This window comes from Moraxella macacae 0408225 (assembly GCF_000320365.1).
Taxonomy (GTDB): Bacteria; Pseudomonadota; Gammaproteobacteria; order Pseudomonadales; family Moraxellaceae; genus Faucicola; species Faucicola macacae.
Map to the genome: position 1 here is coordinate 634,385 of NZ_ANIN01000002.1, position 115,343 is coordinate 749,727.

At 40.3% G+C, this 115,343-nt stretch carries 96 protein-coding genes, 2 tRNA genes, 2 other RNA genes and 2 pseudogenes (2 of these 102 running past the window's edge); 45 read left to right on the plus strand and 57 right to left on the minus strand.

All coding sequences use genetic code 11. The annotated features are described in order from the left end of the window. Together MOMA_RS08360 and rraA are read left to right on the plus strand one after the other, a co-directional pair. On the plus strand, positions 1-390 hold the 3' portion of the coding sequence (locus tag MOMA_RS08360; RefSeq protein ID WP_009502097.1) for an NAD-dependent epimerase/dehydratase family protein. 324 nt of this gene lie to the left of the window's left edge; 390 of the gene's 714 nt are visible here — the last part of the coding sequence; its start codon lies off the left edge, out of view; it ends in the stop codon at positions 388-390. 115 nt (positions 391-505) lie between these two features. Then, on the plus strand, positions 506-1,012 hold the full coding sequence (gene rraA, locus MOMA_RS08365) for a ribonuclease E activity regulator RraA (protein WP_009502098.1): 507 nt from the start codon (positions 506-508) through the stop codon (positions 1,010-1,012). Positions 1,013-1,022: 10 nt separating this feature from the next. Here rraA and MOMA_RS08370 read toward each other — a convergent pair whose 3' ends face one another. The 3 genes from MOMA_RS08370 to pepN form a co-directional block, all read right to left on the minus strand. Further along, positions 1,023-1,715 (minus strand): YdcF family protein, encoded by a 693-nt coding sequence (locus tag MOMA_RS08370; protein WP_009502099.1) that lies wholly within the window; start codon positions 1,713-1,715, stop codon positions 1,023-1,025. Beyond that, positions 1,690-2,790, minus strand: a complete 1,101-nt coding sequence (gene murB, locus MOMA_RS08375; protein WP_051012763.1) for a UDP-N-acetylmuramate dehydrogenase — start codon at positions 2,788-2,790, stop codon at positions 1,690-1,692. The genes MOMA_RS08370 and murB overlap by 26 nt, the downstream gene beginning before the upstream one ends. A 156-nt stretch (positions 2,791-2,946) precedes the next feature. Further along, a complete protein-coding gene (gene pepN / locus MOMA_RS08380; RefSeq protein ID WP_009502101.1) occupies positions 2,947-5,604 on the minus strand; it encodes an aminopeptidase N in 2,658 nt (885 codons plus the stop codon). A gap of 183 nt (positions 5,605-5,787) precedes the next feature. Between pepN and dcd the strand changes: the two genes are divergently transcribed. Together dcd and MOMA_RS08390 are read left to right on the plus strand one after the other, a co-directional pair. After that, a complete protein-coding gene (gene dcd, locus MOMA_RS08385; RefSeq protein WP_009502102.1) occupies positions 5,788-6,363 on the plus strand; it encodes a dCTP deaminase in 576 nt (191 codons plus the stop codon). Between the two features lie 202 nt (positions 6,364-6,565). Next, positions 6,566-7,120 (plus strand): carboxymuconolactone decarboxylase family protein, encoded by a 555-nt coding sequence (locus MOMA_RS08390; RefSeq protein ID WP_009502103.1) that lies wholly within the window; start codon positions 6,566-6,568, stop codon positions 7,118-7,120. A gap of 146 nt (positions 7,121-7,266) precedes the next feature. Here the strand turns inward: MOMA_RS08390 and MOMA_RS08395 are convergent, their stop codons facing one another. Together MOMA_RS08395 and MOMA_RS08400 are read right to left on the minus strand one after the other, a co-directional pair. Then, on the minus strand, positions 7,267-9,876 hold the full coding sequence (locus tag MOMA_RS08395) for a heavy metal translocating P-type ATPase (protein WP_009502104.1): 2,610 nt from the start codon (positions 9,874-9,876) through the stop codon (positions 7,267-7,269). A gap of 6 nt (positions 9,877-9,882) precedes the next feature. Further along, positions 9,883-11,619, minus strand: a complete 1,737-nt coding sequence (locus MOMA_RS08400) for a mechanosensitive ion channel family protein (protein ID WP_009502105.1) — start codon at positions 11,617-11,619, stop codon at positions 9,883-9,885. Between the two features lie 380 nt (positions 11,620-11,999). Here MOMA_RS08400 and MOMA_RS08405 point away from each other — a divergent pair, with 380 nt between their 5' ends. After that, positions 12,000-12,437 (plus strand): HIT domain-containing protein, encoded by a 438-nt coding sequence (locus MOMA_RS08405; protein ID WP_009502106.1) that lies wholly within the window; start codon positions 12,000-12,002, stop codon positions 12,435-12,437. Next, positions 12,438-13,835 (plus strand): adenylate/guanylate cyclase domain-containing protein, encoded by a 1,398-nt coding sequence (locus MOMA_RS08410; protein ID WP_009502107.1) that lies wholly within the window; start codon positions 12,438-12,440, stop codon positions 13,833-13,835. A 47-nt stretch (positions 13,836-13,882) separates the two neighbouring features. Here MOMA_RS08410 and fdx read toward each other — a convergent pair whose 3' ends face one another. From fdx to MOMA_RS09985, 7 genes and pseudogenes are all read right to left on the minus strand, one after another. Continuing rightward, positions 13,883-14,221 (minus strand): ISC system 2Fe-2S type ferredoxin, encoded by a 339-nt coding sequence (fdx, locus tag MOMA_RS08415; protein ID WP_009502108.1) that lies wholly within the window; start codon positions 14,219-14,221, stop codon positions 13,883-13,885. 79 nt (positions 14,222-14,300) lie between these two features. After that, on the minus strand, positions 14,301-16,217 hold the full coding sequence (gene hscA, locus MOMA_RS08420; protein ID WP_009502109.1) for a Fe-S protein assembly chaperone HscA: 1,917 nt from the start codon (positions 16,215-16,217) through the stop codon (positions 14,301-14,303). Between the two features lie 147 nt (positions 16,218-16,364). After that, complete coding sequence (gene hscB / locus MOMA_RS08425; protein ID WP_009502110.1) at positions 16,365-16,880, minus strand: Fe-S protein assembly co-chaperone HscB; 516 nt, start codon at positions 16,878-16,880, stop codon at positions 16,365-16,367. Positions 16,881-16,974: 94 nt separating this feature from the next. Then, on the minus strand, positions 16,975-17,295 hold the full coding sequence (gene iscA / locus MOMA_RS08430; RefSeq protein WP_009502111.1) for an iron-sulfur cluster assembly protein IscA: 321 nt from the start codon (positions 17,293-17,295) through the stop codon (positions 16,975-16,977). Between the two features lie 192 nt (positions 17,296-17,487). Next, complete coding sequence (gene iscU, locus MOMA_RS08435) at positions 17,488-17,871, minus strand: Fe-S cluster assembly scaffold IscU (RefSeq protein ID WP_009502112.1); 384 nt, start codon at positions 17,869-17,871, stop codon at positions 17,488-17,490. 112 nt (positions 17,872-17,983) lie between these two features. Further along, positions 17,984-19,201 (minus strand): IscS subfamily cysteine desulfurase, encoded by a 1,218-nt coding sequence (locus tag MOMA_RS08440; RefSeq protein ID WP_009502113.1) that lies wholly within the window; start codon positions 19,199-19,201, stop codon positions 17,984-17,986. A gap of 329 nt (positions 19,202-19,530) precedes the next feature. Continuing rightward, a pseudogene (locus tag MOMA_RS09985) lies at positions 19,531-19,962 on the minus strand (Rrf2 family transcriptional regulator); the annotation flags it as partial. 404 nt (positions 19,963-20,366) lie between these two features. On the opposite strand from MOMA_RS09985, the gene MOMA_RS08450 reads away from it, so the two are divergent. The 6 genes from MOMA_RS08450 (at position 20,367) to xseB (ending at position 26,553) form a co-directional block, all read left to right on the plus strand. Further along, positions 20,367-22,142, plus strand: coding sequence for an acyl-CoA dehydrogenase C-terminal domain-containing protein (locus MOMA_RS08450; RefSeq protein WP_009502115.1), 1,776 nt, complete (start codon positions 20,367-20,369; stop codon positions 22,140-22,142). A 199-nt stretch (positions 22,143-22,341) separates the two neighbouring features. Next, the gene (locus MOMA_RS08455; protein ID WP_009502116.1) at positions 22,342-22,803 is read left to right on the plus strand and encodes a DUF1775 domain-containing protein; all 462 of its coding nucleotides are present in this window, start codon (positions 22,342-22,344) and stop codon (positions 22,801-22,803) included. Positions 22,804-23,020: 217 nt separating this feature from the next. Continuing rightward, complete coding sequence (locus MOMA_RS08460) at positions 23,021-23,770, plus strand: electron transfer flavoprotein subunit beta/FixA family protein (RefSeq protein WP_009502117.1); 750 nt, start codon at positions 23,021-23,023, stop codon at positions 23,768-23,770. A 94-nt stretch (positions 23,771-23,864) separates the two neighbouring features. Then, positions 23,865-24,794: an electron transfer flavoprotein subunit alpha/FixB family protein gene (locus MOMA_RS08465; RefSeq protein WP_009502118.1), complete on the plus strand. Its 930-nt coding sequence runs from the start codon at positions 23,865-23,867 to the stop codon at positions 24,792-24,794. Positions 24,795-24,955: 161 nt separating this feature from the next. Then, positions 24,956-26,275 (plus strand): exodeoxyribonuclease VII large subunit, encoded by a 1,320-nt coding sequence (xseA, locus tag MOMA_RS08470; RefSeq protein ID WP_009502119.1) that lies wholly within the window; start codon positions 24,956-24,958, stop codon positions 26,273-26,275. A gap of 71 nt (positions 26,276-26,346) precedes the next feature. After that, positions 26,347-26,553 (plus strand): exodeoxyribonuclease VII small subunit, encoded by a 207-nt coding sequence (gene xseB / locus MOMA_RS08475; RefSeq protein WP_009502120.1) that lies wholly within the window; start codon positions 26,347-26,349, stop codon positions 26,551-26,553. A 6-nt stretch (positions 26,554-26,559) separates the two neighbouring features. Here the strand turns inward: xseB and rseP are convergent, their stop codons facing one another. The 5 genes from rseP to MOMA_RS08500 form a co-directional block, all read right to left on the minus strand. Then, positions 26,560-27,924, minus strand: a complete 1,365-nt coding sequence (gene rseP, locus MOMA_RS08480; protein WP_009502121.1) for an RIP metalloprotease RseP — start codon at positions 27,922-27,924, stop codon at positions 26,560-26,562. Positions 27,925-27,940: 16 nt separating this feature from the next. Next, on the minus strand, positions 27,941-29,143 hold the full coding sequence (ispC, locus tag MOMA_RS08485; RefSeq protein ID WP_009502122.1) for a 1-deoxy-D-xylulose-5-phosphate reductoisomerase: 1,203 nt from the start codon (positions 29,141-29,143) through the stop codon (positions 27,941-27,943). A 15-nt stretch (positions 29,144-29,158) separates the two neighbouring features. Next, the gene (gene clpA / locus MOMA_RS08490; protein WP_009502123.1) at positions 29,159-31,543 is read right to left on the minus strand and encodes an ATP-dependent Clp protease ATP-binding subunit ClpA; all 2,385 of its coding nucleotides are present in this window, start codon (positions 31,541-31,543) and stop codon (positions 29,159-29,161) included. A gap of 157 nt (positions 31,544-31,700) precedes the next feature. Continuing rightward, on the minus strand, positions 31,701-32,078 hold the full coding sequence (locus MOMA_RS08495; protein ID WP_009502124.1) for an ATP-dependent Clp protease adaptor ClpS: 378 nt from the start codon (positions 32,076-32,078) through the stop codon (positions 31,701-31,703). Positions 32,079-32,101: 23 nt separating this feature from the next. Then, positions 32,102-32,977: a hypothetical protein gene (locus tag MOMA_RS08500; RefSeq protein ID WP_009502125.1), complete on the minus strand. Its 876-nt coding sequence runs from the start codon at positions 32,975-32,977 to the stop codon at positions 32,102-32,104. 220 nt (positions 32,978-33,197) lie between these two features. On the opposite strand from MOMA_RS08500, the gene ttcA reads away from it, so the two are divergent. Then, a complete protein-coding gene (ttcA, locus tag MOMA_RS08505; protein WP_009502126.1) occupies positions 33,198-34,178 on the plus strand; it encodes a tRNA 2-thiocytidine(32) synthetase TtcA in 981 nt (326 codons plus the stop codon). A gap of 127 nt (positions 34,179-34,305) precedes the next feature. Here ttcA and MOMA_RS08510 read toward each other — a convergent pair whose 3' ends face one another. Next, complete coding sequence (locus MOMA_RS08510) at positions 34,306-35,349, minus strand: hypothetical protein (protein WP_009502127.1); 1,044 nt, start codon at positions 35,347-35,349, stop codon at positions 34,306-34,308. A gap of 213 nt (positions 35,350-35,562) precedes the next feature. On the opposite strand from MOMA_RS08510, the gene MOMA_RS08515 reads away from it, so the two are divergent. After that, positions 35,563-36,276 carry a ParA family protein gene (locus tag MOMA_RS08515; RefSeq protein ID WP_009502128.1) on the plus strand — a complete coding sequence of 238 codons (714 nt, stop codon included), beginning with the start codon at positions 35,563-35,565 and terminating at the stop codon, positions 36,274-36,276. 5 nt (positions 36,277-36,281) lie between these two features. Here the strand turns inward: MOMA_RS08515 and ccmI are convergent, their stop codons facing one another. The 5 genes from ccmI to MOMA_RS08540 form a co-directional block, all read right to left on the minus strand. Next, positions 36,282-37,583 (minus strand): c-type cytochrome biogenesis protein CcmI, encoded by a 1,302-nt coding sequence (gene ccmI, locus MOMA_RS08520; RefSeq protein WP_009502129.1) that lies wholly within the window; start codon positions 37,581-37,583, stop codon positions 36,282-36,284. A 1-nt stretch (position 37,584) separates the two neighbouring features. After that, complete coding sequence (locus tag MOMA_RS08525) at positions 37,585-38,196, minus strand: cytochrome c-type biogenesis protein (RefSeq protein ID WP_009502130.1); 612 nt, start codon at positions 38,194-38,196, stop codon at positions 37,585-37,587. Then, positions 38,193-38,765: a DsbE family thiol:disulfide interchange protein gene (locus MOMA_RS08530; protein ID WP_009502131.1), complete on the minus strand. Its 573-nt coding sequence runs from the start codon at positions 38,763-38,765 to the stop codon at positions 38,193-38,195. The genes MOMA_RS08525 and MOMA_RS08530 overlap by 4 nt, the downstream gene beginning before the upstream one ends. Positions 38,766-38,812: 47 nt before the next feature. After that, entirely contained in the window at positions 38,813-40,828 is a 2,016-nt protein-coding gene (locus MOMA_RS08535; RefSeq protein WP_009502132.1) for a heme lyase CcmF/NrfE family subunit, read from the minus strand. A gap of 204 nt (positions 40,829-41,032) precedes the next feature. Further along, positions 41,033-42,340 carry a hypothetical protein gene (locus MOMA_RS08540; protein WP_009502133.1) on the minus strand — a complete coding sequence of 436 codons (1,308 nt, stop codon included), beginning with the start codon at positions 42,338-42,340 and terminating at the stop codon, positions 41,033-41,035. A gap of 227 nt (positions 42,341-42,567) precedes the next feature. On the opposite strand from MOMA_RS08540, the gene mrdA reads away from it, so the two are divergent. Continuing rightward, positions 42,568-44,457, plus strand: a complete 1,890-nt coding sequence (gene mrdA, locus MOMA_RS08550; protein WP_009502134.1) for a penicillin-binding protein 2 — start codon at positions 42,568-42,570, stop codon at positions 44,455-44,457. Positions 44,458-44,464: 7 nt separating this feature from the next. Continuing rightward, positions 44,465-45,088, plus strand: coding sequence for a 16S rRNA (guanine(966)-N(2))-methyltransferase RsmD (gene rsmD, locus MOMA_RS08555; RefSeq protein WP_009502135.1), 624 nt, complete (start codon positions 44,465-44,467; stop codon positions 45,086-45,088). Positions 45,089-45,092: 4 nt separating this feature from the next. Here rsmD and MOMA_RS08560 read toward each other — a convergent pair whose 3' ends face one another. Continuing rightward, positions 45,093-45,275 carry a hypothetical protein gene (locus MOMA_RS08560; RefSeq protein ID WP_009502136.1) on the minus strand — a complete coding sequence of 61 codons (183 nt, stop codon included), beginning with the start codon at positions 45,273-45,275 and terminating at the stop codon, positions 45,093-45,095. A 299-nt stretch (positions 45,276-45,574) separates the two neighbouring features. On the opposite strand from MOMA_RS08560, the gene MOMA_RS08565 reads away from it, so the two are divergent. Next, positions 45,575-46,228 carry a TetR family transcriptional regulator gene (locus tag MOMA_RS08565; RefSeq protein ID WP_009502137.1) on the plus strand — a complete coding sequence of 218 codons (654 nt, stop codon included), beginning with the start codon at positions 45,575-45,577 and terminating at the stop codon, positions 46,226-46,228. A 123-nt stretch (positions 46,229-46,351) separates the two neighbouring features. Then, positions 46,352-46,709, plus strand: a transfer-messenger RNA (tmRNA) gene (gene ssrA / locus MOMA_RS09750). A gap of 277 nt (positions 46,710-46,986) precedes the next feature. On the opposite strand, the gene MOMA_RS08575 is transcribed toward ssrA, so the two are convergent. Next, positions 46,987-47,178 carry a Cro/CI family transcriptional regulator gene (locus tag MOMA_RS08575; RefSeq protein WP_009502138.1) on the minus strand — a complete coding sequence of 64 codons (192 nt, stop codon included), beginning with the start codon at positions 47,176-47,178 and terminating at the stop codon, positions 46,987-46,989. Between the two features lie 155 nt (positions 47,179-47,333). Here MOMA_RS08575 and MOMA_RS09615 point away from each other — a divergent pair, with 155 nt between their 5' ends. The 9 genes and pseudogenes from MOMA_RS09615 (at position 47,334) to MOMA_RS08620 (ending at position 51,432) form a co-directional block, all read left to right on the plus strand. Next, complete coding sequence (locus MOMA_RS09615; protein WP_009502139.1) at positions 47,334-48,002, plus strand: helix-turn-helix domain-containing protein; 669 nt, start codon at positions 47,334-47,336, stop codon at positions 48,000-48,002. A gap of 240 nt (positions 48,003-48,242) precedes the next feature. After that, positions 48,243-48,413 (plus strand): annotated as a pseudogene (locus MOMA_RS09990) (S24 family peptidase); the annotation flags it as partial. 184 nt (positions 48,414-48,597) lie between these two features. Next, positions 48,598-48,807: a hypothetical protein gene (locus MOMA_RS08590; protein ID WP_009502141.1), complete on the plus strand. Its 210-nt coding sequence runs from the start codon at positions 48,598-48,600 to the stop codon at positions 48,805-48,807. A 3-nt stretch (positions 48,808-48,810) separates the two neighbouring features. Next, positions 48,811-49,020 (plus strand): hypothetical protein, encoded by a 210-nt coding sequence (locus tag MOMA_RS08595; RefSeq protein ID WP_009502142.1) that lies wholly within the window; start codon positions 48,811-48,813, stop codon positions 49,018-49,020. Between the two features lie 85 nt (positions 49,021-49,105). Next, complete coding sequence (locus tag MOMA_RS08600; RefSeq protein ID WP_009502143.1) at positions 49,106-49,708, plus strand: lambda exonuclease family protein; 603 nt, start codon at positions 49,106-49,108, stop codon at positions 49,706-49,708. Positions 49,709-49,822: 114 nt separating this feature from the next. Next, positions 49,823-50,107, plus strand: a complete 285-nt coding sequence (locus MOMA_RS08605) for a hypothetical protein (RefSeq protein ID WP_009502144.1) — start codon at positions 49,823-49,825, stop codon at positions 50,105-50,107. A gap of 82 nt (positions 50,108-50,189) precedes the next feature. Continuing rightward, complete coding sequence (locus MOMA_RS08610; RefSeq protein WP_009502145.1) at positions 50,190-50,468, plus strand: hypothetical protein; 279 nt, start codon at positions 50,190-50,192, stop codon at positions 50,466-50,468. A gap of 285 nt (positions 50,469-50,753) precedes the next feature. Beyond that, entirely contained in the window at positions 50,754-51,023 is a 270-nt protein-coding gene (locus MOMA_RS08615; RefSeq protein WP_009502146.1) for a BRO-N domain-containing protein, read from the plus strand. A 166-nt stretch (positions 51,024-51,189) separates the two neighbouring features. Further along, positions 51,190-51,432, plus strand: coding sequence for a hypothetical protein (locus MOMA_RS08620; RefSeq protein WP_040625200.1), 243 nt, complete (start codon positions 51,190-51,192; stop codon positions 51,430-51,432). Positions 51,433-52,297: 865 nt separating this feature from the next. Here MOMA_RS08620 and MOMA_RS08630 read toward each other — a convergent pair. Further along, positions 52,298-54,010 carry a YhjD/YihY/BrkB family envelope integrity protein gene (locus tag MOMA_RS08630; protein WP_040625202.1) on the minus strand — a complete coding sequence of 571 codons (1,713 nt, stop codon included), beginning with the start codon at positions 54,008-54,010 and terminating at the stop codon, positions 52,298-52,300. Between the two features lie 183 nt (positions 54,011-54,193). Between MOMA_RS08630 and MOMA_RS08635 the strand changes: the two genes are divergently transcribed. Further along, positions 54,194-54,598, plus strand: coding sequence for a hypothetical protein (locus MOMA_RS08635; protein WP_009502150.1), 405 nt, complete (start codon positions 54,194-54,196; stop codon positions 54,596-54,598). Here the strand turns inward: MOMA_RS08635 and xthA are convergent. Beyond that, positions 54,595-55,407, minus strand: a complete 813-nt coding sequence (xthA, locus tag MOMA_RS08640) for an exodeoxyribonuclease III (RefSeq protein WP_009502151.1) — start codon at positions 55,405-55,407, stop codon at positions 54,595-54,597. The two genes, MOMA_RS08635 and xthA, sit on opposite strands and share 4 nt — an antisense overlap. A gap of 128 nt (positions 55,408-55,535) precedes the next feature. Here xthA and MOMA_RS08645 point away from each other — a divergent pair, with 128 nt between their 5' ends. Further along, positions 55,536-55,988: an HIT domain-containing protein gene (locus MOMA_RS08645; protein ID WP_009502152.1), complete on the plus strand. Its 453-nt coding sequence runs from the start codon at positions 55,536-55,538 to the stop codon at positions 55,986-55,988. Between the two features lie 52 nt (positions 55,989-56,040). Here MOMA_RS08645 and modA read toward each other — a convergent pair whose 3' ends face one another. Beyond that, positions 56,041-57,024 carry a molybdate ABC transporter substrate-binding protein gene (gene modA / locus MOMA_RS08650; RefSeq protein ID WP_009502153.1) on the minus strand — a complete coding sequence of 328 codons (984 nt, stop codon included), beginning with the start codon at positions 57,022-57,024 and terminating at the stop codon, positions 56,041-56,043. Between the two features lie 343 nt (positions 57,025-57,367). On the opposite strand from modA, the gene MOMA_RS08655 reads away from it, so the two are divergent. The 6 genes from MOMA_RS08655 (at position 57,368) to MOMA_RS08680 (ending at position 62,919) form a co-directional block, all read left to right on the plus strand. Beyond that, positions 57,368-57,895, plus strand: coding sequence for a hypothetical protein (locus MOMA_RS08655; protein WP_009502154.1), 528 nt, complete (start codon positions 57,368-57,370; stop codon positions 57,893-57,895). A 150-nt stretch (positions 57,896-58,045) separates the two neighbouring features. Further along, positions 58,046-58,714, plus strand: coding sequence for a ribosome biogenesis GTP-binding protein YihA/YsxC (yihA, locus tag MOMA_RS08660; RefSeq protein ID WP_009502155.1), 669 nt, complete (start codon positions 58,046-58,048; stop codon positions 58,712-58,714). 54 nt (positions 58,715-58,768) lie between these two features. Further along, a complete protein-coding gene (locus tag MOMA_RS08665) occupies positions 58,769-59,173 on the plus strand; it encodes a sulfurtransferase TusA family protein (protein ID WP_009502156.1) in 405 nt (134 codons plus the stop codon). 454 nt (positions 59,174-59,627) lie between these two features. Beyond that, a complete protein-coding gene (gene rpoH, locus MOMA_RS08670) occupies positions 59,628-60,482 on the plus strand; it encodes an RNA polymerase sigma factor RpoH (RefSeq protein ID WP_083874887.1) in 855 nt (284 codons plus the stop codon). 16 nt (positions 60,483-60,498) lie between these two features. Beyond that, on the plus strand, positions 60,499-62,481 hold the full coding sequence (locus MOMA_RS08675; RefSeq protein WP_009502158.1) for a site-specific DNA-methyltransferase: 1,983 nt from the start codon (positions 60,499-60,501) through the stop codon (positions 62,479-62,481). Between the two features lie 45 nt (positions 62,482-62,526). Continuing rightward, positions 62,527-62,919 carry a DUF423 domain-containing protein gene (locus MOMA_RS08680; protein WP_009502159.1) on the plus strand — a complete coding sequence of 131 codons (393 nt, stop codon included), beginning with the start codon at positions 62,527-62,529 and terminating at the stop codon, positions 62,917-62,919. A gap of 44 nt (positions 62,920-62,963) precedes the next feature. On the opposite strand, the gene MOMA_RS08685 is transcribed toward MOMA_RS08680, so the two are convergent. The 7 genes from MOMA_RS08685 to MOMA_RS08715 all read right to left on the minus strand — a co-directional run bounded on the left by MOMA_RS08685 (position 62,964) and on the right by MOMA_RS08715 (position 73,417). Further along, entirely contained in the window at positions 62,964-64,325 is a 1,362-nt protein-coding gene (locus tag MOMA_RS08685; RefSeq protein ID WP_009502160.1) for a solute carrier family 23 protein, read from the minus strand. A gap of 137 nt (positions 64,326-64,462) precedes the next feature. Further along, positions 64,463-66,409: an extracellular solute-binding protein gene (locus MOMA_RS08690; protein WP_083874889.1), complete on the minus strand. Its 1,947-nt coding sequence runs from the start codon at positions 66,407-66,409 to the stop codon at positions 64,463-64,465. A gap of 163 nt (positions 66,410-66,572) precedes the next feature. Further along, positions 66,573-67,445 carry a LysM peptidoglycan-binding domain-containing protein gene (locus MOMA_RS08695; RefSeq protein WP_009502162.1) on the minus strand — a complete coding sequence of 291 codons (873 nt, stop codon included), beginning with the start codon at positions 67,443-67,445 and terminating at the stop codon, positions 66,573-66,575. Between the two features lie 161 nt (positions 67,446-67,606). Beyond that, positions 67,607-68,713 carry a 3-phosphoserine/phosphohydroxythreonine transaminase gene (gene serC / locus MOMA_RS08700; protein ID WP_009502163.1) on the minus strand — a complete coding sequence of 369 codons (1,107 nt, stop codon included), beginning with the start codon at positions 68,711-68,713 and terminating at the stop codon, positions 67,607-67,609. Between the two features lie 43 nt (positions 68,714-68,756). Next, positions 68,757-69,542 carry a hypothetical protein gene (locus tag MOMA_RS08705; protein ID WP_009502164.1) on the minus strand — a complete coding sequence of 262 codons (786 nt, stop codon included), beginning with the start codon at positions 69,540-69,542 and terminating at the stop codon, positions 68,757-68,759. An 11-nt stretch (positions 69,543-69,553) separates the two neighbouring features. After that, entirely contained in the window at positions 69,554-70,642 is a 1,089-nt protein-coding gene (gene aroC, locus MOMA_RS08710) for a chorismate synthase (RefSeq protein WP_009502165.1), read from the minus strand. A gap of 9 nt (positions 70,643-70,651) precedes the next feature. After that, the gene (locus tag MOMA_RS08715; protein ID WP_009502166.1) at positions 70,652-73,417 is read right to left on the minus strand and encodes a lytic transglycosylase; all 2,766 of its coding nucleotides are present in this window, start codon (positions 73,415-73,417) and stop codon (positions 70,652-70,654) included. A 150-nt stretch (positions 73,418-73,567) separates the two neighbouring features. Here MOMA_RS08715 and MOMA_RS08720 point away from each other — a divergent pair, with 150 nt between their 5' ends. The 3 genes from MOMA_RS08720 (at position 73,568) to MOMA_RS08730 (ending at position 76,073) form a co-directional block, all read left to right on the plus strand. Further along, on the plus strand, positions 73,568-74,515 hold the full coding sequence (locus MOMA_RS08720; RefSeq protein ID WP_009502167.1) for a DUF3025 domain-containing protein: 948 nt from the start codon (positions 73,568-73,570) through the stop codon (positions 74,513-74,515). A 63-nt stretch (positions 74,516-74,578) separates the two neighbouring features. After that, positions 74,579-74,863: a hypothetical protein gene (locus tag MOMA_RS08725; protein WP_009502168.1), complete on the plus strand. Its 285-nt coding sequence runs from the start codon at positions 74,579-74,581 to the stop codon at positions 74,861-74,863. Positions 74,864-74,909: 46 nt separating this feature from the next. Further along, positions 74,910-76,073 (plus strand): cupin domain-containing protein, encoded by a 1,164-nt coding sequence (locus MOMA_RS08730; RefSeq protein ID WP_009502169.1) that lies wholly within the window; start codon positions 74,910-74,912, stop codon positions 76,071-76,073. Between the two features lie 1,218 nt (positions 76,074-77,291). Here the strand turns inward: MOMA_RS08730 and MOMA_RS08735 are convergent. From MOMA_RS08735 to MOMA_RS08780, 11 genes are all read right to left on the minus strand, one after another. Continuing rightward, positions 77,292-80,156, minus strand: coding sequence for a pilus assembly protein (locus MOMA_RS08735; RefSeq protein ID WP_051012748.1), 2,865 nt, complete (start codon positions 80,154-80,156; stop codon positions 77,292-77,294). 37 nt (positions 80,157-80,193) lie between these two features. Continuing rightward, a complete protein-coding gene (locus MOMA_RS08740; protein WP_009502170.1) occupies positions 80,194-80,997 on the minus strand; it encodes a hypothetical protein in 804 nt (267 codons plus the stop codon). Positions 80,998-81,007: 10 nt separating this feature from the next. After that, complete coding sequence (locus tag MOMA_RS08745; RefSeq protein ID WP_009502171.1) at positions 81,008-82,042, minus strand: PilW family protein; 1,035 nt, start codon at positions 82,040-82,042, stop codon at positions 81,008-81,010. Between the two features lies 1 nt (position 82,043). Further along, a complete protein-coding gene (gene pilV / locus MOMA_RS08750) occupies positions 82,044-82,622 on the minus strand; it encodes a type IV pilus modification protein PilV (protein ID WP_009502172.1) in 579 nt (192 codons plus the stop codon). A 226-nt stretch (positions 82,623-82,848) separates the two neighbouring features. Further along, a complete protein-coding gene (locus tag MOMA_RS08755) occupies positions 82,849-84,741 on the minus strand; it encodes a TonB-dependent receptor plug domain-containing protein (protein WP_009502173.1) in 1,893 nt (630 codons plus the stop codon). A 180-nt stretch (positions 84,742-84,921) separates the two neighbouring features. Continuing rightward, positions 84,922-85,112: non-coding RNA, 6S RNA (gene ssrS / locus MOMA_RS09755), on the minus strand. 116 nt (positions 85,113-85,228) lie between these two features. Further along, entirely contained in the window at positions 85,229-86,986 is a 1,758-nt protein-coding gene (locus MOMA_RS08760; protein WP_009502174.1) for a GspE/PulE family protein, read from the minus strand. Between the two features lie 22 nt (positions 86,987-87,008). After that, on the minus strand, positions 87,009-87,788 hold the full coding sequence (locus tag MOMA_RS08765; RefSeq protein ID WP_009502175.1) for an ABC transporter ATP-binding protein: 780 nt from the start codon (positions 87,786-87,788) through the stop codon (positions 87,009-87,011). A gap of 223 nt (positions 87,789-88,011) precedes the next feature. After that, complete coding sequence (locus MOMA_RS08770) at positions 88,012-90,228, minus strand: NADP-dependent isocitrate dehydrogenase (RefSeq protein WP_009502176.1); 2,217 nt, start codon at positions 90,226-90,228, stop codon at positions 88,012-88,014. A gap of 305 nt (positions 90,229-90,533) precedes the next feature. Beyond that, a tRNA-Leu gene (locus tag MOMA_RS08775) sits at positions 90,534-90,620 on the minus strand. A 210-nt stretch (positions 90,621-90,830) separates the two neighbouring features. Next, a tRNA-Cys gene (locus tag MOMA_RS08780) sits at positions 90,831-90,904 on the minus strand. Positions 90,905-91,078: 174 nt separating this feature from the next. Between MOMA_RS08780 and folD the strand changes: the two genes are divergently transcribed. Further along, on the plus strand, positions 91,079-91,933 hold the full coding sequence (gene folD, locus MOMA_RS08785; protein ID WP_009502177.1) for a bifunctional methylenetetrahydrofolate dehydrogenase/methenyltetrahydrofolate cyclohydrolase FolD: 855 nt from the start codon (positions 91,079-91,081) through the stop codon (positions 91,931-91,933). Between the two features lie 90 nt (positions 91,934-92,023). Here folD and MOMA_RS08790 read toward each other — a convergent pair whose 3' ends face one another. Continuing rightward, the gene (locus tag MOMA_RS08790; RefSeq protein WP_009502178.1) at positions 92,024-92,320 is read right to left on the minus strand and encodes a hypothetical protein; all 297 of its coding nucleotides are present in this window, start codon (positions 92,318-92,320) and stop codon (positions 92,024-92,026) included. Further along, entirely contained in the window at positions 92,320-93,516 is a 1,197-nt protein-coding gene (locus MOMA_RS08795) for a hypothetical protein (RefSeq protein ID WP_009502179.1), read from the minus strand. The genes MOMA_RS08790 and MOMA_RS08795 overlap by 1 nt, the downstream gene beginning before the upstream one ends. A 293-nt stretch (positions 93,517-93,809) precedes the next feature. Between MOMA_RS08795 and MOMA_RS08800 the strand changes: the two genes are divergently transcribed. Then, on the plus strand, positions 93,810-97,187 hold the full coding sequence (locus MOMA_RS08800) for an Ig-like domain-containing protein (protein ID WP_009502180.1): 3,378 nt from the start codon (positions 93,810-93,812) through the stop codon (positions 97,185-97,187). Positions 97,188-97,352: 165 nt separating this feature from the next. Here MOMA_RS08800 and MOMA_RS08805 read toward each other — a convergent pair whose 3' ends face one another. Both MOMA_RS08805 and lipB read right to left on the minus strand, forming a co-directional pair. Next, positions 97,353-98,072, minus strand: coding sequence for a hypothetical protein (locus tag MOMA_RS08805; RefSeq protein ID WP_009502181.1), 720 nt, complete (start codon positions 98,070-98,072; stop codon positions 97,353-97,355). A 114-nt stretch (positions 98,073-98,186) separates the two neighbouring features. Continuing rightward, a complete protein-coding gene (lipB, locus tag MOMA_RS08810; protein ID WP_009502182.1) occupies positions 98,187-98,873 on the minus strand; it encodes a lipoyl(octanoyl) transferase LipB in 687 nt (228 codons plus the stop codon). Between the two features lie 257 nt (positions 98,874-99,130). Between lipB and MOMA_RS08815 the strand changes: the two genes are divergently transcribed. The 3 genes from MOMA_RS08815 to MOMA_RS08825 are packed head-to-tail and all read left to right on the plus strand — an operon-like array spanning position 99,131 to position 101,521. Continuing rightward, a complete protein-coding gene (locus tag MOMA_RS08815) occupies positions 99,131-100,171 on the plus strand; it encodes a PhoH family protein (protein ID WP_009502183.1) in 1,041 nt (346 codons plus the stop codon). Beyond that, complete coding sequence (gene ybeY / locus MOMA_RS08820) at positions 100,168-100,746, plus strand: rRNA maturation RNase YbeY (protein WP_009502184.1); 579 nt, start codon at positions 100,168-100,170, stop codon at positions 100,744-100,746. The genes MOMA_RS08815 and ybeY overlap by 4 nt, the downstream gene beginning before the upstream one ends. Before the next feature lie 43 nt (positions 100,747-100,789). Beyond that, on the plus strand, positions 100,790-101,521 hold the full coding sequence (locus MOMA_RS08825) for an HAD family hydrolase (RefSeq protein WP_009502185.1): 732 nt from the start codon (positions 100,790-100,792) through the stop codon (positions 101,519-101,521). Positions 101,522-101,555: 34 nt separating this feature from the next. Here the strand turns inward: MOMA_RS08825 and MOMA_RS08830 are convergent, their stop codons facing one another. The 6 genes from MOMA_RS08830 to MOMA_RS08855 form a co-directional block, all read right to left on the minus strand. Next, on the minus strand, positions 101,556-102,404 hold the full coding sequence (locus tag MOMA_RS08830) for an ABC transporter ATP-binding protein (RefSeq protein ID WP_009502186.1): 849 nt from the start codon (positions 102,402-102,404) through the stop codon (positions 101,556-101,558). Beyond that, a complete protein-coding gene (gene ntrB / locus MOMA_RS08835) occupies positions 102,394-103,275 on the minus strand; it encodes a nitrate ABC transporter permease (RefSeq protein ID WP_009502187.1) in 882 nt (293 codons plus the stop codon). The genes MOMA_RS08830 and ntrB overlap by 11 nt, the downstream gene beginning before the upstream one ends. Next, complete coding sequence (locus tag MOMA_RS08840) at positions 103,272-104,693, minus strand: CmpA/NrtA family ABC transporter substrate-binding protein (protein ID WP_009502188.1); 1,422 nt, start codon at positions 104,691-104,693, stop codon at positions 103,272-103,274. Before MOMA_RS08840 ends, ntrB begins: the two co-directional genes overlap by 4 nt. Before the next feature lie 99 nt (positions 104,694-104,792). Continuing rightward, the gene (hrpA, locus tag MOMA_RS08845; RefSeq protein ID WP_009502189.1) at positions 104,793-108,971 is read right to left on the minus strand and encodes an ATP-dependent RNA helicase HrpA; all 4,179 of its coding nucleotides are present in this window, start codon (positions 108,969-108,971) and stop codon (positions 104,793-104,795) included. An 83-nt stretch (positions 108,972-109,054) separates the two neighbouring features. Beyond that, positions 109,055-111,214, minus strand: coding sequence for an excinuclease ABC subunit UvrB (uvrB, locus tag MOMA_RS08850; RefSeq protein ID WP_009502190.1), 2,160 nt, complete (start codon positions 111,212-111,214; stop codon positions 109,055-109,057). Between the two features lie 206 nt (positions 111,215-111,420). Then, the gene (locus tag MOMA_RS08855; protein WP_009502191.1) at positions 111,421-112,353 is read right to left on the minus strand and encodes an NAD(+) kinase; all 933 of its coding nucleotides are present in this window, start codon (positions 112,351-112,353) and stop codon (positions 111,421-111,423) included. Between the two features lie 420 nt (positions 112,354-112,773). Here MOMA_RS08855 and MOMA_RS08860 point away from each other — a divergent pair, with 420 nt between their 5' ends. After that, positions 112,774-113,622, plus strand: a complete 849-nt coding sequence (locus tag MOMA_RS08860; protein ID WP_009502192.1) for a peptidoglycan DD-metalloendopeptidase family protein — start codon at positions 112,774-112,776, stop codon at positions 113,620-113,622. A gap of 35 nt (positions 113,623-113,657) precedes the next feature. On the opposite strand, the gene MOMA_RS08865 is transcribed toward MOMA_RS08860, so the two are convergent. Next, positions 113,658-114,941: a lipid-A-disaccharide synthase gene (locus MOMA_RS08865; RefSeq protein ID WP_009502193.1), complete on the minus strand. Its 1,284-nt coding sequence runs from the start codon at positions 114,939-114,941 to the stop codon at positions 113,658-113,660. A 196-nt stretch (positions 114,942-115,137) separates the two neighbouring features. Here MOMA_RS08865 and MOMA_RS08870 point away from each other — a divergent pair, with 196 nt between their 5' ends. Continuing rightward, positions 115,138-115,343 carry the 5' portion of a 3-deoxy-7-phosphoheptulonate synthase gene (locus MOMA_RS08870; protein ID WP_009502194.1) on the plus strand. Its footprint extends 892 nt past the window's final position, so 206 of the gene's 1,098 nt are visible here — the first part of the coding sequence; its start codon is at positions 115,138-115,140; the stop codon falls past the right edge of the window.

The following is a 115,343-nucleotide window of genomic DNA, read 5'->3' on the forward strand; positions in this document are numbered from 1 at the left end:
CGGTTTTTTCTGCTTTCATCTATGGGTGCAAACAAAGACAGTCGGTTTTTTTATAGTCGTGTTAAAGGTGAGTTGGAACAGGCGGTGTTGGCACTTGATTTTGTGCAACTGGGGATTTTTCGCCCATCGTTGTTGCTTGGCAAGCACGATAACCGCCGTTTGGAAAACTTAGCCCAAAGTACTTTTGCTTGGTTAAAACCTGCCATTCCCAAAAAACTGCCCATTTATCCAATTGAGGCACAACGTGTGGCTATGGCAATGGCTTTAACCGCCAATAATTGGCATATTGCCAATGTGTATCGCAACAACAGCCAACAATCCTTGGCCAATCATCGACATCAGATTTTTAGCAATGCAGAAATGTTGGCAATGACGCGTTTTTCTGATTAGTTATCCGTTTTTAACCAACAGGATTTTTTAACCAACAGACTTTTTTGATTTACAGGATTTTTAACTGACAGGATTTTTTTAACTGACAGGATTTTTTAATTTACAGGAGTAAGCCATGAACCAAATCGTTAGTAATTTTGTTACTTGTGATTTATTAGATGACAATCCAAATTGTCAAGTATGCAGTCCAAATATGGAGGGCAAGCGTTTTTTTAGCTACGGTGGTTTAAGCAGTTTTGGCGGAGAAGTGGTAACGGTAAAATGCTTTGAGGATAACAGTCGCGTAAAAGAAATGCTTGCTTGCCAAGGTTGTGGCAAGGTATTGGTGGTAGACGGCGGCGCGTCAATGCGCTGTGCGTTATTGGGTGATATGATTGCCAAAAGTGCACTTAACAATGGTTGGGTGGGCGTAATTGTATACGGCTGTGTGCGTGATGTAGATGAACTGGCAAACATGACTCTCGGTGTGCAGGCACTTGGCAGCATACCAAGAAAATCCAACCGCCAAGGCGTAGGTGAAATAGGCGTAACTTTACAATTTGGTGGCATCACCATTGAACAAGGTCAGTTTATTTACGCAGATAACAATGGCATTATTGTTAGCAACAAGCCTTTGATTTAAAAAAATTGGCTTAAGATGAATGTTTGACAGGTTTACAATCCACTTGTGGATAAAACAAATCGCGGATAAATGCCAACAATTCATAACTGGCACGCCTTGAGTGCTTAAGATTTTGTCCAATCCTATGCCAATTGGCAGGCTCGCCCAATTCAGCAATATAGGGCGTGGTACTAATGCCATATAAAGCAAATTGGCGACGCGAACGGTTCATATGATACGCATCGGTTACCAAAATCACACTGTTGACATTGACGGTTTCGGCGGTGAATTTGGCATTTTCACAAGTATTAAAACTGTTTTTTTCAGGAATAACCCACCAAATATTTTGGGTTTGTAACCACGCCATCATCCACGGAGCTTCTTTACCACTCACCACGATGGGTAGCGGTTGTTGTTGATAAAGCTGTACCGCGGTTTTTAGGCGTTGTTCGGTATATTGGTTAATGATGTTGTTATTTTGATGATCATTGGTTAAACCGCCGCCCAGCACCACGATAGCAGTAGCAGGCTGTATTGGTTTTGCATTGGCAGGCAATGAAATTTGGTTTAGCAAATACAACACCGAACGAGAATATAAAGGCGTAAATAAACTTAACACAAGACTTACGCCAATCACAACCAAAACCGTAAATAACGCTCCCAAAGTTTCTACCAAGGCATTTAACACATGAATGACTTTAATGAGTTTGGCGGATTGTGCCATCGCTTTGGATCCAAACAGGTTCAGGCTCAAGCCAAATACCAAATTTTTGTGCAACCGCATCTTGAATAAACTGCATGGCTTTTGCAACATCAGCCTGTGTGGCATGATGTGGTGCATGATTGGTTAACACCAAGGCTTGATTGACATGCGTTAAAATCGGAAAAACCCCCTTGCCTTTTAACCCTGCGTTATCAATCAACCAACCTGATGCCAATTTTACCAAATTTGGATTTACACAATCGTCTATGGTTACAGGATATGCCACTAAGGCAGGGTAAGTTTTACGCAATTTGTCAACAATGGTTTTATCAACCATCGGATTTTTAAAAAAACTGCCACAATTTGGCAAAGTTTTGGTATCAGGAATTTTACTTGCACGGATTTGGATAATGGCGTTCATGACATCTTTTGGCGTTGGAATGGGATAACCTGCATTTTTGGCAAGGGCTTGTGCCACAACCGCGACATCACCATATTGAGTATTCACGCTTGGATCTTTTGACAGTTTAAAGGTTACACTGACAATCAACCAATCGCCCGCTTCGCGTTTAAAAATGCTATCACGGTAACCAAATTCACACGCAACTTTGCTTAAGGTTTTAAAACTTAACGTTGGAATATGAAACGCAGTTACCGAATGGATAACCTCGTCTATTTGCACCCCATACGCACCGATATTTTGCACAGGTGATGCCCCCACCCAACTGGGGATAAGTGCCAAATTTTGCAACCCATACCAGCCTTTTTCTACCGTATCAAGCACCAAATCATGCCAAATCTCACCTGCCATCACCTCCAAATGCACGCATTTTTCACATTCATGCACCACGGTTTTGCCTGTTAAAGTTGGTGATATCACAACCGCATCAAGGGTCTTTGGCAACACAATATTACTGCCATTAGAAATGATGACAAAACGCCGGTTTTGCTTGGTTAAACGTTGAAATAACGGTAAAATTTCATCTAAATTTTGTAAACAAACCAACTCATAAGCAAAACATGCCAATGCCATTGTGTTAAGATGACTGATATTGGCACAATGGGCGGTATTGATAGGCGTGTTTTGAGTTGACATGCTTTGGGTTGACATGCTTTGGGTTGACATAGAATACTCTTGTTGAGGCGTTTGTTAAGACGGTGATTTAATAAGATTGACAAAAAGAACAAAAAATTTTGGCAAAATAGTGTAACATTTTTTGCCAAAATTTACCACTGCTTGACAAAAATGAGTTTAATTCTCATTGAGCATATTTTGTAAAGTTTCAATCACGTTTTTGGATTGAACATCGTTTTGGTATTTGGTTAAAATCTGTTTTGCTTCAGATTTTAACGGTTCGATCAATGTATGATAATTGGATAAACCTTGCAATAAACGCGATGCCAATAATGGGTTGCGTTTGTCCAAAATCACGATTAAACCCATAAACCACTCAAGGCTTTGGGCTTGCCAAAGTTTGGTCGGTTGTGCCAATAAGCCACCAATAACCGCACGCACGCGGTTTGGCGTATTGATATCAAAATCAGTATGCTCAAGTAAGGCAAAAATCTGGGCAACACTGGTTTTGTCGCTGTTTGCCTGAACACTAAACCACAGATCCATTGCCAATTTATCCTTGCCAAAACGTTGATAAAAATCCGCAAGCAAGGCATCTTTTTTAGGCAAATCATGATTTAACGCAGCCACAAGCCCACCCAAACGCTCGCTCATACAATTGGCATGATGATATTGATCCACCGCCCATTGTTGTGCCTCCTTAAGGCCAGCATGTAATGCCATATCAAGCACGATATTGCGCCATGCACGTTTTCCCATCGCATAAGCTGTGTCTTGATACTCGGTGATTGGTAGGTTTTGATAAGCCTGTTGCCAAAAATCAGTCAAAATAACCGCAAGGGTTTGGATCAGTTTATCGCGACGCTGTTTTACCGCTGACGGATCATAAGCGTGGTTAATCACACTTGCCAATTCGCGCTCGGTAGGAATGTCTAGCAAGCGACTGGCAAGCATTAAGTCATTTTGGCCTAAATCAATGTTGTTTGTATCGATGTTGTTTGTATCGATGTTGTTTGTATCATTGGTAAGTTTTGCTAAACATTTTTGTAAGGCATCAAAATAAACCTCACTATCACCAATCCCAGTCAACACGCGATTAACCAAAGTTTGGGCTGCTTGCCAACGGTTAAAACCATTGGTTTCATATTGCATTAAAAAGGCTAAATCCGCATCACTTTGTTCAAAGTGTAAATCAACAGGGGCGGAAAAATCACGCAATAACGAAATTACTGGATCAAAATCAATCTTATCGAAACTAAAGGTTTGTTTGGCTGTATTTAACAATAACAAATCTTCAAGTACAAGCTCGCCTGTGCTTCGATTAAAAATTGCCATTTTAACAGGAATGGGCAAATTTTTTGGTGGCGGATAATCAGCAACCTTGCGTATGGTTTGGGCTAAAGTAATGTCAAGCATTTGTCCATTTTGGCTAAAACGACCTGACAACACAGGCGTTGCAGGCTGCGTATACCAATCAAGAAACGGCATAACATCTACCCCTGACACACTCAAGGCCGACAAAAGATCTTCTACTGTAACTGCTTGTCCATCATAACGGCGAAAATACTCATCTGTGCCTTGGCGGAATTTTTCTTTACCAAGGGTATTGGCAATCATACGCACAATTTCCGCCCCTTTTTCATACACAGTTGCGGTGTAAAAATTGTTAATCTCCACAAAATGATCCGGACGTGGCGGATGAGCAAGTGGCCCTAAATCCTCTGGAAATTGGTGAGCTTTTAATACAGCCACATCATCAATCCGTTGCACTGCAGGTGAGTGTAAGGTTGCTGAAAATGACTGATCGCGAAATACAGTAAACCCTTCTTTTAAGCACAATTGAAACCAATCACGACACGTAATGCGATTGCCCGTCCAATTGTGAAAATACTCATGGGCGATCACCGCTTTTACCGTAAAGTTGCGTCTATCGGTGGTGGTATCAGGGCTTGACAATACGCACGATGTGTTGAAAATATTCAAGCCCTTATTTTCCATAGCACCCATATTAAACTGACTGACTGCCACTATCATATAGCGATCAAGATCATAAGCACGCCCATATTCTGCCTCGTCCCAATGCATGGCATCTTTTAACGCTTGCATGGCAACGTGGCATTGATTGATATTTTGTGGTTTTGCATACACTTGTAGCAACACCTCTCGCCCTTCAATTGTGGTATAATGATCAGTCAACACCGCCAAATCTGCCACCACACAAGCAAATAAATAGCTCGGTTTTTTGGTAGGATCTTCCCAAACTGCATAATGACGATTATCCGCCAATTCACCTTGCTCTACCAAATTGCCATTTGCCAATAACGTTGGAAATTTTTTATCCGCTTCAAGGCGTGTGTGATAAGTAGCTAACACATCAGGCCGATCCAAAAAATAAGTGATTTTACGAAAACCCTCAGGCTCGCATTGAGTAACAAACATCATCTCATCACCTTCGCCTGCACCATACAACCCCTCTAAACTGGTGTTGTTTTCTGGGTGAATTTTAACCTGACTGCTTAAGGTAAATTTATCCCCAAATTGTGCGGTATTTTTAATCAACAATTGTTCATCATCAACCACATAATCAGAACAAGTCAAATTTTGTCCGTTAATCTGCAATGCCAATAAATCAAGCCCACGCCCAAACAATACCAAATCACCCACATCTTGACGACTAAGCGTTAACGTACTGATTACCAACGTTTTATCATCAAATACCTGAATGATTAAATCAACGTGATCAATCATAAAATTTGGACGTTTGTAATCTTTTAAATAAATTTTTTGTGGTTTTAACGTGTCTGGTTTTAACGTGTTTGATTGTAAAGCAGTCATTGTTTTTCCTATTGGTTTTGTTTGTTAAAATGAAGCGTGTTAAATAAAATGAAGCGTGTTAAAAATGAAACATAATTTATTGTAGCATGACTTATTGTAGCATAATTTTGTGCAGTTTTTACCAAAAACTGTGCTAAAATAGTCTATTTTATCAATCATTTTTGCAAAAATACGAGGAATATCATGTCCATCAAATCCGATCGCTGGATCCGCCAAACCGCAGAACAATACGGTATGATTGAACCCTTTGAACCCAATCAAGTGCGCCTTAGCCCACAAGGCGAAAAGTTAGTCAGTTACGGCACATCAAGTTACGGCTATGATGTTCGTTGTGCCAGAGAATTTAAAGTGTTTACCAATGTACACTCAGCGATTGTCGATCCAAAAAATTTTGATGAAAAAAGTTTTATTGATGTTATTGGTGATGAATGTATCATTCCGCCCAATTCATTTGCCCTTGCTCGCACAGTAGAATATTTTCGCATTCCAAGAGACGTATTGACGATTTGTTTAGGCAAGTCAACTTATGCACGCTGTGGCATTATTGTCAATGTTACGCCGTTAGAGCCAGAATGGGAAGGACATGTTACCCTCGAATTTAGCAACACCACCAACTTACCTGCACGTATCTATGCAGGCGAGGGTGTCGCCCAGATGTTATTTTTCCAAAGCGATGCCAACGATGTTTGTGAAATATCCTATAAAGACCGCGGAGGCAAATACCAAAAACAAACAGGGGTTACCTTACCAAAAGCCTAACAAACAACCCAAAAACCCAATTATCACAAAAATGACTTGTAAAAATCCCAAAAACCCTTATACTTAATATTCATTATTAATGTATTTTGTTAATATTTATTAAATTAATGTTTATTAAATTAATACATTAATATTGTATTTGGTTTTAATAAATTTAGTCTAAAGAAACAAAATTTAATTTTAATAAACAAAAGGAACAAGTATGGCACGCCTAACCGTTAACAGCGTTGAAACCGCCCCAGAAAAAGCCAAAGAACGCATAGAATCCGTCCAAAAAGCCAATGGTTTTATTCCAAACTTGATTGGTGTTTTGGCAAATTCACCACAAGCCCTTGAAATGTATCAAGAAGTTGGCAAAATGAACAGTCGCAACAGCTTAACCCCAGAGGAAGTTGAAATTGTGCAAATCACCGCAGCCGCTCACAATGGTTGTGATTTTTGCGTGGCAGGACACACAAAAGTTGCCACAAAATTAAACATGCCACAAAACGTGATAACGGCACTTTATCAGCGCACCAATATTGATGACAATGCCAAATATCAAGCACTAGCCCAATTTACCATGCAACTTATCGATAAACGCGGCCAAGTTAGCGATGACGAATTACAAGCAATAAAAGATGCAGGCTATAATGACCAAAATATCCTTGATGTGGTGATGGGTGTTGCCTTGGCAACCTTGTGCAACTATGCCAACAATGTGGCAAAAAATGACATTAACCCAGAATTACAGCCCTTTGCTCCAAACAAGGCTTAAGTTTTAATATTTATTATATTTATTATATTTATTATTTCTGTAATATTTACTTTATAAATACTTACTTTATAATTTAAAAAAACCGTCAAATATGGCGGTTTTTTAATTTATTTTATCGCACTATGTTACCACACGCCAAATTTCACTTACGCCCTTTTTAAACGCAGTGCATTTAACACCACAAACAAACTTGACAAACTCATGCCAATTGCAGCCGCCCAAGGTGGCACATAGCCAAATCCAGCAGGGATTAGCACAACCATATTATATCCCAATGCCCAACGAAAATTTTGGCTAATAATACGATCGGTTTTGCCTGCCACACGATAAGCATCGGCAATCGTCTGAATTTCACCATTGAGCACCAACGAATCGCCAGATACTTGTGCCAAATCCGCCACGCCCGCCATTGCAGTTGAAATGTTGGCTTTTGCCAATACTGGAGCGTCATTGATACCATCACCAACCATTTGCACAATGTGTCCAGCATTTTGCAAGGCTTGAATATGGGTGGCTTTTTCATCAGGGCTTAAGCCTTTATAAACCACATCAATACCAAGTTGTAAGGCAACCTTATCGGCTTGTTCGCTCGGATCGCCCGTTAACATTAACACCGAAATGCCCTGATTTTTTAAGGCTTGTATCGTATCAAAGGCTTGTTCGCGGATTTTATCGTGAAAATAAAAATGTGCCAAGGCTTGCCAATGATTATCCTGCCAACGGCTTAAAGTAACACTCATACTGGCTTGATACTCTGCTAAATTTGGTAAATTCAGGGCTTTGTCCGTAGCAAAAGCACAGTCTGTAGCAAAAGCAAAATGCCCCAAACGATAACGATGACCCTCAATGTTTGCCTGTACGCCACCGCCAACAATGTGCTGTAAATCTTGACTTGTCGGTAAATGCAGCTGACGTGCCGCCTCCAATAACGCATAAGCAATTGGATGCCGACTGCCTACCTCTAAACTGCCTGCAATTGCCAATAATTGATTTTTAACGTCGTCGCTGTTTTTTGGTTCGCTGTTTTGTGGCTTGTCGTTTTGTTGCGTGGCAATTATTTCTACTGCCAACAAATTTGGCTGTCCATACGTCAATGTGCCTGTTTTGTCAAACGCAACATGACTTATCCCAGCTAATGTGGTGATCGCATGTCCGCGGGTTGCCAAAAACCCCAAACTTGCCAAACGATTGGTTGCAACTGTTAGTGCAATCGGGGTTGCAAGTGATAACGCACACGGACAAGTTGCCACCAACACCGCCACAGTTACCCAAATTGCACGCCCAGGATCGATCACATACCATGCACAAAATACCACACTTGCGATCAATAAAACACGTGCCACAAACCATCTTGCCAACTTATCCGCTTTTAATGCCACTTGCGGTTTTTCGCTTAACGCACGATTAACAAGGCGGTCAATCACCCCCATCTGACTGTCTTTTGGCAATGTGGTTACTTGCATAATAAACGGTTGGCTGTCGTTTTGGCTGCCACCAATTACATCATCACCCAGCTTTTTAACAATTAAATCACTCTCCCCTGTTAACAAACTTTGCGAAACTGCAGCGGTCGTTGACAACAAAATCCCATCTGAAATCACACTTGCCCCTGCATCAATGCGTACAATATCACCAATTTGTAAATTTTGAGCAGAAACCAAATTTGGTTTGACCAAACTGTCATTTGGTATGTGTTGATATTGTTGGTTTAAGTTTTTTAAATTTGTTAAATAGTCTGTATCATTTTTATCAAAAATCTTGGCTTGTCCCAATTTTGCTACCAACAACGGTTCAACCACCACCAAATCATTGGCAAGCCCAGATGCTTTAACTCTGGCATTATGCTCTACATATTTTCCCGCCAATAAAAAGAAAATCAGCATACTCACCGAGTCATAATACGTTTCACCTGTATGTGTCAATGTGGCATACAAACTTGCACAAAATGTAATGACAATTGCCAAACTAATCGGTACGTCCATGTTAACTTGACGGACTTTTAAGGCGGAAAAAGCTGACTGAAAAAATGGCAAACCTGCAATAAAAAACACAGGAATACTGACAAATAACGACACCCAACGCAAAAACTCGCGATCATTATCCGCCATACCCGTGTATTCACCAAAATACAGCCCAACGGCAAACATCATAGCTTGCATCGCACCTAAAGCTGCAATACCCAATTGAAACAACATCTTACGGTTATCACGACGCAGCATGGCCTCGTGCGTGTCTTGACGATACGGCTTTGCATTGTAGCCAATTTGTTGAATGGTTGACAAAATTTGGCTAATTGGCAATTGTTCTTCATTCCACAATACGCGCATACGCTGATTGGTTAGATTTACTTGACACTGTTGTAAGCCATTTAAACGCGAAAGTTGGGTTTCGATAAGCCACGCACAAGCACTACAACGCAAATTGCTTACCGACAATTCAGCAACACTACTGCCTTGTTGCGTATAAACAAACTGGGCTTTTATATCCTCGTGGTCATAAGCCTTAAGCTCGTATAAACTGTCAGGCAACTTCGCGGTGCGGTTAATTTCACTGCGATCCAGATAATATTGTTCAAGCCCTGATTCTACAATGCTTTGACTGGCCAATTGACAACCCAAACAACACATTGGACGCTCCTTGCCTAAGATTGTGCTAAAAAACGGCTGCTTTGGCAAAGGATCGCCACAGTGAAAACAATGCCCATCAGGAGGTAAAATCAGTTCCGTGTGTTGATAAGTGGTGGTAAAATTAGACATAACAGATTAATCCGCAGGTTTTGCATGCTTGACAGGGTTTGGTTTGACGGTGTTTGATTTGTCAAGGTTGTGTTTGACAGGGTCTTTAATAAGATTTTGCTTAGCGTTTTCCATTTTAATATGACTGGTTGGTAGTGCGTTGGTTATGCCCATTTCTTGCATAATTTCAGCAATGCGCATAATGATAAGCGTTTGTTTGTCATAAAAATCCATCACCCCTTTGACATTCAAATAACAACGCACGTCTACAATATAAGCATCTTGTTGCGTGCCAGAAATCCAAACTTGATTCCATGTGCTGTTTGTCAATGGGTGATTGACAATATAAATTTGCACCTCTTCTATAAATTCACGCAATTTTTTGGTATCACTGTCGCGTGATACATAAAATTGTTGGTTAAAATGAAACATATCCCGCTTGGTATAATTTTCAATACTCATCGACGAAAAACTGCCGTTTGGAATAGTAACCAAGGTACGGTTTAAGGTGCGTAAACGCGTCGAACGAATGCCAATATCCTCAACCGTGCCCTCTTGATTGCCAAACACGCAATAATCACCAACATTGACCGGCTGATCTGCAACAAGCGACACACTCCCCACCAGGTTTTCAATGGTTTTTTGAGCACCCAATGCCAATGCCAAACCACCAATCCCCAAAGCTGCAATTCCTGTGGTTAAATCAAAACCCAAATTCCCCAAAATCACAATCGCCGCCACTATCAGTAGCAACGCTTTGATAACCTTACGCAATAAATTTAACACCGATAAACGTTCTGAATGGTTGCGTTCACTGGCATAACGCTCAAGCGGGGTAAAAATAATATCCAAAATCCGTAAAAACAGCCAAACCGATGCCACCCACGATAAAATCTCAGCCATACGCTCTACAATGTTACGCACAACCAAATTAATCCCTGCGATCAACATCAATTCTTGAATAAAAATCCCCGTCAAAATCATTGCCATTGGCACAATCACTCGTTTGTCAATTGGCACAGATACTTTTTTGTCGTCGGTTTGGTCGTTTCGATGCGTTGCCAAATAGACACCACGAAAAATTGCATACAAAATCCAACTTAACAACAATGACAATGCATAAGTTGCCACCAACACTGCAATGACCGCCAAAATATGCCCGATGCTATAACCTTTAATTTCTTTATTTAGCAAATCCCTTGGCATATATTTTTCTACAATCGTGGTTTTGCCAAAACTTTCTACCGCCTGTATCGCTTTTAACGTCTGCTCCGACATAAGCCAAACTTGCCTGCCGTCTTTTTGTTTGACGCGCTCAAATAAGATGTCTATCGTTTTGTCTTGATGATTGTTGCGTAAGGTTACACTACCCACTTTATCCAAATTTGGAGCAAGTTTATCGTCCAAATCACCTTGAACTTCATTGCTTATTTGCAATTCATTGGCAATGCGTCCACCTGTGTCTAAAGCGGTTTTGATATCGGCTATCAGTTCTTTGGTATCGCCGCGTTGATTGGTTGCCAAATAATGACCAGCAAGCTTTGTATCATCGCGCGCCAAGGCTTTTAATAAGCCTTGTATCGCACCTCTGGGTGTGTCTCGCCCAAAAGTGTCTTGCACAGCGGTTGGTGCAGGCGCACTGGCTGTGGCTGTCGGCGGTTTTACAACGGCCGCCAATACAGGGGTTGTAAGGCTTACGGTTAAACCTGCAGATAACAACAAATTTGCACCAACTTTTTTACATTGACCGAACATATAACCCATCACAGCATTCCCCAACCTGTTTTTACTTTAAAAATTTTTACTTTAAAAACTACTTTTAAAAAAATTACTTTAAAAATAAATGCGTTAAATCCACTATTTTACCCAACTGGCTTTTATCTGACAATGCTAAAATTGTGATAATTTTTGCCAAATGTTTGCCTACGCAATGATTTTTTATGTATTTTTCCTTGCTTTTAACTGTTAAATAACTGTATAAATTTGACAAATAATGCTAAAATAACGAAAATTTTTATCTGTGCGTTTTGATTGATTTACTCTGTTAATATTATTTACCCAGCAGTTATTACATTAGTTATTTACTCAACAATCATTGAAAAACATTATTCTAAACTGCATTGCTTTTAATGAGAACAAACCTTATGTTTAATTTACACCCACAGCTAGCAAAAGACACTTTTTTGGTTGGTGAATTTCCGCTATCAACCTGTCGCCTGATGAACGATTGTCAATTTCCTTGGCTGATTTTAATTCCACGTGTGGCAGGTGCAAAAGAGTTGTATGAACTCACCGCAAGCGATCAAGCCCAGTTTTTACGCGAATCCAGCTGGCTATCTAGCCAACTTGCCAAAACATTCCAAGCTGACAAAATGAACATCGCCGCTTTGGGCAATCAAGTGCCACAACTGCATTTTCATCATATTGTGCGTTATCACAATGATTCTGCTTGGCCAAATCCTGTGTGGGGCATGCCTGCTATTCCTTATACATCACAAGTATTAAGTCATATGCAACAAACTTTAATGATAGCACTGCGTGGCCATCGTGATATGCCTTTTGATTGGCAAATGAACGTGTAGTTGGCAATTAATTTTGGTAAAACTGATGTTGGTAAATTAACCATGAAATCCAGTCAAGTGAAAAAATTCCTGCTTCGCCAAATTCGCTATCCTGAATTTTTGGTAATTTTTTTTCTTGCCTTGTATCTTGGCATATTTGTCCCATCACCTTCTTATCAAATAGCGTTTTTTGGTTTAATGACTGCCAGTGTCATTGCTTTGCTGATCGCCACACAAAAAAGCCGTAATTTGGTCTTTGATGCCGCATCGCTGTTTTTATTGGCAATTAATTTGGGTTTGTTGCAACTGACTTACATACCGTCGATTTGTTTGTGGTTGATTTTGGCATATCGTTTGTTGTTAATTAAACACAAAAACTTAACCGCGGTGCTTGCGGTAGCTTCTGGCAGTATCGTTGTGTTGGTAGTGTTGGCATTGCTTGGTTTGGATTTAAAACTACACTTAACTGACAGCCAACATTTACAATTAAACAACTTAAGCCTTGCGTTAACCGCCTTGGTGTTTTTTCATCAAATGTGGTATTTGTCAACAAAAGTCCAATATCTTAGCGAAAAACACCATCAGGATCAAGATCGACTGCAAGGTATGGTATCAAGAATCAACAAACTTTCACGGTTTTTACCACCACAAGTTTGGCAACCCATTATCCAACAAAACAAAAACATCGCGGTGATTAGCCAACGGCGCAAACTCACCATTTTCTTTTCTGATATCGTAGGTTTTACCGATTTATCGGACAACATAAGCCCTGATCATTTGGCAAATATTTTAAACACTTATTTTGACGCTATGACCAAAATCACCCAAAAATACGGTGCAACCTTGGATAAATTTATCGGTGATGGGTTGCTGTGTTTTTTTGGAGACAAGCCTGATAGCAATGAACATGAAGATGCCTTGCGCTGTGCAATTATGGCAATTGAAATGCGTCGCGAAATGCAAGTTTTACGCCAACAATGGCGGTTGCTTGGTTTTGAAGGTTTGTATGTACGCATTGGAATTAATACAGGCTATTGTTACGTTGGCAATTTTGGCAGCCACAATCGCATGACGTATACGCTGATTGGCAAAGAAGCAAATTTTGCATCGCGCCTTGAGTCGGCTGCAAAACCCAATCAAATTTTGATTAGTGAAAGCACTTACAATCTGATTTCACATAAACTAAACTGTCAAATCGTCGGAAAAGTACATCTAAAAGGCCTGCAAGATCCTGTTATGGTATGGGAAGTGCTAACCCCAGAAAAAGATGACATTCGCAATCAAAACAACTGGATAGATCACCAACTGTCAGGTTTCAATCTGCATTTAAACTTTAAAGAAATTCGAAATTATGACAAACGCACAATTATGAATCACCTTAACCATGCGTTGGATTTGCTTGATAAAAAATTGGATTAACCACCTTTAAAACCTTTAAACCTCAAATACAATCAATATTTTTACAATCAATGATTTTCTGATGCATGATTAATGGTATATTTTGGAATTTCTACCGTCAGATCTTCATCTTCAATCGTTACTTGACACGAAAGTCGCGAATCAGGCTCAAGCCCCCAAGCACGATCCAACAAATCCGCCTCAACATCGTCCATTTCCTCAAGGCTATTAAAACCTTTTCGCACAATAACATGACAAGTTGTGCATGCTTTTGAACAATCACAAGCATGTTCAATTTTAATGCCATTGTCAAGCAACCCATCGCACAGATTTTCACCCGAGGCAAGCTCAATCACCGCCCCTTCTGGACAAATGCTATGGTGTGGCAATACAGTAATTTTTGGCATAATCGGCTCTTTTCGTTTTGATTTTATCGTTGGTTTGAGTGTGATAAATTTGGTTTAAATCCAGTACTTAATCCAATATTTAAATCCAGTCTTTGGTATTTGTCCCTGCCATGCTTTGATTCACGGCTTGGTTCATGATGATACTGGCAAATTCGTCGCTATGCAACTTTAAGGCATGTACCGCATCGGTTAATCGGGCTTTATCGTGGCTGTCAATTGCATGTTTCAGTGCTTGCATCGCATTTTGCAATTGTGTGCTTTGCTCTTTGGTTAACAATTGTCCAAATTCTGCCAATGCCGAATCAATTGCCAGTAACTCTCTGTCCGCTTCCACTTCTTGTTCAATCAAACTGCGTTTTTCGCGATCAAGCATGGCGTTATCAAAACCCGCTTGTAGCAATTTTTCTTGTTCAGTCGCTGACAACCCATACGACGGTTTTACCGTAATTTCACTGTGTTTGCCCGTGGTTAATTCTTGGGCGGTTACGGTAAGTTGTCCATTGGCGTCAATTGCAAACGTTACCTCAATGCGTGCAATTCCCGCTTTCATCGCAGGAATATCGGTAAGTTTAAACTGCCCTAACGAACGATTGTCTTTCACCGTATCTCGCTCGCCTTGCACCACATGAACAATCATCGCATTTTGGTAATCTTGATACGTGGTAAATACTTGTTTGCGTTTTACAGGAATTGGCGTGTTGCGCGGAATAATCACCTCAACAAGACCGCCCATAGTCTCAAGTCCAAGTGATAACGGCGTAACATCGAGCAATAAAATTTGATCATCGGTTTCACCAATCAACTGATCGGCGTATTTGCTTGCCCCCAAGGCTACCACCTCATCAGGATTGATCCGACATAGCGGTTTTTTACCAAAATAATTGGCAACCAAATTTTGCACAATTGGCATACGCGTCGAGCCACCCACCAACACCACCTCGTGCAAATCCGCCTTAGTTAATTTGGCATCTCTTAGCACTTGATCACAAATTACAATGGTGCGATCACTTACAGGTTTAATCACCTCAGCAACGATGGCATTGTTTAGTGTAACTTGATAAGTTTGTTGGTTAATCTGAAAACTCACAACCATGCTGTCTTGAGTGGTAAGTTTTTCTTTGGCTTGCCTTGCAATCACATTGAGTGCTTGTTTTTGTTGATTGTCAATGCTTTTTGGATCAAAATTAGCACTTTTTAACAAATAATTGGCAATCAAACGGTCAATATCATCACCGCCCAATGCACTGTTACCACCAGTTGCCAACACTTCAAACACGCTATGATTGAGTTTTAACACTGACACATCAAACGTGCCGCCCCCCAAATCATACACCAAATGATACACTTGTTCACTGTTTTTATCTAAACCGTATGCCACAGCGGCCGCCGTCGGTTCATTGAGCAAGCGAATAACATGCAAGCCAATTAAATTGGCCGCGTCTTTGGTTGCTTGACGTTGTGCTTCATCAAAATAAGCAGGCACGGTAATCACTGCACCCACGATACTATTGTCTGGCAGGGCTTTTTTGGCTCGATCATACAAATGTTTAAGCAAAATGGAAGAAATTTCCACAGGGTTTTTATCACCTTGTGGCGTGGCAATGCTTGGCATAACGTTGTTTTCGCCCACCAATTCATATGGGTGATTAAATTTAATATCCGTTTTTGCTCGCCCCATAAAGCGTTTCACCGAACGTATGGTAAATTGTGGCAATTTTTCAGCCATCGCTTCGGCATAACTACCAACCAAGGTTTGGTTATTTCCTTGATCGTCTTTACCAAAATACACCACAGAAGGCAACAGTTTTTGACAGTCTATACTATCAGCGGTTGCCCCTGATTGGCATTCGCTAACTTTATCACCAATTACCTGCGGTTTACCCGAACGAACCACAGCAACAAGCGAACGCGTTGTACCTAAATCAATGCCTAAAGCATAACGATGCGTATGTGGCTTGGTGCTTTGATTGGGTTCAGCAATTTGAAGTAACGACATAAATTAACCAATTTATCATTTATCAAGAAAGTAAAACGTGTCAAAAAAACAAAAAGTATCAGGAAAGTTAAGATACAAAATACAAAAATCGCTGGCTATTATAAAATAAAATCAACAAAAACAAAACAGTTAAAAAATAGTTAAACATCAAACATACAAGTCATCATCATTTAACTTAGCCAATTCATTCATTTTTTTGGCAATGTCTTTATCAATTTTTAACAAAAATTTAAGTTTTTGGGTCAATACAACCGCCGTTTGCCAATCTTGTTGCTTGTAGGCTTGGTGAAATTGTTTGGAAATATCATTGATCCAAAGTTTTAGCTTTTCGATCAATATTGGTAAATCTAAAGCACTCGCTTCATCAAGTTCAATGCGTAAATCCATTGCCAAATCCAAAAAATCCAAATCGCGAATGGATTGGCTTAAATCATACGCTTGCCCGACAAGCTCAAGCAAATGCACCGCTCGGCTATCAGGGAATTTTAAGGTTTGATACGCGTGATTGATTAAGGCCGACATTTGTTCGGCTTTTGCTTGCACCGCACGATCTGTTTGCACATCAGGGTGATGCAGGCTTTGCAACACTCGAAGTTGATTGTCCAGTGCGTTTTGATCTAAATCAAAATCGGTTGGTAAATTAAATAAATCAAAAAAATTCATAAATCATTACTATCAATTATTACCATCAAAAGCTACATTTCATTTTAATTTAAACAGTTAATTTAAACAGTTAAACAGCTAAACGGTCTTAAAGCTAAACTGTAAACGACTCGCCACAACCACACTCGCCTTTTTGATTGGGGTTGATAAACTTAAAACCCTCGTTTAATCCTTCTTTGACAAAATCCATCTGTAAACCGTTTAAATACACCATGCTTTTTGGATCGACAAACACCGACACGCCGTTGCTTTCAAAACGTTTGTCATTGCTGTCAGGATCATCTACAAATTCAAGCACATACGCAAGCCCAGAACAGCCTGCGGTACGCACACCAACACGAATACCCTCGCCATGCCCACGGTTTTGCAAAAAACTTAGAACGTGGTCGGCAGCATCTTGGGTAAGTTGTATCATGATAAACCTCGTTGTTAGCAAATCAGTAATTGTTAACAAATATTAAATTCTTATATTAAATTTTTATAGTAAATTTTTAAAACAACCGTTTTAAATTTTTAACTTAAAACGGTTTTATCAGTGTTTATACTCTGTTTATACTCAATGAGTTTATAACAGTGTTAAAATCAATGTTTAAAATCAATGCTTAGATTAAGCGGATATTTTGGTTTGGTAATCGTCAATCGCCGCTTTAATAGCATCTTCTGCCAACACAGAACAGTGTACTTTTACAGGTGGCAAAGCAAGTTCTTCGGCAATGTCTTTATTTTTGATGGTGCGTGCCTCATCAAGGGTTTTGCCTTTTAACCATTCGGTAACCAGTGAGCTTGATGCAATTGCCGATCCACAGCCGTAAGTTTTAAATTTGGCATCTTGAATAATACCATCATCACCAACTTGAATCTGCAGTCGCATAACATCGCCACACGCAGGGGCTCCAACCATACCTGTACCAACATTTTTGGCGTTTTTGTCAAGGTTGCCAACATTGCGAGGGTTTTCATAATGGTCGATAACTTGTTCTGAATATGCCATTTTTTAGCTCCATTTTGTTAAACTTATTCATTGGGCGTGGTTATTTTTACAATTTTACCTGATGGATAAGTTTATTTTTAAAAAGTTAAGTTTTTTAAGGTTTGTTTAAAAATTAATGTTCCTGCCATTCAACTTTGGTCAAGTCAACCCCTTCTTGATACATATCCCAAAGTGGTGAAAGTTCACGCAATTTTTGTACCGCTTCGCGCATTTGTGCAACAACTTTGTCAATATCCGCTTCGGTGGTATAACGCCCTAAGCTAAAACGAATGCTTGAATGTGCAAGTTCGTCTGATAAACCAAGGGCACGAAGTACATATGATGGTTCAAGGGTTGCTGATGTACACGCCGAACCGCTAGATACAGCAAAATCTTTTAACGCCATCATCAAACTTTCGCCCTCCACAAAATTAAAACTAATATTCACAATATTAGGAATGCTGTGGTTAATATCACCGTTTAAGTAAATTTGTTCTAAATCTTTTAGGCCATTCCATAAACGTTCACGCAATTTGGTGATGTAAGCTTCATCATCTGCCATACGCTCTTTAGCCACTGCAAACGCCTCGCCCATACCCACGATTTGGTGCGTAGCAAGTGTACCAGAACGCATGCCACGTTCATGACCGCCACCGTGCATTTGGGCTTTGATACGCACACGAGGCTTACGGCGTACATATAACGCACCAATTCCTTTTGGGCCGTAGATTTTATGCCCACTAAAACTCATCAAATCCACTTTCATATTTTGTAAATCGATCGGCGTTTTGCCTGCTGCTTGAGCGGCATCAACATGAAAAATAACGCCTTTTTCACGCAAAAACTCACCAATACTTGCCACATCAGTCAGTGTGCCAAGCTCGTTGTTCACCATCATCAAACTTACCAAAATCGTATCTTCGCGCAATGCTTGTTTTAGACTGTCAAGGGTGATTAAGCCTGTTTGTGGCATAGGTTCAAGATAAGTGATCTCAAAACCTTGAGTTTCTAACTCACGACAAGTATCTAATACCGCCTTATGTTCAATTTTACTGGTAATAATGTGTTTGCCTTTGGTGCTGTAAAACTGGGCTGCACCTTTGATTGCTAGGTTGTTTGACTCGGTTGCCCCTGAGGTAAAGACAATTTCACGCGGATCGGCATTCACCAATTCAGCAATTTGTAAACGAGCGTTTTCAACCGCTTCTTCTGCTTGCCAACCAAAACCGTGCGAACGCGATGCAGGATTGCCAAAAACACCATCAAAGGTCAAATATTGCATCATTTTTTGAGCAACCCGTTCATCAACAGGCGTGGTAGCGGCGTAATCTAAGTAAATAAGCTGGCTCATGCTGGCATGTTCTCCAAGGGTTTTTTGTTGGTTTGATAGTTTTTTGAAAGCGATTTTTTTGGAAGTGGCATAGTACCATGTTGCATTGTATTATGTTGCGTTGTACTATGTTGCATAGTATCATGATGCGATGCTTTTTGCTTTACCACTTCGGTATTAATTGTTTTTTCAGTACTGGGTTTTTCAGTACTGGTTTTTTCATGAATTGTTTTGGGTTGCTTTTTTTGGTTACTTTTGTTGTTTTGGTTGTTTTGGTTTTGGGCTTTTTGAGAAAGCTCATCAAATTTTAGTTGAACAACTTGTTCATGGTTTTCTTCTAGCATTTTGCGTTGACGTTCAGCGATATTACGGATATTTTTCTTATGAATCAATTCCGCCAATGTTACATTGGATAAATATTGTTCAATATGATAAGAAAGCCCTGACCACAAATCATGAGTCAAACACATTGCACCGTCTTGACAATTGCCCTCACCCTCACACGCTCGTGCATCTACGGATTCATCTACCGCTGAAATAATGTGCATAATGCTAATTTCATTGAGTGGTTTTGCAATGCGATAACCACCCAAAGCACCGCGCGTACTGACTACCAAGCCTTTTTTACGCAATTTTGAAAATAATTGCTCCAAATAAGAAATGGATATTTCTTGGCGTTTTGCAATATCTGACAAAGACACCGCCACATCGTGCTGACTGTCTTGTAATGCCAAGTCCAACAACGCTGTTACCGCATACCGTCCACGAGTGGTTAACCGCATAACTGCTCCAAAATTTTTTAAAATTCTCTTAAATATCTTTTAAATAAAGACTAACAATCTGACAACCATTCTTGCTAAACTTCTTGCTAAACTCTTACTAAAACATCGCTATATAAACACTTTTGGGTATTATAAACAATTCCGACTTATTTAGTCAAGTTTAAATTTAAGAAATTTTAAAAAATCAATGACTGCTTTTTTAATTGGTTTAACTTTTTTAAGTTTAACTTTTTTAATGGGTTTAATTGATTGTTTTAGCAAAATGACCGATTGGTCATAAACCAACCTATGGTTATGCCAAAAAATGCGTTAGATTAATATTCATGTTAGATTGGTGTTTATGTTGGATTGGTTTTTCAACTCAATCTATATCTATTTTAATCAGGTTTAATCAGGGAGATTTTATGATTTACCATGCCCCCATTCGTGAAATGCAGTTTATTTTAAATGATGTGTTTGATGCCAAGCAGTTTTGGCAAAATAACGAACAATTATCACACTTAGACACAGATACCGTTGGCATGATTTTGCAAGAAATGTCAAAATTTAGCAAAAATGTGCTGTTGCCACTCAATCGCACAGGCGATGAAGAAGGTGCGATGTATTTGGGTGATGGTAAAGTTGCCACACCAAAAGGTTTTAAAGATGCCTTTAAACAATATGCTGATGGCGGCTGGATTGGGCTCGGAGGTGATTTGGCATTTGGCGGTCAAGGCATGCCAAAAATGGTAACCATGCTGTCTGATGAAATGTTATTTTCTACCAATCAATCTTTTGCACTTTATCCAAATTTATCCAGCGGTGCGTGTTTATGCCTGCTTGCCAATGGTTCTGATGAACAGAAAAAAACCTATCTTGAAAAAATTTATTCAGGTGAATGGACAGGCACAATGTGCTTAACCGAACCACACGCAGGGACGGATTTAGGCATTATCAAAACCAAGGCCACACCAAACGATGACGGTTCGTTTAACATTACAGGCACTAAGATTTTTATTACCGCAGGCGAGCATGATTTATCTGATAACATCATTCATTTGGTGCTTGCCAAAACACCAAACGCTCCCGATGACTCAAAAGGCATTTCTTTGTTTGTTGTGCCAAAATTTTTAGTCAAACCAGATGGATCGTTGGGTGAAAGAAACGCTGTACAAGCAGGTTCTATTGAACACAAAATGGGCATTAAGGCATCAGCAACTTGCGTGATGAATTTTGACGGTGCAAAAGGTTGGCTGGTTGGTGCAGAAAACACAGGGCTTGCTGGCATGTTTGTCATGATGAATTATGAACGCTTAACTATGGGATTACAAGGCCTTGGAGCGGCTGAACTTGCTTACCAAAACGCCGCCGCCTATGCCAATGAACGTACGCAAGGCCGTGCTGATAGCGGTATAAAAAACGCCAACAAATCAGCTGACAGTATCATTCATCACGCCGATGTGCGTCGCATGCTGTTAAATGCCAAAGTGATTAGCGAAGCTTCGCGTTGTTTTGCTATGTATGTTGCAAAACAGCTTGACACCGCCAAATTTAGCGACAATAGCGAAACCGCCAAACAAGCCTCGGAGCGTGTTGCATTATTAACCCCCATTGCTAAGGCATTTTTAACCGATCGTGGTTTTGAAGCGAGCATTGATTGTCAACAAGTGTTCGGCGGTCATGGCTATATTCGCGAATGGGGCATGGAACAAATCGTGCGTGATACGCGTATCAGTCAAATTTATGAAGGCACAAATGGCATTCAAGCACTGGATTTATTAGGGCGTAAAGTTGTCAAAAACCGTGGGGCGTTTGTTACAGATTTTGTCAATGAAATCAAAAACTTTTGTGATAATATGGCCACTGATCATGCCATTAAAACCGCCATGTTAACCTCTGCTGATAAATTATTGGATTTAACCACATCAGTGCTTAACAATTTAGATAAAAAAGATGAAATTAATGCCAATGCGGTGGATTATTTACAAGCCTTTGGTTATGTAAGTTTTGCTTATATGTGGGGACTTATGGTAGAAGCATCGGCAAAAAAAGGTGGACAATTTGCAAATGACAAAGCAAACCTTGCCAATTTTTATATCAGTCGCATGTTGCCACGCTTAGACTCCCATATCGCTATGGTAAAAGCCACAAGCACGCCCATGATGGCATTTGATGCAAGTTTTTTTGCCTCAAGCGAATAATTGTGGTTTTATTTAAATAATTATGGTTTTATCTAAAAGTTGCATATTGTTTTAAATACATATTTTGTTTTAAATACATATTTTGTTTTAAATACATATTTTGTTTTAAATACATATTTTGTTTTAAATTACATATTGTTTTAAGCATATTGTTTTAAAAGTTGCATGTTTAAAAAAGAGCTTTAAAAAGGAGCATAACATGAACCCTATAAAATCTTTATCAATTGCCCTACTGTGCGGTATTGGATTATTTTCACAAGCACAAGCCCACGTTACCATTCGCAATTTTGCCAATGGCGTGGATAGCATGTCTGGCAAATCTGACCACTTTCGCCTAAACGTGCCAACCAATCGACATCAAGCCATTACCAAAATAGAGTTTGTTATCCCAACCGAGGTAAAACTGCTGTTTATTCACCCAATGCCAAATTGGACTTATACCACTGAAAAATCCAGCAATGGTGATATCAAAAAAGTTGTCTATACAGGGCGTATGGAAGCAGGAGAATACACCGCTTTTCCGTTTATCGCAAAAAACCCTGCAACACCTGACACAACTGTAAAATACCAAGTTTATATCACCTATGAAGATGGGGTTGTTGTGCCTTTTGATGGTTCAAAAGAGGCCAAGGGTTATCAACCAACGATTTTGTTAAAGTAACCGTTAATTGTAACCATAACTTTGCAAAACATTGACAAATTGATGACTAAAAACCCACAACTTTATCATAATTTATCACTTGATTTATTGTAAAATTTATCGCATGATATCAAAAACCAATTTTTACATTAAATTTTACATTTTTTACATTGAATAAATTTTACATTGATAAATAAATTTAGTTATTTTAGTTTTTAAACAACAAAATGAGGCATGTATGAAAGTATTAGTCGCAGTTAAGCGTGTCGTTGATCATAACGTTAAAATTCGCGTAAAAGCAGACAATTCGGGCGTTGAATTGGCAAATGTCAAAATGTCGCTTAACCCTTTTGACGAAATTGCGGTAGAAGAAGCGGTGCGTTTAAAAGAAAAAGGCGTGGTAACTGAGATTGTCGCAGTGTCAATTGGGGCAAAAGAATCGCAAGAACAACTTCGCAGTGCAATGGCACTTGGTGCAGATCGTGGGATTTTGGTAGAATCCAGCGATCCAGTTCGTCCTTTACAAATTGCCAAACTCTTAAAATCCATTGCCGAATCTGAAAATGCAGATTTGATTTTTCTAGGCAAACAAGCAATTGATGATGACAACAACCAAACCGGTCAAATGTTAGCAGCATTAATGAACATCGGTCAAGGTACATTTGCGTCCAAGGTGAGTGTTGAAAACGGTGCAGTAAAAGTTACGCGCGAAGTTGACGGTGGTTTACAAACGGTTGAGTTGGCATTGCCTGCGGTGATTACCACTGATTTACGCTTAAATGAACCACGTTACATCAAATTGCCAAACATCATGGCCGCTAAGAAAAAACCACTTGACACAAAAACCCCTGCTGATTTTGGGGTAGATACCGCATCAAACATTGAAATTACCAAAGTTGTCCCTCCTGCAGAACGTAAAGCGGGTATCAAAGTGGGTTCGGTTGACATATTGATTGACAAATTAAAAAATGAAGCAAAAGTGATTTGATTAACTTACCTTAACTTAATTTAACTTTATGTTTTATACATCGTTTTAAACGATAAAGAATATTTTAAACGATAAAGAATAAAAGGAAACCCTTATGACTGTTTTAGTTTATGCCGAACACGATAATAACGAATTAAAAAAAGCCACTTTAAACACAATTACCGCAGGGCAAAAAATTGGTTCTGATGTGGTGGTTTTGGTCGCAGGATCGGATTGTGAAGCCGTTGCCACGCAAGCAAGCAAAATCACAGGCGTAAGTAAAGTTTTGTTGGCAGACAATGCGGTATATGCCAATCAATTAGCCGAAAATGTGGCAAAATTGGTCGTTGGTTTGGCAGGTGATTATAGCCATATTTTAGCCTCTGCTACAACAACTGGCAAAAACTTTATGCCACGCGTTGCAGCATTATTAGATGTCAATATGGTGTCTGATATCACCGCTGTGCTTGATGAACAAACCTTTGAACGTCCAATTTATGCAGGCAATGCAATTGCAACTGTAAAAAACACCGAAAACAAAAAAGTCATTACCGTGCGCAGTACCGCATTTGATATGGCAAGCGAAGGTGCACAAGCCCCTATTGAGACGGTTTCTGTGATAGAAGATTTGGCAAAATCAAAATTTGTTGGTGAAGAATTGGCAAAATCCGAACGCCCAGAATTGACATCAGCCGAAATTATCGTATCAGGCGGTCGTGCCTTGGGCAATGGCGAAAATTTCAAAACCTACCTTGAACCATTAGTGGACAAATTGGGTGCAGCCATGGGTGCCTCAAGAGCCGCCGTTGATGCAGGCTATGTGCCAAACGATTTACAAGTGGGGCAAACAGGTAAAATCGTTGCACCGAACTTGTACGTTGCTGTAGGCATTTCAGGGGCAATTCAGCACTTGGCAGGAATGAAAGACTCTAAAGTCATCGTTGCAATTAACAATGATCCAGATGCACCCATTGCTCAAGTGGCAGATTATTTCTTAGAGGGTGATTTATTCCAAATATTGCCAGAATTAACCAGCAAACTTTAATCATAAGTTAATCATAAAATTCTGCTTATAAACAAAAAGCAATTAGAAAATTCTGGTTGCTTTTTTGTCAATTTAACGTTAGGATAAATGCCTAATCACCCAAAACCTGATAAAAACAGCTCTTAATAAAAAATAGATCTTAATAAAAACAGTTTCATAAAATGCCACGCCTTATCACTCAAACTCCGGACGATTTTTTGCTATCATTGCTTGATGAAAATGAACAAACAGATAAACCACCACAAAACCACACACTAAGCCTTGCCGATTATCTACAAACCGTGCAATTGGTGATTCATGAAACCTTGCATAGTGCGTGGGTAAAGGCTGAAATTCGCAGTGTCTCTAGCAAAAGTGGGCATTTTTATTTTGAATTGGCGGACAAAGACACAGATGGTAAAATTAATGCCAGTTGTCGTGGCAATCTGTGGCGATCTAATGCTAACAAGGTGATACGCCGTTTTGAACAAACCACAGGCATAACGCCAGACAAAGGCTTAACTTTGCTGTTTAAAATTAACGCCAATTTTCACCCACAGTACGGTTTTTCGGTAACGATTTTGGATATTGATCCAAGTTTTACCTTAGGTGAAATGGCTCAAAAATACCAACAAATGCTACAAAAACTGGCAGACAATGATTTATTAACCAAAAATCAATCACTTACCACCCCTTTTGACATTCAAAACGTATTGGTCATTGCCCCAGAAAATGCCGCAGGGCTTGGTGATTTTCGAGCGGATGCTGATCGTTTACAACGCACAAAAGCATGCCAATTTTTTTATCAGCACGCCACTTTTCAGGGCAATCACGCCCCTGATAGCATTCAAAAAGCCATTAACACAGGGCTTGAACATTTGCACGCACAACAGATTTTGCCTGATATTTTGGTGATTATTCGCGGAGGCGGTTCGGTTGGTGATTTGGCGTATTTAAATGATTACCAATTGTCGGCTTTTCTTGCCAAATTGCCCTTACCGGTATGGGTTGGCATTGGACATGAACGCGATCGCGTACTGTTAGATGAAGTCGCCCACACCAGTTTTGACACGCCCTCTAAGGTAATTGCCAATATTTATAAACATTTGTCAAGCATTACTCAAGCAGCCAAAAACGCTTTTTTGCAAATTGGAACAATCAGCCAACAACAAATTTTACAGCACAAACAACAAATTAACGCACCATTGTTACAAATTAACCAATTGGCAAAACAACAATTAGCCCTTGCCAAACAACAAACCAATCAACAATTACAGAACATTAAATACCTAAGTTTTCAACAAATCCAACAAGCCAAACAACAATCTGAACAATTGCGTGCCTTGATTTTATTACAAAACCCTAAAAATATTCTTAACCAAGGCTACAGTATTATACGAAATGAACAACAACAAATCATAACCTCTGTCAATCAAATCCAACCAAAGCAAGCCTTAAACATTGAACTAAAAGACGGTATCGTACCAGTTACAGTGGGTTAGTTTTGCTAAAATTGTTTTTAGTTGTTATTTTTTTAGTTGTTATTTTTTTAGTTATTATTAATAGGTGATTTATGAAATCTAAACAAAATTTTCAATCTGCTTATGAGGTGCTGCAACACAACGCCCAACTGTTACAACAAAATCAACAACCAAACATTGATGAACTCATGCAAATTGTCTCCGAATCCATCAGTGCGTATCAAGTTTGTCAAAGTCGGATTTTTGAGGTAGAGCAAGCATTGCAACAAGCGTTTAAGCAACAAGCACTTGACAACTGATATAGGTTATAAAAGTCGGTTAATATCGTTGCTAATCGCCAACAACATAAACGCTCCCATTAGCACCATACCAATGTTTAGCCCTACGATTTGTAGCTGTTCGGATAAAGGCTTACCGCGAATAAGCTCAATAATATAATACACCAAATGTCCGCCATCTAGTACAGGAATGGGCAACAAATTCATCACAGCAAGACTTAGACTAATCATGGCCATAAACGATAAAACCGCTTGCCAACCCATACTCACACTTTGATTGGCAACCTTAGCAATGGTGATCGGCCCTGAAATATTATCCAACCCTATCAGACCTGTAACCATTTTTCCTATAGACTTAACCGTCATCACACTCAAATCATAGGTATGGTTTAATGCTTGGTGCATCGCAGGCAGCGGAGCGTACACCACGGTTTTTTTGTATGCATCAGGAATGTGAATTTCACTGCGCTTCACCCCAGCACCAATTTGTCCATATTCATGCCCCATATTATCCTTGTTAATTTGTGGGATCAGATCCAATGCCACGGTTTTATCCGCACGCAATACTTTAACCGCCAACATTTTTTCAGGATTTTGTTGGATAATTTTGGTAAAACTTATCCAATCGTTAATTGCTTGATTGTTTACCGACAAAATTTTATCATTTGGCTGTAAACCTTGGCGTTGTGCAGGCGTATTCTCGCCAATCTTACCAACAATCGGTTCAATCTGTGGTTGCCACGGTAAAACGCCAAGACTTTCTAGACTGTTTACAGGCTTGCCATCATTTTGCATAAAATCGCCAATCGGCAACTGATAGGAAAATTCGCCCTTAGCATTTTGTACAGTAACTCTGATATTGCCCGTTTCACCCATACGATTAGCCAACGCATAATTGATCGCTTGCCAAGTATCAACCGTTTTGTTGTCAATGGCAATAATTTCATCACCAACTTGTAAAGCAGCCTGACTGGCAGGGCTATTGGCAACAATAGAGCCAATTTTTGTTGACAATTGTTCGCTGGGCGTCATAAACAGCAGCCAATACAAAAAAATCGCAATGATAAAATTCATCATAGGCCCTGCAATGACAATGGCAATTTTTTTTAGCGGGTGTTGATTGTTAAACGCCAAGTGCTTTTCATTGTCCGCAACCTCACCTTCGCGTTCGTCTAACATTTTGACATAACCACCAAGCCAAATGGCAGAAATGGCGTAATTAATGCCTGTTTTTTTGCTCGTCCAATGGAACAGTTTTGGCCCAAAACCGATAGAATAAGTCAACACTTTAACGCCACACAAACGTGCAACGATATAATGCCCCCATTCATGCAAAGCAACCAAAGGGGCTAACACCAACATGGCAGATAAAATAATTAACAAAAAATTCATAAATTACCTTATTTTTTTAATTTTTCTTTACAAAATTAGCAACAAATCCATTTGCCAATTGTCTTGCCAATTGATCCATCGCCAAAATGTCATCGAGCGAACCGATTGTTTGTTGATTAATTTTATTTAACACAGCTTCATTTATATCTGCAATATCCGTCAAACGAATTTTGTTGGCTAAAAACGCCGCCACGGACACTTCATTGCTTGCATTGAGTGCAATGCAAGCGTAACTTCCCGCTTGCATGGCTTGATATGCCAAAGTTAAGCAATGAAATTTTTGTAAATCTGGGGGTAAAAACGTCAAATTGCTTAGGCTAAATAAATCCAACTTCGCCACACCACTTTCAATACGTTCAGGGTATGCCAACGCATGTGCAATTGGGGTTTGCATATTGGGTATGCCAAGCTGAGCGAGCCACGAGCCGTCAACATACTCCACCATAGAGTGAATGATACTTTGCGGATGTATCACCACTTTGATATTGTCCACAGACATACCAAACAAATAACCAGCCTCTATTAATTCCAAACCTTTATTCATCATGGTCGACGAATCCACCGAGATTTTTTGTCCCATCGGCCAGTTTGGGTGTTTTACCGCTTGGGCAATGCTGGCGTTTTGCATGTCTTGATAGCTTTTGTCCAAAAACGCACCACCCGATGCGGTAAGCCACAACTGTTTTATGCCTTTTTTTGGATCGTGAATCGCTTGGCGGTTTTGCTGAACATCGGTTGGCAAACATTGAAAAATCGCATTGTGCTCGCTATCAAGTGGCAACAAAACCGCCCCGGAACGCACTGCTTCTTGTATCATCAATTCACCCGCCATCACCAAGGCTTCTTTATTGGCAAGCAATACCGTTTTACCTGCTTTCACAGCGGATAATGTAGATGACAAGCCTGCCGATCCAACAATAGATGCCACAACCATATCCACATCATCTAGGCTTGCCAATGCATCCAAACCCTGCGATCCTGACAAAATTTCACAAGTTAAATTGGCTTGGTGCAACAAATCTTGAAACCTATCCACTTTATCAGACGGTATACACACATATTTTGGCAAAAAAGTTTGGCAAAGTTTTAGCAGTTTTTCCAAGCGTGAAAAACCCGATAAACCCACAACTTGATAGCGATCTGGGTGTTTTGCAATCACGGATAACGCACTATCGCCAATTGATCCTGTCGCACCGAGAATCGCAATACGTTTTTTCATAATCATTCCTGTGCTTTAGACAACATTATCCGCTTGCGTCATTGGTTTGGCATTTTTTTTCACAACTTTCATATCAATACGCTGTGTACTATCATGTTGCGTATTATCACGCTGTATGTCATTTGAGCCTTCATCATGATTTGTCATAACAAGTTCAACGATGCCACCATTTGCTAAATCACCAAACAAAATCATCTCTGCCAGTGGTTTTTTGATCTCATCTTGAATTAAACGACTCATCGGCCTTGCCCCCATTAAGCGATCATAACCTTTGTTTGCCAAATAAGCTCGCACCGTATCATCAACTTCAAGAATGATTTGCTTATCATCAAGCTGTGCTTGTAACTCTGTTAAGAATTTATCCACAACCGAATCAATCACCAACATATCCAGCGGATTAAAATGAACTATCGCGTCCAAACGGTTACGAAATTCAGGGCTAAATACCCGTTTTATCGCCTCGCTGTTGTCGCGGCTGTGATCTTGCTCGGTAAAGCCCATACTGGCTCGGCTAATGCTATCAGCACCAACATTGGTTGTCATGATTAAAATGACTTGTTTAAAACTTGACGTGCGTCCATTGTTGTCGGTCAATGTACCGTGATCCATGACTTGTAGCAACAGATTAAACACATCAGGGTGAGCTTTTTCAATTTCATCTAACAAGAGCACACAATATGGAAATTGATTGATTTTTTCGGTCAACAGTCCACCTTGATCAAAACCCACATACCCAGGAGGTGCACCAATCAAGCGCGATGCGGTATGAGATTCCATATATTCTGACATATCAAATCGCAACAGTTCAATGCCTAATAAATTTGCCAATTGTCGACTAACTTCGGTTTTGCCCACACCTGTTGGCCCTGCAAACATAAACGATCCGATCGGCTTGTTATCAGGTTTTAACCCAGCTCTGGATAATTTAATCGCATCTACCAAGGTTTTGATTGCATCGTCTTGTCCAAATACCAAATGTTTTAGATTTTCCTCAAGGTTTTTTAAATTTTCCTTATCATCGCTAGAAACGGTTTTTTCAGGAATACGTGCAATTTTGGCAATGATTTTTTCGATGTCCGCTGTGTCAATCATTGGCATTTGTTCGGTTTTGTCCAACTCAATGGTTTTGTCTATAATGGTTTTGTCCAACTCAATGCCAGTAGCATTATTTTGTAAACGCACAAACGCCCCTGCTTCATCAATTACATCAATGGCTTTGTCGGGCAAAAAACGCTCATGAATGTGTTTCACTGACAAATGAACAGCCGTTTTTAATGCGTTATCGCTATATTTAACGCGGTGAAATTGTTCATAATGCAACTTTAAACCGTGCAAAATCGCAATGGTGTCATCGATACCGGGTTCATTGACATCAATTTTTTGAAAACGCCGTGCCAAAGAATGATCTTTTTCAAACACTTGGCGGTATTCTACAAATGTGGTCGATCCAATACAGCGTAAACTGCCATTTGCCAGTGCAGGTTTTAGCAAATTTGACACGTCCATCGTACTGTTCATAGAGGATCCTGCACCAATTATCATATGAATTTCATCAATAAACAAAATCACATTCGGCGTGCTTTTGAGTTCATCAAGCAAGGCTTTAATGCGTTTTTCAAAATCACCGCGAAATTTTGTCCCTGCGATCAACCCACCAATATCAAGAGCATAGATCTCACAGTCTTGTAGCGGTTTTGGGGCTTTGTCATTGACAATCAGCCACGCAAGCCCTTCAGCAATAGACGTTTTACCAACCCCCGGATCGCCTACCAACAAGGGGTTGTTTTTACGGCGCCGACATAAAATTTGGGCGGTGCGTTCAATTTCAGCATGGCGTCCGATTAACGGATCGGTATTGCCTAGGCGGGCTTTTTCGTTTAAATTTTGCGTATATTGCAATAAAGCAGATTCACTGGTATTTTTAGGTTTGTCGTTGGGCGTTTGTACATCGTCATCATTTTCAGAAAGTGCTTGGTTGCCATGCGATAAATATTGGGTTAGCTCAAGTCTGGTAATGCCTTGTTTTTTTAACAAATACACAGCATAAACGTCATTTTCAGCAAACATAGACACCAACAAATCCGCCCCCTCTACCAAGCGTGGCGTTGCACCAGACTGTACATGAAATACCGCTCGCTGAATGGTACGGTCAAAACCGCGTGTGTGTTGTGGTACATGACTTGCATTTTGGATCGTTGCCACATTTTTGGCAATATAGTTGGTTAATTCTTGCTCCAAAACATCTAAATCCGCCTTGCAAGCTACCAAACACTCAATTACACTTTCATTTTTGTCAATCAATCCCAACAATAAATGCTCAAGGGTTAAATACTCATGACGCTGTTCTGATGCAGACAGTAAAATGCGTTGTAAATCTTTTTGTAAAGCCAAACTAATCATTGATTTTCCTTAGAATAAAAACACAAATTATTCATCACTATAAAGCCTAAAGTGGCTAAAATCAAGGTAATTTTAGTAAGGCTTAAACGACAACTGGCAAACAATCCATCGCACAATCCTTTCAGCCATTCAAGCCAACTTAAATTAGCAAGGTTAATTAGCAAGGCTCTACCAAGGCCAGCAGCGGATAGCCTGCTTTGCGTGCAGCCGTATTAACCGCCCAGGATTTGGTTTCAGCAATATCACGCGAATACACGCCTGCAACACCCCGCCCTTCGCGATGCACCGCCAACATAACCTCTAATGCTTTAACCATTGGCATTTGAAAACAATCCATCAGCACCTCTACCACAAAACCCATTGGCGTATAATCATCATTATACAAAACCACTGCAAAATACTGTGGCTCTTCTGTCTTAAGCTCTGGAGCCAATAACAGATCCGTGTCTTGCTCGTTGTCATTATCCAAATGACAACAGGGCAACATTGGTAAAATTTTAAAAGTTGGCAAAAAATGCATTTTCGTGTTGGTCATATTTTAACACCAGCTTATTTGGTTTATTGTTGTTTGGTTTGTTGTTTGGCTTGTTGTTCCGCTTCGATCGCTGCAATTGGACGTTTGTCCAGTTCGGATAATTCTTCTAGTGAGTAAGGCAAATCAGCAACCGGTTGTCCATATTGCCAATCATAAATCTGCTCAATGGTTTGCCCTGCCACCGAAAGCTCCAGTTTGGCTTGTTTTGGTTTAAAATCCTTTGGCATCACAAAACGCCCACGAATTAACACAACACCGTTAATGCCATAATTTTTTGGTTCAAGTGGCACTTCCACCATATTCACGTCATCAAGCAAGGTAAGTTTTGGTGTCAGCAGCCGCTCTTGATTGCCACTATCCACCATGCCAACATCAAAACGATATTCATAGGCATTTTCAGGCAAGGGGGCTATTTTTGCACCGATAATCTGTAACGTCATACCGCCTTTGCTAGCCAAACTTTCGGTCAAAAACGCCCGGCTTTGTTGCAATTGTAAATTGGTAATATGCAACTTGTTCATATCATCGCGCAGTTTTTCCAAATTTGCCAAACTGATATCGCGTTCTTGTTGGGCGGTATTGACTTGATTTTGTAGCGTGTCTACTTTGAGTTTTAAGGCTTTGATGTTTTGCGTTGATGCTTCTTCACCATTGCCAGTTAGCCGATCTTCAATACTATGGCTAACACCGCGACTATAACCAATTTTTTGTCCAAGAATCATTCCCATGACTGCCACAATCACCAAACTTGTTACAAATGCCAACAACACTCCTGACATATTCAGCGCAGATTTTTCACTTTTAACAATGTCATCAGCTTCGTCAAGGATAGTAGGATCAGGATTAATAGAATCAGAATTTGTTGTTGCACCAAAAGTGGATTTGCTTGGATCAACCATAGTTATTCAAAACCAATCAAAGTTAAAATTAATTGCACATTATAACCAATTCATATAAAAATTTATCGTTTTTTTACATTTTTTTTGCAAAACTTGTCCAAATCGCTAAAAATTGTCAAAACTAAAAATTGTCAAAAACAACGCAATTTAAGCTATAATACGCTTATTCTTAGCTTTTATTCTTTAGCTTTTTTAGTTTTTTAATTTTTAAGGTAATATTATGTTGAAAGAAAATGACAACATTAAATCGGTGCGGTTTCGCAAATTACAAAAGAAAATCCGCCGTCAAGTATCACACGCCATTCACGATTATAACATGATAGAAAATGGTGATGTGGTTATGGTGTGTATTTCAGGGGGCAAAGACAGTTTCACCTTGCTTGATATACTGCTGTTTTTAAAAAACATCGCACCGATTAGTTTTGATGTGGTGGCGGTAAATCTTGACCAAAAACAACCAAATTTTCCAGAAGATGTTTTACCCAATTATCTTAGCCAACACCAAATTCCTTATTATATTTTGGAAAAAGACACTTACAGCATTGTCAAAAGCATCGTGCCTGAGGGCAAAACTTATTGCTCGGCGTGCTCTCGCTTGCGTCGCGGTTCGTTGTACGGCTTTGCCAAACAAATCGGTGCAACCAAAATTGCCCTTGGACATCATAGAGATGACATTATGGCAACGTTTTTTCTAAATTTATTTCACGGTGGCAGTTTAAAAGCCATGCCTCCTAAATTGTTGTCTGACGATGAACAAAATGTACTTATCCGCCCACTTGCTTATGTAGAAGAAAAAGACATCATCAAATATGCCAATTATAAACAATTTCCGATTATTCCGTGCAATTTGTGTGGCAGTCAAGAAAACCTACAGCGCGCTATGATAAACGAAATGCTGCAAACGTGGGATAAACAATACCCAAATCGCCTAAACTCAATTTTTGGTGCGCTACAAAATGTTGCACCATCACAGCTTGCCGATAGAAATTTGTTTGATTTTGAAAATTTGGCATTAAACCGTAACGCGTTACCAAGCGTGTTTGAGGGTGAAAACATTCAAGCAGGACAAATCAGTGCAAGTTTACAACAAAAAGGCATACCAGCCGCCCCTAAGGTACAAACGTTTGATCCAAACAACCCAACACACCTGAAAAAAGTCGCAAAACTCAATAAAATCCCAACGATAAATCCGCTGATTTAGTGCTTGCTTTTTAACATTTTGCTTTTAAAATTTTTAATTTTTAAGATTTTTAGTTTTTAAGATTTTTGCTTTTAACACTTGACACCTTCAATCAAGTGTTAAAACAGTCAGTGCTAAAACGGTAAACTCAAAACAACATTTCTAATCGCACCAATCCGCCAAATTCATGCGCACGCTTATCGCGTTTATTATTCAAATAATCAAGATCTGTTTGCAAAAATAACCACTTACGCCAAATCGGTTGTCGCCATGACACAACTGTGCCTATGCGGTTAATATTGGCATGATAATCATTGACAAAACCACTGGCATACAGCCCATAACTCAACTTTTGTTGATTTTTATAATAACGTGTTTGTAATAACGAGGCATTCCAGTTTAAATCATCATCACGATTTTCATGATATTCAAGGTTAATAGGTGCACTAATGTCAATGTTTTCGCTTTGTTGATAACGCCCTTCCCAGTGGCTAAAAAATTCATTTTTACCGCGTTTGCTATAGCGATAGGTTTGTTCGGTAACAAGTTTGGTTTTATCACCAAATTGCCAATCTTTGCCAATTTTTAAACGCACAAACACATTGCCACGCGAACGAATACCCACATCAAAATCAGTTTTAAAGGGCAGTTGTTCACTAAAATCCGACCAACGCACCGCCAATGATGCATTGTTTTGCGTGTCGATTTTTTCTGTTGGTGATGTTGCATTCAGATCGCCTGTGCGTTTGGTTGCTGATTTTTTTGGCAATGCCAAGCGCGTTTTTTGGCTTTGATCCTCCTCCAATCTGTCATCACCAAACACAACGCTTAATTTTCGCTCAAGTGTCGGTAATTTTACCTTGCCACGCAAACGGATCTTGCTGCGCACGCCGCCTGTTTGACTCCAATTGTTATCTATAATAACGCGCAAGTTTGCCTTTGCAGGATTATTAGGATCGGTCATGCCAAACCACGTGTCCAGTTTATGGGCGGTTTTATTAAGGCTTGCACTAAGGCTGTTTTGTTGTTGCTCCACCCAGTCATTTTTTGGCGTTGTGTCGGGCAACAAAAAACCATCAGCCGATGCCTGTTGACAAAATCCAACAGATATTAATGCGAACAATCCAAACGCATGTAACCCAAACGCATATCCAATGTGATTAAACGATTTGTTGTCATTGTTTGTTGTCATTTTTTACCATGCAATTTTTTTACCATGCAATTTTGCGTTTGCTATGCTTGATCGCTTGTTTGGTTTGACAGCTTTGTTATAATGATAGCTTTTTGATAATGATAGCTTAGTGGTAATTATAGGACAAAGTTTGCCATTTTTGTAAAAATCTTACAACTATTTTGTTAAAATAAAGGTTGGTTCGTTAAGCAACAAGGATAAAAAGGAGTAAACATGCACAAAATTTTAATTGCCAATCAAAAAGGTGGCTGTGGCAAAACCACGATTGCCACAACCCTTGCAGTTGCAATTGCCAAACAAGCAACAACACAAGAATCTCAAGTATTTTTGGCAGATACTGACAGTCAAAAATCAAGCCTACGTTGGTTAAAAATCCGCCCAAAAACCGCTTTGCCAATTGTTGGTTTGGATTGGCGGGACGAACGCGATATTGGCAACCTACCAAACAATGCCAACGCACAAGATTGGTTAATTATCGACGGTCAAGGGGCAATGAGTGGTGAAAAACTGTCGCAATTGGTGAACGAATGTCAACTAATTATCATACCAACATTGCCCTCATTTTTTGATACCGACAGCACCAAACGTTTTTTAAAACAGCTTCATGAAATAAAACGGATAAAAAAAGGCAAAGTTGGCATTCATGTATTGGTCAATCGGGTGCGTGGCCAATTGCTCACAGATGGATCTCCAAACACAAAGCTACAACAATGTTTTGCCAATATCGATACACAGCCACTTGCATGGATAACAGAACGCAGTGTTTATCAACTTTTGTCCGAAACTGGCTTAACCGTGTTTGACAAACACCAAAAATCCTACCGTAAAATACAACACCAGTGGCAAGCGGTATTGGATATTTTGCCAACCGATTGTGCCACTAAAGCCAAAACCATACCAAAATCGACCAATCAAACTTGGTATTAAGCATTTTAGTGAACTTTATCAATCATCACAGTTACCCCTTTTGGTTGCAATACCACAGGACTGCTTTGCAAATCGCCTTTTTGGGCGGTGGCATCGCCCGATGTGCTAATGCGTGCCGTTACCAACAGTGGTTTTTTGGCGTTGAGTGCTTGGCTTAAGCGTTCGGTTGGCATAATGCTGTCATTGTCGCTAATCTTAATGGTTAAACCGTCTTTGGTTAAAGCATCTGCTGAAAGTTTTTTGGCTGCAACAGGTATGCCACCTTGGGCTGCACGAATGCTAACAAACAAGGTATCGCCTTTTTTCACGCGCCCTAAAATTTCAGGCGTGATACTCACTTTAATCTCAACCGCTTGCTTGCTTTTGGCTTGTTGTTCGTTGATATTTTGTTCAAGTTCGTTTAGGCTTTGAATCGCTTGGCTGTGATCGCCTGATCGTGCCAAAATATCGGTTTTTAGCAGCTGAACCCAGTTGCGTGCGCTGTCATAATTGCCCTCGCGCATTTCGCCCATTGCCATAAGCATTTGTGCCCCTTGGTGTTTTGGATTTTGTTTTAACAAATTGGTCAATATTTGTCGACTTTCTGTGTTTAACATACCACCTTGGCCAAAAAAACTGCTTTGCGCGTAAGCGAGTGCAATTTGTTCATCATCAGGCTGCAACCGATAGGCTCTGGCAAGGCTTTCAATCGATTGCTCGGAGGCTTCAAACATCGCATAAACTTGCGACATGCGAAACCAACGCATGGGATCGGTGGCATGATGATGTACATTGGTTTGCAACGTGTTCACAAAACCCAACAAGTTTTTACTCACCGACTCAGGAGGCGTCTGAATCGCCCCTGTCAACAAATCATCTGCCACTTTTCCCATACTGTCTTGAGCTTGCCAAAGTTTAAACGTCTCCGATCGATCGGCAATCAAATAATACGCCATTGCCACCAAACACGGAATCCAAATGATAAAAATCAGGCGACTTTTGGCATTGGGAATAAAACGATGGGCGTTTAACGTTTCATCAATATCAAGCAACTGGCGCTCCAATGCCAGTTTTTGACTGTCGTAGGTGATTTTGTCAATTTGTTGCTGTAAAAAATCCTCTTCCAGTTCAGCCAGGCGCTGTTTAAACACGTCAATATTTAAGGTTAATAGCTGATTGTCCTGCTCTTGATTGTTTTGCTCTTGATTGTTTTGTGCTGATTTTGCCAAATTGGTTGACAAATTGCCAAACCACGGCCACAATGCAATCACAGCCAACACAAGCACCATCACAATTGCACATACAATAAAAACCACAAAAGTTGGCATATTAATTATCCTTAGCACAGGCTGAGTTATTATTTTTTTGGCTATGATTTTGACGGTTTAACAGACTGTCTAAACGGCGCTGTTCTGCATAAGACAAAGGCTTTATTGGTTGTGTGTGATTGGCAACACGTTTTTGGATATTGCGTTGTTTCACAAACCACACAAACAAGGCTATCACCAACAACAGTGGCGGAAAAAACCACAAAATCCACGTAGACGGCCGCATTGGCGGTTTATAACTGATAAAATCACCATAACGCTCAAACATATAATCACGAATTTCTTTATCTGTACGCCCATCTATCACCATTTCATAGGTTTTTTGTTTTAAATCTTGGGCAATGGGGGCATCAGAACCTGCCAAATTTTGGTTTTGGCATTTTGGACAACGAAGTTCTTCGATCAAGGCTCGATATTGAGCTTCTTGACGCGGACTGTCAAAATGATACACATCGATGGCAGCGGTCGCGGTTTGTAAAGTAACAATTTGTAATAAAGCAACAATTTGTAATAAAGCAACAACCTTCAATAAAGCAATAAACAGCCAAACCAAGGCGCTTTTTTTTAAGGTTGTTTTTTTTAAGGTTGTAAATGTTGGTTTTGTGTTTATCATTGACACGATCCTTTTAGCGTTGTTTCATCAGCATTGTTGCGCAGTGCCGTAATACAAGGCAATACTTGCTGATTAAAACGTTGTTCGTTAATTTCACCAATAATATGTTGGCGTACCACGCCTGTACTGTCCACCACAAAACTTTCAGGAGCTCCTGTCAAACCAAGCTCAATGCCATAACTGCCACTGTCTTGAACATTTAACACAAAAGGATCTTTATGTTCGTGCAAATAATTTAGTGCATTGGCGGTTTCATCTTTATAATTTATCCCCACAATCGGTATGCCTTGATCGGCCATTTGCAATAAAAATGGGTGCTCAATCCGACAAGTGATACACCACGATCCCCAAACATTGAGAATGTAGGGCGTTTTTGGTAGATCTTGTACGCTTAGCAATTTGTCAGGTTGTTGTAGCATTGGCAAACTAAAGTTTGGTAATGACTTATTTAACATGGTACTGGTTACCACGGTTGTATCTTTGCCAAGTCGCGTATAAAACAGTACAATCACCACCAAAAACACCACCAGTGGCAAAATAAACCAAATTTGTTGTTTTTTTATTGCCATTTTTTGCCCCTTTTTTTAGTTGGTTTTATGCGTCAAGTTGGTTGGTATCAAGTTTGGTTGTCAACATTGGTTTTGTCAATATTAGTGTCGTCAATATTGGTTTTGCTTTTAATTTTACGATAACGTTTGTCAAACATTGTCATTAACGCTCCAAATACCATCACACCAGAACCCCACCACACCCAACGCACCGCAGGTTTTACATAAATACGCACCGCCCATTTTTTTGTGGTAAATTCAGTGTCATTGCCCTCAACAATCGGCTCGCCCAATGCCATATACACATCGGTAAATAAGTTGTAATAAATCGACGCTTCGGTCATTGGCATTTGGCTGATAATGTAATGACGTTTTTCAGGGTATAATGTGGTAATTGCTTTGCCCTTTTTGCTGACATGAACCACCGCTTGCGTCGAGTCAAAATTTGAGCCGCGCCGTGCTTTAAAATCCACTAAAGTAAAATCATAACCTTGCACTTGTACAGTTTGCCCCTCGCTCATTGCAAGATCTTTTTCAATGCTGATTGTTGTGGTAATGCCAATCCCCATTGCCACCAATAAAATACCCACATGCGCAACGTGCATGCCCCAATAACTGATACTTAAGCGTCTTAGTCCTTGGCTTAATGTTTTGGCATTCCGGGTTTTGTCTTTAATATCAATGCCTATCCACACCAATACCCACAGCACCAACGAGGCAGTAATAGCAACATTCCATGCCACATAATCAGCAATTAAATAACTAATCCCCGAGCCCAATCCGCCACATAGCAACAACAAAATAGCACTTAAGCCCAAAAACGCACGGTTGTCTTTTTTCCAACGACTGATAGGGCCTAATGCCAAAAACAACAACAACAGCCACGTTAACGGCACAAATAACGCATTAAAATACGGCGGCCCTACCGACACTTGCCCCAGTTTAAACGCATCAGCAATCATCGGATATAACGTGCCAATAACCACCATAACGGTTGCCACCAAAATGATAATATTGTTAATCACAAGCAGCGTTTCACGTGATTTTAATTGATAATGACTTTCCACTGTCAATCGCCAACCACACCAAGCAAACATCGCCAAACCGCCACCGATCACCACACCCAAAATCACCAAAATAAACAAACCGCGCGTCGGATCAGCAGCAAACGAATGCACCGAAGTAATCACCCCTGATCTTACCAAAAACGTACCAAGCAAACTTAGTCCAAAGGTAAAAATAGCAAGCATAATCATCCATGCTTTAAACACACCGCGTTTTTCGGTTACCGCCAAGGAATGAAGTAAGGCTGCACCGCCAAGCCACGGCATAAGCGATGCATTTTCCACAGGATCCCAAAACCACCAACCACCCCAACCAAGCTCGTTATACGCCCACCATGAACCCGTTGCAATGCCAATCGTCAAACACAACCACGACATAACCGCCCACGGCCGACTCCACCGCGTCCATACCGCATCAAGCCTGCCTGCCCATAAAGCCGCCATTGCAAACGCAAACGGCACAACCGAACCAACATAACCCATATACAACATCGGCGGATGAAAAATCAACCCCGGATCTTGCAGCAGCGGATTTAAATCTTGACCATCTACAGGAATGGTTGGCAAACTGCGATCAAACGGCGACGACACAAAAATCACCATTGCCACCATCATCAATTGAACCGCTGCAATAATCACCAAAACCCTGGCACGCATCGCAAGTGGCAAACTTTTGCTAAACACCGCAACCGCCATGCCCCATGTTGCCAAAATCGTTACCCAAAGCAACAACGATCCTTCATGGCCGCCCCACGTTGCTGACAAACGATAATACCAAGGCAACAATGAATTGGACTGATTTGCCACATAAGTCAAAGTAAAATCATTGGCATAAAAACCATACATCAACACCAAAAATGACAACAGCATCGCCACAAATTGTGCAATTGCCAAACTACCCGCCAGTTTTTGCCATGCAGGCTGCTTTTGAAATACCCCAACCGTTGGAAAAATCACTTGCAACATTGCAATCACTAAGGCTGACACCAAAGCAACATAGCCCAATTCTGTGATTAACATTTATTTTTGCTCCCCAAATGCCCTCGCTTTTTGCTGGGCTTAACTGTAGCTTTTATATGGATTGTATAGATGATATGGATCGCATTGATCGTATTGATTGTACTAAACATTTTGTCTTAAGTATTTTGTCTTAAGTATTTTGTATTAAGCATTGAAATTGCATTGTTTTACATTGCCAAATCAAAAAACCAAAATGAATTTGCATTAAAATACCGCCATTAAATGCAACCAACCTGCCAAAAACCCCGTCGCACCGCCCAGTACGATCAAGGTCATCTCATCTTCACGAAACGCAGGCCTTAGTAAATTTTGAAATTCATTGGGCGTTAATGCCAAAATCCGCTGTTTAAACATACCAAAAATTTTATTGGCGCGGCTTTCATTCAGTTCAGGATTGCTCATCGGTATCATGGTCGCTTCAATAGACTTATCCACAATGGTGTGTTTTAATTGTCCAAATTCTTTACGCCCAAGCCCATATTTTAGCGTGGTTTGGATAACCTGCGATTCTAAGATTGGATTGATATGCTCTTTAATTAAACTGCGTGTTTGAGCCGAACGACTGCCATACATCATCTCTTGCATGATATTTTTTAAGGTTACCAAATCGTTGACAACAATATTAGCAAACACATCTGACACTTCTTCTTGGCGTTTCATAAAACCGCCTTGCCAATTAAACACGCCCATGTGTGGTTTTTGTAAATGGATAAAGGGCATCTTTTTGCTTAGGCTAAAAAATTTTGGATAACGAACATAATGCGGTTCAACTGGATTAAACACCATCCAAATTGCAATCCAATTGGTCAAAAATCCCCAAATAGAGGCAAAAAACGGCACAGTCCAATGATAAGGCACGAACCAAAATACCACCATTTGCACAATACCAAACAAAAATCCAATTAACGCACTGATATGCCAAATAAAATCAATCTCTTTTTGCCCAACCTTTAAAAACATTCGCACCATTAATGCCCGATCAGACTCCATTTTATTGACAATCATCTCACGCATATCCACCAAATTTTCTACATTATAAGCAAGTTCGATCACCAGTTGCTTCATCACATCGGGCAATTGCTCATGTCCATAGGCATAAATTCTGCGTTTTAGGGCATAAGGCAAACTCCCCCATAAACTTGCTGAACGCTCATTCATAATCTCATCAATAAGATTTTCTAAATTGTCATTCATTGCGCCACTGATATATTCTGACACTTCTTCAGGGTGCATGGCTTGAAAAAATTCATCTAATGAACCAAGTTTTGACAAAGCCTGATCAACTATCACCCCTGATATTTTGCCTGCCTTACGCGGAATGATGCCTTGCCAACCAATACCGCCGCCTGGAAAATTTTTAATCGGAATGCCTAAAAATCCAATCGGATAAAACAGCATTTTTAACGCCATCCACACATGCCCCCACGTTACCACTGCCGTTACAAACGGAATGGTTAACATAGCAAAAAATTGGGGGTGATTGACAATGGTTTGCCAAAGATGTGTGTGCATACAAAGCCTATGAATTAGCCAACAAAATACGATTAATAAAACCAAATCCGATACGCAAAATTTTACCAATCGCTAAAAAAGTACTATCCTATCAAATTTACGCCAAAATTGAAATTTTTTTATCAAAAAAATATGTTAAAATAAATCAATCTATGTCAATATTTTGGCATATTCTTATGATTAATTGATTGTTTTAAGTTCCCATTGTTTAAAATTATTTAAAATTTATGAAAGTAACCATTGCCAATAACAACCAAAAAGACCATGTGGTGTTTAAACGCCGTGTTATTTTTGCTGGATTTTTTGTGTTTTTTGGCTTGCTTGCTTTGGTTGCTCGTTACGCTTATTTGCAAATTTATACCCACGAAAAATACGCCACACAATCGGATAATAACCGTATTAAACTCATTTCTGCACCGCCCAGTCGCGGTTATATCTATGATCGCAATGGCTACTTGTTGGCAGACAATCGCCCTGTTTTTACCGCGGTGGTAAGCCCTGATGGCATTGAAGATCCAAAAAAAACCTTAGAATTGCTCACGCCAATTTTTCAGCTTACCCCAGAAGAAGTTGACGAGGGTTTAAAAGCACTACACAAAAGCAAAAATGAACCTGTTACCATTAAAATCGGTTTAACCGAACAACAAGTCGCCCAATTTAGCGAAAGAAAACCGTTTTTAAAAGGCGTTAGCATTCAAAGCAAATTGACACGCAGTTATCCGCACGCAGAATTGTTCGCCCATGTAATCGGCTATGTGGGACGCATTAACGATAAAGAAAGTGAAAATTTGGATAAAAAACGTTACGCAGGCACGGATTTGATTGGCAAACTTGGCATTGAAAAACAATACGAAACGCTGTTGCTTGGCAAACCCGGCTATCAATCCATTGAAACCAACGCTTACGGTGATGTTATTCGCAAACTTGATACCAAACCGCCCATTGCTGGCAATGATTTGTATTTAAGTTTGGATTATGGTTTACAAAAAGTTGCCCACGATGTGTTGGCTGGCAAACGAGCCGCCTTAGTCGCAATAGATCCAAACACAGGCGAGGTATTAGCCTTTGTCAGCAACCCAAGTTTTGATCCCAATCCATTTATTTCTGGCATTAGCAGTAAGGCCTACAAAGCACTTCAAGACGATCCCAATATGCCACTGTACAACCGTGCTTTACAAGGACAATACCCTCCTGCCTCTACCATTAAACCATTTGCAGGGCTTGGATTAATTGATGCAGGCATCATGACATGGGAAAGCAGCATTTTTGACCCCGGTTATTTTAGCATTCCAGGTGATAAGCACAAATTCCGCGACTGGAAAAAGTCAGGGCATGGCACGGTAAATTTGCACAAATCCATCACACAATCCGTGGACACTTATTATTATAAAACCTCATACCAAATGGGCATTGATCGTTTGCACGATTGGATGACGCGTTTTAATTTTGGCAAAAAAACAGGCATTGATCTACCGCACGAAAAAACCGGAGTTTATCCATCTACCGCATGGAAAATGAAAACTTACAAAAAAGCGTGGCGACCAGGTGAGACAATTTCAGCAAGTATTGGACAAGGTTACTTTTTGGCAACGCCACTACAAGTTGCCAATGCCACTGCTATGCTTGCTGCCACAGGACAACACATAACACCGCATATTTTGCAAAAATCCACAGGCGCAATTGATGTACAAATTGCCAATAAACCTGACGGTAAAATTGCATTTAATGGCACAGAAAAAGACTGGAAACGCATGCAAAATGCAATGGAGGACACGGTAAAAAATGGCACAGCAAAAAAAGTCTATACCTCACAATACCGCCTGGCAGGCAAAACAGGCACCGCCCAGGTAAAATCCATTGCTCAAGGCAAACGTTATAACGAATCAACCTTAAATGAACGCCACCGCGATCACGGCTGGTTTATTGCTTTTGCCCCTGTAGAAAACCCACAAATTGCCGTAGCTTTGATTGTAGAAAATGGACGCGGCGGCAGTATTGTTGCCCCTCTTGCCAAACAAGTGATTGATTATTGGATTTTACAACGCGACACAAATCCAATATTGCCACCGACCGCTACAGGATCAGAAAAAGCACCCAACAAAGCAACAAAAAGTTAAAACCCAAATGAAAAAAACAAGCAAGCAACAAATAAGCAACAAGCAACAACTTAGCCACGTTCGTATCATCGCAGGTGAATATCGACGGCGCAATGTTGGTTTTATCGATGCAAATGGACTGCGTCCAACGCCCGATCGCGTGCGCGAAACTGTGTTTAATTGGTTGGCGGACAGCCTTGTCAATGCACGCGTACTGGACTGCTGTGCAGGCAGTGGCGTGCTTGGTTTTGAAAGTTTATCGCGTGGTGCTTCATTGGTGCATATGATTGAACCCAATCGCAATCAGTTTTTAGAGTTGCACAACAGCCGTCAAATGTTACAAATTCACCCCAGCAAACTCAACATTCACCAAGGTTATGCCGAAAACGTATTGCCAACCCTTGAAAAAACAGCGTTTGATATGGTTTTTATCGATCCGCCTTATGGGTTAAATCTTTGGCAAACCATGTTACATCTGTTGATAGACAACCAATTAATTAACAACAATACCTTAATTTATATTGAAGCCAATCAAGCACATCATGAAATTTTAGGCAATGACTACGCACGCCTTTTTGAAATTAAATATAAAAAAATGGGGCAAATTTTTGTAGGGATTTATCAGCTTGACTTAAAGTCTAGTTTGACTTAAAGTCTTAGCTTAACCACTGCGGACTTTTAAACAAACTAAATCCTACCACAAACAAAAATGCAAACACACACATAATCACCAACACCCACATCAAACTGTGCATGGTAATCGTCGGTTTATAACGGATTTCGTCTGTTATGTTTAGGTTGTCTATCTTGTCGTGCGGTGGTATGTTTAGTTGATTCATCAATGATTTACCTTAGCTTATCGCCTAAAAAGTGCAAATAATGGGTAAAAAATACAAAAACTCATTTATTTTTACAGTATAACGGTTAAATGTTACATAATTATAACAATAATAAAATTATTTTAAATGCCATTTGTCAGACAGATTAAGCGTTAATCTAATTTTACTTATTAAAACCAACTAAAAATTCAATTTATCACCATTTATCGTAGAATTTATCATCAATTTGGCTATTTTTTGGTTGTAATTTATCGCCAATCCCCTTAGAATAGCTATTTTTTAGCCAAGATTTTGCAATTATGCCAACCAAAACCCCAAAAAAAATCAGAACCCCACGCACCCAACAAAAACGCCAAACGCGTCAGGCCTTTTTTCAGGCAGTGTTAGATTTGTCTTTTGCAGGTCATGCGTTTTCTTCGCTGTCATTACGCCACATTTCTCGTCAAGTGGGCGTTGTACCGACGGCTTTTTATCGTCATTTTAGCGACATGCACGAACTTGGAGCAAGCCTTGTCAATGAAGAGCTTGGATCGGCATTATTGAGATTGCGAGAACATTTGCAACTGGGAAAAACACGCACGCATGATAACCAAATTAGCAGCAGTGTGAAATTGTTTTTTGAAAGTGTGGATCAATCGCCCTTGTATTGGCATTTTATCGTCTCTGAACGTTACGGAGGCAACAAAGCAGTACAGCAGGCATTGGAGCAACAAATTCGGATTTTTGTCAAAAGTTTAAGTGATGATTTGGGTATGCAGCCTGCGTTTAAAAATTTATCACAAGATATCCGCTTGTTAATTGCTGATATGGGGGTAAATTTGTTTTTTTCGTGGGTGTATAATTGGCTAAAATTTGATAAAGATCAAACCGAAGAAAAAACCGCCTACCTACAACGTGCCACCGAACAAGCAAAGGTGTTGTTTTATGGTGTAAGTAACTGGAAAGGCAAGTAACAAGCAGTGCACCATAAATTTAATTGTCATAAGATTAATTGTAATGGTTTTGTTAAAAGTGATAAAAAAGTGATAAAAAACTTGAAATTTGGTTCAAAAATTTTATATAATGGCTATCTACTTGGGGATGTTCTGGCTTCGACGCTGGTAATGAAACTCAATGATGCATGTCAAGAGCGTATGTCTCTTGTAAATAAACGTACATTTTAAATAGTCGCAAACGACGAAACTTACGCACTAGCAGCCTAAGGGTTGCTTGGGACGGTACAGATTGCCTTTGGTTTGGTTGCTCTCCCAGATGCGAACGCACAAAGGATAGTTTTGGCTTTTGTCTTGCAAGCCAAAGCGAATTTTTAGAGACTCGCCGTTGGCATCCTGACTGTCGGTTCGCCAAAGGTTAAAGCCATAGACAGACTCTAAGCATGTAGAGTCATGGGCGTAGTGCTGGCGGACGCGGGTTCAACTCCCGCCATCTCCACCATCTATCAACCATCACAAAGTATCACCACCTAACCCAACCTACCCAAACCCCTTGTAAACACAGTGTTTATAAGGGGTTTTTAGTGGTTAAAACTGTCATGGGTTGTCATAAAGCACCCTTTACAAACGCATTCTATCAAGCTAAAATACCACACATATCACACACCGAAACACACACAATTAAAACACACAGTTAAAAATGCCACTTACCGATCACCAAATAAAATCACTCAAGCCAACCGAAAAACGCTACAGCAAATCAGACGGCGACGGCTTATTTATTGATGTATCGCTTTAATTTCACCATCTGTTGCTTTTTCAGCCAAAATTGCAAAATATCTTTCAATTTTAGTTTTTTTATTCAACCATTGTCTAATCGCACTTTGGCTTACTCCCAAGGCTTTACTGGTTATATTTTGATTGCCAAAAAATTGGATTAATTTTGCAATTTCATGATTTTTTTCTTTCATAAAACACCTTTTATTAAAATATTGGTTATTATATAAGTTATCTTATTAATTATCAATCATAATTTTTGATTAAATATAATTAATCTGTTTTGATTTTATATAAGGTCGCTTATATAATAAAAATAATTTTAGCAACACAAAGGTTATTTATTACTATGGAATTAAAAACCCGCCTAAAAATCGCAAGAAAAAAAGCAGGATTTACTCAAGCCCAAGTTGCCGATGAAATTGAGGGATTAACCCAATCAGCCTATTCACAGCTTGAAAGTGGAAAAGTAAAAAGCAGTGGCAAAATCGTAGAGTTGGCGGATTTTTTTGGCGTTAATTCAACGTGGCTTGCAACAGGGACAGGCGAGATGCAATTAACCAAGGAAGTCGCTAAACCAAAGCCATCAAGCAATCATCAACGCATACCGATTATTGCGATAAACCAAGCCTCATCGTTTAAAAAAACCAATCATTACGATGACTATATCGACATGCCAATCAATGACAGCGACAATTATAGCGATGACACCTACGCACTGCGTATCGACGGCGTTACCATGATACGCGACTTTTATCCAGGTGATATTGCCTTTATTAACCCAAATAAAGAGCCGCTTAACGGTGATTTTGTAGTGGCGGTTGTTACCACCAAAAAAGACACAGAAACCATATTCAAAAAATACAAAATTCATTATGACAACGCAACTGGTGCAGAATGGTTTGAGCTTATCTCAAGCGATTTGACATTTTACCCAATAGACAGCCGTAGAGAACCGTTTAAGGTAATCGGCGTGGCGATTGGCAAATTTGTAACGTTTAAGCGTGGACGCAATTAATTTTATTCATGAAATTTTACCCATGAAATTAAAAGGGGTATTTATGAGTTATTTGGCTAAGAATCTTGATTATTTATTGCACAAAACCGATTGAGCACGAACCAATTACAAAAGGCAAATCATGCAAAATAATCTAACAGGTATCGGAACAATCAGACGAGAAAACACCAAAAAACTATTACAGAGCATGGATTGTCAAGGGGCGAATTTTCAGAAAAATCAGGCATTTCATATGCCTTGTTATCCGATGGACAGGTCATTGCCATAGACACCTCGGCCAGACGGATTTTTGACGGTGAGATTTATGCTTTTCGCAAAAATGATGAAATAAAAGTTAAGTATTTATTCAAAACCAACGACGGTTTTAAAGCCATATCAAGAAACGATGACAAACTAAGATACCCCCACCAACAACAGCTTTTAACCGCCTTTTGGCGGTTTTTTGTTGTTAAAAAATTCTTATTAATACAAATCATTAAAATATAAGAAAAAAATAAAATATTTAATAAAAATATGATAAAAACAATAAATATTGCTTGACTTATTTTATAAGTATTCTTATAATACCCCAATCACCAACCAAAAGGAGCAATTTATGAAAATTGGCGAACTCAAACAACGCATGCATTTAAAACACAAAACCACAGGCAAGATTTTTCAAGTCTCAAAACGCCATTTTGGCATTTATCTCATTGACATCAAAACACGCGAGCCAAAATACATACTAGCCCGCCCAAGTGATGACAAAGAGCGTGAAATTGTAGAGTTTGAATACGCCGAACGCCTGCCAGTTCCGTTTGCCTAGGCGTTGTTTATTGATTTTAGACGATTTTATGCCACAAACCAACCAAACAATGCAACAGATACTTGCAAAACCCTAAAAATTCTCAAAACACAGACTTACGAGTGCTCAATTGACAGCCTTGCCTACTGGGATAACAAAACCAATGCCACCATTGTGATAGAGCTTGACGTCGATCATGAAACCTACGACGATTATTTTACAGACCGCCAGTGAAAAACGGTGAATTTGACAAGATTAGATTGTTAACCCAATTTAACCTAACCGAACAGCAACGCCAAATTGCACAAGGAATTTAACAATGCAAATGCAACACACAGAACAGTGGCATATCGATCGCCTTGGTAAAATCACCGCAAGCCGTATCAAAGACCTTAACGCAAAGCCTGTCAAAGGCAAAGTGTTAAACCGTTATTTATTAGAACTATTAAACGAGCGTTTAACAGGGCTAAAAACTCAAACTCTCATTACCCAAGACATGCAATGGGGCATAGACCACGAAAAAAACGCCATAACCGCCTACGAAAACCGCCACTTTTGTACAGTCATTCCAAGCGGTTTTATCAATCACCCAACCATAAAAAACAGCGGTGCAAGCCCTGACGGTTTAGTCGGTGATGACGGCCAAATCGAGATCAAATGCCCGAGCATGCCAACGCATTTAAACACGCTGCTACTGGGTGAAATTCCAAGCGATCACCTACCCCAAATCACATGGCAACTGGCGGTAACACGCCGTAAGTGGTGCGATTTTATCAGTTACGATCCGCGTCAAATTGCCCCGCTACAGATTTTTGTCAAACGCGTTTTTGCCAAAGACTTGCCAATTGCCAACATGGAGCAAGATGTTATTGCTTGCAACGACAGGCTTGATAATCTGATTGGCAATCTGTTGACAGGCTGATAAGTTTTGCTTGACAAATGAAAAAGATAAGCTATGATGATTATGCCTAGCTGTTTTTAGTAAAATGCGTTTTTAGTAAAATAAGATTGCCAAAAACCAATAAAGTAGACCAAAATGCTCCCTAACAACCTAGAAGAACTGTCCGATCACGAACTACAAAGGCTAGAGAAAATGTTAGACATTGCCAAATTAAACCTTGATATAGAAGAAAGCCGGCAAAGAATGGAGGAGAGTCGCAAACGCTTCGATAAAGATATGGAAGAAAGCCGTGCCACAATTGAGCAAATGAAAGCCAATACCGAAAAAATTGCCAAAGAAGCGCGGTTTTACCCCTATATCACCATAACAACTGCGCTTATAGCGGGTCTTATGGGGGCGTTAATTACCAAGTTGCTTTAAATAAAGTGCTATAAAGTAGGTCAAAATACTCCCTAACAACCTAGAAGATTTAACCGATCACGAACTACAAAGGTTACAAAAAATGTTAGACATTGCCAAAATCCAAGCGGATATTGAACTTACGCGGCAAAGCGTGAATGAAAGCCAAAAACGATCGCGTAATTTTGATGCAGATTTAGAACGAATCCGCCAAGATGTTGCAGAAAGCCGTGCCACGGTTGAGCAAATGAGCATTGCAAACGACAAATTCCGAGCCGAGCAACAAAAGATAGAAAAAGAAGCGCGGTTTTACCCCTATATCACGCTAATCAGTGCAATGATCGGCGGACTTGTTGTGGCGGTGATTACCAAGTTGTTTTAACAAATTGTTTGGACTTAAAAACCTACATTGGATAAAATGTGGTTTTTTACTGGCTTTTTATTGACAAATGGGAAAAGATGGGTATGATTTAGTTAAGGTGTCGTAGCCTGTTCTCAAATCGTTATCCACAAACGTTATTGTGGCATTTTTATATCTATATCTTTTGAAGTTATGGGTAAGATGGTGCATATCGTGAGAATGCACACACGAATTTGAGCGTGTTACGCACATCTTACCCACCCCATTTCGTAAATGGGAAAATCCAACTCAAATAGATATTTAGATATGCCTAACCAACCAATCAAATTCAATTTTGAAAACTCACAAATCCGCGTTATCAATCAAAACGGTGATTTTTGGTTTTTTGCCAACGATGTTTACGATATTTTGGAAATCCAAAATACCACTCAAGCATTGCAATCACTAGATGATGACGAAAAAGACAAATTAAACACAATATCTAGCCCTATGTTAAACATAGACCTTGATAATCGTGTTAAAGAAATCAACATCATCAACGAAAGTGCTGTATACACTAATTTTGCGAAGCCGTAAAGCTATGCAACAAGGCACGGTTCAACACAAATTAGAAAATTGGCAATCTCCGAAGTTCCCCCACCATCCGCAAAACAGGCACCTATTCTGATAAGACCACCACCCCACTAGACCGCACGCCACTCCGTCAGGCGGTTTCATTGTTGCTTATAGCGATGCCTATAACATGATGCATCAGTATATGGGCGTTAGCCACATTGATGAAATTGGCAGGCACGATTTACCAAAAGCCCTTGCGTATGTACATCATTTAGCCTTGCAGGATTTACAGCCTCAAAAAGACAACCACGACGAACATAACGCGTTTTGGCGAAAAGTTGGAATGCTTGAGTATAACCGAATTTCAAGCGTTAAAAATTGCGTTATCCAGTTTGGCAAATCACTTGCACGCACTCAACAAAACCCGTAGTTTGCTTTTTGACAGTCTTGACAACCAAAAAGTTAAAGACCAAAATTATAAACAAACCCAAATCCAAGCCCTTGAGTTTATCAAGCACCAAACAATGCTTAAAATTGCCAAAGACTGATCGAGGGTTAACAAAAACCGTATCTTTGACATTGATTTTTTGCATAATACGCCTAATTTAGGTTAAATCGGAAGTATTATGCAAATTTAACCCCAATAAATTAACCAACAAGAGGCTTAAAATGATAAAATGGCTAAACATAATTGAGTTTGCAAACGCTCTTGGCATAAGCCGCAATACATTTAAAAAATATTATTTAAATGCAATTCCGCCACAACGCAAAACGGGCAATCGAATGTACTGGACATCTGACACCGTTGAAAAAACCATAAAGCAGGTGCAAAGTGGCGAACTTATCATCAACACACAATCAACACACAATATAAATAATATATAATTTTTTGTATATTTATCAATAACTTATAGTATCAATTATTTATCCGCCATCTCCACCATCTATCAACCATCACAAAGTATCACCACCTAACCCAACCTACCCAAACCCCTTGTAAACACAGTGTTTATAAGGGGTTTTTAGTGGTTAAAACTGTCATGGGTTGTCAACTTTTTAAGCTTACATCAATAAGTTTACACCAATAAAAAACCCTTGCAGTTGCTTTAAACAATAAACGCCTTTAAACAATAAACGCATTAAGCAACAAACAAGGGCTTTCATTAGGAGCTAATATTATTACAAACCAAACAATACAACAGATAATTGCAAAAAACCTAAAAATATTCAAAATATAATGTAATGATAAAATTTGTAATGATAACATTCATTAATGAATGCCAACCGTTTTTTCATTATACATCAGGTTTGTCCGCATCGGTAATAATCGTCATGTCCTTAGACGGTTTTTGCTGTTGGTAATTTTTAGCAAATTTGCCAATAAATGGCAATTTACTCACCGTATTTAACCACGATGATGTTGTCAAATTATCAGGCAACACATCGGTCAAAATGTCTTTTTGCAACTGTTGTTGCATGCGATGAAATTTACCCGTAATGCCTGTGGTGTCTTTTAATGGATCGTTTTCCATCACCAAATTATCTTTATGATGTGTTTGCTCGGTTTGATTTGGCATATCATCATTTAACAACCGTTCTTTATCGGTTTGCTTAATGCGTTTATCATCATTATTTACATCGCTAATCTGACCGCCTGAAAGTCCTGTTTTTTCGCGGTTTATCATGTATTCATTTTGAATTTCGCCTGCATTATCGGCGTGTTTGACATCGTTTAAATCAGGCATTTTGCGCGGAGGCATATTGTCAAAAATTGATGACATGGGTATGGAAAACTGCTGTTTTAGCACAGCCTCACTTGCTCCAAGCGTATCAATCCACTCACTTGCCCACGGTGCGTGGATTTTTAATTTTGCCAAATCTTGCGAGTGTGGCAACGGATAAGGCAAGTTTTTATAAAAATCCCAAAAAGTATAGTCATTTAGCGAACGTTTTAAAATATACTCATCATTTTCTGATGTGGTGATAAGATTGTTATCCTCCAAAAAACTGATATAACGATACCAATGAGGCATTTCCTGCCGACCAAGCACATCTCGCAAACCGGCTTCATTCACCGCATTGCCAAGTTTATGTTCACGATACAGCACATTTAATATGTCCATAATGCTAAACAACGCATGGCGCGGACTGACTTCTTTGGTGCTAAAAATCGTCAAACAATAGCTAATCTGCACGCCAAGCAAAACAACATTCCATGACAAATAAACCCAAAGCAAAAACACAGGCAACACCGCAAACGCACCGTAAACCTTTTCATAGCTTGTAAAATTTTCAACCACAAAACCAAACGTTTGTTTTAACAGCTCAAAAATCACCCCGATAATCACGCCTGCAATCAGTGCAAATTTAAAACGCACTTGACAACGCGGAATAAACCAATACATCAGCACAAAACCGATTGTCATCACACCAACTGACACAATCTGAATCCAAACCGCCCAATCAATACCATAACCGCCAATTTTTTGGTTTAAAAAACTCAAACTTTGTACCGTACTTGACACAATAAACGCCGTACCCAATACCAAAGGCGCTAAGGTAATAATTGCCCAATAACGAAGCAAACTTACAACCGTGGTTTCTTTTTTCTCAACCTTCCAAATTTCATTAAACGCCGTTTCAATGGTAATCAAGGTCATAATCGTGGTAACAAACAACGCACCCAAACCGACAACGGTTAAATTTGATGATTTATCAGCAAAGTCATTGAAATATTGGCTAACTTGAAAACTTGACGAGGGCAACAGATTGTCATAAATCATCGCCTGAATGCTCTCTCTTGCCCCTGCCAATTGTGGCACAGATGACAGCACCACAAGCACCAAGGTTAACACAGGTACGATAGACAACAAGGTTGTGTAGGTAAGCGATGCCGATTTTTGCGTGCAATTGTCCGCCAAAAAGTTTTTGACCAAATAAATCAAAAACTGCACCCAAGTGTGTTGCATGATTGGCAATTTTTTAATTTTAATTAATAGTTCGTTCATAAAAATTTGTCAATTTATTTTAGAATTGGTTAAAACAGTAGAATTGGTTAAAACGGCGTTTAAAACAACATTGGCTTTATGGCAACATTGATTTTACAGCAAAGATTTTATGGCAAAAATACCACAACTTAGCACAATATATGCTATCATAAATCACTTAATTTTTAAAACACTGCAACAATTATGCAACAATCTACCACAAAACCAACCCATTTAATCCATCGAACCCTGACAATCAGTTATGTTACCTGGTTAATTTTTCGCATTTTTGGCATTGCCCTTATCTTATATGCCAGTCTAACAGAAAAACCCTCCTTGATTGCTATTATGTTTTGGCAAACAATTTGGCTGATACCTGCTTTGTGTTGCACGCCCTTTATCCGTAAAGGCAAAAGCACATACGCCTTGCTATTTGTTAGTATCTTACTGTTAATTTATGCCGGAGCAAGCGGATTTATGGTGTTTTTACACGGTTTTGCACAGTTTTGGTGGGGAATGATAGCTTGGTTTATTGATTTTTGTTTGGTTATGTTGGCAAACATTTGTTTGTTTATTTTGTTAAAACGCTTGCCAAAAATGAACCGTTAAATCACAAAATCCGCCCACACGGGGGCATGATCAGAGGGTTTTTGCATACCACGCAATTCATAACTAATCCCTGATTGTTGTAGGCTTGACAATAAATTTGCTGAACATAAAATATGGTCAATGCGTAGGCCACGTTTTGGCGTATCGTCAAAACCCTTGGAGCGATAATCAAACCAACTCAACGCATCGCCCATAGCATGCAAATGCCGATAAGTATCGTGCAAATCGGTATCAAGTAGCGTTTGATACCACTTGCGTTCTTCAGGCAAAAATGCACAAATGCCTTGAGACAACCAACGTTTGGCATTTTTTTCGCCGATGCCGATATCACTGTCTTGTGGTGCAATGTTCATATCACCCATAACGATAAGTTTACGATTTTCATTTTTTAATGCCAAAATATAATCCGTTAAACGCTGGTAAAAATCTTGTTTCATCGGAAATTTGGTAGGGTGAGAGCGGTTTTCACCTTGAGGAAAATAGCCGTTTAACACGTCAATTTGCACACCCTTAAAGTCATAACGAGCGTGAATTAAGCGTTTTTGCTCGTCATCATTTGCACCAATAAAACCCTTTTGCACAAAAATCGGTGCAACTTTTGACAACAACGCCACGCCATAGTGTGCTTTTTGTCCAAAAAATTCCACATGATAGCCCAATTTTTTCACATCGTTTAGCGGAAATGCCTCATCGTGCACTTTGGTTTCTTGCAGTCCGATCACATCAGGGGCAATCAGATCGGTCAAAGTTTCTAATTGGTGCTGTCTGGCGCGAATACCATTGATATTAAAACTAACAAAACGTGGCATAATTCACTCTTTTACAATCAAAAATTTGGCAAAATAATAGCATTTTTTTGCCAAAATACCAAATAAAACCCAAACAAGCACAAAAATATAGTAAAATAAAACCCACAAAAAAGCAAACGGAGAGCACAATGAACCAAGAAAAAACCACAAACCACTATGACAATCAAAATATTTTTGCCAAAATTATCCAAGGTGAAATTCCTTGTCATAAAGTCTACGAAGATGACAAAACTTTAGCATTTATGGACATTATGCCCATGGCAACCGGACATGTACTCGTCATTCCAAAATGTGAAGCGGTCGAGCTTAGCACCATGCCAAATGAGTATTTAACCGCGGTATTTGCTACTGCCAAAAAAGTAACAAATGCCCTGCGCACTGCCCTAAACGTACAAGGTATCGTACAAATGCAACTCAATCACGCCGATGCAGGGCAATCGGTGTTTCATTATCATGTACACCTTATTCCAACCCACATCAAAAACCTAGGCCACACCCTTAGCAACCACGAAGCAGGCACAACCGATCACGAAAAACTGGCACAATTAGCCCATCAAATTGCCAAACACATTGACAATTAAACCGTTAATAAACAAATCTGTTGGTTTTGTTAAATTAATACTTATTGTGAAATTAATACTTACAAGCTGGTAATAAATTACTGGTTTGGCAAATTGGCAAAAACCCTGCATCGCTTAAGATGTCTTGGGCTTTTGCTGATTGTAAATAATCAACAAAACGTAGGCTTGGTTCAGAAAGGCGTAAGACGATACCGTCTTGGTAAATTGCAGGATAGCTGTATTCAGGTAAAATCGCATAACTGTGTTGTTGTTGTACATTTTTTAGGCTAAGTGCGTGGCTGCCATCTAGCACTTGCCCTAAACTGGCAATGCCAAAATCTGCATTGCCTTTATCCACCATGTGCAGCGTTTCTTCAAAATTATCCACTTCTATTAAATGCGGTTCAACGCTTTGGTATAGATTTTGATTAATAAGCCATTCTTTGGTTGCCATACCGTATGCCAAATTTTCCATATTGCCTACAGCAATACCAAACGGCTGATTTTTTAGCACCAAATCATCAAAAATCATGGTTGGACTGTTGTTCATATCAAATTTTTTGCTATACACCACCAAACGACCGCGCGTATAAGTAAACGGTTCTCCGTATTTTTTTAACGGTTTTTCATTTTTAGCAACATCAGTCTCAACAACATCAGTTTCAGTAGTATTGATTTCAGTAGCATCGCCCATAACGGACAATTCATATGGGTATTTTTGATTGCCTGCCAAAAAAATATCATATCGATCTGTATTTTGCTGAATTTCGCTAAAAATACTCACCGTGTTATCAAATTTGTAAGTAATATTTACATCAGGGTTGGTTTTTTGAAATTCATTGACAATCACAGGCAAGGCTAGTTTTAAATTTGGCGTAACTGCAAGGTGAAGATGATGAGATGGTTTTGGCGGTGTTGACTCTAAAGTTTTAGGTTTTGGACTGGGTTTGTGTTTTTCAGGTGCGATAGGATTTGGTTGGCAAGCTGTCAACCATGCTCCGCCAATTAACGCTCCGCCAAATAAAGCACAACAAAACTGTAAAGAAAAACGACACATAAAAAACCAATTACATAAACCCAAGCATACAAATCCAAGCAAATTTGTCAAAATTTATCTATAAAAAATCTATAAATCTTAAAAACAAAATCTTAAAAACATTGTTAGCTAAAAACATTGCTGTTAGCTAAAAAACATAGTGAATTGTTAACTACAATTGCTAACTACTTTAGTCAATTATTTATGATAACAATTATTCATAATAACAACTATTTATGATAATATGAACACCAAAAAAAGTTTGTAGCTAAAGTGTAATGAATTGGTTATGTTTTTATTAACAAAATACCACAAAACCACCCATAAACCAACCAAATCAAAACAGGTAAACAGGTAAAAAACCATGCAAAGTTATAACGCAATCACCGATTTTATCCATGATCACCTCACCAAATTCAGTTTAAGCCAACAAACCAATTTTGTTAAAAATCTTATTTATCAATTTAGCAAAACTTTAACAGAAAATTGGCTAGATAACGAACTTGACAGTGAAAAACCACACTACCAAACAATCTTTAACCAAATTACAAGCAACCATTGGCAAGCAGATAGCCTTAAAAATTCGGTCATAGAGCTTGACAACATCATGTTGACAATGGGCGTAAATTACCCACACACAACCGGCGAGGATCTGCTGCTTATTTTGGAGCTTTTGCCTTATTGGTTTGAACTAAATGAACATGCACAAAAAGACACGCACAGCGATCAATTGGTGGTTTCTGCTTGTATTTGCTTGCTTGATCATTTTGAAGAACAAGCAGAAACACGCCTTGATACCACCATTTCCTACGAAAACTGGCTCAATTACCCTGAAACTACCACAGGTTTTGCAATGATTAACACAGCACTACAAACTTGTCAAAAACCATAAACCTACCAAAAATCATAAATTTGTCAAAAATCATAAATTGTCAAAACAAAAGTTAACAAAAACGTCAAGCAATTTGCTTTTTTCTGGCAATGCTTTTCTGTTACAATGCTTGGTTAATTTTTCGTTAACTTTTTTAAAATGTACCAAATCATGAACAAGCCAACTTTTGTCGAACAAACCACAACCTCTTCTATAACTATAAACGACTGTCAACGTTGGTTACAACAAACAGAATTTTTGCTGTCCGCTCCAACATTTAAACTGTGTCCTGATGATACTGGGCTTGAAGTGGCGTTTGCTGGGCGTTCCAACGCAGGCAAATCATCGTGCATTAATGCAATTACCAATCAACGCCAGCTCGCTCGCTCCTCAAAAACCCCAGGACGCACCCAAATGATTAACTTTTTTCACATGGGAGATACCAAACAACGGTTGGTAGATTTACCGGGTTACGGCTATGCGGCCGTGCCTGAAAGCATGAAACAAGAATGGCAAACAGAACTGGAAAAATATCTAATTTCGCGCAAAAGTTTAACCGGGCTTGTGTTGTTAAGTGATATCCGCCATCCGCTAAAATTCTTTGATGAACAAATGCTCCATTGGGCAAATGACGGCAACCTGCCTGTGCATCTTTTACTGACAAAATCAGATAAACTCAAATACGGCGCTGCAAAAAACACCTTGCAACAAGTGCACAATCATTTAGCAAAACTAAATTTACCTGTTAGCGTACAATTATTTTCCGCCCAAAACAAACAAGGCATCAATGAATTGTGCCTAAAATTAGCCACTTGGTTACAATTTAATCCAACCCCATAACTTAATAAACACCCACAAACCTTAATAAACACCCACAAACTGCCAAATTAAAATATGAACTTATCCATCTCCCAGCACCTACAAAACCTAGCCGATTTTCAGCATGATTGGCAAATGTTTGCTATCAATTTGCCAAATCTTGGTATGGATCACCTACCCACAAACCTGTTACCCACAAACCCTTTGCACATTGAACAATACGTCAATGGCAAAAACCTAACCTGTCCCATGCCTTTATTAAAATTAAAAATGGCATTAAAAATTAGCACAATTGGCAATGCGGTATATCTTACCGCCACCGATCCCAACAGCACCCATGACATTTTGGCCTTTTGTCGCCACGCAGGGCATATGTGTTATTCTACCAGTGTCATTGATGGCAAGACCTGTGTCATTGATGGCAAAGTTGGCAATGACAAGTGCGAAATTTTTAATTTTTTAATTGTCAAAAATAGCTAAAAATAACTAAATAGTGTATTAAATAAAAATCATTAATAGTTTTACAAATTTACAGTATAATTGTTGTGGTTTTTATCAAGGTTCGGTTTATAATAGTTGTATTTATATGATTTTTATCAATAACTTATTGATTATCAATAACTTGTTGATAATGAATTCTTTTTCGCTTTATCGTTGTAGGTTTTTTATGATCAAAAAAACAGCCCATTTTAATAATATTGACACCGAAGAACATCTGGCCGATGAATTTAACGATGACGAATTTGAGCATGAAGATGATGGTAGCTTCGCATATGATTCTGATTTTGCGTTTGATGACTTTGATTTTAAAAAATCAGAATTAGATGATTTTAACCAAAACGATGTCTTTGATGAATCTGATGAATCGGTCGCTGATATTGACAAATATCCCATTCATAAGCCAAAAAAAAATAAACCCAGCTCTTTGGTTACAATGCCAACAGCACTTAGTGCCCCCGGCGTGAATCTTGGTGCGTATATCAATGCGGTGCATCAAATTCCGATTTTAACCCCAGAACAAGAACAAGATCTGGCTCACCGTTATTATGACACAGGTGATGTGGAGGCCGCTCGCCTACTGGTTATGTCGCATTTGCGTTTTGTCATTCATATTGCGCGCAGTTATTCAGGTTATGGGTTGCCACAAGGCGATCTGATCCAAGAGGGCAATGTTGGCCTTATGAAAGCAGTCAAGCGTTTTGATCCTAATAAAGGCGTGCGTTTGGTGTCGTTTGCAGTGCATTGGATTAAGGCTGAAATTCATGAGTTTGTCATTCGCAATTGGCGGATTGTCAAAGTTGCAACCACCAAAGCCCATCGCAAATTGTTTTTTAATCTGCGTTCGCTAAAAAAAACCAACAACCAACTCACCTTAGAAGAAGCCGAAGCAATTGCTCATGATTTAAACGTTACAGTTAAACAGGTTTTGGAAATGGAAAGCCGCTTGACATCATATGATGCCTCATTTGAAGCTCAAAATGATGATGACGAAGAAGGACGTTACGCACCACAATATTTTTTAGATGACGGTGTCAATCCTGCCGATGTGGTAGAAGATGCCGATTGGGAAGAAAACAACAACACTGCACTGGCCGAAGCTATGGAAGCGTTAGATGACCGCTCGCGTGATATCGTACAACAGCGTTGGCTAAATGAACAAAAAGCCACACTGCACGAACTGGCCGCAGAATACAACATTTCTGCTGAACGCGTGCGCCAAATTGAAAAAAACGCCATGGATAAAATCAAAGAGGCCATGTTGGCAAATACCCATTTACAATTAGACTGATTTCTTTGGAAACCCTATGACCCTAAAAATGCACACCCCAAACCTGGTTGACAACAACATCACCAAACTTGCCAAACTCTTCCCAAACTGCATCACCGAAACCGCCAAAACCGATGACAGTGGCAATGTGATGACAGACAAAAACGGTAAAATCTTATATGAACTGGGCGTGGATTTTGAGATTTTAAAGCAAGAACTTAGCCACACAGTAATTGACGGTTCCAAAGAACGCTACCGCCTTGACTGGGTGGGAAAACGCGAAGCCATCGTAACTGCCAACAGCCCCATTGCCAAAACTTTACGCCCTTGTCGCTCTGAAAGTGTGGATTTTGACACCACACAAAATCTGTTTATCGAAGGGGATAATCTAGAAGCACTCAAGATTTTACAAGAAAGCTACCTTGGCAAAATCAAAATGATCTACATAGATCCGCCGTATAACACAGGCAATGATTTTATTTATAACGATGATTTTGCTGAAGACACGCAAGAGTTTTTTGAACGATCAGGGCAAGTAGATGAAGAGGGTAACAGACTGATTGCTAACACAGAGAGCAACGGGCGGTTTCATTCTGATTGGTTGTCAATGATGTATAGCAGACTGAAACTGGCTAGGAATTTACTGGCAGATGATGGGGTGATTTTTATTTCAATCGATGATAATGAGCAAGATAATGTCAAAAAAATGTGCAATGAAATATTCGGTGAAAGTAATTTTGTTGCAAATTTGATTGTAAATGCCGCACCAGCAGGTTCACAAAGCTCAAATGATTTTGCACAACAGCACCAATATTGCCTTGTTTATAGAAAAACTGACAAAGCCAGTATTGCAAGATTTTCTCTATCAGAAAATGAACTGAATAAAAAATACACCGAAATTGATGAATTGGGGCAATTTTATGTTGAACGATTATGGAAGCGCGGAATTGGCGGAAGAATGGAAGACGTGCCGACGTTGCATTTTCCTGTTTATTTTGACACCAAAACAGAAAAAATTTTTATAGATGAAGAGATCGATCAGGTTTTAAATAAAGAGAATGTCATTAAAATTATTCCATATCAAACACAAGGTGTTTTGGGGCGTTGGACATGGTCAAAAGCAAAAATGATAAATGAACGCTTCAAACTAAAAGTAGTGATTGTTGCAAATGAATATAAGCTACATAAAAAAGTTTATCTCGATGATGACGAGGGCAGGAGGCCAGTTTCTATTATTGATTCAAAAATTGGCAGAACAGAATTAGGCTCGCTAGAATTAAAAGAAGTTTTTAATGGTGGAAAGTATTTTGATTATCCGAAATCATCAACTTTTATCAAGCATTTTATTCAAATGGATAAGAGTAAGGATAGTATTATCCTAGACTTTTTCGCAGGCTCCTCCACCACCGCCCACGCGGTTATGCAGCTTAACGCAGAAGACGGCGGTAAGCGTAAATTTATCATGGTGCAGATACCAGAGGCCACCGATGAAAAATCCGAAGCCTATAAAGCAGGTTTTGCCAATATCGCCGATATTTCAAAAGAGCGTATCCGTAGAGCCAGAGCAAAAATCAAAGCCGATAATCAGGATAAAGATTTAAGCCACCTAGATACAGGTTTTCGCGTATTAAAAATTGACACCACCAACATGCGTGATGTGTATTATTATCCGCATGAATACACGCAAGAAATGTTGGTTGATCTGATTGACAATATTAAACCGGATCGCACAGCAGAGGATTTGTTGTTTCAGTTTTTATTGGACATTGGTGTTTCGTTATCCTTGCCAATTGTCAGCATTGAAATAAACAACCACCCAGTTTATCAAGTTGGCAATGACGAAAATCTGATCGTTGCCAGTATGGATTATATTGACACGGCTATGGTGAATGAAATTGTCAAACTCAAACCACACAAATTTGTTACCAGTGAACGAGCCATTGTCAATGACAGTGATAAAACCAACATTAAAGAGCGTTTTAAGCAGTTAAGCAGTCAGACAGAAGTTTGGTTTATTTAACCAATTTTATTTAACATTTAATTTAGCAATGGTAAAAAATAAATAATGAATAAAATTAATTGGACAAGCATTGCCTGTATCAATATGGCGGTGGCAATTGGTTGTGGGGCGTTTGGGGCACATTATTTAAAAACCACACTTAGCACCGAACAACTGGCGTGGTGGCATACGGGCACGGATTATTTGTTTTATCAGGCATTGGGATTGCTAATTGTGTCGACCTTAATTCGACAAAACCTCACCATGCAAAAAATTGCCCTTGTCATGCAAATCGGTAGTGTTGTTTTTAGCGGCTCGCTGTATCTTATGGCATTGGGCTTACCGCGTTGGCTTGGAGCAATTACGCCGCTTGGCGGTTCATTGATGTTATTGGCGTGGGTGTGGCTTGCGGTGGTTTTGCACAAAAAAAGCAGCACGCATAAACTTAAAGCCTTATAGCTTATTTGGTGGTTTAACAAAACAACCAAATTTGGCAAAAATGGTTATGACTGGCGGTTTAATACCAAATTTAATACAATTGCAGTCAAGGTTGCCGTGCCGATACCGCCCAGGTTAAATTGGCCAATATGTAAGCTAAAATCCCCCGCTCCCATAATCAAGGTTACCGCACCGATAATCAGATTGGCATTTTGGCTAAAATCAATTTTATTGTCAATCCAAATTTTTGCCCCTGCAATTGTAATTAAGCCAAACACAACGATCGACGCACCCCCTAGCAAAGCAGGCGGAATGCTGTGAATAATTGCTCCAAATTTTGGTGATAAACCAAGCAGCACCGCCACCAAGCCTGCAACCACAAAAATCGTGGTAGAATACACTTTTGTTACCGCCATAACGCCAATATTTTCCGCATAAGTTGTAACCCCTGTACCTCCAACGCCCGCTGACATCATGGTACACGCACCATCTGCAAAAAAAGCCCGCCCCATATAAGGTGATACTTTTTGTCCTGTCATAGCCTCCACTGCTTTGATATGCCCTAAATTTTCAGCCACCAAAATAAACGCCACAGGGGCGATCAAAATTATGGCATTGATATCAAAACTTGGAGCATAAAATTTTGGCAAACCAAACAACGGTGCATTGGCAACAGGGGCAAAATCAATTGGCATGCCAAATCCCATCACATTGGTTAACACAAAATACGCCAAATACGCCAATATCAACCCAACAAGCAACAACAAACGGCGAAGCATACCACGAGCAAACACCGCCACGCCACTGATACACAGCACGGTTAACAAAGCTATCCAACTGTCAAATTGACTATCCGATACGCTTTTAATCGTAACAGGAGCAAGGTTTAAACCAATAATCATCACGATAGCCCCTGTAACAATCGGAGGCATGAGCCTTTCAATCCACGCAACCCCAGTTTTCATGACAAGCAAGCCTATCATTGCATAAATTGCCCCACATGCCACGATGCCACCCAATGCCACGGATAAATTTGCGTTAAACCCTGAACCTGCATACGCCGTTGCAGCAATCACAGGGGCAATAAACGCAAAACTTGAACCTAAATAACTTGGCACACGCCCGCCCGTCAAAAAGAAAAAACCAATGGTGCTAAGCCCTGCCATCAAAATTGCCAAATTGGCATCAAAACCCATTAACAGAGGTGCCAATACCGTTGCCCCAAACATCGCAAAAGCGTGCTGCAACCCAAGCAAAATGCTTTTATCCACAGGCAAATATTCATGAATGCCAACAGGGTGCTGATCTAAATTACCGCTATATGGTTGCCACTTTGGAAACCAACTGGTGTCGTTATTTGTGTCGTTGGTATTTATGTTGTTGGTATTTATGTTGTTGAGTGCTTGCTTTGAGTGCTGATTAGGCATGTTTTCCTCTTGTGATTTTTGTTTTGTGGCTTTGTTTTGTGGTTTTGTATTTTTATGGTTTTGGTTTTGTGGCTAAAATGTTGTTGTTAAAACATTATACCTTAATTGTTAATTTTTGTAATCTGTTATTTGTTGCATCATTTACCCAAATATGCCTTTACCGCCTTTTCTTTTTCAGCATTCACCCACCAATAATCAATGCCTAGTGCATTTGTTGGCAATTTGGCATGTTCAAATTGTTGCCAATACGCCACGGTGTCTGTTGCTTTGCCATAAGTTGGTATCACATAAAAATTTGCCAGCAACAAACGATCAAGCACCTTGGTATACAGCACAATTTCATCACGATTGTGTGATTTGATAAGTTTGTCGATCACACTGTCAATTGCTGGGTTTTTGATGCCAGCGGTATTTTGGTTGCCCGGTTCATCGGCGGCCTTTGATCCCCATAGATAACTTTGCTCTGCACCAGGTGATAGGCTTTGAGCAAAAATATCCACAATCATGTCATAATCAAACTTACGCACGCGTTGTAAATATTGTGGCAAATCTGCATTGCGAATTTCTACGCCAAACCCCAAACGCCGTAAATTACGCACATAAGGCAAAATAATCCGCGTTTGGTTGTCATCATGCACCAAAATCTGAAAACTTGCCAATTTGCCATTTTTTTGATAAAGCCTGCCGTCTTTGTAAAAAAACCCCGCTTGCAACAACAGCGATCTTGCCTGTAGCAGCCTATCGCGGTTAAAACCGTCCGCTTGGCTCTGATAAAAAGGCGACTGCTCGCTTTGCCAATCGATCATGACGTATTTACGGGCAATTGGATCAAGTTTTGCCAATAACGGCTGTAAGATTTGCTTTTCATCAGGTGTTGGCAAACCTGTTGCTTGTAATTGCGATCCATAAAAAAAACTGGTCAAACGTCGGTATTGTCCATAAAACATCGTGCGATTTAACCAGGCAAAATCATACGCCAATGTCAATGCTTGGCGCACTCGGATATCATTAAACAAGGCAAGGCGGTTATTCATCACTAAGACTTGAGCGGGCACAGGGTTGTGATTGTCAATACTTTGTTTTTTTATCATGCCGTTATTGACTGCCAAAAACTGATAGCCCTTTACCCAAGTGCGTGCTTTATTTTCAACGCGAAACTGATACTCGCCTGCCTTAAACCCCTCAAACGCCACTTCAGGGTTTTGATAATACACAAACTTTATCGTATCAAAATTAAACCGCCCCACATTTGCCATCACGCCACTTTCAGGTTTTGCACCCCAATAATTTGGATCGCGCACATAACTGATGGAACGCCCTGCATCGACACGTCCAACTTGATACGCCCCACTACCCATTAAAGGCGTTAAAGACACTTTTTCAAAACTTTCATCAATGCTTTGTTTTTTCCAAACAGGCATTTGTCCAACAGTTAATAACAATTCAGCGTTATCCGCCCCATCAAAAATAAATTTCACCCGGTGCTTATCAAGCACTTGAATGTCTTTTATGCCTGCCAAATAACTGCGCATACTCATCACGCCTTTGGTTACAATTGCGTTAATGCTTGCTTTGACATCATGGGCGGTAACAGGCGAACCGTCCCAAAATTTGGCATGTGGATTGATGTGATAAATTACCCAGCTTTTGTCATTTGGATCAAACGTTACTTTTTGGGCAAGCTGAGGGTACATCACAAAACTTTCTGACAACGATCCTGTCATCAAAGTATCATACAGATATGTTGTGCCAACCACAGGCGTGCCGTTGTCATACCACGGATTTAGGCTATTAAACGTGCCTTGAGCGGACAATGACAACACACCTCCTTTTGGTGCGTTTGGATTGGCATAAGGCAAATGCTTTAACTCAACAAAAGCCGGCGTGCTGTTATGAGCCAAAGCGGTAACGGTCTTATAGCCTGTTTGGTTTTTAGCATATAGCGGAGTTTTTGTAAGTGGCGGAGCGTTGGCTGCCTCCGTTAATACGCTCGTTATCGCCAATACGCTTAGGATAACCAACCTTGGTATACCTACGCTTAGGACAACAAAGGCAAATTTTGGTGATTTTTTTGATGGTTGCATGACAAAACCTTGACAATTTTTGCACATAAAAATTTTTGCACATAAAATACACAACATTTTAACACACATTGCCACACAATTTGATACAAAAATTATCACCACAAATATAAAAAAGCCCAATAAATGGGCTGATTTTTTAGGATATTTAATAAATGATTAATGTTTATTTAATAACAGGAATAACCAGATTTTGTCCAATTTTTACCTGACTTGTGGTCGCAAGGCCGTTAATTTCTGCCAACGCGGATAATTTGACATTATAACGCTGGGCAAGTTTACCCAAATTATCGCCTTTTTGTACTGTATAGGTAATTACGTCAAGTTTACCATCAGGCTTGGCGGTGTTTTTGCCAATGGTTTTTGTGCTTTGGATTTTGGCATTTGAGGTTTTGGTATTTGCCAATTTTTTTAGATTTTCGGCGGTTTCTGGAATAAGCAAGGTTTTGCCCTCTTGTACGCGCGTCATCACATCTATTTCATTCAGTTCAGCTAAATCATTAACGCTGATGTTAAAACGATTGGCAATGCCCCAAAACGTATCGCCGCTTTTGATTTTATAGGCAAAATTTTTGCTTGTATGGGCGTTTTTTGAACTTGTGGCTGTCATTGTGGCTGTGGCTGTCGTTGTGGTTTTAACAGGAACGATGAGTTTTTGTCCAATGACAATTTGGTTGTAGTTGCTTTGTAAAACAGGGTTTAATTCTGCCAATACTGCAGGCGTTGTGTCAAATTTTTTGACAATAGAGCTTATGGTATCGCCCGCCTGTACGGTATAACCGCTCATTTTTCCTGCATAACTAACGGCGGTGCTATCACTTAATAGCACGATATCACCAACTTTGATGTCATTGGCGGATTTTAAGTTATTGATATTTTGTAACTCTTGTATGCTTAGGTCGTATTGATTGGCAATGCTAGACAAGGTATCGCCTGCTTTAACCCGATAGGTCGATGCACCAAAACCAAGCGTACTTACACCAAGCGACATTGCCACTGTCAATACTTTAAGCCAAGATAATGAAACACGATCAAACATAGTTCTCTCCTTGGTGAACCATTAAAAAAATATAATGAATATAATGTTTGCTTAACCTTAACTATTATATCACTTATATTGCTTAATCTTACTCATTTTATTCTTAGCAGCAAGGCATAAAAACAAATCTTTACAATATCGTAACTCAATACTTACAAAAATCAAACCCTTTGACACTCAAAATGTTGCATAAAACTTACCAAATCATCAATCGCCGTCAAATCCATCGCGTTATAAATACTGGCACGCATACCGCCAACAGCTTTATGCCCTTTTAGGTTTAACAACCCATTTTGTGCCGCCTGCTCCAAAAACACCTTGTCAAGACTGCTATCTGATAGTGTAAACGGTATGTTCATTATGGAACGGTAATTTTTGTCCACCGGATTGTGATAAAAATCACTGTTGTCAATACAAGCATACAAACGGCGTGCTTTTTCAAGGTTTTGTTGATAAATTGCATGAACGCCCCCTTGCTCCAAAAGCCACTCAAACACAAGTCCTGACAAATACCACGCAAACGTCGGTGGCGTGTTTAACATGCTGTCATTTAAAGCCTGATTTTGATAGTTTTGTGTATTTGGACAAATCAGATTGGCCTTGCCTAACAAATCATCACGCACAATCACCAACGTAAGTCCTGCCGGTCCAATATTTTTTTGTGCCCCTGCATAAATCAAGCCAAATTTTGACACATCAATTGGCATTGACAAAATGCACGATGACATATCCGCGACAATCGGTGCGTTTACAGTTGGCAAATCAAACATCGCAAGCCCTTGAATGGTTTCATTTGGGCAATAGTGAAAATAATCGGCGTTATCGGATAATTGCCAAGTGGCAACATCTGGTATGCGCGTATAATTGCTGTCTTTGGCTGTCGCAACCACATTAATTGTTCCAAGGCCTGCTTGTTCGTAACGCAACGCTTCGGTAATGGCTTTTTTTGACCAAATGCCTGTGTCCAAATAATCCGCCACACCGTGCAACAAATTCATCACAATACTGGAAAATTGTAGACTTGCGCCGCCTTGCAAAAACAACACGCGGTAATTATCGGGAATGTGCATAAGTTTACGCAAATCTTGCTCTGCTTTTTGAGCAATTGCAATAAAATCAGCACTGCGATGACTAATTTCCATCACCGATGAACCGCTGTTATGCCAGTTTAACAGATCGTGCTTGGCTTTTTGCAGCACCGCTGTTGGCATGGTTGCAGGGCCTGCACAAAAATTATGCACCCGCTTGTTAAAATTTAACGCACTCATCACACACTCCAAATTTTAAGTTAAGATTAAATTAAAAATCCAGTCATTTTCGGTTTGCACCAATCAATTCTTTTTGTTGGCTTAACTGGTTGGCTTGGCTACGCTGTTGAATGGTTTGCCAAAAATCGCGTTTTTGCCTAAAATCATCGAGCATCACCGCCAAATCATAGCTTGCATCAAACGGCGTTTTGGCAAATAACGCGGGCAAAGCGGTCAAATGCAACAATTTTGGTTTTTGCTGAGTATTTGGATAAATAGCATGCAGCATTCCGGCAAAAGTCGCCAAGGCTATCATATCGGTACACATTTGATCCGCCAATGCCTGCGAAATGAATGGAAACTGAAAATCATACGCTTTTAAACGTAAATTAGCCAACAAAGATTGCCAAAGTTTGTGCTGTTTTTCATGTTGGTTTAACACCGCCATATCCACAATTAGCACCCAATCTGCAAAAACCGCCATTTGCAATCCAAACGCATCGACCACATTTGCACTAACCACAACCTTGGACGGATTTTTTGCCAGTTCGCGATCGGTTGGTTCATTGCCTGTTGGTTCAAAATACTCAAAACGCTCAAAACGTTTGGCGGTTTTATCAAAGGTATCGTGATCGGTAGTTTCATCAGGGTTTGGTAAACTTGGTGCAGTTTTTGCCAATGAAACTTCTTGCAATTTTGGCTTGGATAAATTGGACTTAGATAAAGGGGCTAAACTTTCGGCCAATTCATCAACACCAAGCTCGATCACATCTGCCGTTTGTAAAGCCCAACGATCAATGCCCATTTCTGCCAATAACTGATTTTGCCAATATTGATACGCGTATTTCATCACAAGTTACGCTACTCAATCGGTTGTACAGGCGGTATCACATCGGCATTTTGGGCGCGATGACGTAAAAAATGATCCATCAATACAATGGCAAGCATGGCTTCTGCGATCGGTGTGGCACGCACGCCCACGCAAGGATCATGACGCCCTTTGGTGATAACATCGGTTGGATTGCCTTGCAAATCAATGCTTTTGCCTGCGGTTGTGATGCTTGCTGTTGGTTTTAATGCCAAAGCCACGCGAATGGTTTGGCCGCTTGAAATGCCCCCTAAAATACCGCCTGCATGATTGGCCAAAAAGCCGGTTGGTGTCATTTCATCACGACTTTCATGTCCAAATTGTTCCGCCACCAAAAAACCATCACCAATTTCTACGCCTTTTACCGCGTTAATACTCATCATTGCATGTGCGATGTCCGCATCCAATCGGTCAAACACAGGCTCGCCCCAACCAACGGGGATATTTTGTGCAAAAATTTCTAATTTTGCCCCACAACTTGATCCTTGTTTGCGTAAATCGGTTATCAAGCGTTCAAAACGTGGCAAAGCCTCAACATCACCACAAAAAAACGGGTTGTTATTCACCTCATTCCAATCCAATTTTTCACTTTTTTCCGTGCCAATTTGAACAACATGTCCGCGGATAATCACGCCAAATTTTTCGGCCAAGTATTTTTTGGCAATTGCACCTGCAGCCACACGCATTGCAGTTTCGCGAGCCGATGCCCGCCCACCACCGCGGTAATCACGAAAACCGTATTTTTGCGTATAAGTATAATCGGCATGATTTGGACGAAAAGTTTGGGCAATATTGCGATAATCTTTGGATTTTTGGTCGGTATTGCGGATTAATAAACCGATCGGCGTGCCTGTGGTTTTGCCCTCAAACACACCTGAAATAATCTCAACTTCGTCCGATTCGTTGCGTTGCGTGGTAAATTTGTTGCTTCCTGGTTTTCTGCGATCAAGTTCTTTTTGTAAATCTTGTTCGCTTAAGTTAAGCCCAGGAGGCATGCCATCTACAATTGCCATTAAGCCTGCACCATGCGATTCGCCACATGTGGTTACGGTAAATAACCGTCCAATCGTATTGCCTGCCATGAGATCTCCTTATTTGTTTGGCACGGTTAACACTTGCCCAGTTTTTAGTTGCGTGGTGGCGGTCATATCGTTCATGCCTGCCAACGCTTTGGGGCTAAGATTGAATTTTTTGGCAACCGATGTCATACTATCGCCCGATCTTACTTTATAAGTCGTCGTTAATTTTGGTACTTTTAAACTCTGTCCGCGCTGTAACGATGCCCCTGTTTTTAGGTTGTTTAACGCCGCCAAATCAGCCACCGATAAGTCATATTTTGTCGCAAGGCTATTTAGACTTTCGCCTGATTTAACTCGGTAGCTTTCTGTTGCACCTTTGTATTTGCCTGATGCGTTATTTGGTTTTTTGTCGGTTGTGTCGTTTTGACTACTGGCTTTGCCTGCTTGTGGAATGGTGATAATTTGTCCGGCTTTTAGTCGGCTTTTGGGTTTTAAGCCGTTGTTGCTGGCAAGTTCTTTAACCGATACGTCAAATTTATTGGCAATGGTGTTTAAATTATCACCGCGTTTTACCGTGTAATTTACTTCTTTTCCCATCAAAGCGTGTGTGGCTTTGGCTTGGCTGACGGGCACAACAATGCTTTGTTCGCGCTGCAATTTTGAGTTTGCGTTAAAATCGTTTAATTCTGCAATGTCCTCTGCCGATACGTCTAATTTATTAGCAATGCCGATCAAGGTATCGCCTGCCTGCACTGTGTATTTGCCTGTTGCACCTTGGTATTTTTTGGTGGGTTTTTGTACTAAGGCTGTCGTTTTGGTTGCCACTTTATCAGGAATTAACCACAAGGTTTGTTTGGTTTTGACTTGATAATTGGTTGACAAATTATTGTATTTTGCCAAATCATTCACGCTTAAATTAAATTTATCAGCAATGCCTGTCAAAGTGTCGCCTGCTTGTACCACATAGCTGTCTTGGCGTTTTTGGGGTTTGGTGTCAATTTTTTCATCTATGCCAAGTTTGGCATTATACAAATATAGCGTTGAATCGGCCAATAAAGGAGCATTTGGATCAATCTGATTCCACTCTGCAATGTCGCGCCAATTTACGCCCATACGCCCTGCAATGTTTGATAACGTATCGCCTCGCTTCACCTGATAAGTGGTGCGATTACCCATTGGGCGCGGTTTTGATGGGGCGGTTTTTGGTGTATTGACAACTGCATCATTATAGCTAAGTTTTTTGGTTTCGCCTTTGGCCTCTAACACTGATTGTTGGGTTTGGATCGCGTCCAATTTGATATTGCCATCGGTTGGATTGATTGCTTGAGAAACTTGAGGCGAGGTTTGTTCAATCTGCTTGGCAATGAGATCGCGCTCTGCTTGAGACAATGGCGGCTCTTGAACAATCGTGTTATTTGGTGTAACCATTACCGATGTGGTTGGCAAGGTATTGGCCGATTGCATCTCTGCGGTTACCTGATGCTGCTCTTTGGCGGAAATTGGTGGTTCTTTGGTTACAATTGGGGCAACATAAGTGGTGGTTTGATTTCTTACCATGTTGGTTGCAATACTTGCCAATTCACTGCTTGATTTTGGTAAGATCGGTTTTTTGCCTTGTGTACTTGGTGCAACGCCTTGTGTGCTTGGTGCAACATAGCCATTGCTATTATTTGACACAAAACCATTGCCTGCCAAACGGCTAATTTGACTGTCAATTTTGGTATTGACATCGTTGGGAATTAACACGCGACTGGGGCCTGATATATCTACCGAACCTGCCAATAAACCGCCGTTTAACGCACGCAATTCATCATAACTTACCCCGGTTAAACGGCTAATTTCAGATAAGTTTGCTCCCACATTGGTAGGAACACTGCGAAAGTGCTGCCGGTTGGCAATTGCAGGCAAACTTACCCCATAAGCATTTGGATCTTTGACAATTTGGGCAACTGCCATAAAACGTGGCACATAGTTCATCGTTTCTGTTGGCAAACGCAATGACCAATAATCGGTCGATAAACCTTGGGATTGGTTATAACGAATGGCCGAACTTACCCTTCCTGGCCCTGCATTATACGCGGCCAATGCCAACTCCCAACTGCCAAATTGATTGTACAAACTGGTTAAAAAATCATAAGCCGCCCGCGTTGACTCAATCACATCGCGCCTGCCATCAAACGTTGAAGTTTGGTTTAAGCCGTAAATCCGCCCTGTACTGGGAATAAATTGCCAAAGCCCAGCGGCGGCTGCATTACTGGTGGCATTTGGATCATAAGAGCTTTCAATAACAGGCAACAAGGCCAATTCAGCAGGAATGTTACGGCGTTCCGCTTCACGCACAGTGTGGTATAAATAACGGCTTGCACGTGCCGTTAAACGATTAAGATAATCTTGCCGAGAAATAAACCAACTTTTTTGGGCTTCGATGCGCGGATCATAGTAACTGCTGCCCATTTTATAATTGGCACGCAACCTATCCCACAAATTACCGTATTGTTGTACCAACAATGCACTGTTTTCTACCATGGCCATATCGGTCGCTTCTAACAACCCTTCCAATTCGTCAAGACTATCCATATCCAACAAGGCGGCGTTTTGTTGGGCGGTAACGGCGGCGGTTGTTTTCGGATTGGTGGCGTTTTTAGCGGTAGTGGGTTTAGCGGAAGCGGGTTTTGCGGTTTTGGGGTTGTTATGCGTTGGACGTGCAACAGACGTTGCGTAGGTGCGTTGAGTTTGCACGGGTGGTGCACTGCTACAAGCTGCTAATAAAATCGTAGAAACCGCCAATGTCAAAACCGACAAAGAACTGCCAAAACGAGCATTTGCTAATTGTGCCATGATACTTCCTTCAAAATCAAAAAATATCTGCTAGTTTACAATAAAATCAAAAATAACTAAACACTCAAGCCAACTTTTTTTGTGGATTGGCAAGTTTTGGCATGTCAAAACATGTTACAATAAACTCAACCAATAAACCTAGCCAAATTCATGCCAAAAACCATCATGCCACTATTAAACCAACTATTAGCAAGCCTTGATTTTACCGCCCCTTGGTATCAAAACCTACTGACTTTAAACTTACCCTTAGACGCACACAAAAACCATTCCATGAATTTTGTTTATGAAATCTTAAACCTTAGTTTAACCAAGCTGTGTTCTAACAATGCACTGTGTTCTAACAATGCGCTGTCTTTTTGTCATCATCAGGCTTTTTACAACCATGATTTTCACAACCATCAAGGTTTAGCCCTCACTTTTGTACCACAAAACCACCTACCTACCCACACCAACTACGAAAGTTTTATTGCCACAACGGGCAACATTCCCACGCGTGATAATTGGCATGATTTGCTCAATGGGCTGATTTGGCTCAATTTTCCCAAAACCAAAGCCACACTCAACCATCTGCACGATCAAGATCTAAAACAGTACGGCAACAACGCACGCACACCACAGCGTAACGCCTTAACTTTGTTTGATGAAAACGGCGGCGTCATTGTCAGTAACAATCAACAATTATTGACAAATTTACAAAATTTTGCTTGGCAACAGGCATTTTTGGCGCAAAAACACGCATGGCAAACCAGTCAATTTTTTGCCATCGGCCATGCTTTATTAGAAAAATTAATCACCCCACGCAAAAATATCAGTGCCCATACTTTGTTGATTTTGGTGGATAATGACTGGCAAACACAATCCATTGACACGCAACGCACTTTATTAGATAATTTTTTAGCCAAAGTGTTATTCAGCCAAACCTTACAGACAAAAATGCTTCAGCCCTTGCCAGTTTTAGGCATACCAAACTTTTGCCCCAATGATATTGGCAAGCAAGATTTGGTGTTTTATCAAGATCGCCGAGTTTTTCGCGAAAAACGTCATGACAAACTTACAAAAATTTGGCAATTACACACAAATGAATGGTTGAATTTTTAGCCAAATGTTGTTACATTAAAGTTTATTATGTATTATTTTTTCACCAACTGTTAAGGAAAAATCATGGCAACCAAACTGATTAAAACCGCCAACACATTACGCCTAGTTACAGGCAAACTTGCACCATATTTGGATATAAATTGGCAAGATTATACCTTAGATGAACTTGAGTCTTTATTGCAACACGTGGTGCGTTTTGAGTTAGAGCACAACGATTATTTACGCCATAAAGACTATAAAGATGACAAAGGGGCAAATGTGGCGGTTTTTCGTTCCAGTAATTTGCTAAAATTATCCAGTTTGGGTGATGTGTTACTGGTGGTACAAGACGGTCATTTTGGTGTATAATTAAAACCTTTAACCCACAACAAAAGAGCATAACAAAAAGAGCATTATGTCAAAAATCCCCCTTTGTCTACCGTCCGATATCACCCCAGAGCAGTTTTTAACCGACTATTGGCAAAAAAAGCCGTTACTTATCAAAAACGGCTTGCCTGCCTTGGCTGGTATGTTTGAACCTGATGACATTTTAGCATTGGCAACCAATGAAGAGGTTACTGCAAGGTTAATCACCCACCAAAACAACCAATGGACGTTAAAAAACAGCCCCTTTACCGAACAAGATTTTGCCAATTTACCCAAACATTGGACGGTTTTGGTGCAAAACATGGAGCTATGGTCGCCAGATTTGGCCGATCTTTGGCATGCGTTTGATTTTATTCCCCAGTGGCAACGCGATGACATCATGGTGTCATACGCTCCAAAAGGTGGCAGCGTTGGCAAACATTATGACAATTACGATGTGTTTTTAGTCCAAGGTTACGGTTTAAGACATTGGCAACTTGGCAAATATTGTGATACCAATACCAAATTTATCAAAGGCCAGCCCATTCGCGTTATGGATAATATGGGCGATCTGATTTTTGATGCAATATTAGATGTCGGCGATGTACTGTATGTACCAACCAACTTAGCCCATTACGGCGTAGCAGTAGATGATTGTTTGACTTTTTCGTTTGGTTGTCGCAATCCAAATCCGCTACAATTATTAGACAGTATCACCGATGTGGCAACCGGTTTTGAGTCGCTTGCCATACCGCTAAAAATCACACAACCACACACCTTGCCCGGTGAATTACACCCCAAATCCATTCAAGACACCAAACAACAACTGCTTGACTTATTAAATTCACCCTTAGGCGATACGATTGTTTGCCAAGCCTTGGCCGAAACCGTGAGTAAACGCCAATACGATCTGTTGTTGCCAACAGAAATGTTAACCCTCGATGAATTAACCGATGCTTTAACACAAGGGGCAACCATCAGCCAGGATTTAGCCGGGCGGATAATTTTTGTCAAACACAACCACCAAACTCAACTGTTTATTAACGGTGAATGTGTCAATGATGAAATGGATAGCCCCAGCCAACAGTTGCTTATGCGCCTGGCAAATGGCGAAAGTTTAAGTTTAGCCGATCTAAACCAAGCCTGTGTAACCATAAGCAGTGTTTATGAATGGCTAGAAAACGGTTGGATCCTTGTCAATGTTACCGATTGATTGGTTTTTAAGCCAATTTGTTTAAGCCAATTTTAACAACCAGTTTTTCAAATCAAACCACAAAAAAACAGCAACTGCACTGGCAATTGCTGTTTTTTTATCAAATTTTCAAGCCTTATTTGGTAACTTCATACCAAGATAACGGCGTTAACTTGAATTTTTGTGTGTGCAGCGGTGCCGCTCTGGATCCATCACCCAGTGAGTCTTTGCTTGCTTGACTTGGGGTTTTATCCGCCAATGGATCTTTGGTTGCAATTGGGCTGTTCTTTTTCTTATCGTCATTGCCATAGCTTACGCTTGCGTCGGATTGTAATTGGCTAAGGCTACGGTTACCGATCAATAAGATCTCGTTGGTTTTGTCAACACTGCGTGGCCCTAAAGTTAACTCTTGAATGCCTTTGCCGGTGCGTGAGTAACCGCCTGTGCCGGTTTTTGAGCTGTCATCTAAGCAAATTCCATACGGTAAGCAGTACAACTGGCTTTCTGAACCACCAACAACTTTCGCTGAACACAAGTCTGTTTTGCCATAACTCATATTTGGGTTATACACACTGGCATACAAATAACCATCGATCACCTCCAAACGTCCAACCCCTTTGTTAAAGTTTACATCGGTATAACCATCAAAACGCGTTAACGGATAATACCAGCCGTGTTTGGTGTGATTTTTTAACTGCTGAATCGGCTTGTTTTTTTGATCTTTGGTAAAGCCTGTCGTTGTTGTACCGATGTCTTTTGGATATGCAAGCAGTTTACTGTCGTCCAAATCTTTAATTGTCGGAGTAAACTTAGTGTCATCATGAAGCAGTGCATTGCTCATCGTAACGTCTTTGTCAATGATACCGTACAAGCGATCAGAATTTGCTATATTGCGTATTTTGGATAACGGCGAGCTGCGATCCCCTGAAATTACATTCACCAAGGCAAACAATTTATCATCACCTGACACTTTATTGTCTACCCGCGTGCGTGTATTGCGGTAAAAACTGACAATTGGACGTTCATAAAACCGAAACGCGTATTTTTTATCCGTGCTATTTTCATGCTTACTGGCTAAAATCCGCGTGATTTTGGTATCGGTATAACTGTCTTTAGCAGGCAAGCCGTCTTTAAAGTCAATGCGAAACACCTGTCCGCCCAAATCAGCAAAATAAATATTGTCAATCAAGCCATCATTGTTACGATCCAACACCGTCGCACCGCCAACGATACTGTGTTTTAGGTATTTAAGCGCTTCGGTTTTGCCTGTGGCATTGGCGTCATACTTAGCTGACCATAATAAATCGCCAGTTTTGGCATCAACAATATATAACGCATTGCCTTTGGCCTGACCGTTTGCTGTGGTTTTACACTCATCGCTCCACTGTCTGATACCCAGTTGCTGATCGACCGGTTTGGCTTTGTCTTTCTTTTCGTCTTCGGCGGTAGGAGATGTTGCCCCAACTTGGAAGTCTTGATATTCATAACACATATCATAGCCACCGCCAAATACCGTACTTCTGTGTCTTTTTTGTTATCACTGGTGCGTTTGATTTTCGCCAGTGTGGGTTTTGCCCAAATATGCCCTAGGCGATCAAAACCTGTTGTACTTGGCTGAATGTTAAACTTAAGCACAGGTTTGTCTTTATTGTCTAAATCCAAAGAATATAAGCCAGTGCCGCCCATACGCAGGCCACCATAGGCTTGAATGCCTTTTTCTTTGTCAATGAGCATTTTGGTGATGTTTTCATCAGGTTTATAATCCGCCTTGATCGTCCACGGTGCATCAACGCCCTGATATGGCACGCCTGCAGTAAGCCCACTGATTTCACCTGAAAGGGCTTTTGGTTGCTGGGTTAACATCTGTTTTGGAATTACTGCGTATTTTTCATCGCCTTTATCGGCATCTACAAAATGCAGCGCCCCATCGGCGGAACCAAACAGTACATAATCATCACGCCCATCTTGTTTGATTTCGCCGGTTTTGGTGTCAATGTTGGCAGCGTACGAAACCGAACTTGGCGTTGAGTGAGTCGATGCACCCAGTACTTTGGTAGTCGCCCCCAAGTTGGCTTTAGTAAAGGTGATACTGCCAATATCGCTATTTTTTTGATGATCCAAAATACTAAAGCCTAAGAAATTAATCAACCGCGTAACGTTTTCTTTAGTAAACGTCGTTTTATCGGTAAATGAATTAGATGTATAATTTTTACCATCGACGGTAAATTTACCTTTTGAAATACCAATTTTACGCAACTGTTTATCGTTATCTTCAACATAAACATTACGCACGCTGTCGATGTTTTTCTCGGTAGGTTCAGCCAAATGGGCATACATACCGCCGACGCCGATCTCGATCTGATTGCTGCCACTTTCACTCGCCGGACTCCACAGATCGGCAGCATCGGTATTAAAATCCCCATTGGCACTTTTAAACAGTGGCTTATTGTTAGATCCCACCAAGGTACCATCGGCAATTTTATACTTTTTCATGTTGCCCGGCCAAGTGGCGGCCGCCTTACCCACTTGTGGCTGAATAAAGGGCATATACGCATATGCCAATTTGGCATTAATCCGGTAGGGATCATCAGGCACCACAATCGTCCCTGACGGTGAGGCCGGTATCTCATTGTTCAGATCCTGAATAAACTGCAGTACGCTGTTTACTACCGCATCTGAATCTTGTGCTGAATAAAAACCCCCTTCACCAAATCCACCAACCCCTGATAAATTTTTATGCGACTTAGCCCCCCAGTTACAGGCGTTCCGACCGTTAATTTCGGTGATTTTGTTACAGTCAAAGTATTTAGCCTTACTGCCACCGCCTTTTAGTTTGCCTGTTGGCAGGCCGGTTACTTTATCGGTTTCGTACTCGTCCAGTTCTTGAATGACATTGGCGTATTTTTTGGTGTCAAACACTGATCCAAAACCCACCACCGCGGTTTTGATCGGATAGCCCAGGCCGTTTAGCTTACCATCGCGTAGGTTTTTAGCAAAATAGCCTACCGCATCCATACCATGTTGTGGTGATAAAGAACCGCCTACTCCATTGATATTACTGGTTAATAATGTACCACCGTTTTTGGTTAAGTTTTTATTGCCAAGAGCAATTTTCATCAATTCCTCTGGTCTGCTTGAGGAGTTGGGCTCACCATCGGTTAAAAAGTAAATGCCATTCCCATCACACTGGGCGGATTCGGATCCTTTAATGGGGCTTTTATACAATGATCCTGCCTTGGATTCACCAACCGATTTGTCAAAACCCGAACCTTCTATGCCTCTACCCCACCACGGTGATGACGATTTAGTAGTACTACCAAGCATATACGCCCCCACTTCAGCATAGGCATTAGCAGCTGGCGTACCGCCAACACCATCAAATCTTGCCACCGCGTTTTTAATATCTTGCCTGTGCTGTGGATTAATGGGTTTTGCTGGCACTACAATCCGCCCTGATATTCCATCGGCATAACCACCACCTTGTGAAGAAAACTGCCCGATACCGATCTGTACATTTTCTGCTTTTTCAATTAGACTGGAATGATCCATCAGGGTAAAGATCGCATCTTTAAGCCGTGTTAACCGATCCGGGTATTTGCCTTGTGATACAGCCGGTACATTAACATAGTACATATTACCATCTCGATGATAAGAATCAAGATCCCACGGTCTAGCATACAACCCCCTATAAACGCGACTACAGTTGTCATCAGCACATCTTTGATAACCTGTACCAGTCCAAAAACCAGATACATACTTCCATACATAACTGCGTTTAGCAGGTTGATTTCTACTAATGTAACAAAAATTGCGCGTATAGCCTTTACCTGAATTTTCACTTGTAATTGACAGACTAACCCCAACAGGCAACTCACAAGCCGCTGCTGTAAGAGCGGCATCACTAGGCTGAACCGACATACTCCCTGAAGTATCCAGCATCATGGTGATGGTTACTTTACCGCCCTTGGCCTCTTGATAGATCTCCAGATCACCGATTTTTTTGCCGTGGGTATCGGCGTGAGCAGGGAGGATCGCCACAGATGCCATAGCCAGTACCAGGGTTTTGAGTGGCATGGCGGTGAGGGTTGGTTTTTTTAGTTTCATAGTCTTTTGCCTTTTTTAAAGGGTTAATCGGTTTGCGTTAGCACAGTTTGCTCGCTCCTGCACCGCCGTATCTGCGGTATAGATCGGTACAGGTATTTTCTTCGACCACAGCCTGCTGATATAAGGTTTTGTGTGGGACGCTTTTACCTGTTAAACAGCTTACAATGTTATCAGAACCTACCACGCTTTTTTTCAGGCAGGTATCAGGATCACTGTATGAGGGCATAAGTGAGGTTGGGCGGATATCAAACTTGGTTTTTTCTACCGCCCCTTGATAGCCGTTGGTATCTCTACCTTCCGTCAAACTACCAAAATCTTCTGCATTGGGATCGGCGGCTACATCAGCACGGGTAACGCTCACTTGCACCATAGAAATTTTGCGATCATTGACAAACGAATCGGCTTTATCCGGTTTACAGATTTGTTCTTTACCGCGGATTCCGCCGTTTTTTAAGCGGATAAAACCGCCAGTTACTGTGTTTACTTTGGCATTGTCCGGGTGAAAACAATAAATAAACTCATCACCTACCGTCTCTGGGCGCTGCATAAAATAACCAAACATGCCGAGGCGGTTTTCTACCGATTTTGGATAATCGGTGATGACGGTTTCTAGTTTTTGGTTGGCGTTGTCCGCGGATTGGAGCAACATGGTGTTGATCTGATCGGAAGTTGCCAGTTTTAGATCGGTGGTGCTGCGTTTTACCGACATTGCCCCTGCGATCATCACCAAAATCAAAAACAACAACACCACGATCAAAGTTGCACCTTTTTGGGCGTGATTTGGAGCAACGCGATCAGGCGTGAGTGATTGACAAGGCGGAGAGTGTGTTAAAATTTGCATAATCTTACCCTCAAATAGCCCGTGCATTACGCAACAAAATCGTACTTTGGTAAACGTTTCTGACTTTTTTGCTGCGAGCGTCTTTGGTTGCATCGGTTAAAACTTGCGTTTGATCAAACAACTCAAAAGCGGTTTGATCCTCATTGCCAAGCACCGCGGTACTACCACTGACAATCAAGCCAATTTTGACCGAGGTAATGGGCGGTTTTTCACCGGTTAGTTTGTTATAAGCATAACTGTTTAGGTACAGCATACCCGGTTGCGTGGTGATTTTGCCTGACGCCGGATCTTTGATTGGGCGTTGTTGCGTGCCTAACAGTACATTAAATTGATCGACATTGGTGATTTTTTCCATGCCCTCACCTCCAAAATCGCGTGTATCACCGCCTGTAAATTTTTGGATTGTTTTGATACCTTGGCCAGGTTTTGAGGTGTCTGCTACTAAACGCCCTGCATCACAGGCTAATACCAATGTACCGTTTTTTTGCGTGGATTGTCTGACAAAATAGCGCTCGATCACCATGGCGTTTTTGTCAACTTGATTGTTTTCACAATCGATCATCTCACTGCCAGTAATGTTGGTGTATTGAATGGTGAGTTGATCACTGTTCGTGCCACTCATATTTGACACGCCTGTCCATTTTTGGGTAGTGCCATTGGCTTTGGTATCGCCTGTGGAGCGTGTTAACAGCTGTAGATCTTTGTATTCATCGGTTTGGATAACCTCGTTTGTTTTTGGATCGGTTGTTTTGCTGACAATGTCCAAATTAAAGCCAGTTAGCACAATACCGCCTTGGCTTGTGGTATCGTTAATGCTCGTTCTAGAATTGCCTAAATTGGCAATGCGAATGTGCGATTCTAACTGCTGTATGCCAAAAACACTGACGTCTTGTAACTCACTGCCGCTTTTTTGAAACGTGGTGGTTCTGGCATTGGCAATATAAATTTGCACCGCGGCCGCTGAAATTAACAGCCCCAAAACCAAGGATACCATCAGTTCAATTAAGGTAAAACCCCTATTAAAACTTTTGTTAAAACCACTCATATCAATACGCCTCCATCACAAAACAAGTTGCACCTGGCCGATAACTGCCTGATTTAACCATGCAGGCATCATTATTTGTGCCGATAACCGGCGCAGTTTCTCCCCAACTGGCGATCATGCACTGCATTTTTGTTGTGCCAGGGCAATTGTCCATACGAATGGCAATTTCATTATCCAATGCCACTTTGCGTAGAGCATTGGCATCACGCTCGGCCATTTCTTTAAAAGAGCAGGCGGTTGGATTTTGGTTTTTTTGTTTGTCATATACTGGTTTGCATTTGTTTAATTTGGTCTGTATATCAGTTTTTTGCTTACTTCTTTCTGTATCAGAAACATTGCCCGGAGCAGTTGCAGGCGTGTTGTTTAATGCGTTTTTAAACGCTGTAATTTCACTGGGATTGGCTCGCAACATTTCTGCACCGCCACGCATCACACTTAACGCACGGCTACGCAGCAGACTTTCATCAGTTGCTTTTACCGCTGTCATTTGCATACCACTAAAACCCAATACTGCAACTGCCAACAGTAATAAAGCCACCAACACTTCAACAAAACCCATGCCTTGTTGTGTTTGTTTCATAAAACAATCTCCTTTTGTGGTTTTGCAATGCGTGTCTTCTGTATTGTTACTGTCTGTATTGTTACTGTCTGTATTTTACTGACTGTCTGTATTTTTACCAAAACACGCCCACGGTATATTTTTCTTAATATTATATTTTGTTTTTTCAATATTTAGATGTATGTCTCATTGTAACACAAAACCATACAATAAAAACAAATTTTTTTAAAAATGTCTTAAAAAATCATTAAGACCATTTATAAGTTGCCGTTACAAAAGCGTTAATGCCTTTTTGGTTATAACCTCGGTAGGTTTCATAATCTTCATTAGTCAAATTATTCACGCGAGCATTCACCGACAAACGCTTGTTTACATAATAATTGCCACTTAAATTTATTAACGTATAGCCTTTTAAATCCGAATCGCCGATTTTTTGTTGTTCAAGGCGTACATCAAATTTAGGCTGTTGATAACCAACATAAATCAAGCCCTTATAGTGCGGATGAAAAGGCAAGCCTTTACCGTTTTGATCTTTGGTGTCTTGATAATCGTAATTTATTCCAAACAATACCTTGTCTATTTGCCAATCTGAGGTTAAATTCACGCCTTTAATCTGCATTTTGCCTTGGTTAAACGTGGTGGCAGGGCTTTTGCTATAATCAGACACAATCGCATCAATCAGATTTGACTGGTAGCCCGTTAAACGCGTGGTTTGGTAGGCATTGCTGTTTTCAATAAAAACCTCGCGGTTGTTACTGGTTTCGGCTTTTAAATTTGGATTGCCACGATAACCACCCCAGCTGTCTGAATAACCGTACAAATCGTTCATAGACGGAGCTCTAAAGCCTGTTGCATACGATCCGCCAATGCGCGTATTTGGCATAATCCGATACGCTCCGCCTAGGTTGTACGTGGTTTTGTTGCCAAATTGTGAGTTTTGGTCATAGCGTAAATTTAACTGGGCGTCATAACTGTCATTTGCCAACAAATAACCGACATACGCACTGTTAATTTTGCGCTGTTTTACCGTATAGCTGTCAGGTTGGTTAGTCTTAGGCTTGCCTGTGTCTAATGCTTGATGTAGATTTTCATAGCCTGCGATCACTTGCCCGGCTGGCAAATGATAGCCCAATTGTAGGTTTAATTGTTTTTGCACCGTGTCAAACGTATTTGGCGTTTTGTCGGTTGGCGTTTTATACGCATTCAGTTTGTCAAAACTTTGTCCATATTTTAAAGATCCGCTTAAATTATCTTGCTCATAATCTGCAAACACCAACAACGCACCGTTTTGTTGCTCTTGGCGGTCATCATAATCTATTTTTGAGACAGACTTAGCAAATAAACCTGTTGCACCCACATTAAGTGCTTCATTAAAACGATGTTTTGCCACAAAACTTACATTTTTTGACTCAAAACCATCTTTATCCACATCGACGCCTGTGGCATTTTTGACTGCGTTAATGCCCTCGGTTTTTTCATAGCCTGCTGACACACTTAGCGTGGTATCATGCTTGACAAATTGTCCGATACCTTGGGCTTTATAGCTTTTTTCTGTGCCTGCACCAACAATAATGGAGGCATTGGATTGTTTAGCATGTTGCCCTTTGGTAAAAATTTGGATAACGCCACCCATCGCATCTGATCCGTACAAGGCAGAACCTGAAGCGCCGTGCAACACTTCGATGCGATCAATTTGATCCGCAGGAATTAACGAAAGTGCCGAACCACCGTAAGAAATGGATCCGTAACGAATGCCATCAATTAATACCAAAATTCTTTTGTTGTCATAACCACGCAACACAACATTGCCAGCCGTGCCATCACCACCGTATTGACGCACCAAAAAACCGCCGTGATGACGCAGTACATCTAGCACGCTTTGCCCTTGATAGCGTTTTAGATCCTCTTCATTAATCACACTGGTTTGAGCAATGGTATTTTTTTCAGATGTGGCGGTACGCGTTGCAGTAACGGTTATTTTTGGCAGCTGTACAATTGGCATGCTGTTATCAGAATCAACCCCCAGACCGTCGGCATAAGATTGACTGGCAAGCATTGTTAACACAAGGCTTAATGTGGTATGTTTAACCGTAAGTTTGGTTTTTTGAATTGTTTTTGATTGAATTGTTTTTGGTTTCATGATTTTTGCTATTCACACTGGCTAAAATAAAAATAAGTTATCTATTACATTTTAGCAAGTTTTATGCAAAATACCACAAAAATAAGTTGAGATTTTCTCAAATTAATGTAACTTAATATGAAAAAATTTTGATATATTGGTTTTATTAATTTTAATAATTAAAATATCTTAATAAAAAGAGCAAAAACCAAAGTACCGCTGTCTATGTGAACCCATGAACTGTCATGTTCAAAGGCGGATCGCACAATTATTTTTAAGGTTTCCTGATACATCATACCGATGCAGGCATACACAACAAACAATTAGCATGCAACCCTAAAGTAAATTATCAGCTCAGGTATGCCATAAACTGGCGAGTACTTCAGAAACTGCATTATAATGCTTTTTTGGCTTAAATGCAACTTTTGGTTTAGTACAACTTTTGGCGTAGTGCTTTTGGTTTAGCGGTTTTAGTTTGGTGCTTTTGGCTTGGTGCTTTTGGCCAGGTTTAGTTTAGAGGCACAACTTTTAGCACTTCTTCAAAAGTTGTCAAACCCTCGCTGACTTTTTTTGCCCCGGCCAAGCGCAGTGGTTGTAGCCCATCTTGATAGGCTTTTTGGGTGATGGTGGTTAAATTTGCCCCCTCGCCAATTAGGCGTTTAAGATCGTTGTTTAAGCGCATAATTTCATACAAACCAACACGCCCTAAATACCCCGTATCACGACAATGTTCACAACCTATTGCATGACTGATAAACTTAGGTGCAGGGGCTTTCCACGGTGCGGTCAACTCCTGCCATGTTTGTTGTTCAAGCTCGCTAATTGGACGTTTGGTTTTACAATGCTTGCACAAGGTGCGTACCAATCGCTGTGCCATAATCCCCAAAATCGTAGCCGAGGTTAAAAACGGTGCAACACCCAAATCATGCAAGCGAGTTAACGAACTTGGAGCATCATTGGTATGCAAGGTTGACAACACCAAATGCCCTGTTAAAGATGCTTGTACTGCCATTTCAGCGGTTTGCGTATCGCGAATCTCCCCCACCATGATGATATCAGGATCTTGACGCATTAAGGCACGAATGCCCTCAGCAAAACTTAACTCAATATTATGTTGCACTTGCATTTGGTTAAACATTGGTTCTACCATTTCAATCGGATCTTCAATGGTGCATACATTGACTTCTTCGGTTGCCAATTGTTTGAGTGTGCTGTATAAAGTTGTGGTTTTGCCAGAACCTGTAGGGCCTGTTACCAAAATAATGCCATTTGGGCAAGCAGTCATTTCATGCCACTGTTGTAAATCTTTGCCTGTTAAACCAAGCTGTTCAAAACTTCGCACCAACACATCAGGATCAAACACGCGCATGACTAATTTTTCTCCAAAAGCAGTAGGCATGGTCGACAAACGCAATTCGGTTTCCTGGCCTTTTGGGGTGCGGGTTTTTAGCCGGCCGTCTTGTGGTTTGCGTTTTTCAGCAACATTTAGCCTGCCTAAAATTTTAATCCTTGCAACAACCGCCGTCATAATTGCAGCAGGCATTTCGTATACATTGTGTAACACGCCGTCAATGCGAAAACGTACTTTGCCTATTTCGCGCCGCGGTTCAAGGTGAAGATCGCTGGCACGTTGATCAAACGCATACTGTAACAACCAATCCACCACTTTTACAATGTGATGATCGTTGGCATCGGGATTTTGGAGATTGCCAAGCTGTAGCAAGGCTTCGACATTGGTAACATCAGATGAATGCTGGCCACTGTTTGCCCCTGCGATCGCTTTGGTAACTTGATAAAATTCTTGGCGGTAACGGTTAATTTGATCGGGGCTTAGCAGCACGGTTTTGATGGTTTTTGGACGCACAATATGACTGATGTTGTCATGCCAATCAAAAAATAACGGCTGATCCGTGCCAATCACCACTTCGCTATCCGTTACCGCGATAGGCAAAATAAATTGTGATTTGGCATATTCAAACGACATGATAGACGTTACCGATGGCACATCGATTTTGAGTGGATCAATGCGCACATATGCCACATTGGTAAGTTTGGCAAGCCAGCGGTTTAAACTTTCTAAATCAAGCGGTTTTGCGGTGTTTTTATCCGTCAAATTAAACCCTGCAATGACCTGAAGCGGATGCAAGTTTGGACGGTTACTGGTAATCACCAAATTATAATCACGTTGATCAATATGCCCGGCTTTAAGCAATTCATCTAAACACCAACGAACATCAATCACGATAGAAAACGACCGGTTTTGCATACTTTTAACCTTGATGAATTTTTTAGCCTTGATGACTTGCCATAAAATCTTTTACACGCTGTGATTTTGGATTGCCAAACACTTGCCCAGGATCGCCCATTTCTTCAATACGCCCTTGGTGCAAAAACACCACTTGACTTGACACATCGCGAGCAAAACGCATTTCGTGCGTTACAATCAGCATGGTGCGCCCTTCTTCAGCAAGTGATTTCATCACCGCCAAAACTTCATTGACCAGTTCAGGATCAAGGGCTGAGGTTGGTTCATCAAACAACAACACTTGCGGTTTCATTGCCAATGCCCTAGCAATTGCAATGCGTTGGCGTTGTCCGCCGGATAAATTTTCAGGATAAGCGTCTTGTTTGTCAAGCAATCCAACCCGCTGCAACAATACTTGTGCCTCGCTAATTGCTTGATCTTTTGGAATTTTTTGTACTTGGGTTGGGCCTTCGATGATATTTTCCAAAATGGTTTTATGCGGCCATAGGTTAAAATTTTGAAATACAAAACCAACTTTGGAGCGAAATTTTTCCAATTGTTTTTGATCCACGGCCACCAAATCACCAGTTTTGCCTTTTTTTAGTTTTAATTCATCACCGCTTAAAAAAATCTGGCCTTGTGATGGATTTTCTAGCAAATTAATACAACGCAACAAGGTGGATTTTCCAGACCCTGACGATCCTAAAATCGAAATCACATCACCATCATAAGCAGTTAATGACACGCCTTTTAATACCTCTAAATGTCCGTAGCTTTTATGAATGTCGTTGAGTTGCAAGGCGATTGATTTTTGGTTAGTCATAGGCATTTTCCACATCAGGCATAAAACAAATGAATACATAAAACAATGAATAAACGCATTATTTTCACCTAAATTGCCAAAAAAGGCAAATTTTTTCTTGGTAAAAACACAATAAAGCCAAAAACACGCCTAATTTTAAGCGTGTTTTTGGCTAGATTTAAGTAAAATTAAATTAACATTAAACCAGTATTAAACAGTGTTAAACCAGTGTTAAACTTATCAATTAAACACTGGCAATAATGTCATTTAAGGTTTTGCTTGGACGCATGGCTTGGCTTGCCAACTTTTCACTTGGAGAATAATAGCCACCAATGTCTACCGCTTTGCCTTGTACGTCATTTAGTTCTGCCAAAATTTCTGCTTCTTTGTCAACCAAGGCTTTGGCAACTGGGATAAATTGGGTTTTTAATTCACTATCTGCATCTTGCTCGCTAAGTGCTTGTGCCCAATAACGTGCCAAATAGTAATGACTGCCACGGTTGTCAAGTTCGCCTGCTTTGCGTTTTGGTGATTTATCGTTTAACAACAACGCTTCGGTCGCTTTATCCAATGTATCGGCTAAAACTTGCGCTTTTTTGTTGTCGGTGGTTTGAGCCATATGTTCAAGCGATACCGCCAATGCCAAAAATTCACCCAAACTATCCCAACGCAAATGATCTTCTTCTAAAAACTGTTGTACATGTTTTGGTGCCGAACCACCAGCGCCTGTCTCAAACATACCGCCACCGTTCATAAGTGGCACGATTGACAACATTTTAGCGGATGTACCAAGCTCCAAAATCGGAAATAAATCCGTGTTAAAATCACGCAACACATTGCCAGTAACCGAAATGGTATCTTTGCCCTCTTTGATACGCTCAAGGCTAAATTGACACGCATCGGCAGGGGCTAAAATACTAATCTCAAGCCCATCAGTATCAAGCTGTTTTAGATAAACTGTTACTTTTTTGATAATTTCAGCATCATGGGCACGGTTTTTATCCAACCAAAATACCGCAGGTGTTTCTGACAATCTTGCACGATTAACCGCCAACTGCACCCAGTCTTTTACCGCTGCATCTTTGGTTTGACAAGCACGCCAAATATCACCGGCTTCCACTTCATGACTGGTCAACACATTGCCACTGTCATCAATCAGTTGCATAACGCCGTCGGTTGCTATTTCAAACGTTTTGTCATGACTGCCGTATTCTTCTGCTTTTTGTGCCATTAACCCTACATTTGGTACAGAACCCATGGTGGTCGGATCAAAGGCACCGTGTTGTTTACAAAAATCAATCACCGCCTTATAAATTCCTGCATAAGAACTGTCAGGAATCACCGCCTTGGTGTCTTGAGGTTTGCCCTCTTTATTCCACATTTGTCCAGAATTACGAATCATCGCAGGAATAGAAGCATCGATAATGACATCGCTTGGTACATGCAAATTGGTAATGCCTTTATCACTATCAACCATTGCTATGCTTGGTGCATCGTTAAAACTTTGTTCAATCAAACGTTCAACTTCAGTTTTTACCGCAGGATCAAGTTTATCAAGATTGGCTAACAAGTTACCAAAGCCATTGTTAACATTAACCCCCACTTCGTTTAGCTCTTTGGCAAATTTTTCAAATACAGGGGCAAACACCACTTTCACCGCATGGCCAAAAATAATGGGATCGGACACTTTCATCATGGTAGCTTTCATGTGTAGGCTAAACAATACGCCTTGATCTTTGGCATCTTTGACTTGTTTTTGCAAAAATTCAACCAAGGCTTTTTTGCTCATAAACGTCGCATCAATGATCTCGTCTGCCAACAATTTAAGCGGCTTACGCAGTTCGTGTTGTTTGCCAGTTTTATCGGTCAGCACAAATGATACCGTGGTAGGTTTGGTAACCGTAACCGATTGTTCATTGGCAAAAAAATCACCGCCGTTCATGGTTGCAATGTGGGTTTTGCTATCAGATGTCCACGCACCCATGCTGTGTGGGTATTTTTTGGCAAAATTTTTAACCGCTTTTGGCGCACGGCGATCAGAATTGCCCTCACGCAACACAGGATTTACCGCACTGCCTTTAATACGATCATAGCGAGCAACGATGTCTTTTTCTTCGTCGGTTTTTGGATCGGTATAATTTGGCACATCAAAACCATCGTTTTGCAGCTCTTTTATCGCATCTAGTAGCTGTGGCATCGAAGCACTGATATTAGGCAATTTAATCACATTGGCTTCTGGCTGTTTCACCAATTCACCAAGTTCTGCCAACGCATCTGGTATGCGTTGTTCATCGGTTAGTTTTTCAGGAAAAGCCGCCAAAATCCTGCCTGCCAGTGAAATATCCGCCGTTTTAATCTCAATATCGGACGATTTGGTAAATGCTTGAATAATCGGCAACAATGACTTGGTAGCAAGAGCCGGGGCTTCATCAGTGTGCGTGTAAATAATGGTTGTAGTCATAAGATCTCCATTTTATGGTTTTTGTTGTCTTAAAATCGTAAGGTCAAAGCATACATTGAAAACATGCCAATAATAAACTTTTGTTCAAAAATATGCCAAATCCTACCTATTATAACACACATTTGACTGTTGTGTGAAAGTTAAGATAAGTCATTTGTTTTATGGATTTGTAAATAAACTTAAGGAAAATTGGCGAAAAAATTGGGGGTAATTTGGCAATGAAATCAAAACAAACCACCAAAAAACAAAAAACCCTTGCCAAAAAACAAGGGTTTAAACAACATACAATTAAAATAGCATATAAATGGTGCCCGAGGCCGGACTTGAACCGGCACGCTCGTTAGAGCGAGGGATTTTAAATCCCTTGTGTCTACCAATTTCACCACCCGGGCGGACAGTCGCTTAACTTTATTTGTTGCTTGATGCTTTTATATTGGTGCTTTTTAGAAGCCTTTATAAAGCAACCCATATAAAACAAATTAATTTTATAGCAACTTAAGTTAGTGCGTTGGAATTTGCGATATTATAATCTGTTTATTTTATTTTGCAAGTTATTTTTTTATATAATTTATTTTTTAAATAATTCGCTTTTTAAAATAAAATGGAGGCTGAGGTCGGAATCGAACCGGCGTACACGGAGTTGCAGTCCGCTGCATGACCACTCTGCCACCCAGCCTTTAAGGATTGCTATAATAGCAAATTTTTCAAAAAGTGCAAGTATTTTTTAAAAATTTTTGCAAAAAGCTGATTTTTTTGCCAAGTTGGTTTTTAAAACCACAAAAATCGGTTACAATGCAAGCAATTTTTTATTTTGTTAATTTAGATTTTGTTAATGTAAAAGGATATGAATATGGCTATGATACTTGATGGCAAAGCAGTTGCTGGCGAGATGGAAGCTGAATTAAAGTTACGCGTAACCGCTGTTAAAGAAAAAACCGGTATCACGCCAGTTTTGGCAACGATTTTGGTAGGCGATGATCCAGCTTCGGCTACTTATGTAAAAATGAAAGGCAATGCTTGTCGTCGCGTTGGCATGGATTCGCTAAAAGTTGTCATGCCACAAGACACCACAACCGAACAATTGTTGGCAAAAATTCACGAACTCAACAACAATCCAAACGTACACGGTATTTTGTTACAACACCCTGTACCATCACAAATTGACGAACGAGCGTGTTTTGATGCAATTGATCTGAAAAAAGATGTAGACGGCGTAACTTGTCTGGGTTTTGGCAATATGGCAATGGGGCAATCGGCGTATGGATCATGCACGCCACAAGGCATTATGTATTTACTGGAAAAATACGGCGTTGAATTGTCAGGCAAACACGCCGTGGTTGTTGGTCGCAGTGCAATTTTAGGCAAGCCGATGGCTATGATGTTATTAAACGCCAACTGCACGGTAACCATTTGTCATTCAAAAACCCAAAACTTAGCAGAAATGGTACAACAAGCAGATATTTTGGTCGGTGCTGTGGGCAAACCTGAACTGATCAAACAAAACTGGATAAAACCCGGTGCTGTTGTTATCGACGCAGGGTTTCACCCAACCGATCAAGGTGGCGTTGGTGATATTGAACTTCATGGCATTGAAAATATTGCTAAAGCTTACACGCCAGTGCCAGGTGGCGTTGGCCCTATGACGATTAATACCCTCATTCGCCAAACGATAGAATCAGCAGAAAAATCCATTCAAACCACTTAGTTAAACTACTTAGCAAAAACCAACAGCGAAAACTTATTTAAACCTTGAGACTTTTAGGTTTTAGGTTTTCGCTGTTACTACAAAACCGCCCTATCCGCCAAATTTTTGATACATCAACCCACCAAAAATCATCATCACTAACACAACAAGCACCACTCTTTTTAGCCAATTTGACTGATTTGGTCGATTTGACTTAGCAGGTTGCAATTTGTCTGCCGTATCGTCTTTAATCCACGCAGGCGTTTGGCTTGCTTCATACGCATCGATGGCTTGTTTGGCAGCGTCAATGCTGATATTTTGTTCTTGGGCGTAAGTTTTTATCGCAATCACGTAATTTTTTTTATCCACCAATTGTCGGATATGTTTGGGTAAATTTAACTGTGTCATTAATTTTTCTTACTGTGGTTGGTTTTGGTTTGGGTGTTGATTTTTATTTGAACACCGGTTTTGCTTGGTTTGACTTTTTCGCTGTCTTTGGCGGATTTTTGCGGTTTTATTGCATCGGTAGATTCGGTAACCTTAATAATTGCCACATCTTGATAACGCGGTTTGGCATTATCCGCTTGGTTTTTTGTATCGGCTGCGTTGTCATCAGACAATAATAACCCCACCACACCCATCACAATCGCCGTTAATCCAATGCCAGTTGCAATCCAATATTTTTGCAAAAAATCCACCCACGTAGCTTGTTTGGCAGTCGGTTTGGCAAAAATATCGGTGCTTTGGTTTATGCTGTTACTTTGTGCTTGTTTGGATATTTGTTTGGCGGATTTTTTTGTGGATTTTGGCGGATTTGGTACAATTGCCAATGGTTTTTGTGCCAAAAACAACTCAATCTTAGGTGCCAAATTTTGTAAATCATCGCTTTTAGCCAACATATTGGCCTGTTTTTGACTTTGAAAGATGCCTAATTTTGGCACATAATGAACAATTTGGCAAAAAACCTGATTGTCAGGCGTATGTAACGCAAACATTTGGTAATGTTGCCAAGCCAACAAAGCACTTTGTTGCACAATGCTTTGTTTCACAATATTTTGTTGCACAACATCGTTGGTTTGGTTATCGGTTACATTTTGGTTATCGGTTACATATTGATAAAAAGCACTTAACAAATTTACGGACAACCAAGCAACCAAACCCAGCAGTTTTTCAAGGTTACCATAAGGCAACTGGCTTTTTTGGAGCAACACGCCCATCATTAAAGCAAACTTTTGTTCATCATCAAACAACTGCCTTAAAAAATTTTGACTGTTTGTTTGGTTTTGTTGCAATTTGTTAAAATCCATACCATCATGTATTGCAAAAACCAGTGGTGATTTATGCTGTAAATCGGCAAAAAAAGCCCAAAACGCAGGCATGGTTGGTGGCGTTTTTTTTAACACAGTTTTGGTAAGCACGGTTTTGGCAAGCCATTGACACGCAACTGCATTGCACAAAAACGGCAAACTTTGGCGTACTTGACTGATAGATAGCGAACAATTGTCGGCTAATAAAGGTATGACAGGTCGCAACCCTTGCTCAAAAAACTGGGGCAATGAGCGTATGTTTGACGCAAGAGTCGGATTTTGTTGGCTATTTTTCATTGTACAAAATGCTTTATCCAAAAATTAGGCTATATTTTATACCAAAAACCAAACTTTTATTTGAAAAAAATCAGATAAAAAGGGCTTTTTTTGGCCGTTTAAGCATTTTTTCACCCATTTTGCAAATTATTTTACGCTTTTTGCAAATTAATAGTATAAAATCTTGAAAAATTCTTGTAAAATGGTTAAAGTTAGCTTTACAAAAATATACAGGTTTTTGGAATTTGGTTATAATCAAGCAACAAAACCAAAAGCGGTATATCGGTCATTTTTTTATATTCAAGGAATATGCCATGACGATGTCAACAATTTTAGCAAAATCTTTTCAAGTAACCGCTCTTGCCAGTGCCTTGGCATTGGTAGGCTGTGGTAGCGGTGGCAATCACGATACATTACCACCCAGAACAAACGGCACTATTAGCAATGACGATGGTGCAAACAACGGCACTGGCGATACTAAATTGACTAAAGTGGACGTTTCTGGTGTTATTATTACCAAATCCTTTGACAAATTTAACTTGGTACAAGACGAAAAATTCACCATTATTGCCAATGCTTTACACAACAATAAAGGCGTTGAAAATGTTGTGGTTGATTTTACCTTGCCAGAACCTGACAAAACCGGTATTTACACCATCTCAAAAACCCCAGTAAACACCAATGCCGGCGGCGAGGCTGCTTTAGAATTACAAATAAAAGATGTGGCAAAAGCCAAAAAATACCTAGCCGATAACCCAACTGGACTTGTGATTAAAGCCAGTGCCACCAATGCAAAAGCCAATGCAACCGCCGGGACAATTAACCTAATCGGCGAACAACCAACCGCCAGTGCAGACACCAAAACCAACACCGAAGCCGCCAATAAAATCGTGCTCTCCAAAACCATTGACAAGTTTGAGGCAAAAGTTGGCAGTGAGTTTATTGTTGAGGCCTTCCTTTCTGATAAAAAAGGCGGCGCGTTAAAAGATGTGCGCGTCAATTTTGAGATGAACAACAGCCTTGGTGTGGCAAACACAACCGGATCTTCTGTGGTAACCGACGAACAAGGTATCGCAAAAATCACCCTAAAAGTCATGTCATTAGATGAACTAAACACGCTACAAAGCAGCGGCCTTAACATTACCGCCAAAGTAGCCGATAAACCAAGCGTTGAAAACAACTTACGCATCTACGCTGCCAAATCCAGCACCGATGTTAACAACACGGTTAAAAGTGTCTTGGTTGCCAGTGATCTTAGCCAAATCAAAATGGCCGTTGGCACAAAAGTCAAAGTTACCGTTACCACATTAGATGCCAATAATGGCATTGTGCCAAAAGCTCCAATCAGCGTCGAAGTGCCAAACATTTCAGGCCTTGTAAACAATTCCGGCTCGATTTTAACCACCGATGAAAAAGGCCAGGTTAGTTTTGAGCTTGAAATTAAAGCCCCATTGTCAAAAGAACAGATCGCAGCCCTTACCAAAGGCGTTGTCATTACCACGCGATCAGGCACAGCATCAGGCAGCATCACCATCACAGGGGCAGCCAGCAACAAAGAAACCAAAGAATACGAAATTTTTGTTACCAAATCCAAAGCCCAACTTAGCACAGGTGCTGATACCGTAAGCCTTGCCATTCGCGTAACCGATACCAAAGGCGGAGTCAAAGCCGGCGCTCCGGTATCAATCAACATCAAAGATGCAGCAAAACTGGGCTTATCCCTTAGCAAAACCTCCAATTTAACCACCGATGCCAACGGCCTTATCGAAGTTGACGTGATAAAAAGCGACATCGGCTTTATCTCAAAAACCGATCAAACCGCCGAACTTACCGTTTTGGTAAACGACAGCGTCTACGCACCACGCACCGAGGTTATCACCATTCCGATCACAGGCACGATCATTAACAACACCAAAGTGTCAAAAAACATCATCACCAAAGATGATAGCCTAACCTTAAGCGGTTTTGCCCTCGACGGAAAAGGCAAAGCAATTGCCAATACCCAAATCGAACTGTTAAAAGCAGGCAAATCATTAAGCACACCGCTTAAAACCACAACCGACGATAAAGGTGGCTTTAACTTTAGTGTAACCACTACTCAACTGGGCGATCCCACCAGTGATATCTATGACTTAGGGGTAAAACTCATTGGCACAGACAAAGATGGCAACACATTAACCACCAAAGTGTTTAAAATTGCCGACATCACCCGTCCAAGCGGTAACAATGTCAGCCTAGAATTCACCAAAAAATCCAAAGACATCGTGGTAAATACCGATGAAACCGTAACCGTGAATTTACCAAATCTTAACAATGATCAAGAAATCGAGATCGCCACCACCAAAGGTGATATCGAAGCCACCAATGGCAATGGTAAAGGCAGTGGCAACAGTAGCAGCAGTGGTAGTGGTAGCAGTCAAAACAACAAAGGCTCAAGAATCAAAGTAAAAGTAAAAGACAAAAAAGCCACCTTTAAAATCAAGTCAAGTGCCGTAGGCGATGCCAGTATCACCGTAAAACAGGGCGGTAAAACCCTACTACAAGACACGGTGTCATTTGTATCGACCGATGTACAAAAACTAACCCTACAATTTAGCAAAACCACCGTTACTGTCAATGGTGAAACCGATGTAATCGCCACAGTCAGAGATGGGCACGGCGCGCCGGTTAAAAACGCCATCGTTGAGTTTTCGATCACCAAAGATCCAACCGCAGGTACCTTAAGCCAAGCCGTGGCAACCACCAATTCAGCCGGTATCGCCACGGTGAAATACTTTGCAGGAGCCACCGCTTCTTCTGCATCAGGGGCGACCAGTAACGCCAATGCCAATACAGTCAATATCCGCGCTCAAGTAAAACACATCATCATTTCTGGTAAAGAAGAGGCGATCAAAAAACCAAGCACAGGATCATCAGGTTCTGGTTCAGCAGGCGGTTCAGGAACAAATGGACACGTTGTAACAGAAACCAAAGATTTAACCGTGCAAGATTTTGCCAGCTGGATCGGCTTTACTTTTGCGGATAAACTGATCGAGTCACAAGGCACGTTTTATATCTTAAACGGTTCGGTGTTTGTGAATAACCTCATCGGCCAACCTGCAAAAAATCAGCCGGTTTCTATCAGCGTTGTACCAAAAACTTACCGTTTGGGTATGTTTGAAGTTAAACCTGCCACAAAAGAAACCCCTGAACAATGGGTGATGAAATTCTTTGAAGAGCCAACCAATGGCACAACCAGTAGTAGCAATACTAAAGATGATAAGCAACCACCGAAAAAAGACGGATATGCAGTCTGTACCCCTGAAGATGAAAACCACAATGGTACTTTAGATGCCAATGAAGATAAAAACAGCAATGGCAAGCTCGATCCAATCAACCCTATCACTGTATTAAGCCGTGATGGCGAGTCGGTATTGGACAGCAAAACCATGGTTACCGATGAAACCGGTAAGTTAAACTTTAGCATTCGCTATGGCAAAAACTACAGCACCTGGCTAACTGCAACCGTGATCGTTACCACCAATGTCAACGGTACCGAGTCAAAATCATACCACGACATTGAACTGCCAATCATCGCATCAGAAGCTCGGTTAAACGGAGATGGTACTGGCATACGTCCAAACTTTGTTAGCCCATTTGGTACGGTCAAAACCAAAAAAGACACGCACTGTAAAGTACCGGCCACAAAATAACCGAACATATTTAAACCTAAAAAAACCACTCAAACAATTTGGGTGGTTTTTTATTGGTTGCTTAAATATCTGTTGCTTAGTATTTGCTGCTTAGTATTTGTTGCTTAAATATTTGTTGCCTTGTATTTGTTGCTTAAATATTTGTTGCCTTGTATTTGTTGTTTGTTATCGGTCTGCAAACACATATTTTTCTGAGGTTCTGACAAATTCATCATACGACATCGCACCTTTTGGTGGTTCTGCTTGTACGGTTTGTACAGGTTCAGGTTTTGGTGGTTCGTCAAGCTGCAAAAAAACCTGAGTTGGTTCGTCTCCTGTGGCAATTTCTGATACCACAGAGGCATCGTGCTCGCCACTTTCATGATTAACCTGTGCGTGAACAGCTTGGTTATCAGCCGCTTGATCGCCAACTTCATGGCCAGCTTCATCATTTAATTTGCCATTTAGCTCATCGCCTGTAATAACAAACTCTTCGGTGCGCAGATTTTCTGTAGGGGCGGAAGCTGGGGCTGCTTCGGCGGTTGTTGTTATTTCAGGAGCGGATTCGACCGGCGTTTCTGTGTTTGTTTCTGTGTGGGTTTCGGCCTGCATATCCGCGTGTGTATCGGTCTGCATAACTTTTGGCAACACAAACAACACCAAAACACCGATAAACAACACACCAACCGCCCCTGCCAATATCGCTTTTTTATTGACAGGTTTTTTGTCAACACTGGCTGTTTGGGCGGTGCTGTTTAACAATTCAGTTGGCAGTTTGGGTATTTCTTTTAACAAATCCTGTAACTCAAGCTCCTGATTGGGCGGTTCTTGAGATTGTGGCGGTGCTTGAGTTGATTTAGCACGCTTGGTTAAATTGTTTTTTAGGCCTGGGAGCTTAATTGCCATATTTACAAATCCTTAAAATTTTTTTGGGTGATTTTAGCATAAAAATTTGTAGTGTCTAGCAATATTTGCTTGACACTGTGGATAAAACCAAAATTTTGGATAAAAGGCTAAAATTTAGGATTGTGAGTCATTGTCGGCTGAAGTTTTGTAAACCATGCGAACTTTATCAATAAATTCATCGGTGATGCAGGCTACATTTATCGAAGCAAAATCCGCCAAACGCAACATGGTCATGCCAGCATAACCGCACGGATTGATTAGATTAAAAGGGGTCAAATCATTCACCAAATTTAACGCAATGCCATGATAGCTAAAACCGTGCTTAATCTTAAATCCAAGCGATGCAATTTTGCCAAGCTCTACCCCATCGGCATTATAAACGTAAACTCCCGGAGCGTCCTGACGGGCTTTTGCACTAAAATTGGTAGGCAAATACGGCGTAACCGTGCGAATAATGATGTTTTCAGCATGCGTTACCAAATCGCGCACACCCCAGTGCAGTGCGTTAATATCAAACAAAAAATACACCACCAATTGTCCGCGGCCATGCCAAGTTACTTGTCCGCCTCGGTCGGTTTTGACAATCGGCGTGTTGTTTTTTTGCAAAATATGTTCTGTTTTGCCTGCTTGTCCAAGGGTATAAACGTCTTGATGTTCTACAATCCATAATTCATCAGGCGTGGCAATGCCTTGTTGTTTTTTTTCAATGCGTTGTAAAGTTTTGTTTAACATAGCTTCATGTGTTTTTTCATAATCAGCTTGGTTAAAATAATGAACTTGAAAATCGGTGGGTGTTGACATGATTATTCCTTTGTAGTTGTCTTTTTTACTGTTTGTTTCATTTCACTGTCTTTTTTGGCAAAAATAGCCTAGTTTGGGGAAATTTTAACACAAAAAATACCTTGTTTTTTGTAATTTTTTAACATTTTTTTAGAGGATTGCTTGAATTTTGGCAAAAATTAACCATATTAACAAATTAACCATATTAACGTGTCTTTATTAACAATTTACAAAAACTTTGTCAAATTTACAAAAACTTGTCAAAAAAGGACAATCACTTGAGCGATATTATTAGCCAAACCCTTGATTTTAATGAGCTTTCTCCTAAAATCTTTAAAGCCTTGTTGGGTGAATACAATACCCATCTTAATTATATCAGCGATCGCCTTAATTTAAACATTCAGCAGCATAAAAACAGCCTTGTGCTATCAGGGGATATTTTGGCGGTAAAACGCGGACAACAAGTGCTTGAACAAATGCTAAGCGAACTTAAAACCACTGACTGTCTTAGCCCAGAAACTTTGCATATTTTAATCCAAACCAGTGGCATCACTAAGCCTATAAACGACACTCAAACCACAAGCAATTTTACTCCGATTAGCCTAAAAACGCGTAAAGGCAACATCACTCCGCGCGGTTATAATCAACAGCAATACGTCAAAAAGATTTTGTTATCCGATGTGTCGTTTGGCGTAGGGCCAGCTGGCACGGGCAAAACTTATTTGGCGGTGGCGTGTGCGGTGGATATGTTGGAGCGTCATGAAATTGAACGGATTTTGTTGGTGCGTCCTGCGGTGGAAGCGGGTGAAAAATTGGGCTTTTTGCCAGGTGATTTAAGCCAAAAAATTGACCCTTATTTAAGGCCATTGTACGATGCGTTATATGAAATGCTAGGTTTTGAAAAAGTTGGCAAACTTTTGGAGCGTCAAATTATCGAGGTTGCCCCACTTGCCTATATGCGCGGACGCACCTTAAACAACAGTTTTGTGATTTTAGATGAAGCCCAAAACACCACACCTGAACAGATGAAAATGTTTTTAACACGGCTAGGTTTTGGTTCGCGTGCTGTGATTACAGGTGATATGTCGCAAGTGGATTTACCGCGTGGCACACAGTCGGGCTTATATCAAGCCTTGCAAATTTTAAGCGGTATTGATGAAATTCACATTACCAAATTTGACAGTAAAGATGTGGTGCGCCATCAGTTGGTACAAAAAATCGTGCAGGCGTATGACAAATTTGATGCAGAACAAGAAGCCTTAAAACACGCCAAAAAAACAAGAACGTTTGACCAAACATATTTTGGAACAAAACGATGAATAACACGCAACAAAACCTGTCATTAGACATAGCGATAAGTTTTCATGACAACTTGATTGATCCACAAAAACAGTCCGATAAGCAAAATTTTGCCAATATTGAACGTTATTACGCCCATGATAAAATTGAGAATATTTTAACTAATATATTAGACTATTTAAATAACAATCCTGACATAATCTTGCCAAACTTACCGCGTGCTTGGTTAAAAAAACCGTTGGCATTGGATATTTATGTAACCGAAGCAAGCGAGGCTCGGGCAATTAATTTTGACGCTCGCGGTAAAGATTACGCAACCAATATTTTATCTTATCCTGGTGATTTAACACCAAATTTTGTTGAAATTTTGCCAAATTTACCCTTGGGTGAATTGGTTGTTTGTCATGAAGTGGTTGTCAAACAAGCCCATGAACAACAAAAATCACTGGATCATCATTTAACCCATTTGCTCGTGCATGGAATTTTACATTTAATGGGTTTTGATCATGAACTTGGACAACAGCAACAAGACGAGATGGAACAAATTGAGATCGCCGTGCTGCACCATTTAGGCATAGCAAATCCTTACGAATAATTGGCAACAAGAATAATTGGCAACAAGAATAATTGGCAAAAATATGACTCAAATCACAACGCAAATCAAACCCCTTAACAAAACACCCAAAACATTCAGTAAAGAGTTGGCTGTATTTGACTTGGATCACACCCTAATCAACACCGACAGCGATTATATGTGGGGTGAGTTTTTGGTAAAACACAAGCTGGTTAACGAAACTGACTATCGCAACAAAAACCGTGAATTTTATGAAGATTATATTGCAGGCACGCTTGATGCGGTAAAATACAATGAGTTCGTTGCCAATTTTTTAAGACAACACACTTTAGCACAACTGCATAAATGGCGAGAGGCTTATATTTTAGATGAAATTGCCCCTTTGGTGCGTCCAAAAGCCAAGCAGGCTTTACAAAAACACCGCGATGCAGGGCATGATGTGTTGGTGATATCAGCAACCAACGCCTTTGTGGTAAAGCCAATTGCCAATCAGTTGTTTGGAGTGGATTTTGACCATATTTTGGCAACCGAACTTGTCATCACAAATGACGGCTATACAGGCAAGGTTTTAGGCAAGCCAAATTTTAAAGATGGTAAAATTTACCATTTAAATCAATGGCTTGCCAACAAAAACCAACAAGGCATACGGTACACAAAAACTTACGCTTATTCAGATTCATTGAATGATTTGCCGTTATTAACATGGGCGGATGTGGCAATTTGTGTATCGCCCGATGAACGTCTGCACGCTTATGCACGAACAAATGGTTGGGCGGTGGAAGATTGGGCAATGTAGCATTAAGCAATGCAACTTTGGTTGTTTTGTCATTTTACAAACCGCTCCAATCTGCTTGATTAAAATTAATCACCGCAGGCTGATTTGGCCGCTGTTTTTGTGCCTGTAACGCCCGGCTGCGATGCACCAAAAAATCCAACAGATGATTGCGAATGGTATAATATTGGCTATTGTGATGAATGTTGTCGCGATGACGCGGTTTAGGAATGGTATTTTCCACAATTTCAGCCAAAAACGCTCGTGGGCCATTGCTCATCAAAAAAATGCGATCCGCCAACAAAATTGCCTCATCAATATCATGGGTAATCATAAACACAGTTTGGTGCGTATCGGCCACAATATTCACCAGTTCGTCTTGAATAACACCGCGCGTTAGGGCATCAAGAGCACCAAATGGTTCGTCCATAAGCAACAGTTTAGGCTCGGTACTAAACGCACGTGCAATACCAACACGCTGTTTCATACCGCCTGACAAAGCAGACGGTTTTTTATCTTTTACCTTTAACAATCCAACCAAATTTAAATAATGGTCAATTTTTTGGTAAAGCTCCTGATTGCCAATAGATGGATTTTTTGCCTTTAAAGCAAAACCAATGTTATCAGCAACACTCAACCAAGGCAACAAAGCATGACTTTGAAAAACCACACCCCTATCAAGCCCCGGAGCGGTTACAAGTTTGTCATGCATCATAATTTGTCCGCTTGTTGCATTTTCAAGCCCTGCCAAAGCATTTAAAATTGTAGATTTTCCACAGCCTGAATGTCCAATCAGACAAATAAATTCATTTTTAGCAATGTTAAAATTCACATTTTCAAAAACATTTTCAGAATTGCCATAGCTTTTTGTCAGATTTTTCACTTCAATTAATTGATTATTCAACATAACTCACCATTTTTTGTAACCTCTCAAACAACATCTCCAGCATCATACCCACAAGTCCAATCATCAGCACAGCAAAAACCACATTACCAATGGATAAATTATTCCACTGATTCCACACAAAATAACCAATCCCTGTACTACCAACCAGCATTTCAGCAGCAACAATCACAAGCCACGCAATACCCATTGAAATTTTCATGCCTGTAACAATGGTTGGAGCGGCAGCTGGCAAAATGATTTTGGTGGCGGTCTGCAAATTTGACAATTCAAGGGTTTTGGCAACATTGCGCCATTCTTTACGAACATTTGCCACACCAAAAGCGGTACTGGTAAGCATTGGCCACATAGAGCAAATAAAAATCACAAAAATACCAGATGCGTTGCTGTCTTTAATCGTGTATAGAGCAATTGGCATCCACGCAAGAGGTGATATTGGTTTTAAAATCTGCACAAAAGGCATTAAGGCTTGATTTAACACAGCGGACATGCCTACCAAAAACCCCAAAGGAATCGCCACAATCACCGCCAAACAAAAACCAAGCAACACTCGTCCAATTGAATAACCAAGCTGAATGCCAATGCCTTTATCATTTAAACCTTTGTCATAAAAAGGTGCCGATAAATGATTGATGGCAAGGTTGGCAAAATCACCAGGTGATGGAAATTCACTTTTTTGACTCACCACAATCGCACCAGGTTGTATGCCCTCTGGCAGATCGCCCATTAACACGCTGTATTCTAGTTTTAATGGATCGGTGGGTGCATGAATTTGGGTTGGCAAGGTGGTAAATTGCCAAAACCCGAGCCCCACAAACACAATCAATAACGACAAAATATAGCCTTTAACTTTAGTAGCAGTGCTTTTTATCATAGTTTATCCTTTTTGCCAATATCAAACGCTTGTACATAGTCATCGGCGTGATTGGGATCAAAATTTTTACCCATAATGTTAATCGGCGGATATGCCCCATACTTATCAAATTCTGGCGTGGCATAATTCATAGCGGCCATTTGTTTTTTGGCATCGGTCAATAAAAAAACCCGCTTAGCAATGTCTTTATAATTAATATCCTGCTTTAAATAACCCCAACGCTTCATTTGCGTTAGCATCCATACCGCTGCACTGTGATAAGGCATGACATCAAAATTCATGCGATCTGGCGTGTCTTTGATATGGCCTACACCGTCGGCATATCTACCCAACAGTGATTGGCGCAACACAAGTTCTGGCTGATTTAGATAATTGGCAGTGGCAAGCAGTTTTGACAAATCAGCACGGATTTTTCGATCGCCTGCCATGACATTTGCCTTGATAATCGCTCGCAACATTGCCAAAAACGTCTGCGGATTGTCATTAATAAACCCCTGTGATGTACCAAAACTACAACACGGATGTCCATTCCAAATATCACGGCTTAGCGTATGAATGTAGCCCGCCTTATCCCACACTGCCCTTTGATTAAAAGGTTCAGGGCCAAAAAAGCCATCAATATTGCCTGCTTTTAAATTCGCTATCATATCAGGGGGTGTTGTTAAACGCAGTTTTACATCTTTGTCAGGATCTATACCGTGTTCTGCCAAAAAATATCTTAGCAAATAATTATGAATTGAGTGTTCAAAAGGAATGGCAAATGTAAACCCTTTCCAGTTTTTTGGATCGGTATTGTTTTTGTGTTTAAGACTCATCACCAATGCTTGTCCATTAATATTTTGAATGCAAGCAACTTTCATGTCTTGTTTTGCCGATCCCAATCCTAAATGAATCGCAAGTGGCATGGGTGCTAAAAAATGGGCTGCGTCCAATTCACGGTTCATCATCTGATCGCGCACCAACGCCCAGCCTGCACGTTTAACAAGATTGGCCTTAATGCCCTGCTCTTGATAATAGCCAAGCGGATCGGCCATAATTAGCGGTGTGGCACACAAAATCGGTAAAAAACCAATATCTACGGATTTTTTTTCAGGAGTTAGTTTATCCAACGCAAAAGCTTCTTGTAAATTGGCAAGCGGTAAAATACTGCCAATTGCGGACAAAGCGGTTGCTTTACCAACAGATTGTAAAAAAGCACGTCTGGTTGGTTCGTGCGGAAAAAGTGCTTTTACCGCCACTGCTTCAATAAAATCACAACCAACTTGCTGGATCTTGCTTGCATCAGTAAGGTTTAACAACCGATCGGTTGTTTCGGTTGTTGCAGGGCGATCACATTCAGCTTGATTGGTATGTTTACCACATTGGCAAGTAAAATTTAAAGAAGAGTCCTTATCAAAAGGGCGAAAAATATTAGACATAAGATTTCATTGCTTTAAAATAAATGTCTATCTTATAAAAATCAACCAAATTTTGCATGGGGTGATTTGGTATATCGTTATTCAATTAAGACATATGCTTTATCTTAGTGCCTCCCACGCTTTTTCTAAGCGTTTATCCGACACAGGCATTAAGGTTTTCATTGGTTGAGCAAACAGTTGTATGCGAAATTCCTCAACAAGCCAGCGGTAATGAGCAATTGTTTCATCATAGGTTTTATTTGCCAAGCGCTCCATATGTTTATCAAGCACATACACCGCCTCAAGATCGGAGTCAAGGTTGTGTTCAAGACGATCAAGGCGCACAAGCAAGGCCTGCAAATACCGCGGATATTGTTGCCAATGGGCGTAATCCATGCGATAAATAAAATCCGCCAAGTTTAAATTATCCAACTGATCTTCGATATCATCTATGCTTTCAGCAAAAATATCACGATCGAGCATTAACAAACGCCCACGAATTTGTTGCCAAGTCTGATAAATCGCTTGCAACTGTTGTAGCACATTTTGCCCTGTGAATAAAAAATTTGCCAAAACTTGGGTTTTGGTTTGCAAAAATTCATCGGCAGTTAAGGGCAATTTAGCAAACAAAAGTTTGTCTTTATCGTCAATTTTATAACCAATTGGCATGGCATCGTGGTTAAATTTTGGAGCAACTTTGGCAAACGTTGCGTCTAAAGTTGCGTCAATCACCAAAATTTTTAATTGCTCCAAATCACCAAGCGGTGCAAATGCCAGTTTAAAATCCGTGCTAATTTGACCGGTAAGCTGTTTGGCTTTTGCCCCAAGTTTAGAACGCAGCAATGCCAACACGCCTTGATAGTGGGCATAAATTGCCGAACGAAAGTCGGTAAAATGATGAAGAGCAACTTTTTCACGCTGTTTTTTGTCTGCCACCAAGGCGGAAAATTGTTTGATCAACACGCCTGCACTGTGTTTGTTTTTGACAAAATCAAAATGTTCTATAAATTCATCGTGCAAGCCTTGTGATATACTCACCGCTTGATGAGTGGCAATCTGATGGCGAAGTTTTAACGCATCGACGTCGCGTCCTTTGTCAATTAGGCGGTTTTTTTCATCAACCAAGGCAATTTGTGGCTGTAAATAACGATCAACCGCTTTTGGTTCAAAATCTGTAGGCTCTACAAGTTGGTTGTTTTGCCCGCGCACGCCCATATGCGTTAAAGCCTTACACAATTGATTTAGCAAGCCTGCATGATGATTTTTTGCCAAATTGGCATGAATTTTTTTGGCGGTATCAGGAATGGGTACAATCTGACGGCGAATCTCTTTTGGCAAAGTTTTAAGTAGCTGCAACACCAAATCATAACGCCAGCCTTTAATTCCCCACAAAATCTCCACCGAGTCCAATTGTGGCAAGGCTTGTAGCGGTATTTTAATGGTAACGCCATCATCATCGCTTGTTGGATCAAAAATGTAACTAAGTGGCAACTTTAGCCCATGTAATTGCCATGATTCAGGAAAAGCCTGCGTGGTTGGTGCGGTATCATTTAATACATCAGAATCGGTAAATAATAAACACTGTGGATCGTTTTTTTCCGCCTCTGCAAGCCAATCTTCAAAAGCCTTACGACTGGCAATGTGTGTTGGTATGCGTTTGGCGTAAAACTGATACAGCTGTTCTTCATCAACCAACAAATCACGCCTGCGCAGTTTGTCCTCAATCAAAGCAACATTTGCAACTTTGGCAAGGTTATGCCTTAAAAAAGACATGTCTTTACCCAAACGCCCAAGCACTAAGGCATCTTGTAAAAAAATATCATGTGCCTTAGCCAAATTTACCGTTTCATAATTCACCAATTGCTTATGCACAACAATTAAACCAAATAAGCTAATCTGGGCATACGCCTTAACCTGCCCGGTTTTTTGCGACCAATGTGGCTCAAAATAATGATATTTTAGCAAATCACGCCCAGCAAACAAAACCCATTCTGGTTCAATTTTTGCCAAATTACGCATAAACACTTGCGACGTTTCGATAATCTCAAACGCCATCACCCAATCGGGATTTTGCTTAAACAACACACTTGATGGAAAGATTTTTGCTTTGTGCTGACGGGCAACCAAATATTCACCGCGTTGATTTTTTACTTTGGTTTTGGTTTGTTGCGTTTGGTTTTTTACCGCCACATCATTGATTTTATGGGCAATAAATGACAAAAGCCCCGTCAATAACGCTCGGTGAATTAGGGCAAATGTCGCAGGCTCTTGGTTAATTTTTAAACCCAAATCTTGCACCATTTGCAAAAGCTGTGCATGCGTTTGTTGCCATTCACGCAACCGTGATGGGCTTAAAAAATGCTGTTTGGCAAAATTTTTACGCTGACTGTTGCTTAGCTTATTAACGCTTGGTTTGTTAACGCTTGGCTTATTAACACTTAGCTTAACGCTTGGCTCGTTTTGTTCATCATTATCCAGTGGCGTTTCATCGTTTTGCCAAAGCGATCCATAAATTGCCTGCCACAAATTGACATAAAACAAAAAATCTGAATTTTCCTGCCGAAACAACGCGTGTTTTTGATCAGCTTGGGTTTGTTTATCCACAGGGCGTTCGCGCGGATCTTGCACCGACAAAGCCGCCACAATCACAAGCAATTCCTTTAAACAACCAAATTGTTCAGCACCCAGCAACATTCTTGCCAAACGCGGATCAATTGGCATTTTTGCCATTTTTTCGCCAATGTTGGTTAATAATTTTAAAGATGATTTTGTAGGTTTTGTGCAAATTGCTCCCAATTCTTGCAACAATTTGCGCCCATCATTCATCAAACGCCCATCAGGTTTTTCAATAAAATCAAAATCTTCTATATCACCCAAACCCAAATTTGCCATTTGTAGGATCACCGATGCCAAATTGGTACGCAAAATTTCAGGTTCGGTAAAAACCGGTCGACTGTTAAAATCCTCCTCAGAATATAAACGAATGCACACGCCGGCCGCCACTCGCCCACAGCGTCCTTTGCGCTGATTGGCCGAGGCTTGACTTATCGCCTCAATGGGTAAACGCTGCACCCTGGATCGATACGCATAACGCGAAATACGCGCAAAACCCAAATCAATCACATAGCGAATATTTGGCACGGTCAAAGCCGTTTCGGCAACATTGGTTGCAATGATAATGCGCCGCCCAGAGGTTGGTTGAAAAATCTGTTGTTGGTTGGCAAAGGTTTGGCGAGCAAATAAGGGCAAAATTTGAGTGTGTTTTGGCCCATACTGCACAAGCGTGTCCGCAATGTCGTGAATTTGGGCTTCAGTAGCAGCAAAAATCAAAATATCCGCCTGATCTTGATGTCCTTTTTCGCGTGCATCTTGGTAACATTCGTTCACTGCATTGACAATGGCGGTTGGCAAATTTTCCGCCACATCGTCAAAAGTGTCATCATCGGCGCTTTGTACGATTTTATCCGTCAAAGGACGATAACGCACTTCTACAGGAAAACTACGCCCTTCAACAACAAATACAGGTGCAGGCTTTTGTTTGTTGTTGTCAATCTGTTTGTTGTTGTCAAGCTGTTTATTGTTAGATTGTTTGTTGTCAGGCGTGGCAAAATATTGGCTAAACCGCTCGGTATCTAAAGTTGCTGATGTGATAATCACCTTTAAATCAGGGCGTTTTGGCAAAATTTTTTTCAAATAACCCAAAATAAAATCTATGTTTAAACTGCGTTCGTGGGCTTCGTCAATAATAATGGTGTCATAGCGACTCAAAAACCTGTCATACGCAAGCTCTGCCAACAAAATACCATCTGTCATCAGTTTAATAATGGAATTTGGCGATCCTTGTTCGCTAAATCGCACCTTAAAACTTACCGTTTGTCCAAGTGGCTCCCCCAATTCTTCAGCAATACGCCCAGCCACACTTCTGGCGGCCAATCGTCTGGGCTGCGTGTGTCCGATTTGCCCTGATATGCCACGTCCTGCCAACATGGCAATTTTTGGCAATTGCGTGGTTTTGCCAGATCCTGTCTCGCCTGCCACGATAATAACCTGATGGTTTTGAATGGCATGTATCAGCTTTTTAGCTTGCTGGCTTACGGGCAACTCATCATTTAGCACAATGGCAGGAAAACTGGCAAAACGCTGTTTGGCTTGTTGCTGTGATTTTTGTAGCCGTTCTTGGTAAGAGTCGACAAGGTTTTGGTAATTTTGGGCGTTTTTGTCAAGTTTTTTGATCTTAGCAAAACTTTTTTGCAGAAAAAAACGATCTTTGGATAAAACAGGCTGTTGAATTTCGGTCATTGTTTATTTTTTTGTTTTTGGTTGGTTGATTGATTGGTTGGTTGTTAATTAATTGGTTGGTTTTTTGATTCATAACACCAAAATTATTGGATCACAAATTGTTTTAGCACGGCAATTTTATCGCGTACTTTCATCGCTTCTTCAAATTTTAGCTCTTTTGACAACAGCTGCATGTGTTTTTGTAACTGCATGATGTATTTTGCCAATAAATCAGGTGAACGTAAAATTTGTGCGTCTACATCACCAATTGCTTGTTGTTGCATTGCTTTTTGTTGCATTGATTGGTGCTTGGTGCTATCTTGAAACAAAACTTGTTCATTGTTAAGATCATCTAACTCACCTGTATCAATTTTATCGGTAATTGCACGTTTGGCGGATTTTGGCGTAATGTCTTGTTGTTTGTTAAAGGCAATTTGTTTAGCCCTGCGCCGTTCGGTTTCATCAATGGCTTTTTGCATGCTTTGGGTAATGGTATCGGCATACAAAATCGCCTTGCCATTAATATGACGCGCCGCCCGTCCAATGGTCTGAATAAGCGATCGCTCTGATCGCAAAAAACCTTCTTTGTCCGCATCAAAAATTGCCACAAGACTCACCTCAGGCATATCCAAACCCTCGCGCAACAGGTTGATACCAACCAGTACATCATGCACCCCAGTTCTTAATTCATGAATAATTTTCATGCGTTCAACCGTGTCAATGTCCGAGTGCAAATAAGCAACATTGATGTTGTATTCTTTTAAATAACCGGTCAAATCCTCGGCCATGCGTTTTGTCAATACCGTAATTAACACGCGTTCATTGCGTGCTTTGTGAAGATTAATCTCACTTAAAACATCGTCTACTTGAGTCAAAACAGGTCGAATGTCAAGCACAGGATCGATAAGGCCGGTTGGACGAACAACTTGTTCTACAATTTGGGCGGATTTTTTAAGCTCATAAGCAGCAGGTGTTGCTGAAATATAAATGGTCTTTGGAGCAATGCGTTCAAATTCTTCAAATTTCATCGGACGATTATCCATCGCCGACGGTAAGCGAAAACCATAATTAACCAGTGTCTCTTTACGGCTTCTGTCGCCTTTATACATAGCTCCAATCTGTGGAATGGTAACATGACTTTCATCAATAAACAATAAAGCATCAGGCGGTATATAATCAAACAAAGTGGGCGGTGCTTCACCCTCTGCCCTGCCTGATAAATGACGCGAATAATTTTCAATGCCATTACAATAGCCAAGTTGCCCCAACATTTCTAAATCATACTGGGTACGCTCTTTAATGCGCTGGGCTTCGATTAATTTATCATGTTGGTAAAAATACTTAAGTCGCTTATCCAATTCTGCTTTTATGGTGCTTGAAGCTTGGGCTAATCTGTCTTTTGGGGTAACGTAGTGAGATTTTGGATAAATGGTTACGCGCGGTATGGATTTGATGTTTTTACCAGTCAAAGGATCAAACCATGTGATTTTTTCCACTTCATCATCAAACAATACCACACGCACAGCCAAACTTTCGCTTTCAGCAGGATAAATGTCTAACGTTTCACCTCGCAAACGATACGTCCCCCTTCCAAAATCAAGCTCATTGCGAATGTATTGTAATTCCACCAAACGTTTAATCATCGCATGCCGATCGATGCGATCCCCCACAACAATGTGAAGCAGCATTTTTAGATAGCTTTCTGGATCGCCTAAGCCATAAATCGCCGATACAGATGCCACTATAATGGCATCACGACGTTCAAGCAAAGCACGCGTTGCCGACAAGCGCATTTGGTCAATGTGATCATTGATCGCACTGTCTTTTTCAATAAAAGTATCACTGGCCGGTACATAAGCCTCAGGCTGATAATAGTCATAATAACTAACAAAATACTCAACTGCATTGTTGGGAAAAAACGCCTTAAACTCACCGTACAACTGGGCAGCCAAAGTTTTGTTGTGTGCCATAATGATAGATGGGCGGCCGCTTTTGGCAATGACTTGTGCTATGGTATAGGTTTTGCCAGAACCTGTAACGCCAAGCAACAACTGGTCGTGATAATCTTTCTTGATGCCCTCTAACAATTTTTCAATTGCCTGCGGTTGATCGCCTGAGGGCTTAAAGTCGCTTACCATATCAAAAGCACAGCTTGAGATTTGTGTGCCACTGGCATTGACACCGGTAAGTTTGGCTTCGTCTTGAAGTTGTCTGGAAAGTTGGTTTAGTTGGGTTTTAGAATGGGTTGGTTTTGGTGGTTTCATACAATTTTTTTGAGTTCAATCGTTTTTTGGGTTGTTTTTAATATATTTTTTAATATAGTTTTTAATACACATACATGTTTAATTTTCAGTAACCTACCGTTTTATGGGGATTTTTTGCCAAATTAAAAGCCTTTACTTTATTAACATATTGTGTCAATCATATTGTATTAACCATATTGTATTAACCATATTGGCATTGCAAAACGTTAACTGTCTAACGAAAACTCTTCAGCATAAGTATTCCACCCTAATTTTGTGCGACACGCCTCAAAAAAATCCACCCCAAGTGGGTGCAACAGCGTTAAACGGTCAGGGTGTTTACGGATAATCAAACGCTGATTTTGATTTAAAGGAACGGACGCCTTGCCATCTGCACTCACCATAGGCTGCGTTCGGTTGTCTTTGTGAATACGGATTTTAATCACACTGCTGCCACACACAACAATCGGACGGCTTGACAATGTATGCGGATGCATAGGAACAAGGCTAATTGCGTCCAAACTTGGGTGCAAAATTGCCCCACCGCCTGACAATGCATAAGCGGTTGATCCTGTTGGTGTAGACACAATCAAACCATCACTGTGCTGACGATACACATCTAACCCATCAATTTTTAGATTAAAATCAAGCATATGTACCGATTTTCCTGCATGCAATACCACATCGTTTAACGCCATATCCTCATAAATCACATGACTGCCTTGCCAAATTTCCATTTTTAACAAAAAACGCCGATCCAATTGATAAGATCCGTTTAAAATATTGCTAAGCTGATTTGGTAAATCATCAGGATTAATATCCGCCAAAAACCCCAATCGCCCTCGATTCACCCCCACCACAGGCACAGGGTATTTTGCCAACACTTGTGCTGACTGTAGCAACGAACCATCACCGCCAACCACCACAACCAAATCACATTTTTCACCCAACAAATTACGCTCCACCACCTCAATATTGCCAAGTCTGTCTGTGTTCATTGATGGCAACCGATAAGTCTGATGATCAATTAAAATTGGTAAGTTTTGCCGATGAAAAAAATCACAAAGCTGATAAATACTGGTTAAAATTGTGGCTTTATTGGCACGTCCCATGATACCGATATGGCGAAAGGCGGGGTTTTTGATAATCTCGCTACTCATATTTTTTAGGATAAAAAATTTTAGGATAAAGTTAATGGGCTTACATAAAACCAATAGCAAGCGATCTGTTTATTTTTGTGGTTTATTTTTGCGTAAGCTTGAGTTAAAAGTGGCTTATTTTAGCATAATTTGCCAAAATTCTTTAAGGTATTTTTGGGTTTTTTGTTGTTTTGTCAATTTGTTTTCTAAATTATCGTTTTTTGATTAATATTTTTTCTAATATTTGTGCTAAATCATATTTGTGCTAAAATGCAAAATCACAAGTTTTTCATTTAAGTTTTTTAGCTTTAGTTTATTTTGACAAGAATTTTTGACAAGAATTTATGTATTTTACCGCCAAATAGGTTTGCATAATTCATTTAGATACCGTTATTTTAGATACGTTATTTTGGACACAGTTATATTTTGGATACAGTTATTATGTTACCGCTATCTTTTAACACGCCCATTTTTAATACCAATACCCAACCAAAATTATTAGCTTTGATTTTTGGCTTGATCTTAACCGCCTGCTCTGCTCCAAAAATCGATGTCAATCCTCAATACAAAACCAACCAACCGTATAAAACCAATCGCCCATATAAAACCAACAACCATCATACCGTAAACACACGCCCTGCAAGCCCAAACACGCCAAATTATTATATCGTACAACGCGGTGATACCTTAAGCAAAATTGCGATGCGTTACGGTTTAGATTACCGTCAAATTGGTGCATTAAACCGATTGGATAGCAATTATACGATTAAAGTTGGACAACGCTTACTGCTTAGTACACCAATTGGTGCACCCATGAATGCACCAAAACCACCCAAACGCCAAATCACCTACGATCGACCAACAACCCATAACAGCCCTGTCGCACCCACCATGCCAACTTATACACAACCAACTTACGCAACATCAAACAAATGGCTAATGCCTGTCAATGGGCGCTTATTAAGAGGGTATGATAAAAACAGTGGTATGCGAGGCGTATGGTATACAGCCAAGCACGGTACACCTGTCGTCGCCAGTAAAGAAGGGGCGGTTGTGTATGTTGGCAGTGGCTTGCCAGAATATGGCAACCTTATCATGATAAAACACAGCGATGACTATATCAGTGCTTATGCACATCTTGGCAATTTTAGCGTTAAAGAAAAACAAGTGGTACAAGCAGGACAACAAATTGGAACGGTCGGTCATATGCCCGGTATTAATCAACCTGCAATAGAATTTCAAATCCGTTATGGTGGTTTGCCAATCAATCCAATTAATCTGTTACAATAAACGCCACATTAATATAAACGCGTTACCAAGCCTTACTAAGAAAACAACCACGCATTTAACACAGCCATTGCAGGGCTTGTGTTGCTTTGTTGTCTTAGCCATGCACTTGTATTGGCAAGGTTGGTCTGTTGGTTTTTGGCAGTATCGGTTGCAAGGTTTTGAGTAACCGTGCGACGGATATTGTCAGGGGTTGCGTCATCTTGAATCAGTTCAGGCACAATTGCTTTATTTGCCAAAATATTCGGTAATGCCACATACTCAATTTTTAACAACCGCTTGGCAAGCCAATAAGTCATAGGTTTCATAGAATAAATCACCACCATCGGACGATTTAACAACATGGCCTCTAAAGTTGCCGTCCCTGATGCCAACAACACCAAATCCGAAATTGCCATAATGCGTTGGCTAAAATCCGCTATCGTTTCATCACAACATACCACCACGCGATCTTGCAATTCGTTCGGTTCATTTTGTAAATATTGCTCAACAATGCTTTTATAATTTTGATTAACCGTCGGAATAACAAAACACAACTGATTGTCGGTCAAATACAGTTGATACATACTGGCTAACAGTTTTGGCAACATTGCCTCAATTTCACCACGGCGCGAACCTGGCATGACTGCAATCAAATAACTCATCTCGCCTTTATTGGGATTTTTGTCAAAACCTGCAAAAAACTGTCTTAATTCATGGTTTTGCCAAACCATACCAAGGCGTTTTTTTAACATTGATGTGGTCAATAAACGGTTGTCAATACTTTTTAACAATGGGTGTCCAACGCACACAGCAGCGTGATTGTGTTTTTGGTATACCGCCAATTCAAACGGAAACAAACACAGCACCAAATCGGTGGCTTTTTTGATGTTATGAATGCGATTTTCTCGCCACGCCCAAATGGACGGACTGACATATTGCACACTAAAAACCCCGCGCGATTTTAGCACTTTACCCAAACGCAAATTAAAATCCGGGGCATCAATGCCAATAAACATATCAATTTTTTGCTCAAAAAATACCTGCAAAATTTCATCTTTGGCACGAAACAAATCAGGCAAATGCGACAAAACCTCCAAAAGCCCCATCACAGAAAGCCTTGACATATCAAGAATTGATGTCAATCCTTCGGTTTGCATTTGGTGGCCACCAACGCCAACCCACACAATATCAGTACACAGATTGTTCATTTGACGCATAAAATCCGCCCCCAACACATCACCTGACACCTCTCCTGCCACAATGCCAATCACCAATGGGCGGTATTTTGGCATAACAGCGACAGTATTGGCAGGTAAATTTTGGTATGGCGGATTAGTCATCGGTTGGTTGTTCCAAAAAATATTGACAAAACAACTCAATTGTAAAACCAAATAACTAAAAAGTAAATCATAACTTAACCTAAAGTTATATCAAATCAAACTAAAAGTAGGTTTTTTAAGCACAATCTTGTGATGACAAAACAAATTTTTTGGTTTATAGTAATGCTTTTTTATGTCAATGGAAACTGTGAATGCTATGACTACTTTTTCTCAAACCGATAATGCCGATATTGACAACGTGAACTTAGAAGCTATCTTACCATTAGCCACGCCAGCTGAACTAAAAACCGCCTTGCCACTTACCCAAAAAGCCTACCACACTGTTTTAAAAGGGCGTGAAACTGTTAAAAATATCCTAAGCGGTGCGGACAAACGCCTATTGATGGTGATAGGGCCTTGCTC

Excerpts from the sequence above, each read along its gene's own strand:
- rraA (WP_009502098.1), top strand. The coding sequence starts at position 506 with ATGAACCAAATCGTTAGTAATTTTGTTACTTGTGATTTATTAGATGAC.
- MOMA_RS08370 (WP_009502099.1), bottom strand. The coding sequence starts at position 1,715 with ATGGCACAATCCGCCAAACTCATTAAAGTCATTCATGTGTTAAATGCC.
- murB (WP_051012763.1), bottom strand. The coding sequence starts at position 2,790 with ATGTCAACTCAAAACACGCCTATCAATACCGCCCATTGTGCCAATATC.
- pepN (WP_009502101.1), bottom strand. The coding sequence starts at position 5,604 with ATGACTGCTTTACAATCAAACACGTTAAAACCAGACACGTTAAAACCA.
- dcd (WP_009502102.1), top strand. The coding sequence starts at position 5,788 with ATGTCCATCAAATCCGATCGCTGGATCCGCCAAACCGCAGAACAATAC.
- MOMA_RS08390 (WP_009502103.1), top strand. The coding sequence starts at position 6,566 with ATGGCACGCCTAACCGTTAACAGCGTTGAAACCGCCCCAGAAAAAGCC.
- MOMA_RS08395 (WP_009502104.1), bottom strand. The coding sequence starts at position 9,876 with ATGTCTAATTTTACCACCACTTATCAACACACGGAACTGATTTTACCT.
- MOMA_RS08400 (WP_009502105.1), bottom strand. The coding sequence starts at position 11,619 with ATGGGTTATATGTTCGGTCAATGTAAAAAAGTTGGTGCAAATTTGTTG.
- MOMA_RS08405 (WP_009502106.1), top strand. The coding sequence starts at position 12,000 with ATGTTTAATTTACACCCACAGCTAGCAAAAGACACTTTTTTGGTTGGT.
- fdx (WP_009502108.1), bottom strand. The coding sequence starts at position 14,221 with ATGCCAAAAATTACTGTATTGCCACACCATAGCATTTGTCCAGAAGGG.
- hscA (WP_009502109.1), bottom strand. The coding sequence starts at position 16,217 with ATGTCGTTACTTCAAATTGCTGAACCCAATCAAAGCACCAAGCCACAT.
- hscB (WP_009502110.1), bottom strand. The coding sequence starts at position 16,880 with ATGAATTTTTTTGATTTATTTAATTTACCAACCGATTTTGATTTAGAT.
- iscA (WP_009502111.1), bottom strand. The coding sequence starts at position 17,295 with ATGATACAACTTACCCAAGATGCTGCCGACCACGTTCTAAGTTTTTTG.
- iscU (WP_009502112.1), bottom strand. The coding sequence starts at position 17,871 with ATGGCATATTCAGAACAAGTTATCGACCATTATGAAAACCCTCGCAAT.
- MOMA_RS08440 (WP_009502113.1), bottom strand. The coding sequence starts at position 19,201 with ATGAGCCAGCTTATTTACTTAGATTACGCCGCTACCACGCCTGTTGAT.
- MOMA_RS08450 (WP_009502115.1), top strand. The coding sequence starts at position 20,367 with ATGATTTACCATGCCCCCATTCGTGAAATGCAGTTTATTTTAAATGAT.
- MOMA_RS08455 (WP_009502116.1), top strand. The coding sequence starts at position 22,342 with ATGAACCCTATAAAATCTTTATCAATTGCCCTACTGTGCGGTATTGGA.
- MOMA_RS08460 (WP_009502117.1), top strand. The coding sequence starts at position 23,021 with ATGAAAGTATTAGTCGCAGTTAAGCGTGTCGTTGATCATAACGTTAAA.
- MOMA_RS08465 (WP_009502118.1), top strand. The coding sequence starts at position 23,865 with ATGACTGTTTTAGTTTATGCCGAACACGATAATAACGAATTAAAAAAA.
- xseA (WP_009502119.1), top strand. The coding sequence starts at position 24,956 with ATGCCACGCCTTATCACTCAAACTCCGGACGATTTTTTGCTATCATTG.
- xseB (WP_009502120.1), top strand. The coding sequence starts at position 26,347 with ATGAAATCTAAACAAAATTTTCAATCTGCTTATGAGGTGCTGCAACAC.
- rseP (WP_009502121.1), bottom strand. The coding sequence starts at position 27,924 with ATGAATTTTTTGTTAATTATTTTATCTGCCATGTTGGTGTTAGCCCCT.
- ispC (WP_009502122.1), bottom strand. The coding sequence starts at position 29,143 with ATGAAAAAACGTATTGCGATTCTCGGTGCGACAGGATCAATTGGCGAT.
- clpA (WP_009502123.1), bottom strand. The coding sequence starts at position 31,543 with ATGATTAGTTTGGCTTTACAAAAAGATTTACAACGCATTTTACTGTCT.
- MOMA_RS08495 (WP_009502124.1), bottom strand. The coding sequence starts at position 32,078 with ATGACCAACACGAAAATGCATTTTTTGCCAACTTTTAAAATTTTACCA.
- MOMA_RS08500 (WP_009502125.1), bottom strand. The coding sequence starts at position 32,977 with ATGGTTGATCCAAGCAAATCCACTTTTGGTGCAACAACAAATTCTGAT.
- ttcA (WP_009502126.1), top strand. The coding sequence starts at position 33,198 with ATGTTGAAAGAAAATGACAACATTAAATCGGTGCGGTTTCGCAAATTA.
- MOMA_RS08510 (WP_009502127.1), bottom strand. The coding sequence starts at position 35,349 with ATGACAACAAACAATGACAACAAATCGTTTAATCACATTGGATATGCG.
- MOMA_RS08515 (WP_009502128.1), top strand. The coding sequence starts at position 35,563 with ATGCACAAAATTTTAATTGCCAATCAAAAAGGTGGCTGTGGCAAAACC.
- ccmI (WP_009502129.1), bottom strand. The coding sequence starts at position 37,583 with ATGCCAACTTTTGTGGTTTTTATTGTATGTGCAATTGTGATGGTGCTT.
- MOMA_RS08525 (WP_009502130.1), bottom strand. The coding sequence starts at position 38,196 with ATGATAAACACAAAACCAACATTTACAACCTTAAAAAAAACAACCTTA.
- MOMA_RS08530 (WP_009502131.1), bottom strand. The coding sequence starts at position 38,765 with ATGGCAATAAAAAAACAACAAATTTGGTTTATTTTGCCACTGGTGGTG.
- MOMA_RS08535 (WP_009502132.1), bottom strand. The coding sequence starts at position 40,828 with ATGTTAATCACAGAATTGGGCTATGTTGCTTTGGTGTCAGCCTTAGTG.
- MOMA_RS08540 (WP_009502133.1), bottom strand. The coding sequence starts at position 42,340 with ATGCACACACATCTTTGGCAAACCATTGTCAATCACCCCCAATTTTTT.
- mrdA (WP_009502134.1), top strand. The coding sequence starts at position 42,568 with ATGAAAGTAACCATTGCCAATAACAACCAAAAAGACCATGTGGTGTTT.
- rsmD (WP_009502135.1), top strand. The coding sequence starts at position 44,465 with ATGAAAAAAACAAGCAAGCAACAAATAAGCAACAAGCAACAACTTAGC.
- MOMA_RS08560 (WP_009502136.1), bottom strand. The coding sequence starts at position 45,275 with ATGAATCAACTAAACATACCACCGCACGACAAGATAGACAACCTAAAC.
- MOMA_RS08565 (WP_009502137.1), top strand. The coding sequence starts at position 45,575 with ATGCCAACCAAAACCCCAAAAAAAATCAGAACCCCACGCACCCAACAA.
- MOMA_RS08575 (WP_009502138.1), bottom strand. The coding sequence starts at position 47,178 with ATGAAAGAAAAAAATCATGAAATTGCAAAATTAATCCAATTTTTTGGC.
- MOMA_RS09615 (WP_009502139.1), top strand. The coding sequence starts at position 47,334 with ATGGAATTAAAAACCCGCCTAAAAATCGCAAGAAAAAAAGCAGGATTT.
- MOMA_RS08590 (WP_009502141.1), top strand. The coding sequence starts at position 48,598 with ATGAAAATTGGCGAACTCAAACAACGCATGCATTTAAAACACAAAACC.
- MOMA_RS08600 (WP_009502143.1), top strand. The coding sequence starts at position 49,106 with ATGCAAATGCAACACACAGAACAGTGGCATATCGATCGCCTTGGTAAA.
- MOMA_RS08605 (WP_009502144.1), top strand. The coding sequence starts at position 49,823 with ATGCTCCCTAACAACCTAGAAGAACTGTCCGATCACGAACTACAAAGG.
- MOMA_RS08610 (WP_009502145.1), top strand. The coding sequence starts at position 50,190 with ATGTTAGACATTGCCAAAATCCAAGCGGATATTGAACTTACGCGGCAA.
- MOMA_RS08615 (WP_009502146.1), top strand. The coding sequence starts at position 50,754 with ATGCCTAACCAACCAATCAAATTCAATTTTGAAAACTCACAAATCCGC.
- MOMA_RS08620 (WP_040625200.1), top strand. The coding sequence starts at position 51,190 with ATGATGCATCAGTATATGGGCGTTAGCCACATTGATGAAATTGGCAGG.
- MOMA_RS08630 (WP_040625202.1), bottom strand. The coding sequence starts at position 54,010 with ATGAACGAACTATTAATTAAAATTAAAAAATTGCCAATCATGCAACAC.
- MOMA_RS08635 (WP_009502150.1), top strand. The coding sequence starts at position 54,194 with ATGCAACAATCTACCACAAAACCAACCCATTTAATCCATCGAACCCTG.
- xthA (WP_009502151.1), bottom strand. The coding sequence starts at position 55,407 with ATGCCACGTTTTGTTAGTTTTAATATCAATGGTATTCGCGCCAGACAG.
- MOMA_RS08645 (WP_009502152.1), top strand. The coding sequence starts at position 55,536 with ATGAACCAAGAAAAAACCACAAACCACTATGACAATCAAAATATTTTT.
- modA (WP_009502153.1), bottom strand. The coding sequence starts at position 57,024 with ATGTGTCGTTTTTCTTTACAGTTTTGTTGTGCTTTATTTGGCGGAGCG.
- MOMA_RS08655 (WP_009502154.1), top strand. The coding sequence starts at position 57,368 with ATGCAAAGTTATAACGCAATCACCGATTTTATCCATGATCACCTCACC.
- yihA (WP_009502155.1), top strand. The coding sequence starts at position 58,046 with ATGAACAAGCCAACTTTTGTCGAACAAACCACAACCTCTTCTATAACT.
- MOMA_RS08665 (WP_009502156.1), top strand. The coding sequence starts at position 58,769 with ATGAACTTATCCATCTCCCAGCACCTACAAAACCTAGCCGATTTTCAG.
- rpoH (WP_083874887.1), top strand. The coding sequence starts at position 59,628 with ATGCCAACAGCACTTAGTGCCCCCGGCGTGAATCTTGGTGCGTATATC.
- MOMA_RS08675 (WP_009502158.1), top strand. The coding sequence starts at position 60,499 with ATGACCCTAAAAATGCACACCCCAAACCTGGTTGACAACAACATCACC.
- MOMA_RS08680 (WP_009502159.1), top strand. The coding sequence starts at position 62,527 with ATGAATAAAATTAATTGGACAAGCATTGCCTGTATCAATATGGCGGTG.
- MOMA_RS08685 (WP_009502160.1), bottom strand. The coding sequence starts at position 64,325 with ATGCCTAATCAGCACTCAAAGCAAGCACTCAACAACATAAATACCAAC.
- MOMA_RS08690 (WP_083874889.1), bottom strand. The coding sequence starts at position 66,409 with ATGCAACCATCAAAAAAATCACCAAAATTTGCCTTTGTTGTCCTAAGC.
- MOMA_RS08695 (WP_009502162.1), bottom strand. The coding sequence starts at position 67,445 with ATGTTTGATCGTGTTTCATTATCTTGGCTTAAAGTATTGACAGTGGCA.
- serC (WP_009502163.1), bottom strand. The coding sequence starts at position 68,713 with ATGAGTGCGTTAAATTTTAACAAGCGGGTGCATAATTTTTGTGCAGGC.
- MOMA_RS08705 (WP_009502164.1), bottom strand. The coding sequence starts at position 69,542 with ATGAAATACGCGTATCAATATTGGCAAAATCAGTTATTGGCAGAAATG.
- aroC (WP_009502165.1), bottom strand. The coding sequence starts at position 70,642 with ATGGCAGGCAATACGATTGGACGGTTATTTACCGTAACCACATGTGGC.
- MOMA_RS08715 (WP_009502166.1), bottom strand. The coding sequence starts at position 73,417 with ATGGCACAATTAGCAAATGCTCGTTTTGGCAGTTCTTTGTCGGTTTTG.
- MOMA_RS08720 (WP_009502167.1), top strand. The coding sequence starts at position 73,568 with ATGCCAAAAACCATCATGCCACTATTAAACCAACTATTAGCAAGCCTT.
- MOMA_RS08725 (WP_009502168.1), top strand. The coding sequence starts at position 74,579 with ATGGCAACCAAACTGATTAAAACCGCCAACACATTACGCCTAGTTACA.
- MOMA_RS08730 (WP_009502169.1), top strand. The coding sequence starts at position 74,910 with ATGTCAAAAATCCCCCTTTGTCTACCGTCCGATATCACCCCAGAGCAG.
- MOMA_RS08735 (WP_051012748.1), bottom strand. The coding sequence starts at position 80,156 with ATGAAACTAAAAAAACCAACCCTCACCGCCATGCCACTCAAAACCCTG.
- MOMA_RS08740 (WP_009502170.1), bottom strand. The coding sequence starts at position 80,997 with ATGCAAATTTTAACACACTCTCCGCCTTGTCAATCACTCACGCCTGAT.
- MOMA_RS08745 (WP_009502171.1), bottom strand. The coding sequence starts at position 82,042 with ATGAGTGGTTTTAACAAAAGTTTTAATAGGGGTTTTACCTTAATTGAA.
- pilV (WP_009502172.1), bottom strand. The coding sequence starts at position 82,622 with ATGAAACAAACACAACAAGGCATGGGTTTTGTTGAAGTGTTGGTGGCT.
- MOMA_RS08755 (WP_009502173.1), bottom strand. The coding sequence starts at position 84,741 with ATGAAACCAAAAACAATTCAATCAAAAACAATTCAAAAAACCAAACTT.
- MOMA_RS08760 (WP_009502174.1), bottom strand. The coding sequence starts at position 86,986 with ATGCAAAACCGGTCGTTTTCTATCGTGATTGATGTTCGTTGGTGTTTA.
- MOMA_RS08765 (WP_009502175.1), bottom strand. The coding sequence starts at position 87,788 with ATGACTAACCAAAAATCAATCGCCTTGCAACTCAACGACATTCATAAA.
- MOMA_RS08770 (WP_009502176.1), bottom strand. The coding sequence starts at position 90,228 with ATGACTACAACCATTATTTACACGCACACTGATGAAGCCCCGGCTCTT.
- folD (WP_009502177.1), top strand. The coding sequence starts at position 91,079 with ATGGCTATGATACTTGATGGCAAAGCAGTTGCTGGCGAGATGGAAGCT.
- MOMA_RS08790 (WP_009502178.1), bottom strand. The coding sequence starts at position 92,320 with ATGACACAGTTAAATTTACCCAAACATATCCGACAATTGGTGGATAAA.
- MOMA_RS08795 (WP_009502179.1), bottom strand. The coding sequence starts at position 93,516 with ATGAAAAATAGCCAACAAAATCCGACTCTTGCGTCAAACATACGCTCA.
- MOMA_RS08800 (WP_009502180.1), top strand. The coding sequence starts at position 93,810 with ATGACGATGTCAACAATTTTAGCAAAATCTTTTCAAGTAACCGCTCTT.
- MOMA_RS08805 (WP_009502181.1), bottom strand. The coding sequence starts at position 98,072 with ATGGCAATTAAGCTCCCAGGCCTAAAAAACAATTTAACCAAGCGTGCT.
- lipB (WP_009502182.1), bottom strand. The coding sequence starts at position 98,873 with ATGTCAACACCCACCGATTTTCAAGTTCATTATTTTAACCAAGCTGAT.
- ybeY (WP_009502184.1), top strand. The coding sequence starts at position 100,168 with ATGAATAACACGCAACAAAACCTGTCATTAGACATAGCGATAAGTTTT.
- MOMA_RS08825 (WP_009502185.1), top strand. The coding sequence starts at position 100,790 with ATGACTCAAATCACAACGCAAATCAAACCCCTTAACAAAACACCCAAA.
- MOMA_RS08830 (WP_009502186.1), bottom strand. The coding sequence starts at position 102,404 with ATGTTGAATAATCAATTAATTGAAGTGAAAAATCTGACAAAAAGCTAT.
- ntrB (WP_009502187.1), bottom strand. The coding sequence starts at position 103,275 with ATGATAAAAAGCACTGCTACTAAAGTTAAAGGCTATATTTTGTCGTTA.
- MOMA_RS08840 (WP_009502188.1), bottom strand. The coding sequence starts at position 104,693 with ATGTCTAATATTTTTCGCCCTTTTGATAAGGACTCTTCTTTAAATTTT.
- hrpA (WP_009502189.1), bottom strand. The coding sequence starts at position 108,971 with ATGACCGAAATTCAACAGCCTGTTTTATCCAAAGATCGTTTTTTTCTG.
- uvrB (WP_009502190.1), bottom strand. The coding sequence starts at position 111,214 with ATGAAACCACCAAAACCAACCCATTCTAAAACCCAACTAAACCAACTT.
- MOMA_RS08855 (WP_009502191.1), bottom strand. The coding sequence starts at position 112,353 with ATGAGTAGCGAGATTATCAAAAACCCCGCCTTTCGCCATATCGGTATC.
- MOMA_RS08860 (WP_009502192.1), top strand. The coding sequence starts at position 112,774 with ATGTTACCGCTATCTTTTAACACGCCCATTTTTAATACCAATACCCAA.
- MOMA_RS08865 (WP_009502193.1), bottom strand. The coding sequence starts at position 114,941 with ATGACTAATCCGCCATACCAAAATTTACCTGCCAATACTGTCGCTGTT.